General features: G+C 73.8%; 102 protein-coding genes and 2 pseudogenes (2 of these 104 cut by a window edge). 47 read left to right on the forward strand and 57 right to left on the reverse strand.

The window, feature by feature from the left end; all coding sequences use genetic code 11:
• Positions 1-76: pseudogene (locus Dvina_RS33185) on the reverse strand (dioxygenase family protein); its annotated part reaches 707 nt to the left of the window's first position; the annotation flags it as partial.
• Between the two features lie 126 nt (positions 77-202).
• On the opposite strand from Dvina_RS33185, the gene Dvina_RS33190 reads away from it, so the two are divergent.
• Positions 203-1,072, forward strand: coding sequence for a poly(ethylene terephthalate) hydrolase family protein (locus Dvina_RS33190; protein WP_223093232.1), 870 nt, complete (start codon positions 203-205; stop codon positions 1,070-1,072).
• Positions 1,073-1,271: 199 nt separating this feature from the next.
• Entirely contained in the window at positions 1,272-1,838 is a 567-nt protein-coding gene (locus Dvina_RS33195; RefSeq protein ID WP_223093233.1) for a hypothetical protein, read from the forward strand.
• A 73-nt stretch (positions 1,839-1,911) separates the two neighbouring features.
• Here Dvina_RS33195 and Dvina_RS33200 read toward each other — a convergent pair whose 3' ends face one another.
• Positions 1,912-2,643, reverse strand: coding sequence for a polysaccharide deacetylase family protein (locus Dvina_RS33200; RefSeq protein ID WP_223093234.1), 732 nt, complete (start codon positions 2,641-2,643; stop codon positions 1,912-1,914).
• Complete coding sequence (locus tag Dvina_RS33205; RefSeq protein ID WP_223093235.1) at positions 2,640-3,380, reverse strand: glycosyltransferase family 2 protein; 741 nt, start codon at positions 3,378-3,380, stop codon at positions 2,640-2,642. Before Dvina_RS33205 ends, Dvina_RS33200 begins: the two co-directional genes overlap by 4 nt.
• Positions 3,381-3,648: 268 nt before the next feature.
• Between Dvina_RS33205 and Dvina_RS33210 the strand changes: the two genes are divergently transcribed.
• Entirely contained in the window at positions 3,649-3,975 is a 327-nt protein-coding gene (locus tag Dvina_RS33210) for a hypothetical protein (protein ID WP_223093236.1), read from the forward strand.
• 9 nt (positions 3,976-3,984) lie between these two features.
• Here Dvina_RS33210 and Dvina_RS33215 read toward each other — a convergent pair whose 3' ends face one another.
• Entirely contained in the window at positions 3,985-4,452 is a 468-nt protein-coding gene (locus tag Dvina_RS33215; RefSeq protein WP_223093237.1) for a hypothetical protein, read from the reverse strand.
• Positions 4,453-4,474: 22 nt separating this feature from the next.
• The gene (locus Dvina_RS33220; RefSeq protein ID WP_246655479.1) at positions 4,475-4,852 is read right to left on the reverse strand and encodes a DUF5997 family protein; all 378 of its coding nucleotides are present in this window, start codon (positions 4,850-4,852) and stop codon (positions 4,475-4,477) included.
• A 31-nt stretch (positions 4,853-4,883) separates the two neighbouring features.
• Between Dvina_RS33220 and Dvina_RS33225 the strand changes: the two genes are divergently transcribed.
• Positions 4,884-5,546 (forward strand): LysR family transcriptional regulator substrate-binding protein, encoded by a 663-nt coding sequence (locus Dvina_RS33225; RefSeq protein WP_223093238.1) that lies wholly within the window; start codon positions 4,884-4,886, stop codon positions 5,544-5,546.
• 10 nt (positions 5,547-5,556) lie between these two features.
• On the opposite strand, the gene Dvina_RS33230 is transcribed toward Dvina_RS33225, so the two are convergent.
• Together Dvina_RS33230 and Dvina_RS33235 are read right to left on the reverse strand one after the other, a co-directional pair.
• Complete coding sequence (locus Dvina_RS33230; RefSeq protein ID WP_223093239.1) at positions 5,557-7,050, reverse strand: RICIN domain-containing protein; 1,494 nt, start codon at positions 7,048-7,050, stop codon at positions 5,557-5,559.
• A gap of 115 nt (positions 7,051-7,165) precedes the next feature.
• On the reverse strand, positions 7,166-9,301 hold the full coding sequence (locus tag Dvina_RS33235; protein ID WP_246655480.1) for a sigma-70 family RNA polymerase sigma factor: 2,136 nt from the start codon (positions 9,299-9,301) through the stop codon (positions 7,166-7,168).
• A gap of 415 nt (positions 9,302-9,716) precedes the next feature.
• Here Dvina_RS33235 and Dvina_RS33240 point away from each other — a divergent pair, with 415 nt between their 5' ends.
• Positions 9,717-10,601 carry a GH25 family lysozyme gene (locus Dvina_RS33240; RefSeq protein WP_223093241.1) on the forward strand — a complete coding sequence of 295 codons (885 nt, stop codon included), beginning with the start codon at positions 9,717-9,719 and terminating at the stop codon, positions 10,599-10,601.
• Here Dvina_RS33240 and Dvina_RS33245 read toward each other — a convergent pair.
• On the reverse strand, positions 10,549-12,066 hold the full coding sequence (locus Dvina_RS33245) for a flavin-containing monooxygenase (protein ID WP_223093242.1): 1,518 nt from the start codon (positions 12,064-12,066) through the stop codon (positions 10,549-10,551). The two genes, Dvina_RS33240 and Dvina_RS33245, sit on opposite strands and share 53 nt — an antisense overlap.
• A gap of 169 nt (positions 12,067-12,235) precedes the next feature.
• Positions 12,236-13,711, reverse strand: a complete 1,476-nt coding sequence (locus Dvina_RS33250) for an MFS transporter (protein ID WP_223093243.1) — start codon at positions 13,709-13,711, stop codon at positions 12,236-12,238.
• A gap of 226 nt (positions 13,712-13,937) precedes the next feature.
• Between Dvina_RS33250 and Dvina_RS33255 the strand changes: the two genes are divergently transcribed.
• Positions 13,938-15,251 carry a glycosyltransferase gene (locus Dvina_RS33255; protein ID WP_223093244.1) on the forward strand — a complete coding sequence of 438 codons (1,314 nt, stop codon included), beginning with the start codon at positions 13,938-13,940 and terminating at the stop codon, positions 15,249-15,251.
• Here Dvina_RS33255 and Dvina_RS33260 read toward each other — a convergent pair.
• Positions 15,248-15,610, reverse strand: a complete 363-nt coding sequence (locus Dvina_RS33260) for a nuclear transport factor 2 family protein (protein WP_223093245.1) — start codon at positions 15,608-15,610, stop codon at positions 15,248-15,250. The two genes, Dvina_RS33255 and Dvina_RS33260, sit on opposite strands and share 4 nt — an antisense overlap.
• Positions 15,611-15,784: 174 nt before the next feature.
• Here Dvina_RS33260 and Dvina_RS33265 point away from each other — a divergent pair, with 174 nt between their 5' ends.
• Both Dvina_RS33265 and Dvina_RS33270 read left to right on the forward strand, forming a co-directional pair.
• Complete coding sequence (locus Dvina_RS33265) at positions 15,785-17,125, forward strand: cytochrome P450 (RefSeq protein WP_223093246.1); 1,341 nt, start codon at positions 15,785-15,787, stop codon at positions 17,123-17,125.
• 278 nt (positions 17,126-17,403) lie between these two features.
• On the forward strand, positions 17,404-17,979 hold the full coding sequence (locus tag Dvina_RS33270; protein ID WP_246656616.1) for an ATP-dependent Clp protease proteolytic subunit: 576 nt from the start codon (positions 17,404-17,406) through the stop codon (positions 17,977-17,979).
• Between the two features lie 350 nt (positions 17,980-18,329).
• On the opposite strand, the gene Dvina_RS33275 is transcribed toward Dvina_RS33270, so the two are convergent.
• The 15 genes from Dvina_RS33275 to Dvina_RS33345 form a co-directional block, all read right to left on the reverse strand.
• Complete coding sequence (locus Dvina_RS33275; protein WP_223093248.1) at positions 18,330-18,740, reverse strand: GlcG/HbpS family heme-binding protein; 411 nt, start codon at positions 18,738-18,740, stop codon at positions 18,330-18,332.
• A gap of 12 nt (positions 18,741-18,752) precedes the next feature.
• Entirely contained in the window at positions 18,753-19,784 is a 1,032-nt protein-coding gene (locus Dvina_RS33280; RefSeq protein WP_223093249.1) for an LLM class flavin-dependent oxidoreductase, read from the reverse strand.
• A 23-nt stretch (positions 19,785-19,807) separates the two neighbouring features.
• Entirely contained in the window at positions 19,808-20,590 is a 783-nt protein-coding gene (locus tag Dvina_RS33285) for an alpha/beta fold hydrolase (RefSeq protein WP_223093250.1), read from the reverse strand.
• Complete coding sequence (locus Dvina_RS33290) at positions 20,587-22,014, reverse strand: cytochrome P450 (protein ID WP_223093251.1); 1,428 nt, start codon at positions 22,012-22,014, stop codon at positions 20,587-20,589. Before Dvina_RS33290 ends, Dvina_RS33285 begins: the two co-directional genes overlap by 4 nt.
• On the reverse strand, positions 22,007-22,585 hold the full coding sequence (locus tag Dvina_RS33295) for a cupin domain-containing protein (RefSeq protein ID WP_223093252.1): 579 nt from the start codon (positions 22,583-22,585) through the stop codon (positions 22,007-22,009). Before Dvina_RS33295 ends, Dvina_RS33290 begins: the two co-directional genes overlap by 8 nt.
• A complete protein-coding gene (locus Dvina_RS33300) occupies positions 22,564-24,105 on the reverse strand; it encodes an FAD-dependent monooxygenase (RefSeq protein WP_223093253.1) in 1,542 nt (513 codons plus the stop codon). Before Dvina_RS33300 ends, Dvina_RS33295 begins: the two co-directional genes overlap by 22 nt.
• Positions 24,105-24,557 carry a DUF3237 domain-containing protein gene (locus tag Dvina_RS33305; RefSeq protein ID WP_223093254.1) on the reverse strand — a complete coding sequence of 151 codons (453 nt, stop codon included), beginning with the start codon at positions 24,555-24,557 and terminating at the stop codon, positions 24,105-24,107. The genes Dvina_RS33300 and Dvina_RS33305 overlap by 1 nt, the downstream gene beginning before the upstream one ends.
• 2 nt (positions 24,558-24,559) lie before the next feature.
• The gene (gene fabF, locus Dvina_RS33310) at positions 24,560-25,819 is read right to left on the reverse strand and encodes a beta-ketoacyl-ACP synthase II (RefSeq protein WP_223093255.1); all 1,260 of its coding nucleotides are present in this window, start codon (positions 25,817-25,819) and stop codon (positions 24,560-24,562) included.
• Positions 25,816-26,298, reverse strand: a complete 483-nt coding sequence (locus Dvina_RS33315; RefSeq protein WP_223093256.1) for an SCP2 sterol-binding domain-containing protein — start codon at positions 26,296-26,298, stop codon at positions 25,816-25,818. The genes fabF and Dvina_RS33315 overlap by 4 nt, the downstream gene beginning before the upstream one ends.
• Positions 26,295-28,070, reverse strand: coding sequence for an FAD-dependent oxidoreductase (locus tag Dvina_RS33320; protein ID WP_223093257.1), 1,776 nt, complete (start codon positions 28,068-28,070; stop codon positions 26,295-26,297). The genes Dvina_RS33315 and Dvina_RS33320 overlap by 4 nt, the downstream gene beginning before the upstream one ends.
• The gene (locus tag Dvina_RS33325; RefSeq protein ID WP_223093258.1) at positions 28,067-28,972 is read right to left on the reverse strand and encodes a hypothetical protein; all 906 of its coding nucleotides are present in this window, start codon (positions 28,970-28,972) and stop codon (positions 28,067-28,069) included. Before Dvina_RS33325 ends, Dvina_RS33320 begins: the two co-directional genes overlap by 4 nt.
• Positions 28,973-28,976: 4 nt before the next feature.
• Positions 28,977-30,128, reverse strand: a complete 1,152-nt coding sequence (locus Dvina_RS33330; protein ID WP_223093259.1) for a hypothetical protein — start codon at positions 30,126-30,128, stop codon at positions 28,977-28,979.
• A gap of 3 nt (positions 30,129-30,131) precedes the next feature.
• A complete protein-coding gene (locus Dvina_RS33335; protein ID WP_223093260.1) occupies positions 30,132-30,446 on the reverse strand; it encodes an acyl carrier protein in 315 nt (104 codons plus the stop codon).
• A gap of 157 nt (positions 30,447-30,603) precedes the next feature.
• On the reverse strand, positions 30,604-33,519 hold the full coding sequence (locus tag Dvina_RS33340; protein ID WP_223093261.1) for an ATP-binding protein: 2,916 nt from the start codon (positions 33,517-33,519) through the stop codon (positions 30,604-30,606).
• 91 nt (positions 33,520-33,610) lie between these two features.
• Positions 33,611-34,567 carry a beta-ketoacyl-ACP synthase 3 gene (locus Dvina_RS33345; protein WP_246655481.1) on the reverse strand — a complete coding sequence of 319 codons (957 nt, stop codon included), beginning with the start codon at positions 34,565-34,567 and terminating at the stop codon, positions 33,611-33,613.
• Between the two features lie 392 nt (positions 34,568-34,959).
• Here Dvina_RS33345 and Dvina_RS33350 point away from each other — a divergent pair, with 392 nt between their 5' ends.
• Entirely contained in the window at positions 34,960-35,496 is a 537-nt protein-coding gene (locus tag Dvina_RS33350; RefSeq protein ID WP_223093263.1) for a histidine phosphatase family protein, read from the forward strand.
• Between the two features lie 15 nt (positions 35,497-35,511).
• Here the strand turns inward: Dvina_RS33350 and Dvina_RS33355 are convergent, their stop codons facing one another.
• A complete protein-coding gene (locus Dvina_RS33355) occupies positions 35,512-36,300 on the reverse strand; it encodes an SAM-dependent methyltransferase (RefSeq protein ID WP_223093264.1) in 789 nt (262 codons plus the stop codon).
• Positions 36,301-36,456: 156 nt separating this feature from the next.
• On the opposite strand from Dvina_RS33355, the gene Dvina_RS33360 reads away from it, so the two are divergent.
• From Dvina_RS33360 to Dvina_RS33370, 3 genes are read left to right on the forward strand one after another with little or no spacing between them, the layout of a single operon-like run.
• On the forward strand, positions 36,457-37,212 hold the full coding sequence (locus tag Dvina_RS33360; protein ID WP_246655482.1) for an ABC transporter ATP-binding protein: 756 nt from the start codon (positions 36,457-36,459) through the stop codon (positions 37,210-37,212).
• Between the two features lie 3 nt (positions 37,213-37,215).
• Positions 37,216-39,693, forward strand: a complete 2,478-nt coding sequence (locus Dvina_RS33365; RefSeq protein WP_223093266.1) for an ABC transporter permease — start codon at positions 37,216-37,218, stop codon at positions 39,691-39,693.
• A 32-nt stretch (positions 39,694-39,725) separates the two neighbouring features.
• Positions 39,726-40,280, forward strand: coding sequence for a hypothetical protein (locus tag Dvina_RS33370; protein WP_223093267.1), 555 nt, complete (start codon positions 39,726-39,728; stop codon positions 40,278-40,280).
• 8 nt (positions 40,281-40,288) lie between these two features.
• On the opposite strand, the gene Dvina_RS33375 is transcribed toward Dvina_RS33370, so the two are convergent.
• On the reverse strand, positions 40,289-41,311 hold the full coding sequence (locus Dvina_RS33375) for a LacI family DNA-binding transcriptional regulator (protein WP_246655483.1): 1,023 nt from the start codon (positions 41,309-41,311) through the stop codon (positions 40,289-40,291).
• Positions 41,312-41,549: 238 nt separating this feature from the next.
• On the opposite strand from Dvina_RS33375, the gene Dvina_RS33380 reads away from it, so the two are divergent.
• From Dvina_RS33380 to Dvina_RS33390, 3 genes are all read left to right on the forward strand, one after another.
• On the forward strand, positions 41,550-42,617 hold the full coding sequence (locus Dvina_RS33380) for a polysaccharide deacetylase family protein (protein ID WP_223093268.1): 1,068 nt from the start codon (positions 41,550-41,552) through the stop codon (positions 42,615-42,617).
• A gap of 193 nt (positions 42,618-42,810) precedes the next feature.
• Positions 42,811-44,103, forward strand: a complete 1,293-nt coding sequence (locus tag Dvina_RS33385) for a condensation domain-containing protein (protein ID WP_223093269.1) — start codon at positions 42,811-42,813, stop codon at positions 44,101-44,103.
• Positions 44,104-44,142: 39 nt separating this feature from the next.
• The gene (locus Dvina_RS33390; RefSeq protein WP_223093270.1) at positions 44,143-45,108 is read left to right on the forward strand and encodes a phosphotransferase; all 966 of its coding nucleotides are present in this window, start codon (positions 44,143-44,145) and stop codon (positions 45,106-45,108) included.
• Here Dvina_RS33390 and Dvina_RS33395 read toward each other — a convergent pair.
• Entirely contained in the window at positions 45,059-46,513 is a 1,455-nt protein-coding gene (locus Dvina_RS33395) for an MFS transporter (RefSeq protein ID WP_223093271.1), read from the reverse strand. The two genes, Dvina_RS33390 and Dvina_RS33395, sit on opposite strands and share 50 nt — an antisense overlap.
• 249 nt (positions 46,514-46,762) lie before the next feature.
• Here Dvina_RS33395 and Dvina_RS33400 point away from each other — a divergent pair, with 249 nt between their 5' ends.
• The 3 genes from Dvina_RS33400 to Dvina_RS33410 all read left to right on the forward strand — a co-directional run bounded on the left by Dvina_RS33400 (position 46,763) and on the right by Dvina_RS33410 (position 49,435).
• Complete coding sequence (locus Dvina_RS33400; protein WP_246655484.1) at positions 46,763-47,317, forward strand: TetR/AcrR family transcriptional regulator; 555 nt, start codon at positions 46,763-46,765, stop codon at positions 47,315-47,317.
• A gap of 6 nt (positions 47,318-47,323) precedes the next feature.
• Positions 47,324-48,565: a PKD domain containing protein gene (locus Dvina_RS33405; RefSeq protein ID WP_223093272.1), complete on the forward strand. Its 1,242-nt coding sequence runs from the start codon at positions 47,324-47,326 to the stop codon at positions 48,563-48,565.
• A gap of 96 nt (positions 48,566-48,661) precedes the next feature.
• Entirely contained in the window at positions 48,662-49,435 is a 774-nt protein-coding gene (locus Dvina_RS33410; protein ID WP_223093273.1) for a hypothetical protein, read from the forward strand.
• Between the two features lie 91 nt (positions 49,436-49,526).
• Here the strand turns inward: Dvina_RS33410 and Dvina_RS33415 are convergent, their stop codons facing one another.
• Entirely contained in the window at positions 49,527-50,285 is a 759-nt protein-coding gene (locus Dvina_RS33415) for a dienelactone hydrolase family protein (RefSeq protein ID WP_223093274.1), read from the reverse strand.
• 286 nt (positions 50,286-50,571) lie between these two features.
• Between Dvina_RS33415 and Dvina_RS33420 the strand changes: the two genes are divergently transcribed.
• Positions 50,572-51,021 carry a hypothetical protein gene (locus Dvina_RS33420; RefSeq protein ID WP_223093275.1) on the forward strand — a complete coding sequence of 150 codons (450 nt, stop codon included), beginning with the start codon at positions 50,572-50,574 and terminating at the stop codon, positions 51,019-51,021.
• Here the strand turns inward: Dvina_RS33420 and Dvina_RS33425 are convergent.
• Positions 50,937-51,791, reverse strand: a complete 855-nt coding sequence (locus Dvina_RS33425; RefSeq protein ID WP_223093276.1) for a phosphotransferase family protein — start codon at positions 51,789-51,791, stop codon at positions 50,937-50,939. The two genes, Dvina_RS33420 and Dvina_RS33425, sit on opposite strands and share 85 nt — an antisense overlap.
• Before the next feature lie 28 nt (positions 51,792-51,819).
• Between Dvina_RS33425 and Dvina_RS33430 the strand changes: the two genes are divergently transcribed.
• On the forward strand, positions 51,820-53,109 hold the full coding sequence (locus tag Dvina_RS33430; RefSeq protein WP_223093277.1) for a hypothetical protein: 1,290 nt from the start codon (positions 51,820-51,822) through the stop codon (positions 53,107-53,109).
• 48 nt (positions 53,110-53,157) lie between these two features.
• Here the strand turns inward: Dvina_RS33430 and Dvina_RS33435 are convergent, their stop codons facing one another.
• Complete coding sequence (locus tag Dvina_RS33435; RefSeq protein ID WP_223093278.1) at positions 53,158-55,314, reverse strand: putative bifunctional diguanylate cyclase/phosphodiesterase; 2,157 nt, start codon at positions 55,312-55,314, stop codon at positions 53,158-53,160.
• An 89-nt stretch (positions 55,315-55,403) separates the two neighbouring features.
• Here Dvina_RS33435 and Dvina_RS33440 point away from each other — a divergent pair, with 89 nt between their 5' ends.
• Complete coding sequence (locus Dvina_RS33440; RefSeq protein WP_223093279.1) at positions 55,404-56,354, forward strand: NHL repeat-containing protein; 951 nt, start codon at positions 55,404-55,406, stop codon at positions 56,352-56,354.
• Positions 56,355-56,387: 33 nt separating this feature from the next.
• Here the strand turns inward: Dvina_RS33440 and Dvina_RS33445 are convergent, their stop codons facing one another.
• The gene (locus tag Dvina_RS33445; protein WP_246655485.1) at positions 56,388-57,809 is read right to left on the reverse strand and encodes a lectin; all 1,422 of its coding nucleotides are present in this window, start codon (positions 57,807-57,809) and stop codon (positions 56,388-56,390) included.
• Between the two features lie 283 nt (positions 57,810-58,092).
• On the opposite strand from Dvina_RS33445, the gene Dvina_RS33450 reads away from it, so the two are divergent.
• Entirely contained in the window at positions 58,093-59,064 is a 972-nt protein-coding gene (locus Dvina_RS33450) for an IS110 family RNA-guided transposase (protein WP_246656617.1), read from the forward strand.
• Between the two features lie 199 nt (positions 59,065-59,263).
• Here Dvina_RS33450 and Dvina_RS33455 read toward each other — a convergent pair whose 3' ends face one another.
• A complete protein-coding gene (locus Dvina_RS33455) occupies positions 59,264-61,657 on the reverse strand; it encodes a glycoside hydrolase family 2 protein (protein ID WP_246655486.1) in 2,394 nt (797 codons plus the stop codon).
• A gap of 136 nt (positions 61,658-61,793) precedes the next feature.
• Between Dvina_RS33455 and Dvina_RS33460 the strand changes: the two genes are divergently transcribed.
• The 8 genes from Dvina_RS33460 to Dvina_RS33495 all read left to right on the forward strand — a co-directional run bounded on the left by Dvina_RS33460 (position 61,794) and on the right by Dvina_RS33495 (position 69,506).
• Positions 61,794-62,810, forward strand: coding sequence for a LacI family DNA-binding transcriptional regulator (locus Dvina_RS33460; protein WP_223093280.1), 1,017 nt, complete (start codon positions 61,794-61,796; stop codon positions 62,808-62,810).
• 168 nt (positions 62,811-62,978) lie between these two features.
• Positions 62,979-64,289, forward strand: coding sequence for an ABC transporter substrate-binding protein (locus Dvina_RS33465; protein WP_223093281.1), 1,311 nt, complete (start codon positions 62,979-62,981; stop codon positions 64,287-64,289).
• 66 nt (positions 64,290-64,355) lie between these two features.
• Positions 64,356-65,198: a carbohydrate ABC transporter permease gene (locus Dvina_RS33470; RefSeq protein ID WP_223093282.1), complete on the forward strand. Its 843-nt coding sequence runs from the start codon at positions 64,356-64,358 to the stop codon at positions 65,196-65,198.
• A 23-nt stretch (positions 65,199-65,221) separates the two neighbouring features.
• On the forward strand, positions 65,222-66,010 hold the full coding sequence (locus Dvina_RS33475; RefSeq protein WP_223105852.1) for a carbohydrate ABC transporter permease: 789 nt from the start codon (positions 65,222-65,224) through the stop codon (positions 66,008-66,010).
• 16 nt (positions 66,011-66,026) lie between these two features.
• Positions 66,027-67,040, forward strand: coding sequence for a LacI family DNA-binding transcriptional regulator (locus Dvina_RS33480; protein ID WP_223093283.1), 1,014 nt, complete (start codon positions 66,027-66,029; stop codon positions 67,038-67,040).
• Between the two features lie 19 nt (positions 67,041-67,059).
• On the forward strand, positions 67,060-68,085 hold the full coding sequence (locus tag Dvina_RS33485; RefSeq protein WP_223093284.1) for a LacI family DNA-binding transcriptional regulator: 1,026 nt from the start codon (positions 67,060-67,062) through the stop codon (positions 68,083-68,085).
• A 735-nt stretch (positions 68,086-68,820) separates the two neighbouring features.
• Positions 68,821-69,201: an ADP-ribosylation/crystallin J1 gene (locus Dvina_RS33490; RefSeq protein ID WP_223105853.1), complete on the forward strand. Its 381-nt coding sequence runs from the start codon at positions 68,821-68,823 to the stop codon at positions 69,199-69,201.
• Positions 69,202-69,284: 83 nt separating this feature from the next.
• Entirely contained in the window at positions 69,285-69,506 is a 222-nt protein-coding gene (locus tag Dvina_RS33495) for a DUF7489 domain-containing protein (protein WP_223093285.1), read from the forward strand.
• Here the strand turns inward: Dvina_RS33495 and Dvina_RS33500 are convergent.
• The 4 genes from Dvina_RS33500 to Dvina_RS33515 all read right to left on the reverse strand — a co-directional run bounded on the left by Dvina_RS33500 (position 69,488) and on the right by Dvina_RS33515 (position 73,838).
• On the reverse strand, positions 69,488-70,666 hold the full coding sequence (locus Dvina_RS33500) for a serine hydrolase domain-containing protein (protein ID WP_223093286.1): 1,179 nt from the start codon (positions 70,664-70,666) through the stop codon (positions 69,488-69,490). The two genes, Dvina_RS33495 and Dvina_RS33500, sit on opposite strands and share 19 nt — an antisense overlap.
• A gap of 83 nt (positions 70,667-70,749) precedes the next feature.
• The gene (locus Dvina_RS33505; RefSeq protein ID WP_246655487.1) at positions 70,750-72,144 is read right to left on the reverse strand and encodes a glycosyl hydrolase; all 1,395 of its coding nucleotides are present in this window, start codon (positions 72,142-72,144) and stop codon (positions 70,750-70,752) included.
• 115 nt (positions 72,145-72,259) lie between these two features.
• Positions 72,260-73,126 carry an NAD(P)H-hydrate dehydratase gene (locus tag Dvina_RS33510; protein WP_223093287.1) on the reverse strand — a complete coding sequence of 289 codons (867 nt, stop codon included), beginning with the start codon at positions 73,124-73,126 and terminating at the stop codon, positions 72,260-72,262.
• A complete protein-coding gene (locus Dvina_RS33515; protein ID WP_223093288.1) occupies positions 73,110-73,838 on the reverse strand; it encodes a histidine phosphatase family protein in 729 nt (242 codons plus the stop codon). Before Dvina_RS33515 ends, Dvina_RS33510 begins: the two co-directional genes overlap by 17 nt.
• Before the next feature lie 283 nt (positions 73,839-74,121).
• Here Dvina_RS33515 and Dvina_RS33520 point away from each other — a divergent pair, with 283 nt between their 5' ends.
• The gene (locus Dvina_RS33520; protein ID WP_223093289.1) at positions 74,122-74,997 is read left to right on the forward strand and encodes a phosphotransferase family protein; all 876 of its coding nucleotides are present in this window, start codon (positions 74,122-74,124) and stop codon (positions 74,995-74,997) included.
• A gap of 11 nt (positions 74,998-75,008) precedes the next feature.
• Entirely contained in the window at positions 75,009-75,968 is a 960-nt protein-coding gene (locus Dvina_RS33525) for a sporulation protein (protein WP_223093290.1), read from the forward strand.
• 6 nt (positions 75,969-75,974) lie between these two features.
• Here Dvina_RS33525 and Dvina_RS33530 read toward each other — a convergent pair whose 3' ends face one another.
• From Dvina_RS33530 to Dvina_RS33540, 3 genes are all read right to left on the reverse strand, one after another.
• Positions 75,975-76,724 carry a glycoside hydrolase family 16 protein gene (locus Dvina_RS33530; protein WP_223093291.1) on the reverse strand — a complete coding sequence of 250 codons (750 nt, stop codon included), beginning with the start codon at positions 76,722-76,724 and terminating at the stop codon, positions 75,975-75,977.
• Positions 76,725-76,788: 64 nt separating this feature from the next.
• Complete coding sequence (locus tag Dvina_RS33535) at positions 76,789-77,532, reverse strand: SDR family NAD(P)-dependent oxidoreductase (RefSeq protein ID WP_223093292.1); 744 nt, start codon at positions 77,530-77,532, stop codon at positions 76,789-76,791.
• The gene (locus Dvina_RS33540; protein WP_223093293.1) at positions 77,529-78,083 is read right to left on the reverse strand and encodes a leucine-rich repeat domain-containing protein; all 555 of its coding nucleotides are present in this window, start codon (positions 78,081-78,083) and stop codon (positions 77,529-77,531) included. Before Dvina_RS33540 ends, Dvina_RS33535 begins: the two co-directional genes overlap by 4 nt.
• A 232-nt stretch (positions 78,084-78,315) precedes the next feature.
• On the opposite strand from Dvina_RS33540, the gene Dvina_RS33545 reads away from it, so the two are divergent.
• The gene (locus tag Dvina_RS33545; protein ID WP_223093294.1) at positions 78,316-78,750 is read left to right on the forward strand and encodes a hypothetical protein; all 435 of its coding nucleotides are present in this window, start codon (positions 78,316-78,318) and stop codon (positions 78,748-78,750) included.
• A 230-nt stretch (positions 78,751-78,980) separates the two neighbouring features.
• On the opposite strand, the gene Dvina_RS33550 is transcribed toward Dvina_RS33545, so the two are convergent.
• The 8 genes from Dvina_RS33550 to Dvina_RS33590 form a co-directional block, all read right to left on the reverse strand.
• Complete coding sequence (locus tag Dvina_RS33550; RefSeq protein ID WP_223093295.1) at positions 78,981-79,886, reverse strand: pentapeptide repeat-containing protein; 906 nt, start codon at positions 79,884-79,886, stop codon at positions 78,981-78,983.
• A 296-nt stretch (positions 79,887-80,182) separates the two neighbouring features.
• Positions 80,183-80,362 (reverse strand): hypothetical protein, encoded by a 180-nt coding sequence (locus tag Dvina_RS33555; protein WP_223093296.1) that lies wholly within the window; start codon positions 80,360-80,362, stop codon positions 80,183-80,185.
• Positions 80,363-80,408: 46 nt separating this feature from the next.
• Positions 80,409-80,696, reverse strand: a complete 288-nt coding sequence (locus Dvina_RS33560; RefSeq protein ID WP_223093297.1) for a hypothetical protein — start codon at positions 80,694-80,696, stop codon at positions 80,409-80,411.
• A 72-nt stretch (positions 80,697-80,768) separates the two neighbouring features.
• Positions 80,769-81,779, reverse strand: coding sequence for a molybdopterin-dependent oxidoreductase (locus tag Dvina_RS33565; RefSeq protein ID WP_223093298.1), 1,011 nt, complete (start codon positions 81,777-81,779; stop codon positions 80,769-80,771).
• A gap of 214 nt (positions 81,780-81,993) precedes the next feature.
• Positions 81,994-82,689: a hypothetical protein gene (locus Dvina_RS33570; protein WP_223093299.1), complete on the reverse strand. Its 696-nt coding sequence runs from the start codon at positions 82,687-82,689 to the stop codon at positions 81,994-81,996.
• A gap of 228 nt (positions 82,690-82,917) precedes the next feature.
• Entirely contained in the window at positions 82,918-83,217 is a 300-nt protein-coding gene (locus tag Dvina_RS33575; RefSeq protein WP_223093300.1) for a hypothetical protein, read from the reverse strand.
• 145 nt (positions 83,218-83,362) lie between these two features.
• The gene (locus tag Dvina_RS54670) at positions 83,363-85,114 is read right to left on the reverse strand and encodes a WD40/YVTN/BNR-like repeat-containing protein (RefSeq protein ID WP_246655488.1); all 1,752 of its coding nucleotides are present in this window, start codon (positions 85,112-85,114) and stop codon (positions 83,363-83,365) included.
• A gap of 10 nt (positions 85,115-85,124) precedes the next feature.
• Entirely contained in the window at positions 85,125-86,654 is a 1,530-nt protein-coding gene (locus Dvina_RS33590; protein WP_223093302.1) for an alpha-L-arabinofuranosidase B, read from the reverse strand.
• Positions 86,655-86,778: 124 nt separating this feature from the next.
• Between Dvina_RS33590 and Dvina_RS33595 the strand changes: the two genes are divergently transcribed.
• Positions 86,779-87,783 (forward strand): NAD(P)H-binding protein, encoded by a 1,005-nt coding sequence (locus Dvina_RS33595; RefSeq protein WP_223093303.1) that lies wholly within the window; start codon positions 86,779-86,781, stop codon positions 87,781-87,783.
• 255 nt (positions 87,784-88,038) lie between these two features.
• A complete protein-coding gene (locus tag Dvina_RS33600; RefSeq protein ID WP_223093304.1) occupies positions 88,039-88,740 on the forward strand; it encodes a CPBP family intramembrane glutamic endopeptidase in 702 nt (233 codons plus the stop codon).
• Between the two features lie 84 nt (positions 88,741-88,824).
• Here the strand turns inward: Dvina_RS33600 and Dvina_RS54675 are convergent, their stop codons facing one another.
• A complete protein-coding gene (locus Dvina_RS54675; protein ID WP_246655489.1) occupies positions 88,825-89,229 on the reverse strand; it encodes an alpha/beta fold hydrolase in 405 nt (134 codons plus the stop codon).
• A 357-nt stretch (positions 89,230-89,586) separates the two neighbouring features.
• On the opposite strand from Dvina_RS54675, the gene Dvina_RS33610 reads away from it, so the two are divergent.
• The 3 genes from Dvina_RS33610 to Dvina_RS33620 are packed head-to-tail and all read left to right on the forward strand — an operon-like array spanning position 89,587 to position 93,220.
• Positions 89,587-91,203 carry a GMC family oxidoreductase N-terminal domain-containing protein gene (locus tag Dvina_RS33610; protein ID WP_223093305.1) on the forward strand — a complete coding sequence of 539 codons (1,617 nt, stop codon included), beginning with the start codon at positions 89,587-89,589 and terminating at the stop codon, positions 91,201-91,203.
• Positions 91,200-91,799 (forward strand): TetR/AcrR family transcriptional regulator, encoded by a 600-nt coding sequence (locus Dvina_RS33615; RefSeq protein WP_223093306.1) that lies wholly within the window; start codon positions 91,200-91,202, stop codon positions 91,797-91,799. The genes Dvina_RS33610 and Dvina_RS33615 overlap by 4 nt, the downstream gene beginning before the upstream one ends.
• A complete protein-coding gene (locus tag Dvina_RS33620; RefSeq protein ID WP_223093307.1) occupies positions 91,796-93,220 on the forward strand; it encodes a flavin-containing monooxygenase in 1,425 nt (474 codons plus the stop codon). The genes Dvina_RS33615 and Dvina_RS33620 overlap by 4 nt, the downstream gene beginning before the upstream one ends.
• On the opposite strand, the gene Dvina_RS33625 is transcribed toward Dvina_RS33620, so the two are convergent.
• Entirely contained in the window at positions 93,192-93,812 is a 621-nt protein-coding gene (locus Dvina_RS33625) for an acetoacetate decarboxylase family protein (RefSeq protein WP_223093308.1), read from the reverse strand. The genes Dvina_RS33620 and Dvina_RS33625 overlap by 29 nt on opposite strands.
• A 217-nt stretch (positions 93,813-94,029) precedes the next feature.
• Between Dvina_RS33625 and Dvina_RS33630 the strand changes: the two genes are divergently transcribed.
• Positions 94,030-94,404, forward strand: a complete 375-nt coding sequence (locus Dvina_RS33630) for a VOC family protein (protein WP_223093309.1) — start codon at positions 94,030-94,032, stop codon at positions 94,402-94,404.
• A gap of 96 nt (positions 94,405-94,500) precedes the next feature.
• On the opposite strand, the gene Dvina_RS33635 is transcribed toward Dvina_RS33630, so the two are convergent.
• From Dvina_RS33635 to Dvina_RS33645, 3 genes are all read right to left on the reverse strand, one after another.
• A complete protein-coding gene (locus tag Dvina_RS33635; protein WP_223105855.1) occupies positions 94,501-96,069 on the reverse strand; it encodes an amylo-alpha-1,6-glucosidase in 1,569 nt (522 codons plus the stop codon).
• Between the two features lie 139 nt (positions 96,070-96,208).
• Positions 96,209-98,479 (reverse strand): MGH1-like glycoside hydrolase domain-containing protein, encoded by a 2,271-nt coding sequence (locus tag Dvina_RS33640; protein WP_246655490.1) that lies wholly within the window; start codon positions 98,477-98,479, stop codon positions 96,209-96,211.
• 371 nt (positions 98,480-98,850) lie between these two features.
• Positions 98,851-99,927 (reverse strand): AI-2E family transporter, encoded by a 1,077-nt coding sequence (locus tag Dvina_RS33645; RefSeq protein ID WP_223093310.1) that lies wholly within the window; start codon positions 99,925-99,927, stop codon positions 98,851-98,853.
• Positions 99,928-100,168: 241 nt separating this feature from the next.
• Here Dvina_RS33645 and Dvina_RS33650 point away from each other — a divergent pair, with 241 nt between their 5' ends.
• Positions 100,169-101,131 carry an AAA family ATPase gene (locus Dvina_RS33650; protein ID WP_223093311.1) on the forward strand — a complete coding sequence of 321 codons (963 nt, stop codon included), beginning with the start codon at positions 100,169-100,171 and terminating at the stop codon, positions 101,129-101,131.
• 610 nt (positions 101,132-101,741) lie between these two features.
• A complete protein-coding gene (locus Dvina_RS33655; RefSeq protein WP_223093312.1) occupies positions 101,742-102,929 on the forward strand; it encodes a LuxR family transcriptional regulator in 1,188 nt (395 codons plus the stop codon).
• On the opposite strand, the gene Dvina_RS33660 is transcribed toward Dvina_RS33655, so the two are convergent.
• On the reverse strand, positions 102,926-103,960 hold the full coding sequence (locus Dvina_RS33660) for a Gfo/Idh/MocA family protein (protein WP_223093313.1): 1,035 nt from the start codon (positions 103,958-103,960) through the stop codon (positions 102,926-102,928). The two genes, Dvina_RS33655 and Dvina_RS33660, sit on opposite strands and share 4 nt — an antisense overlap.
• 63 nt (positions 103,961-104,023) lie before the next feature.
• On the opposite strand from Dvina_RS33660, the gene Dvina_RS33665 reads away from it, so the two are divergent.
• Positions 104,024-104,689 (forward strand): hypothetical protein, encoded by a 666-nt coding sequence (locus tag Dvina_RS33665; RefSeq protein WP_223093314.1) that lies wholly within the window; start codon positions 104,024-104,026, stop codon positions 104,687-104,689.
• On the opposite strand, the gene Dvina_RS33670 is transcribed toward Dvina_RS33665, so the two are convergent.
• Positions 104,686-105,912, reverse strand: a complete 1,227-nt coding sequence (locus Dvina_RS33670; RefSeq protein WP_223093315.1) for a D-alanyl-D-alanine carboxypeptidase family protein — start codon at positions 105,910-105,912, stop codon at positions 104,686-104,688. The two genes, Dvina_RS33665 and Dvina_RS33670, sit on opposite strands and share 4 nt — an antisense overlap.
• Positions 105,913-106,018: 106 nt before the next feature.
• Between Dvina_RS33670 and Dvina_RS33675 the strand changes: the two genes are divergently transcribed.
• Both Dvina_RS33675 and Dvina_RS33680 read left to right on the forward strand, forming a co-directional pair.
• On the forward strand, positions 106,019-108,262 hold the full coding sequence (locus Dvina_RS33675; RefSeq protein WP_223093316.1) for a putative bifunctional diguanylate cyclase/phosphodiesterase: 2,244 nt from the start codon (positions 106,019-106,021) through the stop codon (positions 108,260-108,262).
• Positions 108,263-108,325: 63 nt separating this feature from the next.
• Entirely contained in the window at positions 108,326-109,276 is a 951-nt protein-coding gene (locus Dvina_RS33680; RefSeq protein ID WP_223093317.1) for a DUF1152 domain-containing protein, read from the forward strand.
• Positions 109,277-109,381: 105 nt separating this feature from the next.
• Here Dvina_RS33680 and Dvina_RS33685 read toward each other — a convergent pair.
• Positions 109,382-110,152: pseudogene (locus Dvina_RS33685) on the reverse strand (DMT family transporter); the annotation flags it as partial.
• A gap of 73 nt (positions 110,153-110,225) precedes the next feature.
• Between Dvina_RS33685 and Dvina_RS33690 the strand changes: the two are divergent.
• The 3 genes from Dvina_RS33690 (at position 110,226) to Dvina_RS33700 (ending at position 112,391) form a co-directional block, all read left to right on the forward strand.
• Complete coding sequence (locus Dvina_RS33690; RefSeq protein WP_223093318.1) at positions 110,226-111,131, forward strand: LysR family transcriptional regulator; 906 nt, start codon at positions 110,226-110,228, stop codon at positions 111,129-111,131.
• A 77-nt stretch (positions 111,132-111,208) separates the two neighbouring features.
• Positions 111,209-111,616, forward strand: coding sequence for a VOC family protein (locus tag Dvina_RS33695; RefSeq protein ID WP_223093319.1), 408 nt, complete (start codon positions 111,209-111,211; stop codon positions 111,614-111,616).
• 34 nt (positions 111,617-111,650) lie between these two features.
• Positions 111,651-112,391, forward strand: coding sequence for a class I SAM-dependent methyltransferase (locus Dvina_RS33700; RefSeq protein WP_223093320.1), 741 nt, complete (start codon positions 111,651-111,653; stop codon positions 112,389-112,391).
• Positions 112,392-112,536: 145 nt separating this feature from the next.
• Here the strand turns inward: Dvina_RS33700 and lysS are convergent, their stop codons facing one another.
• Positions 112,537-113,507, reverse strand: the 3' portion of a protein-coding gene (gene lysS / locus Dvina_RS33705) for a lysine--tRNA ligase (RefSeq protein WP_223093321.1). The gene runs 685 nt beyond the window's last position; only the last 971 of its 1,656 coding nucleotides appear in the window; its start codon lies beyond the right edge, outside the window; it ends in the stop codon at positions 112,537-112,539.

Genomic DNA, 113,507 nt, shown 5'->3' on the forward strand with positions numbered 1-113,507 from the left:
TCTCCCGGAGCCGTGGGTCCGGGGTCCCGGCAAAGCTCGCCGCCACAACCTCCGCCGAATGCTCCTCGTCGAACATGCCCGCAGACTACCCGGAGGGTCTGACATATTTCCGGGCTCCGTGGTCGGGCGGGATTACCGGCCGGTAGCACCGGTCCGGAGACTGGGTCCGCATTCACTTGCGTCCATGTGAGGGGACCCCGCCATGCCCATGCTCAGACGCCTGTCCGTCGCCGCCCTCGGACTGGTGCTGCTCTTCGCCGGCCAGAGCGCCGCCGCCGCGCCGGTCTTCGCCGCCAACCCCTACGAGCGCGGCCCCGCCCCGACCACCGCGAGCATCGAGGCCGCCCGCGGCCCCTTCGCGTTCGCCCAGACCACCGTCGCCCGCAGCGCGGTCACCGGCTTCGGCGGCGGCACCATCTACTACCCGACGAGCACCGCCGAGGGCACCTGGGGCGGCATCGCCATCTCGCCCGGCTTCACCGCCAGCCAGTCGAGCGTCTCCTGGCTAGGCCCGCGCCTGGCCTCGCAGGGCTTCGTCGTCATCACCATCGACACCCTGTCCACGCTCGACGACCCGGCCAGCCGCGGCCGCCAGCTCCTGGCCGCCCTGGACTACCTGACCGGCTCCAGCGCGGTCCGCACCCGCGTCGACGCCACCCGCCTGGGCGTCATGGGCCACTCCATGGGCGGCGGCGGCAGCCTGGCCGCCGCGGCCAGCCGCCCGTCGCTGCAGGCGGCGATCCCGATGACCCCGTGGAACACCGTGAAGAACTGGTCGACGGTCCGCGTCCCCACGTTCATCATCGGCGCCGAGAACGACACCACCGCCCCGGTCGCCTCCCACGCCGAGCCGTTCTACACCAGCCTGACGTCCGCCCCGGACAAGGCCTACCTGGAGCTGAACAACGCCGGCCACTCCGCCCCGACCTCGACGAACGTGACTGTCGCGAAGTACAGCATCTCGTGGCTGAAGCGCTTCATCGACAACGACACCCGCTACGAGCAGTTCCTCTGCCCCGCCCCGACCGGCTCGGCGATCCAGGAGTTCCGCACCACCTGCCCGAACAGCTGACCCCCTGCGGCGGGTCGCCGGCCACCTCGGCCGGCGGCCCGCCCCGACGACGGGCTGCGGCCGGCGACCGTGCTGACGGCCGGGGAGCGGGCGCGGTGGCCGGGCGGCGCGGGGCGGCGTACGTGCCGACCATCGACCGGCACCGGGCGGAAACCCGACAGCCGGGAACGGGCGGGGCCGGGCCGGCGTCGCAGACTGCATGATGCGCAAACCCTTGATGCTCGTCGCCATGGCGGTGCCGGCGCTGGCCGGCTGCCGGGCGCTCGACCCGGCGCCGGAGCCGTTGAGCTCGCCAACGGTGGCGGCCGTCGAGGAGGCGGTCCGGTTCCACGTCCACCTCGGTGCCGGGCAGCAGCTGGCGACGAAGGTGTCGTCACCGGACCTGTGCCCCGGCCTCGACATCCGGTTGGACCTCGGGCGCGGCAAGTGGGTGCGGATGGTGGCGTTCGCGGTGGACTGTGAGCCGCGCGGCGGGGACAACCGCCAGCCCGGCAACGGCAACCACGGGCTCTACCGCTCGGCCGGCGACATTCCCGCGGACCGCCAGACCGGCACGGTGGCGACGCCGCTCGGGGTGGCGACCACGTTCGAGCAGCCCTACTACGAGTGCACGAACTCGTGCCGGCACTTCACCGAGCCGGTTGCCGTCATCGCGCTCGACAAGCCGGCCCATCCGCGGGTCACGGCCCTGACCGTGTACTCCGAGCAGGGCACGCTCGACCTCGACGGGCTCCGGGCGCTGATCCGCGACCAGCTCAGCCCGTGAAGCGCTGCGTCCGACGCGTACACCCCTGACAGCCCGGCCTCGCTCCCGGCGGTGCTGCGGGGCGGGCGCCGGCTCAGGCCACCTGGAGGTAGGCGGGGACGCCGAGGAGCTCGTCCACGGTGACGAACCGGTAGCCGCGGGCGAGCAGGCCCTCGACCGTGAGGCGCACGGCGGTGACCGTCTCGGCGCGGTTGCCGCCGTGGCCGTCGAAGCCGTCGTGGAAGATGAGGATCGAGCCGGGGCGGGTCTTCGCGATGGCGCGGCGGGCCATCCGGGCGCCGGAGATCTGGAAGACCTCGAGGGCGTGGCCGAACTCGCCGGCGACCGGGTTGAGGCCGTTGCGGTGCAGCATGCGCAGCAGGGCCGGCTGCCGCCACAGCCACGGGGTGCGGGCCAGGGCCGGGGTGCGCCCGGCGACGCCGGTGAGGATGCGCTGGGTCTGCTCGACCTCGCGCTCGAACGCCCGGGGGCGCAGGTAGGTGCCGAACCTGTGGCTCAGCGAGTGGTTGCCGACGACGTGGCCCTCGTCGAGCACGCGCCGGGCGACCTCGGGGTGCCGCTGGACGCAGTCGCCGACCTGGAAGAAGGTCGCGCGGACGCCGTGGTCGGCCATGATGTCGAGGATCTGCGAGGTGTAGGGCTCGTTCGGGCCGTCGTCGAACGTCAGCGCGACGACCTTCTCGCCGGACGAAGCGGTGGGCGCCTGGTACGGGTACGCCTTCGACGTCGGCGAGAACGGCGACATGAGCAGCCAGTAGGACACGCCGAGCGCGGCGGCCACGGCCAGGACGGCGAGCACGATCATCGGAAGTCCTCCCGGAACGCCGGAGCCTGGCCGAACACGCGCCGGCCGGTGATCCGGTTGACGGTGTAGGTCAGCAGGTAGTGCACGACGAGCGACACGAACACGTTGTACATGAAGCCGCGGGCCAGGCGCCGGCCCGAGGTGAACGTCGGGTTGGCGTGGTCGTAGACGACCCGGCCCTTCCCGCGCAGCCGGCGCAGCTGGTCGAGCTCGTCGCCGCCCTGGGTGAGGCCGGTGTCGTAGCCGGTCCACGCGTCGCGGCGGAACGCGATGTTCGTGGCGCTGGCGTAGACGGCCCGCCCGGTCACCCGGTAGACGGCGTTGACGGCGCCGAACAGGCCGCGGCCGAAGTAGCGGCCCCAGCGCGGGCCGTCGGCGTAGGTGCAGGGGCCGACGACGGCGACGATCCGCTCGTCGGCGCGGAACCCGGCGTCGATCCGGCTCAGCCAGTCGCGCTCGTAGACCGTGTCCGCGTCGGCCGAGACCACGATCTCGCCGCGGGCCGCGAGGGTGCCCGCCTGCCGGGCGTTGCACACGCCGGGTGTCGGCTCGGTGACGACCACGGCGCCGAAGTCGCGGGCCACGCCGGCCGTGTCGTCGGTGCAGTTGTTGTCGACGACCACGACCTCGAACTCGCCGTCGAAGTCCTGTTTTCGCAGCGAGAGGAGCGCGTCTGTGAGGTAACGCTCCTCGTTGTAGCACGGGATGACGACGCTGAACCGCGGCCTGGATGTCATGCCGATGAGTCTTGGCGTTTCCATCGATCAAAACGATCCGGAACTCCCCCGAATCGCACCGGGGGCTTTCCCCCGAGGAAACCGCGGGTTCCCCCTACTCCTTCGGGACCCCGGCGGGCGGCGCCGTGCTGCGGGCACTGCACCGCGGCTTCGCCCGGGTTCCGGAGACCGGCGACCTGGCCCCAGTTCACCGGTTTACTCACCCGGGCGCTGCACACCTGCGAGCGGCTGCAGCGTTCGTCACCCGCATCCCCTAAGATCGGGCGCGATGTCGCCTCGCATCCTGCAGTCCGGACTCGGCGTCGCGGTCGCCATTGCCGGCAACCTCGTCGCCGACATCGCCGTGCTCGTGACACTGCGCGCGCACGGCGGCGGTGGCCTGGGCTGCGGGTCCTCGCTGGACCCGAGCGGGCGGTTCTCGCTGCTCACCGCGCTCATCCTGACCTACGGCATCGCGCAGCTGGTGCTCGGTGGGGCCGCGTTCGGCCTGTCGTACCTGGTCAAGCCGCCACCGGCGTACTGGGCGGCGCTGCGGGCGGGCTGGGCGGTCCTGGCCCTGCTGTCCGTCCTGTCCATGTTCTACCCGGGCTGCTGACGGGCCCGCCTACCGCTCGACCGCCACGGCACCGTCGGTGATGCGCTGCCACTCGAGGGCGGTGCGCCGGTCGACGTCGCGGACCTCGACGCGGCCCGACTGCCCCTGGGGGTACTGCTTCGGCCGCGCGCGCACCGCCCCGACCTGGAGCACGAGGCTTACCAGCGCGAGCCCGGCGATGACGGGCAGCGCGCCGGTGATCGTCACCGGCCCGCCCGTCAGCTCGGAGATCACCGTGCCCGCGACGAGCGCGAAGCCGATCCAGGACAGCACCACGTTGACGACGGTCAGCCGGTCGAACGGCCGCATGCGCCGAGCCTGGCCTTCGGTGAGCGGCACGGCGACCCGCACCGTCCACCAGCCGCTGCGCCCGGCGTTGATGCGGAGCCTGACCGGCGCTGCGTCCGGCGCGCCGTCCACGATCGAGGTCGCCGGCAGCGGCAGGTCACGCGAGCGCAGGTCCCAGGAGACCATCATGGCCTCATTATGGGACCGCTCATCAATGCGCGGTGTCCCGCTCCTGGAGGCGCCGCTGCTCGCGCTTGACCTCGGCCAGATTCTCGCGCTCGCGGACCAGCCACTCCGGCGGGTCGGCGTTGAGCTCGGCGATCTCTGCGGTGGTCAGGGCCTCGGTCACCCCGCCGCGGGCCAGGCCGCTGTTTGACACGCGCAGCCGCGCGGCGACCACGTTGCGCGGGTGCGGGCCGTCACGGCGCAGGTCGGCCAGCCACTGCGGCGGGTTGCGCCGCAGTTCGTCGAGCTCGTCGCGGGACACCAGGCGGTCCTGGAACTCCCGCGGGGTGGCCGGCAGATACACGTCGAGCTTCTGCGCGGCGGTTGCGGGCTTCATCACCTGGGTCTGCTTCGGCTTACTCACCCGGCAATGCTAGACGGTAGTGTTTTGATCCGTGACATTCCGCCTGCTCGTCGTGCCCGGCATCGTCATCGACCGCTGGCGGCAGACCTGGGCGGAGCGCCGGCCGGCCGTGCCGCTGCAGCTGGTCCAGGCGCCGGCCGCCGACGCTCAGCGGCTCCTCGGCACCGACGGCGACGCGGCACTGCTGCGGCTGCCGGTGGATCGCGACAAGCACCACGCGATCCCGCTGTACACGGAGCAGTCGGTTGTCCTGGCCCACCGCGACCACGTGCTGCACGCCGCGGACGAGCTGACCCTGGCCGAGATCGCCGAGCTCGGGGAGCCGCTGCTGCGCCCCCTCGACGACGTGCTGAGCTGGGACTCGCCGGCGTCGCCGGGCGTCGAGCGGCCGGAGACGACCGAGGCGGCCGTCGAGTGGGTCGCGGCCGAGGTAGGGCTGCTGGTGGTGCCGCAGTCACTCGCGCGGCTGTATCACCGCAAGGACGTGAAGTACAAGCCGGTCACCGACGGGCCGGAGTCCGCGGTCGCCCTCGCGTGGCCGGTCGACGGGCACTCCGAGCTGGTCGAGGAGATGATCGGGATCGTGCGCGGGCGCACCGCGAACAGCACGCGGGGCCAGGTCAGCGCCGCGCCGGCCCGCAGGAAAGGGCCGGCGAGCAGGGGCACCGGCTCACCTGCTCGCCGACCGCGCTGACTACGGGGGATCAGGCTCCGATGGTGGACTGCGGGCCGGAGTACGTCCTGACCAGGTTCGGCACGTCGGCCGCCGGGTCGAGGGTGTACGAGTAGAACGAGTGCGGGTCGAACGCCGAACCCGACGTCTGCTGCTTGCCGCTGCTGTTGACCACGATCGAGCCGGACTGCTTGAGCTGTGCGGTGCCGTCCGGGTAGTACGGGTTGGTGACGTGGTCGAAGTAGCTGTTCTCCAGCACCATCTTCGTGCTGCCCCGGCTGTAGTTGCCGTAGCTGGTGATGTCGGCCAGATAGTTGTTGTAGAGGTGCGCGTAGGCGAGGTTGTCGGCGCTGGGGTTGCGCTGGTTGTTGTCGTGCAGCCAGTTGTGGTGGATCGTCATCCGGGCCGTCACGTTGTCGGTCCAGCCGATGCCGAAGACCTTGTTGTGGTTGCCCATCTGGTTCCACGACACCGTGACGAACGACGTGTCCTTGCGCGAGTCGATGTAGCCGTCGTTGATGTTGGTGAACGTGTTGTGGTCGATCCACACGTGGTCGGCGGTGTCCATCTGGATGCCGTCGTAGTCGAAGTCCTTGTCGTCCGGGTCGTCGGAGGCCACGGCGGTGTCGCCGATCGTCAGGTTCCGGATGATGACGTTGTGGACGCCGGCGCCGAGGAAGAAGCCGCCGGCCTTGATGCGCCCGTTCCGGCCGGCGCCGATGATGGTCTTGTTCGACGCGACCGGGATCTCGTAGCCGTACGTCGGGTACGTGATCGTGGCGTTGACCCGGATCGTGTAGGCCGCGCTGTTCGTGGCGTACCGCAGCAGGTCGGCGTACGTGGTCACGGTGACGGTGGTGCCGCCGGCGCCGCCTGTCGTGCCGCCGTTGGTGCTCGCGAACCCGTCGGCGGTGTTGGACCAGGTGCGCCCGCCTCCGCCGGTGGTCGCGCCCGGCGTGGTCGGCCCGGAGGTGGAGCCGCTGACGTAGGTGAAGCTCCACTGCATCCGGGCGACGTCGGCGCACGCCTCCTCGACGATCGGGTTGTTCCCGGCCGTGGAGCCGTCCTTGTCACTGATGCACAGCCCGGTCGCCACCGACCTCACCAGATACTTGCCCGCCGACGCGGTCGACGCGGCGAACGTCCACAGCTGATTGGCCTTGGTGCCGTCGCCGCAGCCGTACTGCTGCAGCTGCGTGCCGGACGCGGTGCTCGACGAGGGCACGTCGATGCACCGGCCGCTGTTGCCGTTCGCGAGGTTGAACCGGTTGTTCGCCTGCGCGACCGCCTTCCACTGCAGGTGGCTCACGGTCGTCGAGCAGGCGGCCTGCACGAGCGGCGCGCTGTTGTCGGCCGACGCGCCCACGACGTCGATGCACTTGCCGCTGGCGCCCGACGCGAGGGTGTACACGCCGCCGCCGACGGGGGCGGTGGCGGCCTCGGACGGCCAGACGGTGATCGCCAGAACCGTGGCGGAGACCGCGGCCGTGACGGCGGCCGCGATCAGGGTTCGGGATGGTGACATGCGTGGTCCTCTTCTCGAAGCGGGGGCTGAACCATCCCTGTAGATGACGGGGGCTCCGCGCCGATAACGAGAACTTGCGGACACTTGCTGAACGGCTGGGGTACCGGCGAAAATTTCACGACTCGGACATCGAGGCGCCCATGCCGTTGCCGGTGGACAGGAAGTTCGTGGCCGGCAGCGTGCCGTCGGCGCTGCGCGGACCCTCGGCGGCCGCGGCGTCCGTGGACCGGAACATCGTCGCGTCCCAGGTGCCCTCGTCCCACGTGTTGCGGCTCGTGTGCACGGCCGCGCTCAGGCTCACCGAGTTGTCGTTGCCGATGGCGACGTTGGCGCGCAGGGTGGCCGGCGTGGTCGGCAGGCCGAAGCCGGTGGCGCCGTTGCGAAACGCGGTGTTGTTCGACAGGCGCAGCTCGGCCGGGTTGCCGCCGTCGGCGAAGCCGTTGTGGATGTTGCCCCAGGCCGCGTTGTGCCGCACGCTGTGGCTCGCGGCGGCCGGCGGGCTGCCGCCGCCGAACGTGAAGCCGTTGCCGTTGCTCTTCCAGCCGGCCACGTTCCAGCGGTTGACGCCGTTGCCGAACGCCCAGTTGTGCTCGATGTCGATCGGGGTGGCGAAGTCGCCGAAGTCGAAGCCGTCGTCGGCGTTGTCGAACGCGCGGCAGCCGCGCACGACGTTGCCGCGGCCGGAGCCGAACTTGATGGCCATGCCGATGCCTGACGAGCCCTGGTCGTCGGGGTCGTGGTTGGCGTAGAAGTCGCTGTCGAGGACCTGGTTGCCCGTCGTGTTCTCGCCGCGCAGCGTGAGGCCGGACTCGACGTTGTCGTGCATCGACAGCCGCTGGAACACACTGCCCTGGCACGACACGCACACGTAGGCGTGGCTGCGGGAGTTCTTGACCTCGAGGCCCTGCACCGTCCAGTAGCTGCCGTGCTGGGTGATGGCCCACTTGCCGGCCGGGATGCGGCTCGCGTCGATGACCGGGCGCTCGTCCCCGTATGCGCTGAGCGTGATCCGGTGCGTCTCGTCGCCGCTGGTGTCCAGCACGATCGGCGCCGCCGGCCGGTAGGTGCCGCCGCGCAGGGTGATCGTCTGGCCGGGCCTGACGAGCGTCGCCGCCTTGCCGATGGTGGCGAACGGATGCTCGATGCTGCCGTCGTCGCCGTCGCTGCCGTCGGGCGCGACGAAGTACTCGGCCCGGATCAGCCCGGCCGTGCTCGACGGCCCGGCCGGCCCGCCCGGGGTCGCGGACGGCGCACCCGGCGGCTCGGGGGCGACCGCACCGCCGGTGGCCGGGGGCGCGGCGACGTCGGCCGGGCGGTCCTCGCCGGCCAGCGGCGTCTCGTACACCGCGACCGCGATCCCGCCGCCGGCCACCATCGCGACCGCGGCGATCGCGGCCGCCTTGGTCTGCACGAAGTGCTGCAGGCTGCCCAGCACACCCGTCGTGGCCGCGCCGACCTTCAGGCCCTTGAACGCGAACAGGGGCAGCGGCAGCGCGGCGATGCCCGGCAGCAGCTTCTCCGGCGCCAGCAGGTCGGCCGAGAGCCCGGAGCACCGGCGGCAGCCGCGGACGTGCCGGGTGATCCGCTTGCGCCAGAGCGCGTCGGTCCCGCCGCCCCACGCCTTGAGCAGCTCGGCCAGGTCGGGGCAGCGCGGGGTGGCGTGCAGGGCCCGCACGAGCCCGCGGGCCCCGTCGAGCTGCGCCCGCATCCGCTGCACCCGCACGGCCGCGTGCGCCGGCTTGAGCCCCATGGCCGCGGCGAGCTCGGCCCGGGTCAGCTCCCCGGTGGCCTCCTGCCACCACAGCGCGAGCAGGTGCCGGTCGGCGTCGTCGAGCCACCGGGTCGCCTCGGCCAGCTCCTTGCGCTGCCCGGTGAGCATCAGCCCGGTGAGGCTGCGCTCCTCGAAGTCGCCGCCGGGATCGGCCAGCTCCTCGGGCACCTCCCGGGCCGGTGGGTGGCGCCGGGTCGCGCCCCGGCGGTGCATCTGGATCTGCCGGTAGGCGATCGCCACCACCCACGACCGGAACCGGTCCGGCTCGCGCAGTCCCGGCAGCCCGCGCACGACCTGGATCATCGTCTCCTGGACGAGGTCGTCGACGTCGGCGTGGCGGTGCAGTGCGCGGCCGATGATGTTGTAGACAAGCGGCAGGTGCGCCGAGATGAGCGCATCGAGGGCCTGCTCGTCACCGCCTTGCGCCGCCGGCACCAGCGAGGTCGTGTCCCGGACCGGCACGGTCTCACCCTGCGTCACCACTGTTCCCCTTCGCCCGCAACCCCGGCGCCGACGGTCGGCAACCGACCGGGCGCCCTGGCCGAGGCGAATGTTTACACAACCCACCAGGCGTGTAAACGCCCGAAACATAGAACGAAACGGATTTCGAAAAGATGTTATCGCTCCCATCGGCGCGGCATCTACTCGATGCGGGCCCTGCCTCAATCACCCTCCGTGAACGTGATGGCCCGGTGCAGCACCACCCGTTCGAGATGATCGACGGCCCGCGCGGCGGCGCGCCGATCGGGCCGAGCAGTGCGGCCAGGTGGCCGGGGGTGTCGACGGCCGGGCCATAGGCGTGCTCGACGCGGCCCCAGTCGATGCCGATGGCGTTCATGCGAGGGACCTCAGCGCTCGCTCTGCCGGGTTGGCCGATGCGAGGCACACTGGGTTGGTGGCGGCGGTCGAGTGGCGGGAGGTGTGGCGGGTCGTCCGCGTTCGCCTGCGGCGTATGGCCAATACCCCGCACGAACGGCGTTCGGTCGCGTTTGTGCTGCTCGTGCTCACCGGGTTCATCTGGGGCGTGGCCTCGGCACCGCCGGTGCCGGTCGTGCCCGCGCCGCCCCCGGAGCCGCCGGTGCCGGAGGCGGTGACCGCGATCGAGGCCGGGCGGCCGGCCGGGTTCGAGGTCGGCGGGATCGACATCTCCAGCCACGACCACAACCGGTTCACCGTGCACTGGCCGACCGAGGTCGCGGCCGGCAGCCAGTTCGTCTACGTGAAGGCGACCGAGGGCACCTCCTACGTCAACCCGCACTTCGCCGCCGACTACACCACGGCGAAGGCGCAGGGCCGCTACGTGGGCGCGTACGTGTACGCCCGGCCCGACAAGGGCGACCCGGTCGGGCAGGCCGAGCACTTCCTGCGCCACGCCCGGTTCACCCGCGACGCGCGCACCCTCGTGCCGTTCGTGGACCTCGAGTGGCCCTATGCCGGGGTGAGGTCCGGCCCCTGCTACAACCTCAACCCGGCCCAGATGCGCGCGTGGATCGCCGCGTTCATCGGCCGCATCGAGCAGGCGGTCGGCCGCAAGCCGATGATCTACACGAACACGTTCTGGTGGAACCCCTGCACGGGCAGCGACACCTCCTACGCCGACTACCCGCTGGACATCGCCAACTACACGAAGGGCCCGCCGACACTTCCGGCCGGCTGGACCACGTTCGCGCTGTGGCAGTACGCCCCCGGCAACCCCGACGAGGCGCACAGCCACGACCGCGACGTCGTCAACGGCGGCCCGGCCGGTCTGAAGGCCCTGGCCTGGCCCCCACCCCGCTGAGCGGGTGCGGGCCGGCCCGCACCGTGTAGGCGCCGGTCGCCCGGGCCCGGCGGCGGAACCGCCACGTCCAGTCCGGCCACAGCCCGGCGTTGCGGCCGTTGGCGTCGATGTAGAAGCTGGTGCAGCCGCCGGTGTCCCAGACCGTGCCGCGCATGCGGGCGTCGATCTCGGCGTTGTACCTGTCGTACGCGCCCGGCTCGACCTCCAGCACCGCCCGCTCGTCGGCGCCGAGCCGCCGGATCGCCCGCAGGACGTGCTCGACCTGCGACTCGATCATGTAGACCATCGACCCGTGCCCGAGCCCCGTGTTGGGCCCGAGCAGCTTGAAGAAGTTGGGGAACCCCGGCACCGACGCCCCGAGGTACGCGGTCGGGCTGCCCTGCCAGACCGCGGCGAGCGACAGCCCACCCCGGCCCACGACGGCCTCGGAGAAGCGGGCGTCGGTGGCCCGGAAGCCGGTCCCGAAGATGATCGCGTCGGCCGGGTGCTCGACGCCGCCGGCGTCGACGACCGAGTGCCGGCGCACCTCGCGCAGCGCCCCGGTCAGCACCTCCACGTTGGGCCGGGCGAGGGCCGGGTACCACTCGTTGGACGGCAGGAGCCGCTTGCAGCCGAGCGCGTAGTCGGGCGTCAGCCGCTCCCGCAGGCCGGCGTCGGCGATGTGCCGGCGCATGTGCGCCCGCGACACCGCCTCGAGCCGCCCCAGCAGCCCCGGCCGCTTGACGAACCCGACGACGAGCGCCTCCCGCCCGGCGTAGACGGCCCCGCGGACGAGCCGCTGCGCGAACGGCAGGTGCCGGTACAGCCAGCGCTCCCGGTCGCTGATGGCCCGGTTGCGGTGCGGCATGACCCACGGCGCCGTGCGCTGCACCACGTACAGCCGCTCCACGCGGGGCTGGATAGCCGGCACGTACTGGATCGCCGAGGCTCCGGTCCCGATCGACACCACCCGCTTGCCGGTGAGGTCGTAGCCGTGGTCCCAGCGGGCCGAGTGCATGGTGTGCCCGGCGAAGCGCTCGAGCCCGGGCACCGCGGGCACGACGGGCTCGTGCAGCGGCCCGGTGGCCGCTATCAGGACCTGGGCGTCGACGGTACCGCCACCGGCCCGCACCCGCCAGCAGCGCTCCGCTTCGATCCAGGCCGCGCCGTCGACGGCGACGCCGGTGTGCAGGTGCGCCGCCAGCCCGAACCGCTCGACGAGCCCCTCGAGGTACGCCCGGATCTCCGCCTGCCCCGAGTACGTATGCGTCCACTGTGGATTGGGGGCGAACGACAGCGAGTACAGGTGCGAGGGGATGTCACAACGACAGCCCGGATACGTGTTGTGGTGCCAGGCCCCGCCGACACCCGGCGCCTGCTCGAGGACGACGAAGTCGCGGATGCCCGCCTGCCGCAGCCGGACCGCCACCGCCAGCCCGGAGAACCCGGCCCCGATGACGACGATCCGCGCCCGCGCTGGAACCATGATGGCCACTCCTTTGCGTCGCCGCCGGACCACTCGCTGGCCACGACGGACCTACCGGCGGCACCCGCCGGGCAATCGACCTCGACGGCCGGCCGGGCCGCCCGTCGTGCGGGACTCGTGCGGGAGCCGGCGTGTTGCGGCGCGGGGAGCCGGGCCGGGGTGGCGCGCCTCAGGCGGCCTGGATCCGGCGGCGGCTGTCGCGCCAGACGAGCAGGACCAGCAGGAGGAACGCCAGATACAGGCCGCTCTCCCAGCGGAAGACCAGGCTGTAGCCGTGGACGGCGGCGTCGTCCACGCGGTCGGCGTTGCCGGGGCGGGCCAGGAAGTGCGCGACGCCCAGGGCGAAGACGGTGTTGAGTGAGGCGTTGCCCAGGGCCGCGCCCATCTGCTGGGTGGTGCTCACCGCGGCGCTTGCCACACCCGCGTCGGCGGGGTCGATGCCGGCCAGCACGACGTTGTTGAGGGGGAACAGGGACAGCGCCACGCCGAAGCCCATCAGGATCTCCGGGAGCATGACGCCTATCGGGTAGGAGGTGGTGGCGTTGAGGCGGCTCAGGGCGAGCAGGGCCAGGACGCAGGCCGCCGCGCCGACCATCATGAGGTTGAGCGGGTTGACCCGGGCCAGCGGGGCGCCGAGCAGGTTGCCGGTCAGCACGACCGCGAGCGCGAAGGGCAGGAACGCGAACCCGGTGCGCACGGCGCTGTAGTCGAGCGTGGTCTGGAAGTAGTAGGTCAGGAACAGGAACATCGACAGCTGCGCCGCGTTGGCCAGGAACGCGGCCGCGTAGAGCAGTGCGCGGTGATACTCCGTGACGATGCGCAGCGGCAGCAGCGGCGCCGCCGAGCGCGCCTCGATGGCCAGGAACGCGGCCACGAACAGCACCGCGCCCACCAGGGTGCCGACGGTGTACGGCGAGCCCCAGCCGTGCGAGCCGGCGAGCGTGAAGCCCTCCGCGAGGCCGGCGATGCCGATGGTCGCGGCGATCGCGCCGGGGATGTCGTAGCGGGTCGCCACGATCGGCTCGTCCTTCGGCAGGACCAGCACCGCGGCCAGCGCGATCAGCAGCGCGAACGGCACGTTGACGAGCAGGCACCAGCGCCACGAGCCGTATTGGGTGAGCACGCCGCCGAGGATCAGCCCGATCGCGGCGCCGCTGCCGGAGACCATGCCGTAGACGGCGAAGGCCCGGGTCCGCTCGGCCTTCTCGGTGAAGGTGACCGACACCAGCGACAGCACCGCGGGCGTGATGACCGCGCCGAACGCGCCCTGCACCGCCCGGGCGCCGAAGAGCACCTCCTGCGTGGGTGCGATGCCGCCGACGCCGGCGGCGACCGCGAAGCCGACAAGGGCGGCGACGAACATGCGCCGCCGGCCGAAGTAGTCGACGAGCCGGCCGCCGAGCAGCAGCAGGCCGCCGAAGGCGATCGCGTAGGCCGAGACGACCCACTGCCGGTTGGGCGTGGAGATGCCGAGGTCGGCCTGGATGCTGGGCAGCGCGACGTAGACGATCGCCAGATCGAGGACGGTCATCAGCTGCGCGGCGGCGACGATGACCAGGGCCCACGCCGCCAGGCTCCCCCGCGGCGCCCCGCCGGGGGCCGGGATGGTGGCGGATTCGGCGCCCCGCTCGTCCGTGCCGCTCACTGAGCCCCCGCTTCACATATTGATCATCGACAGTCCGCCTGAATGCAAAAAACCAAATCACTGTCCGCGCGGCCGTGTCAAGCAAAGCGACGCGTTCGCCGCTCGCATTCGTCCGACAGCGAAATCCATCGGCGTGTTCGGGGGGTCGGCGCGGGACTCTCCCGATAGCGGGAATACGCATCCGTGACGATCCTTGGCGCATCCGTCATGGCGAAAGAGGGCGTCAATGCGCGTGGGGATCGCAATCAACGGCAGCCGCGGCGACATCCAGCCCTATGCGGCCCTGGGACACGCCCTGGCCGCGGCCGGCTGCGCGGTGACGGTCACGGCCAACGAGGACGCCGCCGACCTGGTCGCCGCGAGCGGGCTGCGGTTCGTGCCGATGGACCTGGACACCCGGGCCTGGCTCAGCGCGCCGGACGGGCAGGCGGCGCTGCGGCTGGGCACGCCGGAGGCGCTCCTGGACAGTGCCAACCGCTGGCTGACCGGCGCGCTCGACTCGATCGTGAAGGGGATCACCGAGGTCGCCGACGGCTGCGACCTCATGATCGCCGGAGCCCAGATCGACGACTACGCCGCCGCCGTCTGCGCCGACCGGGGCGTGCCGATGGCGCTCGGCTACTACACCCCGTGGCTGCGGACGCGAGAGTTCCCGCAGGTCATGATCAGCCGGCGGCGCCCGTGGCCGGCCCGGCTGGTCCAGCCGCTCACGCTGCGCACCTACCGGCAGCTGGAGGCGGTGTACTGGCGGGGCAAGGCCGACGCGGTCAACCGGCTGCGCCGCGGGCTCGGCCTGCCACCGGCGACGGCCTCCATGCTCACCCTCGCGCCGCGGCTCGGGCTGACCGCTCTGCACGGGTTCAGCACCGCTGTCGTGCCGCGGCCCCGGGACTGGGCGCCGACGAGCGTCGTGACCGGCTACTGGCGGCTGCCCGAAGCGGTCCGCCACGCGCTGGGCGAGGGCCGGGTCCCGGCCGACGTCGACGGCTGGCTGGACGCCGGGCCCCCGCCGGTGTATCTGGGCTTCGGCAGCATGCCGATCCTCGATCCCGAGCCGATGGTGCACATGGCCGCCGGCGCCGCCCGCCGGGCCGGCACCCGGGTGCTCATCGGCGCCGGCTGGAGCGACCTCGGCGGTCTCGCCGCGAGCCTGCCCGGGCACGTGCGGATCGTCGGCCCGGCCGACCACTCGCGGCTGTTCCCCCGCTGCAGCGCGGTGGTGCACCACGGCGGGGCCGGCACGACCGGGGCCGGGCTGACCGCCGGCCGCCCGTCCCACGTGCTGTCGATGTTCATGGACCAGCCGTTCTGGGGCAGCCGGGTGCGCCGCCTCGGCGCGGGCGACACCAGCCGCTTCACCGAGCTGGACCTGGAGTCGCTGACCGGGATCCTGCGGCGCCTCGGCGACGGCGGGGTCCGGCGGCGGGCCGCGGCCCTCGGCGCACGGCTGCGCGCCGAGGACGGCGTGGCGGCCGCGGTGCGCCACCTCGTGGAGGGCGGGCCCCGGGCCCACCGGGTGCCGCCGGCCCGCCTGCCTTAGCGGACGTCCATCCGTTCCAGGAGGCCGTCGCGGACGGTGTACACGTGCTGGACGTTCTGGTCGGCCAGGACGTCGCCGTCAAGGTTGCGCACGACTTGGTGGACGTCGACGCAGATGCGCCCGTCCGGCTCGACCCGCATGCCGGTCGGCTCGACCCGCGGATCGATCTCGGCGAACTGCCGCAGCCAGTACTTGCGCACCTCGTCGCGCCCGTGCGCCCGGACGTTGTCCATCATGTTGGGCCAGTCGATCTGCGGGCTCATCGTGGCCAGGATCTCGTCGATGTCCCGGGCGTTGAACGCCCGGTAGGTCCGCCGCAGGAGTTCCGCGTCCTCGGGCCGGGGGCCGTGATCATCCATGGAGCGCAGTCTGCCAAGCGATCTTCGCGCCTGTCCGGCGAACCCCCTCCATACCAGTCTCCCGGGTGGTTCGGGGTACCGAAGCGGGCTCTTCCCGATAGCCCGCACGGCGGGCACTCGGCAGGCTCAAGTCGGCGCCGAGGGGCGCCGGCCCGCACTCCCGAGGAGCCGACGTTGGCCACTTCCAACAGCACCGCCATTCCCGCCGTCCCGGGCGCCCTGCCCGGCCTGGGCCACGTGCCGCGCATGCTGCGCAACCCGCTCGCCTTCGTCACGTCCCTGCGCGACACGGGCGACCTGGCCTGGTTCCGCCTCGGGCCGCAGCGGCTGCTGGCGGTCAGCGAGCCCGACCTGGTGCACCAGATGCTCGTGACCGACGGCCGCCACTACGACCAGGGCAAGTACTTCGACAAGATCCGCGACACCTTCGGCAACGGCCTGCCGGTCTCCAACGGCGCGTTCCACACCCGCCAGCGGCGCCTGGTCCAGCCGGCCTTCCACCGGGAGCGCATCGCGGAGTACTTCGAGGTCATGTCCGCCTGCGCGGCGACGATGGCCGGGGCGTGGCGGCCCGGCGAGGCGGTCCCCCTCAAGGAGGAGGCGCTGTCGCTCATGCTGGGCATGGTCGCCCGGACGCTGTTCGCCGCGGAGGTCAGCGAGACCGTCAACGCCGAGGTCCGCCGGTCCTGGACGACTGTCGTCAAGGGCATCGCCTGGCGCACCATGTCGCCCACGCCGCTGCTGGAGAAGCTGCCGACGCCCGGCAACCGCCGCTACGAGCAGGCCACGTCCCGGATGCGGGCCGCCGTCACCGGCGCCGTGCTGCGCCAGCGCGCGACCGGGCGGTCCGACTCGAGCCTGCTGTCCATGCTGCTGGAGGCCCGCGACGCGGAGACCGGCGAGGCGATGAGCGACGAGCAGATCGTCGCCGAGATCTTCCTGATCCTCTTCGCCGGGACGGAGACGGCCGCGTTCATGACCGTGTGGCTGTTCCACGAGCTCAGCCGCCGCCCCGACCTGGCCACCCGGCTCTACGACGAGGTCGACTCGGTGCTGTCGGGCCGCGCGGTGACGTTCGACGACCTGCCGAAGCTCACCTTCACCCGGCGGATGCTCACCGAGTGCCTGCGCCTGCGCCACCCGGGCTGGATGTTCATGCGCCGCACGAACGCCCCGACCGAGCTCGGCGGGCACGAACTGCCGGTCGGCACCGAGACCATGTTCAGCATCTACGCCCTGCACCGCGACCCGCGCTCGTTCCGCGACCCCCTGGTGTTCGACCCCGACCGGTGGGGCCCGGAGGGTGAGCCGGTGCCGGAGAACGCCTACATCCCGTTCCTGGCCGGCAAGCGCCAGTGCATCGGCGACGGCTTCGCGTGGGCCCAGATGGTCACGACGATCGCCACGATCGCGAGCCGGTGGAAGGTCACGCCGGCGCCCGGGACCGAGGTGAAGGAGCTGCCGCAGGCCCTCATGGCGCCCAGCGAGATGCCGGTGTTCGTCACGGCCCGGTAATAATGTGTTCACCGAATTCATTTGGACCCGCACCATTGTGGGGACGATCATGGAATCCCGCATTGACCGGTGAACTGTCAAGAGGCCGCGCCAAATACGCCAGGGGCGAACAGGCGGATTTCGGCTGGCGACGAAAGAGCAGACGCAATTATCCTTGGGGGTACATTGGACGCCGTCAATTGACACGGAGGCCCGAAATGGCACGTTCGGATCGCACGCCGCGGCTCGCACCGCAGGACGCGACACCCGCCGTGGTCGCCGCCGCCGAGAACGGCACCATGGGCTTCGACGCCGCGCTCTACAACCGGCTCCTCGACGAGCGGATCATCTTCCTGGGCTCCGAGGTCAACAGCGAGATCTCCAACCGCATCTGCGCCCAGCTGCTCCTGCTGGCCGCGGCCGACCCGGTCCGCGACGTGCACCTCTACGTCAACTCCCCCGGTGGCTCGGTCGACGCCGGCCTGGCCATCGTCGACACCATGAACTTCATCGAGAACGACGTGTCGACACTCGTCGTCGGCATGGCCGCCTCGATGGGCCAGTTCCTGGTCTCGGCCGGCGCGAAGGGCAAGCGCTTCGCCCTGCCCCACTCGCGCATCATGATGCACCAGCCGCTGGGCGGCATCCAGGGCGTCGCCTCCGACGTCGCCATCCAGGCCCAGCAGATGATCTACATCAAGCGGGTGCTGCGGGAGGAGACAGCCCTGCACACCGGCAAGCCGATCGAGCAGATCGAGGCCGACGCCGACCGCGACCGCTGGTTCACGGCCACCGAGGCCGTCGAATACGGCCTGATCGACCGCGTGGTCTCCCGCGCCATCAACGTCCCCGACGGCGCCGGCACCCGCAACTGACCCCGCCGCCCGACCGGCGGCGTCGGGACCGGCCGCGACGACGGCCGCGGTGCCGTCGCCCGGCTCCTCGGCCACCGGCGCTGCGGGCCGCCCCGGTGCGCGGCGCGGCCGTGCGGGCATCCCGGCCGTCGCGGGCGGCGCGCGATACACCTGACCACCACGGTGGCGACCCGGACCGTCGCCGACCCCGCACACCAGCCGGCGCCCGCATGGTTACGCGCGGGCGCCGGCTCGTGCGTACACACCGGCGCCCGTCTCGGGAAGCGGCGCTCGTCATGCGAGAAGCCCCCTCGGCGTGCGGGTGTGACCGCGCGCCGAGAGGGCTTCTCGTGTCCTGCCGGGACCGGCCGCTACGGCGCGGTGGCGGCCAGGGCCTTCAAGGCGGCGGTGCAGCAGGCCACGTCCTGTTCGCCGGTGCCGCCGGTGACGCCCAGGGCGCCGATGAGGGTCTCGCCGCGGTGGATCGGGGTGCCGCCGGGCAGGAATGTGACGCGGGGGGCGGCGGTGGTCAGGGCCAGCTGCACCGGTGCGGGAAAGGCTTCGGCGGCGGTGGCCGTGGCGGTGCGGAGGTTCAGCGCGCCGTACGCCTTCTTGTCGGCCAGGGCCAGGCCGTCGGGGAAGCAGCCGTCCATGCGGTGGGCGGCGATGGTCAGGCCGCCGGTGTCCAGGACGGCGGCGGCGATCGGGACGCCCTCGGCTCGGGCCTGGGTCACGGCGGCGGCCAGCAGGGTCAGGGCGTCGTCCAGGGTCAGGTCGGGCATCGCGTGCTCCTCTCAAACGGTGACGGTGGGTTGCAGCCGCGGCATGACCTGCGCGGCGAACAGCTCCATGCCGCGGGCCACCAGCGGGCCGGGCATGGTGGCGACAGCGGTCGTGACGCAGGTGTCGGCGCCCAGTTCCCCGGCGCGGGCGGCCAGGCGGGCGGTGACGGTGGCGGGTGAGCCGACGATGATGTGGCCGCCCGCCGTCAGCGCCTCGTACGACATGTCGCCGGGTGCCGGGCCGGCCGCCCACCCGGTCAGATCGCGCGGGGCCGGCGCGGTGGCCAGCAGCCGCTCGGCGTGCGGGCGCGCCTCGGCGTGTGCGGTCCGGTCGTCCTCGGCGACGTGCACGGGGACGCAGAACGCCAGGCTCGGCAGAGGCGGCGACGGGTCGGGCCCGGACGGCTGGGGCCAGGACCGGTCGAGCAGGTACGGGCGGTGCAGGCGGGCGGCCTCGGCCATGAACGGGCCGGGCGGGCCGTGCAGCCAGACCGGCGGGTGGGGGCGCTGCCAGGGGCGGGGCCACGGGTTCACGTGCGGGCGGTAGTGGTGCTCGCCGTCCCAGCGGAACGGGGCCGGGTCGGTCCAGGCGCGCAGGATCAGCTCGTAGGACTCGCGGAAGCGCTCCGCCGCGGTGGTCGGGTCGTGGCGCAGGAGGTGGTACTCGGCGGGCGTCCCCGGGCCGAAGGCGGCGATGACCCGGCCGCTCGACAGGACGTCCAGCTGGGCCAGGGACTCCGCGATCCGGACCGGGTCGGCGTGCAGGGGCAGCGACAGTGCGACGCCGATGCGGATGCGGTGGGTGCGGGCGGCGACGTACGCGGCCAGGGCCACCGGGTCGGGGCTGCCGCCGGCCGCCGGGCGGTGCTGCTCGACGAGCCACGTCGCCGCGAAGCCGAGCCGCTCGGCGCGGGCCGCCCGGTCGAGCTCGGACAGCAGCAGCCGGCGACCCGTCGGCGGGTCGTACCCGGCGCCGGGCCGTGGGCCGGGGACCGGGGACCGGGTGGTGGTGGCGGGCGGGCGGCAGTACCAGAGCAGGCTCATCCAATGGAACGTCAGTCCGGCCCTCACCGGACGGCTCCCACGAAGCCGAGGATGTGGGCGGCGACCACCGCGGGGCGCTCCACGACGAGGGCGTGGCCCGCGCCGGGGACCGTGTGCAGGCGGGCGGCCGGGAGCAGGTCCCGGTATCGCCGGGCGACGCCGGGCGGCACGTAGCGGTCGCCGCCCGCCGCCAGGACCAGGGCGGGGCAGGTGACGCGGCGCAGGCGCCACGGGAGACGGCGGCTGTACGGGCGCTGCCACATGAGGTGCGCGTAGACCGCCTCGGCCGGGGCCGGGCGGGCGGTGGCGGCGGCGACTGCGGGCAGGTCGTTGAAGGAGAGCGCGGCGAGCTCCTGCGGGGTGGCGGCGAACGGGTCGACGGTGAGGGCGGGGCCGTCCGGCGGGGCCAGGCCGATCGGGGCGACGAGGGTGAGCGAGCGGACCAAATGTGGGTAGACGGCGGCGAACTCGGCCGCCAGCCAGCCGCCGAAGGAGTGCCCGGCCAGGTGGAACGGCTCGGTGAGGCCGAGGGCGCGGCGCAGGTCGTCGAGGTGCAGGACCAGGTCGTCGAGGCCGCGCAGCCGGTCGCGGGCGGGCGTGGCGCCGCAGCCGGGCTGGTCGGGCGCGACGACGTCCGCGCCGGCGGCCAGGGCCTCGTGCAGCGGCAGCCACCGGCCCGCCAGTCCGGCGCCGTGCAGGTACAGCAGCACGGGGCCGGCCCCGGCGCGGCGCACGGCCACCGGCACGCCACCCGCGTCGACGGGCCGGGCCGCGCGCCGGGGCGGCAGGGTCAGCGGACCGGTCACGGCGCCGGGTGCCGGCGGATGACCCGCATCGGCAGGCCGGGCCGGGGGCGCACGATGATCCGGGCCTGCGGGCGCACGTCGCCGCCGACGCGCTCGAAGCGCCACTGCTGGGCGATGGTGGCCAGCGCGAGGACCGCCTCCATCTGGGCGAAGACGTTGCCGATGCACTGGCGCGGGCCGCCGCCGAACGGGAAGTACGCGAACTTGGGCCGGTCCGGGGCGACGGCCGAGCCGGCCAGGGGGTCGCGCCCGTCGGTGCCCTCGACCCAGCGCTGCGGGGCGAAGTGCTCCGGCTGCGGCCACCACACGGGGTCGCGGTGCACCACCCAGGGGCTCATCATCACCATCGTGTCGACCGGGATGTGGTAGCCGGCGAGCTCCCGCGGCTGCAGCGGGCGGCGCCCGACGGTCCACACCGGCGGGTAGATGCGCAGCGCCTCCTGGAAGACCGCCGTCGTCCAGACCAGCCGGGGCACGTCGGCGAGCGTGGCCCGGCGGCCGCCGAGGACGGTGTCGACCTCGGCGTAGAGGCGCTCCTGCGCGTCCGGGTGCTGGGCCAGCAGGTGCAGGGACCAGGCCAGGCCGTTGGCGGTGGTGTCGTGCCCGGCCATGAGCAGGGTCAGGGCCTCGTCGCGGACCTGCCGGTCGTCCATCGGCTCGCCGGTGTCGGCGTCGCGGGTCTGCAGCAGCAGCGACAGCAGGTCGCCGCCGTCGCCCCCGGCCCGGCGGCGCTGCGCGATGAGGTCGAACACGACCCGGTCCAGGGCCGCCTTGCCGCGCCAGAAGCGGATGTTCGACGGTGACGGGATCCGGGCCAGGAGGCTGCCCAGCGGCATGAGGGCGTACCGCAGCGGCCCGTCGTTTCTGGGCATCGCCGTGCGGATGGTCTCGGCGGTGCGGCTCTCCAGGGCGACGTCGAAGACGGTCCGGGCGACGATCGCGAGGGTGAGGGTCACCATCTCGGTGAGCATGTCGACCCGGCCGCCGTCGGGCCAGCGCTGCACGTGCCGGGCCGAGAGCTCGGCGAACGTGTCCGCGTAGGCGGCGATGCGCTGGCGGTGGAACAGCGGCTGGATGAGCCGGCGCTGCCGCCGGTGCAGGTCGCCGTCGCTGGTCAGCAGGCCCTTGCCCAGCAGCATCGTGAGCGGGGTCTGGCGCTCACCGCCGGGGCCACCGCGCAGGATGTCGTTGCCGTAGAACCGGTTGGCGGTGACCAGCACCTCCTGGACCAGGGCGGGGTCGCTGACGAGGATCAGCTCGCGCTGCGGCATCGGCAGGCGCACGACCGGGCCGTAGCGCTCGCGCATCGCGGCGAAGAACACCGGCGGCTGTGTGGACAGGGTGCGCAGGGCGGACAGCGGGATGCGGCGCGGGCCGGGTATCTCCGCGGCCGGGCGGACCGCCGCCGTGGTGGCGTCACTCATGGTGGCTCTCCTTCTCCGCGGTGGCGGCGGCCGGCAGGTACCGGCCCCGGTAGCCGGCCGCCCGCCCGAGCGGTGCGAACAGGCGGAACACGAGGTCCTGCAGCCACAGGGGCGGGCCGGCCAGGTACAGCTCGCCGCGGAAGTACGCGCCGCTGACCGCCGCCTGCAGCAGGTTGGGGATGCCGCGCTTGTTCGTGCGGCCGTCGGAGGCGAGCGCCCACATGGTCTGCAGGAGCTCGTCGGAGCGCATCGCCGGGCGCAGGGTGCTGTAGAGGTGGGCCGGGGCGCCGGCGTGGTTGACGATGCGGTGGGAGACGCCGGGCATGACGACGTACGTCTGCCCGGGCACCGCGTGGATGTCGCGGCCGCCGATGCTGATGTCGACGCTGCCCTCGAGGACCTCGAAGGTCTCCTCCTGGCGCGGGTGGACGTGGGCGGCGGCGACGTATCCGCCGGGCGTGAGGTAGTAGTCGGCCTCGAGCAGCGCGCCCCCGGTCTCGTGCCGGGTGGAGCGGAACACCGCCTTCTCGCCGGTCATGGTGTTCTCGATCATGTCTCCCGCACGGGGCATGCGGCGTCCTCCTCAATCGCGTCGAAGTAGGCGGCGACGGCCGCCGCCGCGGCGCCGGGCCGGCAGCGCATGGCGATGTAGCGGTCGGGGCGCACGACGAACACCGCGCCGCCCTCGGCCCGCAGCGCCGCGACGGCCGGCGGCTCGGTGACCGCGACGACTGGCACGCCCGGCGGCGGCCCGGCCAGGCTGGCCCCGCCGGCCAGCAGCACGCAGAAGCCGCGCTCGGGCAGCCGGTCCCACAGCCGCCGGCCGTCGCCGAGGTCGGCGTCGGGCAGCCGGGCGCCCGCGGCCGGGGCGCCGGGGCGCAGCGCCCGCCGGCCGGGGCTGGCCGCGGAGCGGTGGTGGCGCTGGGTGAACCCGGCCATCGCCGGGGCGAGCAGGGCGTCGGTCAGGCCGCGGCGGACGGCGGTGCGCCACAGCCAGTCGCGCACGGCGACGGCGGGCCGGGGCCGCAGGGTGCCCATCCGGGTGACCCGGTCGGTGGCGGCGACGACGGCCCGGGCGGCCGGGCGGCGCTCGGCGTCGTAGGTGTCCAGCAGGCCGGGCGGGGCCGCGCCCCGGCTGACGAGGGCGAGCTTCCAGCCGAGGTTGGCCGCGTCCTGCAGCCCGGCGTTGATGCCCTGCGCGCCGGCCGGGCTGTGGACGTGGGCGGCGTCGCCGGCGACGAGGACCCGCCCGGCGACGAACCGCTCGGCCAGGCCCTGACGGACCCGGAAGGCGCTCGTCCACTCGACGTCGAGGACCTCGACGTCGACGGCGGCGCGCTCGCGGGCGACCGCGGCGATGCGCTCCGGCGGCCACTGCGCCGGGACCGGGCGCACCGGGCCCACGTTCAGCGTGAGCCGCCAGGTGAGGCCGTCGGCGTGGCGGCGCAGCGGGACCACGTGCAGCACCTGCCCGCGGGTGAGGAAGTAGTTGACGGCGGTGGGCTCCAGCGGGGTACGCAGGCGCACGTCGGCGGCGATCCAGCCCTCCGGCTCGAGCTTCTGGCGCATCCCGATCCCGGCGGCCGTCCGCACTGCGCTCGCCGAGCCGTCACAGCCGACGATCCACGCCGCGCGCACCTGCTCGACCCGGCCGCCGGCGTGCTCCAGCCGGACGTCGGCGCCCACCGGTGTGGGTGTGACGCCGACGCACTGCACGCCGTGCTCCACCGAGCCGCCGAGCGCGGCCAGGCGCCGCTCCAGGACGTCCTCCGTCTCGAACTGCGGAAGGACCAGGCCGAAGTTGTACCGCGAGGAAAGCGCGCCGAGCCCGAACGTCAGCGTGGGCCGGCCGCGCGACCACACGGCCGCCCCGTGCAGCCGGATGCCCCGCTCCAGGGCGGCGTCCACGGCGCCGAAGCCCGCCATGATCTCCAGCACCCGGGGCCAGATCGCGATCGCCTTGCTGCGGGTGCCCCGCTGCGCCCGGGCCTCCACGACCCGGCAGGGCACGCCGTGGCGGTACAGCTCGCAGGCCAGCGCCAGGCCGGTCGGGCCGGCGCCGACGACGAGGACGGGCTCGGCGCCGGCCATCACGCGACCCGGTAGATCGTGTACTCCAGGCCGAGCCCGGCGGTGAACCGGCCCTCGCCCACGAACAGGGCCTGGTTGACCCAGGCGTACTGCTCGGCGCCGCACTCCAGCCGCGGGGTGACCCGGAAGTAGTGGTCCTCGTAGCGGGACTCGGTGCCCTCGGCGATGGCCCGCACCGAGGCGTCGGTCATCTCGATGAGCCCGTGGTACTGCGCGTAGATGATCGCCCCGTCGGCGGTCTCGAACTGGGCCCGCACGTCCATCCGGGCCCAGTTGTCGGGGCCCATGAGCACCCAGTCGGCGCCGGCCGGCAGGACCTTCGCCTCGATCCGCGGCCCGCTGAGGGTGCCGTCGACGACCTCGAACACCATGCGCACGCCGAGCGGGCCGGCCCCGACCATCATCGGCGGGCGCAGCTGGGCGGTGCAGCGGGCTTCGAACTGCAGATCCATTGTCACTCCTCGGTCGGGTGGCGGCGGAAGACGAGCGTCGCGTTGTGCCCGCCGAAGGCGAACGAGTTCGACAGGGCGGCCCCGACGACCTGGTCCCGGCCGGTGTTGGGGATGTAGTCGAGGTCGCAGTCGGGGTCGGGGTCGGTGTAGTTGATGGTCGGCGGCAGCCACCCGCGGTCGACGACGAGCGCCGTGATCGCCGCCTCGACGGCCCCGGCCGCGCCGAGCAGGTGCCCGGTCATCGACTTGGTCGAGCTGACGCCGAGCGCCTTGGCGTGCTCGCCGAACGCGGCCCGGATGGCCAGTGACTCGGAGGCGTCGGCCATCCGGGTCGACGTGGCGTGGGCGTTGACGTAGCCCACGTCGTCGGGGCGGACCCCGGCGTCGTCGAGGGCGGCGGTCATCGCCACGGCCGCGCCGCGCCCGGCGGGGTCGGGGGCGGTCATGTGGTACGCGTCGTTGCTCTGCCCGAACCCGGCGACCTCGGCGTAGACGTGGGCGCCGCGGCGCACCGCCGCATCGAGCGGCTCGAGCACGAGCATCGCGGCGCCCTCGGCGAGGACGAACCCGTCGCGGTCGGCGTCGAACGGCCGCGAGGCCGCCGCGGGGTCGTCGTTGCGCACGGACAGGGCCCGCATGTTGGCGAACCCGGCGACGATCGGCGAGACGATGCACGACTCGGCGCCGCCGGTGAGCGCGATGTCCGCGTAGCCGTCGCGGATCAGCCGCATCGCCTGGCCTATCGCGTCGGTGGACGCGGCGCACGCGGTCACCGTCGCGCCGCTCGGCCCGCGCAGGCCGAACCGCTGGGCGACCAGGGCGGCCGGCATGTTGGCGATCGAGTTCGGCACGAAGAACGGGGAGACGAGGTGCGGGCGGTCCAGGTCGGTGTGCACGCCGCGCTCGATGGAGCCGGCGCCGCCGATGGCGCTGCCGACGATCGCCGCGCCGCGCTCGGCGCCGGGCAGCCCGCCGGCGTCGTCGACGGCCATCCGGGCCGCGGCCTCGGCGAAGTGCAGCACCCGGTCGAGCCGGACCGCGTCCTTGCGCGCCACCCAGTCGCGGGCGTCGAAGTCGTGGACCTCCCCGGCGATGCGGACCGGCAGCCGGCCGGGGTCGAAGCGGGCGATCGGCCCGATGCCGCAGCGGCCCGCGGTGAGCGCCGACCACATGGCGGGCACGCCGATGCCGATGGGGGTGACGACGCCGATGCCGGTCACCGCGACCCGGCGCCGGCCGTCCGGGCGCACCGCGGAGCTCACCGGGCCGCGCCCGCGTCGAGGCCGAACATGCGCTCCATCCGCATCGCCAGCGGCACGTCGCCCTGGATCTGCAGGTGGCCGTTGAGCAGCAGCTCGACGCCGCCGCGGGCGGCGCACGCCATCTCGACGAACCCGGCCGCGTCGAACGTCAGCGTCACCGCGGCGCGCACGCCGGGGTCGGCCGGCCGCACGGTGCAGGTGTCCGGGCTGAGCGCGAGGTCGTAGCCGATCGGCTCGGCCGGCGGCCGGCGGACCTGCCAGCGGGCGAGGGTGCCGTCGGCGGCGCCGCCCCGGTAGAAGGTGGGCATCCGGCGGAACGCGTCGTGCAGCACCGCGGCGCCGTCGGGCGTGGCCAGCCAGGCGGCCAGCCGGGGCCGCGGCAGCTCGCGCACGACGGCGAGGACCGCCGAGCGCTCCCCGGAGGCCAGTCCGGCGCGCTGCTGCACCGACAGCTCCGGTGCGTCGTGGACCTGCGTCATCCCGCTCCCCCTCCCGACCGGCCGCCGACCGCGGCCGGGGTTGCTGTCGCCGCCGCGAGCGCGGCCGCCAGCTCGTGCGCCGGGTCCGCTCCCGGCAGCCGCGCGGCGACGTGCCCGTCGGGGCGCACGAGGATCGCCTCGCCCGGCGCGGGCGCGTAGACGGCGGCGAACGCGCCTGTCGTGTCGGTCACCGCCGTGGCGGTCATGGTGGTATCAGTCGAGGTGGTATCGGTCACGGTGGTATCAGTCACGGCGGTATCAGTCGGGCTCGGGCCGCTCACCGCGACGACGGTCAGCGGCGCCGGTGCGGTCCCGGCGGCCGTCTCCCACGCCGCGGCCGGGCCGGCGGTGAGCAGCACGAAGCCGTCACCGGCCCAGTCCTCGACGGTGCGCCGCCCGTCGGGGCCGTCGAGCCACACGTGCGGCGCCCGGGCGCCGGGAACGGCCTGCGGGGTGTACCGCACCACGTCGCGCACCACCGGGCCGTCGCCGGTGCCGTAGCGGAACCCGAGGGCCTGCCCGGCGAAGTCGAAGTGCGGGCGGTGCTCCTCCAGCAGCGGCTCCAGGACGGCCCGGGCCCGCTCACCGGCCGGGCCGCGCCGGCTCAGGTCGGCCGCGTAGGGCGCGGCGTCGCGGTGCAGGAAGTCGCGCATGCGCCGGGCGTTGTCCTCGCTCTGCCGGCCGTTGAAGTCGGCGACCGGGCGCCGCTCGGCCTCGTACGTGTCGAGCAGGCCGGGCCCGGCCCACCCGGACGCGACCGCGGCGAGCTTCCAGGCCAGGTTGTGCACGTCCTGGATGCCGGTGTTCATCCCGAAGCCGCCGGTGGGCGGGAACGTGTGGGCGGCGTCGCCGGCGACGAAGACCCGCCCGGACGCGTCGCGCCAGCGGGTGACGGCGGTGGTGCCCATCGTCCAGGTGCGCACCGAGCGGATCTGCGGCACCAGGCTGGCGCCGACCGCGTCGGCCACCAGCCGGGCGCTGTCGCGTCCGGCGGCGAGCACGTCGTCGCCGTCGTCGCCGAGTGCGGGTACCTCCAGCAGCCACTCGGCGGTGTCCGCACCGACGCTGATGACGACGCCGCTGACCCGCGGGTTGACGATCCAGTACAGGGCGCTCTCCCGGCCGCGGACCCACGGCGCGAGGTCGGCGACGAAGTGGATGTCGAGCAGCCGCCCGATCGGCGCCGCGGTGACGACGTCGATGCCGGCCCGGGCCCGCATGGTGCCGCGCAGGCCCTCGGCGAGCACGGCGTAGGCGGCCTCGACGACGCCCGGTGCCCCGCCGGGCCCGGTGACGTGGACGCGGACGCCGGTGTCGGGGCCGGTGACCAGGTCGACGGCGCGGGTGCCGCGGCGCACCTCGACGCCGGGCCGCTCGCGCAGGGCCGCGGCGAGCAGCTCCTCGACGCGGTGCTGGGGGCAGATGGTCGGCAGGGCCGGGCCCCAGCCGACCATGCGCATGAGGGCGACGTCGTCGGGTACCAGGTCGATCGTGCCGATCTCGGCGCCGCTGAACGAGCCCAGGAACGACACCCGGGGCATCGTCTCGATCGGCGCGCCGGCCCGCCGCACGGCGTCGGCCAGGCCGAGCTGCCGGAAGATCTCCATGGTGCGGGCGTTGACCATCGTGGCCCGCGGGTGCCGGGCCGCGGTGGCGCGCTCCTCGACGACCACGCTGCGCAGCCCGCGGGCGGCCAGGCACAGCGCGGCGCTGAGGCCGACCGGGCCGCCGCCGACGATCACGACGTCGGTGGTGGTGACGGCGGCCGTCATCGCCGGCCTCCGCCGATCAGGGCCGGGGCCAGGCGACGGCGCACGGCCGCGGCGAGGGGCCGGCGGGCGACAAGGGCAGTGGCGGCGAGCACCGGCAGCCCGGCGACGATCGCGCCGGCGAGGGTGCCGACGAACGCGGTCAGCAGCAGGCCGCGGGCGGCGGGGGCGGTGCGGGCGCGGACGAGCCGGCCCCAGACCCGAAACGCCCGCCCGGCGATCAGGTCGGCCGCGGCGATCGGTACGTCGACGGGGGCCGGGTCGAGCGGGGCCAGGGCGGCGGCGACCGGCTCGCCGCCGATGATCGCCGCCGCGAGGGCCTCGCCGAGCCGCTCCAGCCGGGCCAGCTCCGAGTCGCTGACGCCGGCCTTCGGGAAGCGCCAGAACGCCTCCCGCCGGCCGAGCAGCAGCCAGCGCAGGGTGGTGACGAAGGTGGCCGGGGCGGGTGCGGCGTCGATCGCCGCGACCGTGCCGATGCTGCGGGCGCCGCCCTCGGTGAGCAGGCGGTGGACTTCCAGGGCGGCGGAGTACCACATGTTGCGGCACGCCACGACGGTGAGGACGTCGGCCCCGGCAAAAGGCGCGGCCGCGAGCAGCGAGCGGACCGGGATGGAGGGGGCGAGGTACCACACCTGGTAGCCCAGCACCACGAGGTCCGCGGCCGGCCGCTGCGGCGGGTCGAGGGTGACGGGCACCGCCGCGGCCGGGTCCACCGCCTCCGGGAAGATCCCGAAGAAGCGCCGGACCGGCCACGGGAACGGGTACGGCGCGGCCGGGCGCACCGAGACGACGGTGAGCCGGGCCCCGGCCTTCTCGACCGGCGTCAGCAGGGCCGACAGGACCTCGTCGAGCTGCCCGGTCTGGCTGTAGGTGTACACCGCGATGCTCGGGGCGCCGGCCGCCACGGCGTCAGCCCTCCCGGCCGGCGGCGCCGTCGGCGCTCACCGCGGTCAAGTGCATGAACGCGACCGAGAACCGCCCGGACTCCGGAACCATGCACAGCATAGTGTCGCCGGGGTTGACGAGCCCCTCCGACATGATCTCCTCGAGGATCACGTAGATGCTGGCGCAGCCGATGTTGCCGACGCTCGGCAGGTTGCTGTACCACGCCTCGGCAGCCGGTCCGCGGGTGCCGCGCTTGTGCATCTCGCGCAGCACCATCGTCTTCATCCGCTCACTGGAGTAGTGCGCGGGCAGCCACCGCAGCGTCTCGGGGTCGAACTTGCCCTCGGCCAGCAGCCGCTCGTACTCGTCGATGCCGACCTTCACCAGGTTGGGCAGCATCCCCAGGTTCTGGCGCAGGGCCAGGGCGCCGTCGGCGAGTGCGTCGGCCGGGGTGTCGTAGTCCCACCAGGTCTTCGTGGAGGTGTTGTTCGGCATCCCGAAGTACATGCAGGTGTCGCCGGTGTTGGCGTAGGAGGTGAGGCTGAGCCAGTCGATGCGCAGGCTCAGCCCGTCGGCGCGGGGCCGGTCCTGCACGACCGCCGCCCCGGCGCCGTCGGAGAGCATGTAGCGCAGGAACGCCATCTCCAGGGCGAGCGAGCCCTCCTCGTCGACGGCGCGGACGCCCGCCATCCGCTTGCTCTTGAAGGTGCGGCTGGGAAACTCGCAGGCGCAGGCGACGGTGTTGCGCTTCTCGCCGGACACGACCTGCAGGTAGGCGTTCTTGAGCGCCATCATCCCGGAGTTGCACACGCCGTGGGTGCTGACGATCTCGCAGGGGCCGTTGCCGAGCTCGCCGTGGACCATGCTGGCCATGCCGGGCGCCACGAGGTCGGCGATGGTGGTGCCGGCCGCGATCAGCTCGAGGTCGTCGAGGGCGAGCCCGGAGCGGTCAACCGCCGCGCGGACCGCTGACGCCGCCATCTGCCAGTTGGTGTAGCGCGTCTGCTGGTCCTTGTCGATCGCGTAGTACCGCGTCTTGATGCCCGCGTTGGCCAGGGTCTGCTCGCGCAGGTTGGACGTGGCCCGGCCCACGGTGCCGATGTAGTCCTCGATCTCGTCGTTCGGCACCGGCTCACCGGGCAGGAACCGGCCGAGTGCGGTGATGTATGCCGACATCCGTCAACCTCTCTGCTTCGAACCCTCTGCTTCGACCGGCCCGGTGGCGGCGGCCGCGGTGCGGGCGGCCCCACCGGTCCGGCGCTCGTCGACGAACGTGACCACGTCGCCGACCGTGCGCACCGCGGCGATCCGCTCGTTGTCGAGCTCGACCGCGTACTTGCTCTGCAGGACCTGCGCCATGCCGATGAGGTCCAGCGAGTCGAGGTCGAGCTCACCGAACAGGTCGGTCGCCTCCGTCACCCCGCGCGGGTCCACGGCGCAGCGGGAGGCCAGCAGGGAGATCACGTCGCCGAGGATCTCGTCCCTGAGCGTCACGTGTGCCTCGCATTTCCGTCGTCGTCCGGTGATGGGACCGTGTCGCCGGGGGAAGCTGGACGGTCCGGGAGCTGCCGATCGGTGACCGGCACGCGCTCAAGCCTCTCGGTTGACGGCGATCGCGACCATCGGGAGATGCCCGCTGACGGACCCTGAATCAACCGGTGCCGGGGGTGCGCTCGCGATTCGGGGTGAGGGAGGAGCGGCCCGTGCGGGGCAGCCCGGGGGCGGCGGTGGCCGGGCGGGCCCGCTCGACGGCCCGGGCCAGCAGCGTGCGCGAGGAGATGCCGAGCTTGTTGAAGATGCGGGTCAGGTGGGTCTCGACGGTCTTGCCGCTGAGCAGCAGCGCGGACGCGATCTGCCGGTTGGTGCGCCCGGCCGCGACGAGCTCGGCGATCTGCCACTCCCGCTCCGACAGCGGCAGCGGCGCACCGTCGGCGCCGTCGGCCGCGGTGACCGGCTGCACGGACGTGCGTCGCCCGAGCCGGCGCAGCTCCCGCCCGGCCTCGTCCTCGTAGCGGCGGGCACCGCAGCGGCGGAACTCGTCGAGCGCGGCCCGCAGCCGGGCGGCGGCGCGGTCCCGGTCCCCGGCCAGGGCCAGGGCGCTGGCCTCGACCAGCCGGTCGCGGGCCGCCTCGACGGGCACGCCGGCGGCCTCGCCGGCCTCGGCCGCGACCCGGGCCGCCAGCCCGGCCTCGGCCGCCTGCCGGGCGGCCAGGTGCACGACCGCCCGGGCGCGGGCGGCGGTGGCCGCGGCCCGGGCCAGCCCGGGGGCGTCGTCCGCGGCGCTGCGCAGCAGGGCCTGCAGCTCCACCCCGGCGAGGTCGGGCCGGCCGTCGTCGAGGGCGGCCCGCACCAGCCGGTACTGCCACCGGCACGCCTCCACCGGATCGAGCACTGGCGCCATCCGCTGCAGCCGCCGCACGTTGTCGGCGCCGGCCTCGAGGTCGCCGATGTCGAGGCGGACCTCGCCGCAGGCCCGCTCGGCCGCGGCCAGCAGGCCGGGGTCGCCGCCGGCGGCCAGGGTCGCCTCGGCGACGAGCCGGGCCGCGCCGCTGTCGTCACCGGCCGCGACGAGCAGCTCGGCCCGCAGCGCCAGCGCCCGGATCAGCAGCGGCCGGGCGTCGCCGAGCCGGGCCAGCTCGGCCACCGCCTCGGCCGCCTCCCCGGCCGCGGCGAGCCGGCCCAGCAGCAGGTGGGCGCGCGCGGCGAGCAGCGCGGCCGGGGCCCGCCACCAGGTGCGGTCGGTGTTGGCGGGGTCGCCCGGGAGGCGGGCCAGCACGGCCGGGACCTCGGCGTGCCGGCCCACGAGCAGGCCCAGCGCGGCCACCGCCAGGACGGCCTCGGGCAGGGCGGCCAGGTCGGCGTCGGACGCGTCGGCGAGGGCGGTCAGCGCGGCCCGGGAGGTGGCCCGCGCGGGCTCGGTCCGCCGGGCGCCGAGCTCGCCCAGGCCGACACAGGCCCGGGCCAGGGCGAGCGGGGCCGGGCCGAGCCCGGTGGCCCAGCTCAGGGCCCGGGCGGCGCAGTCGCGCAGCCCGGCGAAGTCGTCCGCCTGCAGCGCCGCACCGGCCGCCGCCGCCCACAGCGACACCAGCAGGCCCGGCTCGGCGTCGGCGGGTTCGAGCTCGGCCCGCAGCAGCGGCAGGCCGGCCGGGGCGTCGCCGGTGAGCAGCGCGACCAGGGACCGCTCGCGCAGCACCGACAGCCGCCGGCCCGGGGATCGGGCCAGGGCGGCGTCGAACGCGGTGAGCGCCTCCCGCAGCCGCCCGGCCCGGGCCGCGGCGCTGCCCAGCGCGTGCAGCGCCTCGGCGTGCGCGGCGGTGTCGCCGCTGGTCAGCACGGCCGCCGCCCGGGACCACTCGACTGCCTCCTCGGGCCGGTCGCGCCCCGCCTGCCGGCCGGCGGCGAGCAGGTCGGCGGCGGCCGCCGGGTCGGGTGCGACGGCCGAGCGGGCCAGGTGCGGGGCGCGGGCGGTGACCGGGGCCCGGTCGAGCTGCCGCACGATGCGCCGGTGCACGGTGCTGCGCCGGCCGGGCCGGACGAGCTGGTAGAGCCCGTCGCGCAGGACGGGGCGCTGAAACTCGAAGCAGCGCGGGATCGCCGTCGCCCGGATCAGCTCGGCCCCGACGAGCTCGTCGGCGGCGGCGAGGGCGGCATCCTCACCGAGGCCGGCGGCGCTGCGCGCGACGGAGACGTCGAACGGGTCGCCGGCGACCGCGGCCGTCAGCGCGAGCTTGCGGGCGTCGTCGCCGAGCCGGGCCAGCTCCTGGCGCAGGACGGCGAGGATGGCGGCCGGGACGGGTTCGGGGTCGCGCTGCTCGCCGGCCCGGATCAGCTCGGTGAGGTACAGGGGGTTGCCGCCGCTGCCGCGCAGCAGCTCGGCCCGGCGGCGCGGGCCGCGGACGGGTGCGAGCAGGTGCGCGGCCTCGGCCTCGTCGAGCGGGCCCAGGCGCAGCATCACGCCGGGCACCTCGGTCTTGGCCGGCAGCCGCTCCAGAGCCTCGTCGGCGTGGCTGCTGCGCCAGCCGACGACCAGCAGGAGCCGGCCCTTGACCGGCCGGTCGAGCAGGTGCGCGACGAACGCGACGGTCTCCCGGTCGGCCCAGTGCAGGTCGTCGAGGACGAGCATGACGCCCTGCGGGTCGGCGAGGCGCTCCAGCAGGATCCGCACGGCCCGGGTGGCCCGGTAGGCGGGGTCCTGCAGGGCGCCGAGGCTGGCGGTGTCGTGGCCGGCCAGCGACGGGAAGACCCGGGCGAGGTCGCCGAGGCGGTCGCCGGCCAGGCCCTGCAGCCGCTGCGGTTCGAGGCCCTCGAGGTAGTCGTCGAGGGCGTGGACGAGCAGGCCGAACGGCACGTGCCGCTCGAACTCGGTGCCGCGGCAACGGATCACCATGTACCCGTGCCCGGCCGCCTCCTCGGCCGCCTCGTTGATCAGCCAGGTCTTGCCGATGCCCGGCTCACCGACGACGAACACCCAGGCCATGCCGCGGCCCGCCGCCTCCATCGCACGCTGGATCCGGTGCCGCTCGCGTTGTCGCACGGTGCCGGCCGCTTCGATGCTGCGCAGAGTCATCCGCTCCCCCGTGGTCGTTGTCGATCCAGGTCGGCTCCGGGTGGCACGCGCCATGACCGGCGGGGCCCCGGCGCCGGTGTGACGGCCGCCGTCACGGGCTGCGGATGACCTGCGCGGCGTATGCGAGGCCGGCCCCGAAGCCGATGAGCAGGGCCCACGAGCCGGGTGCGAGGCGGCCCTGCTCCCGCAGCCCCGCGAGGGCGAGCGGGATCGAGGCGGCCGAGGTGTTGCCGGAGCGGACGATGTCGTCCGCGACGGGCGTGCCGGGCTTGAGGTCGAGCTGCCCGGCGACGCGTTCGATGATGCGCAGGTTGGCCTGGTGGGGCACGAGCGCGTCGATCTCGGCGAGCGTGAGGCCGGCCGCCTCGACCGCGCGGCGGCCGATGTCGGGCACGGCGTCCACCGCCCAGCGGAAAACCTCCCGGCCGGCCATCGCCATCGTGGGCCAGGCCAGTTCGGGGCGGTCGCGGTACTCCACCCAGCTCGAAGCATGCCCGATGAGGTGCCGGCGCGACCCGTCGGCGCCCCACACGGTCGGGCCGATGCCCATGTCGACACCGGGCCCGACGATCGCCGCGCCCGCGCCGTCGCCGAAGAGCAGGCCGGTGGTGTCGTGGGGCGAGACGATGTCCGTCATCCGCTCGACGCCGACGAGCAGCACGTGCCGGGCGGCGCCGGCGCGGACCATGGCGTCGGCGAGGCCCAGGCCGTAGGAGAACCCGGCGCAGGCGGCGTCGATGTCCAGCGCCGCGGCCCGCACCGCGCCGCACAGGGACGCGATCTCGGGTGCGGCGGCCGGGCTCTGCCGCACGTCGGACATGGTCGCGACGAGCACCATGTCGACGTCCCCGGCGGCCACACCGGCCGTGCTGAGGGCCTGTCCGGCGGCGTGGACGGCCATCGCGGCGATGGTGTCGCCGGGCCCGGCGTGCCGGCGGGCCCGGATGCCGGTGCGGCGGCGGACCCATTCGTCGGTGTGGCCGGTGGCCGGGAGCAGCTCGGTGTTCGCTACGACTCGGGGCGGCCGGAAGGTGCCGATACCCAGCACCTGGCTACCCTGGACACGCGTGATCGGTCGCACGGAGATGCGGGTTCCTTCCGTTCGTCAGCCTCGCCGTAGACCACGCGGACGATTCGCGTCGCCTGCCGGGCTCTCGAACCTGGTGCGGCAGCGGCCTCCTCGCCGTCCGCACCCATCTCCATGTCGCTTCCCCCGCCGTCGATACTCATACTTTGCGCGACCGCACCGCCACAGCAGGTGAGGAAAACGTGCAACATCTGAACATCAGGGCATCGATGCAGTTGAATTTGTTAACGAGCCTTGACGCATTTGTGACGTGCGTTACCTCCGGATCACGCCGGCCACCGGCCCCGGCCGCGCGATCCGCGGCCCGGTGCGCCAAGCGCTTCGCCATGCCGGCGATGGGTAGGGTCGTGGGCATGGCGGCGGAGGTCGTGTTCGAGACGCACTCGTGGAGCGAGGACAACGACAGCGGCGTCGCCAGCGGCTGGCGGCCGGGCCGGCTGTCGCCGCGGGGACGCGACCTCGCGATCGAGCTGGGCCGGCGGCGCCGGGACGGCGTCGACGTGGTGCTGAGCTCCGACCTGCGGCGCGCGGCCGAGACCGCGGAGCTCGCCTTCCCGGACGGCACCGTGCCGATCCTGTACGACTGGCGCCTGCGGAAGTGCGACTACGGTGACGGCAACGGGATGCCGGCGGCGCAGCTGCACGAGCACCGCGAGCGGCACCTGGACGAGCCGTACCCGAACGGGGAGAGCTGGCGGCAGGCGGTGCGCCGGGTGAGCGGCGCCCTGCGCGACATCGCCGAGCGCTGGGACGGGCAGCGAGTCCTGATCATCGGCCATGTGGCGACCCGCTGGGCCCTGGATCACCTCGCCGGCGGCGTGCCGCTGGAGGAGCTGATCACCGCCGACTTCGGCTGGCGAGAGGGCTGGGAGTACCGCCTGACGGTGTGACGCCCCGCCCGCGGGTCAGGGTTTGCGGGCGACGCCGCCGTAGAGGGCGGCCTGGGCGTCGGTGAGGTCGGCGGCCGTGTCGGGGCGCCACTGCAGGATCGGGACCACGCCCGGGTCGACGAGGTCGAGGCCGTCGAAGAAGCGGGTGACCTCGGCGCGGTCGCGCAGCCGGGTGGTGATGCCCTGGGCTCGCATGATGGCGGTGAAGCGGGCCCACTCCGCGGGCTCGTAGTCGGCGGTGATGTGGGACAGGACCAGGTAGCTGCCGCTGGGCAGGGCGGCCAGGAGGCGGCGGACGATCTCGTAGGGGCCGTCGTCGTCGGGGACGAAGTGCAGGATCGCGTAGAGCAGCAGCGCCACCGGCCGGGCGAGGTCGATGTTGTCGCGGAGCTCGGGGGCGTTCAGGATGCCCTCGACGTCCTGGAGGGTGGAGTCGACGTACGCGGTGCGGCCCTCGGGCTTGCTCGTGAGCAGGGCGCGGGCGTGGGCGAGCACGATCGGGTCGTTGTCGACGTACACGATGCGGGCGGTGGGGTCGACGGACTGGGCGATCTCGTGGACGTTGGGTGAGGTCGGCAGGCCGGTGCCGATGTCCAGGAACTGGCGCACGCCCGCCTCGGCCAGGAACCGCACGGTGCGGGCCAGGAACGCCCGGTTCTGCAGCGGTGCGGTGGCCGCGTTGGGGTTGACCTGCAGGCCGGCCTGGGCGGCGGCCCGGTCCGGGGCGAAGTTGTCCTTGCCGCCGAGCAGGTAGTCGTACACCCGGGCGGGGTGCGGCCGGTCGGTGTCGAAGGGCGCCGCCATGGGGCCTGCCTCCTGGAGGTGGGTAGCGCCTGCTGTACCCCGGTTGGCCAGTGCGCTGCATCGTCAGCCGTCGAGGAGCACCTTAGCGTTTTCCTTGCGCGCATTCACCACCACCACGATCGATGCACCCGGAAACGGAGACGAACCATGTCCGTCATGACCGCTAACGCCGCCGCTGTGCGCGTGGAGGCCCTGACCCGCACGTACGGCAGCGGGACGCAGGCGGTGCACGCCCTGGCCGGCGTGGATGCCGCGTTCGCCCGGGGCACGTTCACCGCGGTGATGGGCCCGTCGGGCTCCGGCAAGAGCACGCTGCTGCAGGCCGCCGCCGGGCTGGACCGCCCGACGTCGGGCCGGGTCTTCATCGGCGACACGGAGCTGTCGCGGCTGTCCGAGACGCGGCTGACCGAGCTGCGCCGCGGCCGGATCGGCTTCATCTTCCAGGCGTTCAACCTCATCGGCGCGCTGAGCGTGGCCGAGAACATCGAGCTGCCGCTGCGCATGGCCGGCGCCGCCCCGGACCCGGCCTGGCTCGCCCACGTGGTGGCCCGGGTCGGGCTCGGCGAGCGGCTGCGGCACCGGCCGGCCGAGCTGTCCGGCGGCCAGCAGCAGCGGGTGGCGATCGCCCGGGCCCTGGTGAGCCGGCCCGACGTGGTCTTCTGCGACGAGCCGACCGGCGCGCTGGACACGACCACCGCCGCCGACGTCCTGGCGCTGCTGCGGGCGATCGTCGACGAGCACGGGCAGACGGTGGTGATGGTGACCCACGACCCGGTCGCCGCCTCCTACGCCGACCGGGTCGTGGTCCTCGCCGACGGCCGGATCGTGCGGGACGTGCCGCAGCCGGGCGTGTCGGCGATCGCCGCGATGCTCGCCTCCCTCGACCGCCGCGCCGCGGCCGTGGAGGGCTGAGCGATGCGCCGCCTGGCTCTGCGCATGCTGCGCAACCGCCCCGGGACCGCGATCGCGACGCTGCTCGCGCTGACCGCCGGGGCCGTGATCCTCACCGCGATGGGCGTGCTCGTCGAGTCGGGGCTGGGGTACTCGCCCCCGCCGGGCCGCTACGCCGCGGCCGACATCGTCGTCGCCCGCCCCGAGATCACCATCACCACCCGCGACCTCGACGGCTCGCCACTGCACAACACGGTCGGGCTGCCGGAGGGCGGGACCGTCCCGGTGTCTCTGGCCGGGCCGCTGCGCGGCGTGCCCGGTGTCGCGTCCGTCGTCGTCGACGACGCGGTGCCCGTGGCGGTCGGCGGGCGCCCGGCCGAGGGGCACGGCTGGAGCAGTGCGGGGCTCATGCGGTACACCCTGGAGCGTGGCACTGAGCCGAAGGCCGACGACGAGATCGTCGTTGCGGCGGGTCTGGGACTGCGGCCCGGGTCCACTGTGGACGTCGTCGTGGGCGGGCAGCCACTGCAGCTCAAGGTCAGCGGCGTCGGGTCCGCCGACGCCGTGTTCTTCACCGACGCGCGGATGGCCGCGCTGTCGGCGCACCCGGGCCGGGCCCTCGCCATCGCGCTGCAGGTCGCACCGGGCGCGGACCGCGACGCCGTGGCGGCCGCGGTGGCCCGCACGGCCGGAGCCGATGCGCGGGTGTACTCCGGTGCCGATCGCGGCTCCGCACTGCGCTCCGCGGACCGGGCGGCCCGGGAGCTGCTGATCGCGGCCGGCGGCGGCTTCGGCGGCTACGTCGTGCTGCTCGTGGTCTTCGTCGTCGCCGGCACGGTCGGGCTGTCGGTCCGCCACCGGCGCCGGGAGCTGGCGCTGCTGCGGGCGATCGCCGCGACACCGCGCCAGGCCCGCCGCCTGATCATGACCGAGGCCGGGTTCGTCTCCCTGATCGCCGTGGTCCTCGGCGTCCCGGGCGGGCTCGGCGCGGCGCAGTGGCTGCACGGCGAACTGGTCGGCCGCGGGTTCCTGCCGGCCGGCTTCCCGATGCGGCCCGGCGCGCTGGCGGCGGCCGCCGTGGCGCTGCTCACGGTGCTCTCGGCGGTCCTGGCCGCGCTGATCGCGGCCCGGCGGATCACCCGGGTCAAGCCGGCCGAGGCGCTGGGCGAGGCCGCCGTCGAACCGGCCCGGGGCGGGCGCGTCCGGCTGATCTTCGGCGTGGTGTTCCTCGCCGGCGCGGTGAGCTCCAGCTCCTTCACCCTGGCCGCGTCGGGCCAGACGGCGCTGGCCGGTGCGCTCGGCATGCTGTACCTGTTCGTGGCCGCCGTCGCGCTGCTGGCCCCGTGGATCAACGCCTTCGCGGCCCGGGTGCTGACCCCGCCCCTGCGCGCGCTGTTCGGGGCGAGCGGCCGCCTGGCCGCGGCGAACCTGCACGCCAACGCCCGCGGCGGCGCCGCCGTCCTGACCGCCCTGGTGCTCGCCGTGGGCTTCGGCGGCTCCGTGTGGTTCGTCCAGGACAACATCGAACGCGGCACGCTCGCCCAGGGCCGGGCCGGGCTGCGGGCCGAGCGGGCCGTCGTCGCGCCGGCGGGCCTGCCCCCGGCGCTGGCCGACGAGATCCGCCACGTCCCCGGCGTGCGGGCCGCGACGGGCGTGTCGCACACGAGCGTGATCGTCACGTTCATGGGCGACCCGGAGGTGGCCGCGGCCCAGGTCGTCGACCCGGCCGGGCTGGCCGCCACGATGGACCTCAAGGTCACCGAGGGCAGCCTGGACGCCCTGGCCGCGGACGCCGTCGCCGTGTCGTCGCTGCGCGCGTCGACGCAGGGCTGGCACGCCGGGTCGACGGCGGAGGTCCACCTCGGCGACGGCACGCCGGTGCGGCTGAAGGTGGCCGCCGTGTATGACAGCGGCCTCGGGTTCGGCGACTTCACCCTGGCCCGGGCCACTGTCGCCGGGCACACCGCGGCCGCGGCCGACGAGGCGGTGCTCGTGCAGGCCGACGCGAGCGCCACGGCCGCGCTCGACGAGATCGCGGCCCGTTACCCCGGCGGGCGGGTGACCGGCACCGCCGAGCTCACCGCGCAGGTCGGCGCCGACCTGGCCGTCAGCGCCTGGCTCAACCGGCTGCTGATCGGGGTGATGGTCGGCTACGCGGCCCTGGCGGCGGCGAACGTGATGGTCATGGCGGCGCTGTCGCGGCGGCGGGAGCTGGCGCTGCTGCGGCTGGTCGGGGTGACCCGGCGGCAGGCGGCCCGGATGGTGCGGGCCGAGCAGCTGGGCCTGCTGGGCACGGCACTGCTGCTCGGGGTGGCGATCGCCGCGGTGACGCTGACCGCCGTGGTCCGGGGGCTGACGGGGGCGCTGGTGCCGTACGTGCCGCCGCTGGGCGGGGTCATGGTCCTGGGCGGGACGACGCTGCTGGCGCTGACGACGACGATCCTGCCGATCGGGCGGCTGCTGCGGGCGCCGGTGATGGAGCACATCGGCCTGCGCGACTGACCGCGGTGGCCGGGCCCGGCTAGTCTGCGGGTGTGCGGCGCCTCCGCGATCGGCCACCCGGGCAGCGCCGGTCCTTCTACCGGTTCGGCGCGCTGTTCGTGCTCGGCTTCGGCGTGCTCGTCGCGACCCTGATCGGGGTCGTCCACGAGCACGCCGAGTCCGCGCGCCTGCGCGCGGCGGGCGTGCCGGTCAGCGCCGAGGTCACCGGCTGGTCGACGGCCAACCGCAGTGCCCGGCCCTTCGGCTTCGAGATCAGCTACGTCCACGAGGGCTTGGCGCACGCCGCCGGCGTGCACTGCAACCCGCCGAAGTCGTGCCCGATCACGACCGGCGGCCGGATCCGCATCTTCGTGGACCCGGACCGCCCGGAGCACTTCGTGACCGAGTTCGGCGACACGGACGCCTCGACGATCTGGTTCACCAACGCCGGCCTGCTGATCCCGGGCGTCGCGGGGACGCTGTTCGGCGGGCTCGCCGCCTACCAGGCGCTGACCCGCACCGAGCCGGCCCCCCAGGCGCCGCCACGGGGGCCGGGTCACCCGCGCCCGCGCTCCCGCCGGGGCCGTCTGCGCCGCCGGAGGTTCTGAGCGCCGGGTCACGCCGTCCGCGGTGCGGCGGTGCTGTCGCGGACGATCAGCTCGGTGGCCAGCTCGACCCGCGGCGTCTCGATCGTCTCGCCGTGGGCCAGGCGCAGCACGGTCCGGGCGGCCAGCAGGCCCATCTCGGCCAGGGGCTGGCGGACGGTGGTCAGCGGCGGCGACGCCCAGCGGCTCTCCGGGAGGTCGTCGAAGCCGACCACCGAGACGTCGTCGGGCACCCGCAGGCCGCGCTGGCGGACGGCCTCGTACGCCCCGAAGGCCATCTGGTCGCTGGAGGCGAAGATCGCCGTGGGCGGGTCGGCCAGCCGCAGCAGCGCCTCGGCGCCGTCGCAGCCGGACTCGTGGTAGAAGTCGCCCTGCTGGATCAGGTCGGGGTCGGTGGCCAGGCCGGCCGCGGCGAGCGCGGCGCCGTGGCCGTCGAGGCGGGCCCGGCTGCACAGCAGGCGCTTCGGTCCGGCGATGAACCCGATCCGGCGGTGGCCGAGGGACAGCAGGTGCTCGGTGGCGCGCAGCCCGCCGGCCCAGTTCGTCGCGCCGACCGTCGGCACGTCGATGGTGGGCACCCCGGCCGGGTCGATGACGGCGAGGGGGATGTCGAGGCGGCGCAGCTCGGCGTGCATGGGCGGGGTGACGTCGGAGGTCACGAAGATGACGCCGTCGGTCGCGCGGGCGCGCAGGTTCTGCAGCCACTGCCGCGCCGAGGCGGGCTTGTCGTGGATGGCCGAGACGACGGTGCCGATGCCGGTGGCGTGGGCGACCTCCTCGACCCCGCGGATGATCTCGACCGCCCAGGGGCTGTCGAGGTCGTTGAAGACCAGGTCGATGAGGTTGGCGGCGGGCTTGTTGCGGGCGGTGCGGCGGCGGTACCCGTGCTCGCGCAGGATCGCCTCGACGCGCTCCCGGGTCTGGGGCGAGACGTCGCTGCGGCCGTTGAGGACCCGCGACACTGTGGGCACGGACACGCCGGCCTCCCGCGCGATCGCGGTGATGGTGACCCGGCCGGCGTCATCGAGCGTCACGAGCGTCCCCCTCAACGGTTTTCGATATTTTCGCACGTCCGCGTTTTCCGGAACGACCGCCGGAAGTTTCAGTGCCATCTCGACTCGATCGCGCACGTCAGAGCTGCTTAACCGGTCCAGGAAATTTCGGAAAGCTTTGACAGGGGTACCGCCGGCCCGCAGACTTGCGCCATCGACATCCGTCAACCCCGGCGCCCCACCGGGTCATCGCACGCTGCCCTCGAAGGGGAAAGATTGCATGCGTAGTCGTCTCATCGCAGCCGCCGCGGCCATCGCGGCGGCCGCGGCCTTCACCACCGCGATCGTCGGGGCGGCCGGCCCGGCGAACGCCGCGACCTGCAACGGGTACGTCGGGCTCACGTTCGACGACGGCCCGTCCAACGACCACACCCCGGCCATCCTCAACGCCCTGCGCCAGAACGGGCTGCGGGCCACGATGTTCAACGAGGGCCAGTACGCCGCCAGCTACCCGGCCCAGGTCCGGGCCGAGGTGGCGGCCGGGATGTGGGTGGGCAACCACAGCTACACGCACCCGCACCTGATCCAGCAGAGCCAGGCCCAGATCGACTCGGAGATCTCCCGCACCCAGCAGGCGATCGCCAACGCCGGCGGCGGCACCCCGAAGCTGTTCCGCCCGCCCTACGGCGAGACGAACGGCACCCTGCAGTCCGTCGAGTCGAAGTACGGCCTGAAGGAGATCATCTGGGACGTCGACTCCCAGGACTGGAACAACGCCAGCACCGACGCGATCGTCGCCGCGAACGCCCGGCTGACCAACGGCCAGGTCATCCTGATGCACGAGTGGCCGGCCAACACCCTGGCCGCGATCCCGCGCATCGCGCAGACCCTGGCGAGCAAGAACCTGTGCGCGGGCATGATCTCCCCGCAGACCGGCCGCGCGGTCGCCCCGGACGGCGCCACGAACCCGCCGCCGACCACTCCGGGCGGCGGCACCTCGCAGCCGCCCAACAGCCCGCCCCCGGCCAGCAGCCCGCCCCCGGCCGGCGGCGGCGCCTGCTCCGCCAGCTACGCGATCACCAGCTCGTGGCAGGGCGGCTTCCAGGCGTCGGTGACGGTCACGGCCGGCAGCGCGGGCCTGTCGCGGTGGACGGTCAAGTGGACGTTCGCCAACGGCCAGACCATCACCCAGCTGTGGAACGGCACGCTGAGCGTGTCCGGCTCCTCGGTCACGGTGACGAACGTGTCGTACAACGGCAACGTCCCGGCGAACGGCTCGACAAGCTTCGGCTTCACCGGCAACTGGAACGGCAGCAACGCCGTGCCGAGCCTGAGCTGCAGCAGCTGAACGTGGCGGTCGCGTCCCCGGTGCAGGCCGGGGGCGCGGCCGCGCCGATGCCCGGCGACCGGGCCCCGCTACAGTCGTCGCCCATATTTCGGGAGCCGAAGTAAGCCGAACGGCCGATCGCACCACGGTTTGCGGCGATGACAACATTCGTCACGACGGATGTGGCACGGGGGTTACGGAACAGGAGCTCGCCGTGCTGGTGGATCGCGTCGTCGTGCCGTTCGAGGGCAGCGGGGCCGGGGCCGGGCCGCTCACCTGGGGCCAGCAGCAGGTCTGGGAGGCGATGCTCGACATCGGCTCGTCGCTGCCCATGGGTGGCGTCGTGCCGGTCACCGACGGGCGCACCGCCGAGGACTTCGCCGCCGAGCTGCGCTTCCACATGTGCCGCTACCCGTCGATGCGCACGCTGCTGCGCTTCGCCGCCGACGGTACCGTCGAGCAGGAGATCTTCGGCTCCGGCGACGCGGTCCTGGAGGTCCACGAGGCCGGCGGGGGCACCGACCCGGCCACGGTCGCCGAGGAGCTCGCGGCGCAGTGGCGGGAGCGCAAGTTCGACTACGACACCGAGTGGCCGCTGCGGATGGGCGTGGTGCGCCGCGGCGGCACCGTCACCCACGTCGTCGCGCTGATGTGCCACATCGCCGCCGACCTCGGCGGCATCGAGGTCATGATGCGCGACCTCGCCGCCGCCGAGCCGGGCCCGCACACCGCCCCGTCGCCGCTGGACCTGGCCCGGGCCCAGCGCGAACCGGCGGCCCGGCGGCACACGGCGGCGGCGGTGCGCTACTGGGAGAGCCACCTGCGGGCGGTGCCGGTCAGCATGCTCGGCGAGCCGGCCGACCACGGCGACCCCACCTTCTGCCGCATCCACTGGGACTCCCCCGCCACCCACCTCGCCACCGCCCGGGCCTGCGCCCGCCTCGGCGCCGACCCGGCCTGGGTCCTGCTCGCCGCGATCGCCACCGGCCTCGCCCGCACCGGCGTCACCCACGGCCCGTTCGTCGCGCTGGGCATCATCTCCAACCGGTTCCGCCCCGCGCTGCGCGACGCCGTGACCCCGCTGACCCAGGACGGCCTGTGCGTCCTCGACGTCACCGGCGCCACCCCCGACGAGGCGATCGCCCGGGCCCGCACGGCGTCGATGAGCGCGTCGAAGTACGCCTACTACGACCCGGCCGCCCGCGCCGAGCTCTTCACCCGCCTCGCCGCCGACCGCGGCGCCCCGCCCGACCTGCGCGTGCTCTACAACGACAGGCGCACCAGCCCGCCACCCGCCCCGAGCGCCGAGGACCCGCACGCGGCACTGGCGCGCACCACGGCCCGGGAGGAGCCCGCCGCGTTCCTCGGCCCGAAGCTGATGTTCCACATCGCGGACGCCCCCGGCACGGTCAGCGTGACGATGGAGGTCGACACCCGATACCTACCGCTGCCCCTGGCCCGCCGGCTCCTCGCCGACGTGGAGGCGTTCACGCTGTCTGCTATGTAGGCCCCGTAACCGTTCACCGACACCGACCACCCGCTGCGGATGCCGTGGGGCCGCCCCGCGGGGCTGCGCGAGCTGCTCGAGTGGGCCGGCCACCACGTCACCGTGACCGGCCCGCCGGTGCAGCACAAGACCTGGAACCTGGCCGCATTGTTCCGCCTGCCGACCACCGACGGCCCGGTGTGGCTCAAGGCCATCCCGCCATTCGCCGCCGCCGAACCGGCCGCCCTGGCCGCCTACGCCACCGCCGACCCCGCGCTCGTCCCGTCCGTCATCGCCGCCGCGCGCGGCCGCATCCTGCTCAGCGACATCCCCGGCCGCGACGGCTGGAGCGCCACCGACACCGACGTCACAGCGGCCGTCACCCGCCTGGTCGAGGCGCAGGCCCGGCTCACGACGCCGCTGACGGGCGGACCGGACCGGCGCCCGGCAGTACACCCCGCAGTGGGGCCGCCTCGACGACTGCGGCCTGCCCACACCCTCGTGCGCGGCGACTTCCACCCCGGCAACTGGCGCGTGACAGCGGCCCGGCCGGTCCTGTTCGACTTCGCCGACGCCCACCTGGGCCACCCGGCCCTGGACGGCTGCCGGGCCGCCGGGTTCCTGCCCCCGGCCCGCCGCCCGGCCGCCGCGGCCGCGTGGATCGCCGCCTGGACCAGGGCCTGCCCGGCGTCCCGCCCGGCCGCGGCCCTGCGAATCGCCGAGCCGCTGTCGCACCTGTCGTACGCGCTGCGCTACCAGGAGTTCCTGGACAACATCGAGCCCACCGAACGCCGCTACCACCACGGCGCCCGGCCGCCGCTGTCCGCGACGCCCTGGCCGCCGCCCGGCCCGACGCCGCCTGGGCGTAGCGCCGCTACGCGGCCGGCGCGCTCGGCATCGGGCCCAGCGCTGGTCCGGGCCGGTGCCGCCGGCGGTGGCCAGGGCGGCTGCCGCTCTTCGGGTCCTGGATGCGGTGTCACTCGTCCGGCAGGGCGGCTTCGGCGTCCTGGGCGTGGGCCGGGATGAAGACGGCCAGCAGGGCGGCCAGGACGGCGGCGCCGGCGCAGATGGCGAACAGGGTGCGGTAGCCGGTCAGCGACGGCAGGGCGTGGCCGGCCAGGGTGATCGTCATCGCGGCCAGGATGCCGCCGCCGATGGCGCTGGCCAGGGAGCTGCCGACGCTGCGGAAGAGGGCGTTGAGACCGTTCGCGGCGGCCAGTTCGGCGCGGGGGGCGGCGTGGATGATGAGGCCGGGCATGGCCGCGTATGCGATGCCGGTGCCCGCGCCCGAGATCGTGGCGCCGACGACGACCTGCCAGAGCGAGTCGACGAGCACGATGCGGGTCACGAAGCCGGCGGCGATGATCAGGGAGCCGATGATCAGGGCGGTCCGCGGGCGCAGGCGGGCCGAGAACGGCGACAGCAGCAGCATCGCGATGCCGCCGGGGAGCATGCACAGGCCGCCGACGAGAATCGACTTGCCGAAGCCGTACCCGGTCGCGGCCGGCGCCTGCACGTACGACGCGGTGCCGATGAGCGTCGCGAACAGCGCGAACCCGACGCACAGCGACGCGATGTTCGTCAGCAGCAGCGACGGGCGGGCCGTCGTGCGCACGTCCACCAGCGGCGAGGCCCGGCGCAGCTCCACGAGCACGAACACGACGAGCAGGACCACTGCCGCGGTGAGCAGCCCGATCGTCCACGGGTCGGTCCAGCCCCACGACGCGCCCTGCGCGAGGGGCAGCAGCAGCGCCAGCATCGCCGCGCCCAGCAGGACGGTGCCGATCAGGTCCATCCGGCCCTTCGCGACCCGCTTCGGCTCCTTGACCAGCAGGACGATCCCCGGCACCGTCAGCACCCCGCCGGCGACGCAGATCCAGAACAGCCAGTGGTAGTCGGCGTACTGCGCGACAAGCCCCGCCAGCGGCAGGCCCAGCGCGCCGCCGACCCCGAGCATGGCGCTGATCAGGGCGATCCCGGCGGGCGCGTGCGCCCTGGGCAGGGTCACCCCGATGAGGCTGATGGACAGCGGTACCGCGGCGACCGCCAGCCCCACCACCGACCGCCCGATGATCATCGTCGTGAGGTTGTGCGCGAGCGCGCAGATCAGCGACCCGGCGATCAGCGCGCCCAGCGTGACCAGCAGCATCCGCCGGGTGCCGAACAGGTCGCCGAGCCGGCCGAACGCCGGGACCGCGACCGCACCGACAAGCAGCGTCGACGTCAGGATCCAGGCCACCCCGTCGCCGCCGGCCCTGAGGTCGACGGCCAGCTCGGACAGCACCGGCACCAGCAGCGCCTGGGTCAGCGACACCATCAGCGCCGCGGTGCCGATGACGAGCACGACGATCAGCTGCGCGCCGGTCCAGCGCGGGCGCACCTCGGCGCCGGTCGACGACACCAGCGCATCGTCGGCGGTGTTGGTGGTCATGGGCAAGGGCTCCAACCGGCGAGGAAAGTGGCACAGACTGCCACGAGGCAGAGCCTGCCACGATATCGTCGCGACCGGGGCGCTCGCGGGGTGCCGTGAGACCGCCCTCACACTGAACCCATAACCCGGCCGACCGTAAGGAGCCGCCCGATCGAGACCCTCCGCGACCGCAAACGCGAGCAGAGCCGCGCCGCCACCGTCGAGGCGGCCTGGCGGCTGTTCATCGAGCGCGGCTACGACCACGTCACCGTGCAGGACATCTGCGCCGCCGCGGCCATCGCCCCGCGCACGTTCCACCGCTACTTCGCGGCCAAGGAGGACGTCGTCGCCGAACCCGTCCGCCGCATGACCGCCCTCGCCCACGAGCGCATCGCCGCCGCCCCGCCCGGCACCCCCGACGCCGAGGTCCTGCGCGAGGCCATGCTCGCCGTCGGCCGGTTCGTCATCGACCACCGCGAACTGCTCACCGCCCTGCGCACCGTCGCCCGCGAGTCGGCCCACCTGCGCGGCACCCAGCCCGGCGTGCGCCCCGACGAGGAGCACACCATCGCCGAACTCCTGCGCACCCGAACCGAACAGCCACGAGCCACGACCACCGAGCCGGGGGCCCCGGGGTCGCCGCGCACCCACTCCCCGCACCCCCGGCCGGGTGACTGGCGCCGCCGGCTCCTCGTCGGGTGCACCGTCGCCGCGCTGCGGATCTGGTACGACGAGTACCTCCGCGCCGACCTGGACGACCCGATCGCCCACCTCGACGAGATCCTCCGCGCGGTGCACATCGAACCGGGACGCCTTCTCGTTTAAACCTCCGTGCGCCGCCTGCTCGCCCTCGTGCTCCTCCTGACCGCCGTCGCCGGGCTCGCCGGACCCGCGGCCGCCGGGTTCGCCCAGCCGGCCGTCGTCAGCGAACGACCCGTCGCCTGGACGCCCGACGTCCTCAACGGCACCGTCACCGCCATCGCCGTCCTCGGCGCCACGGTCGTCGTCGGCGGCGACTTCACCCAGCTGGCGGACCCGTCGACGCACCGGAAGTACAACCGCGGCTATCTCTTCGCCTTTGCCCTTGGCACGGGGCGCATCCTCGACGCCACGGCGACCCTCGACGGCCCCGTGACCGCCCTCGCCACCGCGCCCGACGGCAGCGGCGTGTTCGTGGCCGGGAAGTTCGCGAAGGTCAACGGCGCGCCGCGGACCGGCCTGGTCAAGCTCGACCCCACCACCGGCGCCGCCGTCCCCGGGTTCACCGCCACCGCCGGCAAGGGCCAGATCCGCTCCCTCGCCGCCGCCGGGCCGTGGCTGTACGCCGGCGGCACGTTCACCCAGCTCGGCGGCCTGCCCCGGGTCGGCCTGGCCCGCCTCGACGCCACGACCGGCGCCGCCGACCCCGCGCTCGACCTGCGCCTCGCCCGCCGCAACCGGGGCCTGGTGAAGGTGGAGCAGGTGGCGGCCCAGGGCTCCGCTGTCGCGTTCGTCGGCGCGTTCGACACCGTCGCGGGCCGGCCGCGCCCGCAGATCGCCGTCGCGGACGCCGCGAGCGCCGCCGTCACGGACTGGTCGACCGACGCCTACACCGGCCGCTGCAACACCCTCTACGACAGCTACCTGCGCGGCGTCGACATCGCCCCCGACGGCACCTGGCTCGCCGTCGCCGCCACCGGCGGCATGGCCGGCCCGACCCGCATGTGCGACAGCGCCGCCCGCTTCGACCTCACCGGCTCCGGCAACCACAAACCCACCTGGGTCAACCGTACCGGCGGCAACACCCTCTGGTCCGTGGCCATCTCCGGCACCGCCGTCTACGTCGGCGGCCACATGCAGTGGATGGACAACCCGAAGGGCCACAAGACCCGGGGCCCCGGCGCCACACCCCGCTCCGGCATCGCCGCCCTCGACCCCGCCACCGGCACCGCCCTGCCCTGGAACCCCGGCCACAGCCGCGGCGTCGGCGTCGGCGTCCTGCTCACCTGCCCGGCCGGCCTCCTGATCGGCTCGGACACCGACCAGGTGGCCGGCGAGTACCACGGCCGCATCTCCCTGCTGCCCACCGCGTAGCGCCCGCCCGACCCGGTCCGCCGGCGGCGGCGCTGCACATCGGCGCCGGCGGATACGCCGTGGACGCCGGCGGGCCCGCGGCCGCATCATCGACCGGTGACCGGCACCGACCGCGACCTGTTCGCAGCCCTCGGCCCGGACGAGCGGGCGCTGCTGGCCTGGGTCGCACCGCAGCTGGACGCCGACGCGATCGACACGATCGCCGCGGCCGACTACGGCGCCGACATACCGCAGTACCGGCGGGCGCTCACCGAGCTGGTGCACAGCCCGTGGCTGCCCGACCACCTCATCGGCAACCCCGCCGAGGTCCTGGCCCTGACCCGGTGGACAGCACCGGCCGACCGGCGCGGGCACCTGCAGCGGCTGTTCGCCTGCACCCTGCTCGTGCGGGCCGTCACCGCCGACGGCAATCCCGTGGACTCCCTCGCCCCGCTGGTGGACTCGGCCCGGGAGCTCGCAGCGCCGGCCCGCGACGCCGCGGTGCGCTTTCTGGCCTGGTGCCGCCTGCACCGGCCGGGCGACTGGCGCGACGACCCGTCGTCGCCGATGTTCCTCACCCTCGCGGTGCTGCTGCTGTCGGCGGAGACGCCGGCCGCGCCCGCACTGGCCGCCCTCCTGGTCGAGGAGCTGGACGCGACCCTGCACGACCCGGACCTCCCGTGGCGGCGGCGTCCCCGGTCGCCCCTGTTCACCCGCCGCGGCACCGACTCCGCCACCACCCGCCGGCTGTGGTCGGCCCTCGTGACCCGCTGCCTGGTGGACAACCCCGCGGTCACCGACCCGCGGCTGACCGCGCTGGGTAACGCCCTCGGCGCCGGCGCCGCCACCCCGATCGCCGAGCTCCGCGCACTGTTCACCGACGCGACATAGCGCGGGCGCCCGCCCACACCGGCCGCTCAGAGCGCTAGCCGGCGATCTGGGTCCGGACCGCTCAGCTCGACGGCGTCCGGACCGGCCGCGCTCAGAGCACCTCGGCCAGGAAGTCGGTGAACTGCCGCCAGCTGCGCCGGTCCGCGGTCGGGTGGTAGACCTCGCCGGGGATCGTGTAGCCGTGCTCGGCGCCCGCGTACGTCGTCACCTGCCAGTCGAGGTCGTCGCGGGTGCGCAGCTCGTCCTGGAACGCGGCCACCGCCGAGTCCGGCACGACCGGGTCCGCGCCGCCGGTCAGGACCAGGACCGAGCCGGTGATGGCGGCGACGTCGGCGGGCTCGTGGGTGACCAGGCGGCCGTGGAACGAGACAGTGCCCTTGAGCGGGGCGCCGGTGCGGGCGAACTCCAGGGCTGCGGAGCCGCCGAAGCAGTACCCCATGACGGCGATCCTGTCCCGGTCGACCGCCGGGCTCTTCACCGCCTCGTCGTAGGCGGCCCGGACGCGCGCCCGGAGCAGCTCCAGGTCTCCGTAGTACTTCCCCGCCTCGGCCCCGGCGTCCTGCGGGTTGTCGAAGCGCCGGCCGGTGCCGTACACGTCGACGCAGAACGCGTAGTACCCCAGCCGGGCCAGCATGTGCGCCCGCGCCTTCGGGTACTCCCGCAGCCCCGTCCAGTCGTGCACGACAAGCACCGCCGCCTTGGGTCCCGCCACCGCCTCGTCGTGCACCGCGAACCCCTCCATGGGCTGCCCGTCGTGCTCGTACGCGACGACGGTCTCCGAGATGCGAGCGTTCGCCGGGGCCGGGACGGAGTCGAGCAGCTGCTGGTACTCCGCAGAGAAGTCGGTCATGATCCGCACTTTACGTCGTCGCCCATGCTGCCTCCGCCGCCACACTGCGTTCGCCGTCCTAGGAAGCTAGGAACCAATCTTCACGACGGGGAATCGATCCTCGGCGCCCGCCCGCTGCTCGGCGCGGGCTGGGCCATCCTGGCCGAGGAGCCGGCCGCCGCACCGTCGCTCGCGGCGGTCGCCGGGCGCGCCGGCCTGGCCCGCCCCTCGGCGTGCGAGTGCTTCCGTTCGCGCCGGGACCTGCTCGACGCGCTGATCCAGGGCGTGTTCCCGCTGGTCGGCCCGGGTGACCGACACGGCGGGCGCGGCGGGCGCGCAGGTGCTGGCCTACGTCGACACCAACCTCGCGCTCGTCGCCGAGGGCGAGCACGCGGTGGCCCGGGCCCTCGCCGCGATCGCGCCCGGCCGGCAGCTGGACGACGGCAGCCGCGCCATGCACGAGCAGCTGTCGCGCCCGCTGATCGACGCGCTGCGGGCGCGACACCGGCCCGACCCGGCAACGACCGCCGAGCTGATCAACGCGATCGTCTACAGCGCATCGAGCCTCATCGAGGCGGGCGGCGACACGGCCCGCATCCGCGCCCGCGGCCGAGCTGCTCGCGCCGTTCCTGCGCGACGCGCACTGACGGACCCACGCCGGGGCGATCCCGGTCAGCGGAGCCGGCGAATGTGTTCGACGGCCCGGCCGAAGTACGGGTGCGCCACCGGCCGGGTCAGGAGGTCCGCGAGCGCGTAGAGGTCGAGGGCCCGGCTCAGCTCGCGCCAGTCCGGCGGCAGGTCCCCGCCGGCCGCTGCGAACCCGGCGGCGAAGGCGTCCGCGAAGCCGGGCGGGCGCGGCTCGCGCAGCATGTTGCCGAGGTCGAAGAGCGGGCTGCTGCTGTACGCGTACTCCCAGTCGAGCACCGCCACCACCGCGTCGCCCCGGGCCAGGAGGTTCTTCGGGTTGTAGTCGGCGTGCACCAGTGACCTGGCCCCGGCGAGCGGGCCGAGCCGGGCGGCGGCCTGCGTGGAGTACCGCAGCAGCCGCCGTTGTTCGTCGGGGCTCAGCACCGCACGGCCGTTGCCCTCGCGCAGGCACCGCTCCACCCAGACGTCGAGAGCGCTCGTCGGCTCCGTCCCGTCCGGCTGGAGCCGGCCGTCGAAGAACCCGGGCGCGGCGAACGTGACGGTCCCGAGCCGGGCCAGCATCTCCCCCGCCGACCGGCCGAACCCGGCGGTGAGCACCGGTGGCGAACCCTCGGCGAACCGGGACAGCAGCACGCCGGCCGCGGCGTCGGCGGTCACGACCTCGGGGACCGGGACCACGCCGGCCAGGCGGCCGGCGAGCGCGACCTCCTTGGCGCAGGCGTTCGTCCCGCGGTAGCGGCGCAGCACGTAGCGGTGCCCGCGCGCGGTCACGAGCAGCTCGTTGTCGTTGCTGTGGCCGCCGGTCAGCGCGGCGCGGTGGATGATCCGCTCGCCGGGCAGCGCCCTGGCGAGCCACGCACCGACGCCGGCATCGTCCACCCCGAAACCCTAACGTTCCTGTGGGAAGATGACGGCCGTGGCAGAGGCCCTCGACCGGCACGAGCGGCGGCGCCGGGCGGCGCTGGCGGGCGTGTCGGCCCGGCTGCGCGCGGTCGGCATCGAGCCCGCGTTCGGCGTGCTCACGCAGTACTACGACTTCTACGGCAAGGTGCCCACCGGCCTGACCGGGCTCACCGTCGACGAGCCGCACGGCACGGGGCGGATGCAGGTCACCGTCGTCGCCGCGGAGCGCCTGGTGCCGCCGGGCGAGGGCGGGCTGTCGGCCGACGGGCACGTGTGGACCCGCGACGTCGACATCGAGCACGACCTGCCCGCCGCCGCGGACCTGGTGTTCGAGGTGACGCTGCTGGAAGGCCCGGCCGAGGCGTCCGGGGCGATGTGGGCCCCGCGCCGGCTGGTGCGCGACGAGGAGGCCGTCGTCGACGCGGTCCGGCTCTGGCACGGGTACCGCGAGATGCTGCGGGCCACCCCGCCGAAGCCGGCCACGGCCCGCCGCCGCTCGGCCCGGGCCCGCCTGAGCGCCGCCCGCCGCGACGCCGCCGCGAGCCCCATGGTCCGCCGCCCGGCCGCGGTGCCGCCGCCGCTGCGGGCGCACCTTGACGGCCTCGACGACGCCCGCCTCGCGTTCCACTTCCCGCGCGACCGCAGCGGCCGCTACGCGAGGAGCGCCGTCGTCGCCCTCGCCGGCGACGGCACGGCACTGAGCCGGCGCGGGCCGTGGCTGTCCGCCCGGGCCGACGGCGCCGCCCTGGTCGTCGGCGTCGAGCCCCTCATCGGGGCGAACCAGGACCACCGCTGGGACCGGCTGCCCTGGCTGTGGAGCAACGACGAAACCCCGGCGGCTGTACGTTGGCAGGTCGACGACCCCGACCGCGCCCGGGCCACGGTGGAGCGCCTCGACGCCTTCGCCGTCGCCGAGGCGCTGACGGCGTGTGGGGTCGAGGTCGACGCCGACCTGACCGCCCTGCTCAACGGCTACCCGGTCGCCTACGGCCTGGCCCGGCACACCGACGTGTGGGTGAAGCGCCTCTACGACCAGCTGCAGCTGTCGGCGCCCTGGCGGCTGGCCGCGGCGTACGCGGTGCACCAGCAGGAGCGCCGGGCCGTGCGCCGCCCGGACGGTGAGCCGGTCGCGCTGTTCGGGCTCAAGGGGCTCAACCAGCAGTCCAAGCCGATGGTCGGCCTCGACGCCCCCGGCGGCGGGCCGCGGCTGCGGATGATCTGGACGGCGAGCAACGCCCGGCTGCCCCGCGCGCTGTGGGAGTGCCCGGCCGACCTGCTGGCCGAACTCACCTGACCTACGGCGCCCAGCGCTCAACCTCTCGCGCCCGCCGGTCGGCCCGGTCTACAGCGCCGACTCGCGGATCGCGGTCGCCGCGGTGTAGGTGCGCAGCCAGGCGGTGACGTCCTCGCCGGGCATCGGGCGGGCGTAGTGGTAGCCCTGGGCGATGTCGCAGCCGAGCGCCTGAAGGGCGACGGCGTGGGCGGCGCCCTCGACGCCCTCGGCGACGACTGTCATGCCCAGGTTGTGGCCGAGCTCGATCGCGCCGCGGACCAGCACGGCGTCGTCCTGGTCGACGTCCATGTGCTGCACGAACGTGCGGTCGACCTTGAGCTCGTCGACGGGCAGGGCCTTGAGGTACGCCATCGACGAGTAGCCGGTGCCGTAGTCGTCGATCGACAGGTGGATCCCGAGGTCGTGCAGCTCGGTGAGGGTCGCGGTGGCCTGGGCCGGGTTGGCCATGACGGCCGACTCGGTGACCTCCAGGCGCAGCAGCGCGGCCGGGATGGCGAACTCGGCCAGCAGGTCGGTGATGTGCCGGACCAGCTCGGCGTCGAGCAGGCAGCGCGGGGACAGGTTCACCGCGACCGGGATGGGCAGCCCCGCGTCGAGCCAGGCGCGCTCCTGGGCCAGGGCGAGGCGCAGGACGTACAACGTGAGGCGGTTGATCAGTCCCGTGGTCTCGGCGACCGGGATGAACTCGGCGGGCGGGATCGCGCCGCGGGTCGGGTGGGCCCAGCGGATCAGGGCCTCGACGCCGCTGAGGCCCTGGTCGTCGAGGCGGATCTTCGGCTGGTAGTGCAGGGTCAGCTGGTCACCGGCGTCCAGGGCCCGGCGCAGGTCGCCGAGCAGCAGCAGGCGGCTGCTGTCGTCGGTGTGCATGCTGGGCCGGTAGACGGCGACACCGTTCTTGGCCTCCTTCGCCGCGTGCATGGCGATGTCGGCGCAGCGCAGCAGCGCGTCGGGTGTGTGGAAGCCGGCGCCGGCCGATCGCGCCGCCGCCCACGAGGCGTGTGTCGCCCGATCGTCGTCCGGCGCACCGGCCACGCCGATGCTGGCCTCGACGTCGACGATGACCTCGCCGAGGGCGAAGCTCTGGTGCAGCCGCTGCTGCAGGGCGGCGGCGAGCATTGCCGCCTCGGCGGTGCGGGTGCCCGGCAGCAGGACCGCGAACTCGTCCCCGGACAGCCGGGCGACCACGTCGCCGGCGCGCAGCGCCGCGGTGCAGCGGGCCGCGACCTGCCGCAGGAGCTCGTCGCCGCACTGGTGGCCGAGGGTGTCGTTGACCTCCTTGAACCGGTCCAGGTCGAGCATGAGCAGCGACACGGGCGCGTCCGGGTCGCCGAGCGCCGTCTCGACCCGCCGGGCGAACAGGACCCGGTTGGGCAGGCCGGTGAGCGCGTCGTGCATCGCCTGGTGCTCGCCGGCCGCGGCCTGGCGCAGCAGGCGCCGCTGGTAGCCGGCCGCGACAAGCGCGAACGCGGCGATCAGGACGAGCCCGGCACCGGAGCCGAGCGTCGTGGTCGTGAAGACGATCGCCTCGATGTGGCGCAGGTCGGCCACGGCCCGGGCGGCGGCGTCCGCGTGCGCCGTGTTCGCGGCCCGCAGCTCGTCGCTCAGCCGGCCGAACACGGGGTCGGTGAGGGTGTCGTCGATGCGCTCCGCGAGCGGGCCGTCCCCGGCGTCGACGGCCGCGAAGAGGCTGTTCATCGCGGCCAGGTACTCCTCGTGCAAGGCCCGGACCCGGCCCGCGACGGCCCGGTCGCCGGCGTTGCCGAGCCGCTCGATGCCGGCCAGGGCCCCGCGCAGCGCGATGGCCGCCGCGGCGTGCGCCTCCCGCACCGGCGGCCCGGGTTCGAGCCGGTAGTGCTGCTCGGCCAGCTCCTCCTCGGCGGCCGCGTCGTGCGCGCGCTCGTAGGCGGCGGCCAGTGTGGTGGAGCGGGTGACCGTGTCGGCCGCGCGGCGGGTCCGCACGACCCCGGCGATGCTCAGCGCGGCCAGGGCGAGCACGACGACGGCGAGCCCGGCCGCGGACACCTGCCGGACCCGGCGCGAGCGCTCGCCGGTCACGGCGCGGCCGGCCGCACGGTGCCGGGGTCCGCGCCGGTCGGGCGCCGCACGACGATCGTGCCGCCATGCGATGTCGTCGAGGTGCGCCCCGGGCGCCGGGCCGGAGAGCGCCGGCGCGGCCGACCGCGCGGCTTCCCGGTCGGCGTCCATTGCCCCTCATGATCCCACGGCCATATCCGACATGTCGGAAATCGCGTTGTTCACCGGTACGGCCACGGACGGAGCGAGGGGCGAGCGCGATGAACGGACTGCGGGCAGGGCTGATCGGCGCCGGAATCGGCCTGCTGACGGTGTTGCCGGTGGCCCCGGCCCCTGCCACGGCGGCCGACGCCGTGACACTTGTCGCCACCGTCCCGGGTGCGCACGACATCGCCGCCGACCACCGCGGCACCGTCTACGTCACCGACCCCGCCCGGCACCGCATTCTGGCCGTGCGCGGCGGCACCCCGGCCGTCTTCGCCGAGCAGCTGGCCGAGCCCGCCGGCCTCGGCGTCGACGCCGCGGACAACGTGTACGTCGGCACGCAGTACGGCCGCATCCTGCGCTTCACCCCGGCCGGGGCCCGCACGCTCTTCGCCACCGGCAAGGCCGCGGTGCTCGCCCTGACCGTCGACGCCGCCGGCGACGTCTACTGGGCCGACGCGACGACCGTGTGGAAGGCGACCCCGGCCGGGCAGGTCAGCCGGTTCTTCACGGCCCCGCGCCCGGCCGCCCTGGCCCCCGGGCCGCACGGCAGCCTGTTCGTGGCCACCGGCACCCAGGTCCTGCAGGTCGCCCCGGACGGCACCCGGGTGCAGGTCGCGACCAGCCCGGCCCGGGCCCTGACCAGCGACGGCGACCTGTACATGAGCGACGGCTGCACCGTGCGTCGCTACCCGGCCGGCCCGTCCCCGGCCGTGTGCGCCGCCGCGCTGTCCTTCGCGGGCGGCTCCCTGTACTACACCGACGCGAAGTCGGGCGCGATCGGCCGCGTCGACCCGCCGGCCGCGGCGAGCGCCACCGCCCCGGCCGGCACCGCGAGCGCCCCGGCATCAGCCGCCGCCCCGGCCGCCGCCGAGGCACCCGACGGCGGCGGCGGGGCGTGGGTCGCCGGTGGGCTGCTCGCCGCGGTGGCGGTGCTCGCCGCGGCCGGCGGCACCATTGCCCACCGCCGGGCACCCCTCAGCGCGGCCGGCCGCGGCCACCACTGAACACGGCGGCCCGGCTCCGCGACCGGCGAACGGTCACGGCAGCACCCAGCTCTGGTTCGTCTGGCCGTTGCAGGTCCAGATCTGGATCTGGGTGCCGTCGGCGCTGCTCTGCCCGGTCACGTCGAGACACCTGCCGGTCTCGGGGTTGACGAGGGTCTGGCCGGTGCGCGCCCACCGCTGGTGCCCGTTGCCGTTGCAGTCCCACAGCTGCACCCTGGTGCCGTCGGCGTTCACGCCACCGGCGACGTCCAGGCACTTGCCGAGCGCCCGCAGCGTGCCGTCCGCACCGGCCGTCCAGACCTGAGCATTCGAACCATTGCAGGTGTACAGCTGGATCTTCGTCCCGTTCGCGGAGCCCGCGGCCGCCACGTCCAGGCACTTGCCGCCCAGGCCCCGCACCGCCCCGACGCCGCCGGGGTCGGTGGCGCCGAAGTGGATGTCGCCGCGGTGCAGGACCCGCGGGTCGTAGTACGTGCGCTTGACCGCGTCGCCGGTGTTCCATGCCGGGTCGGTGAGCCAGCCGATCCAGACGCTGAAGAACGTCCACCGCGGCTGGGCCGTGATCGTCTCCGGGGTCGGCACACTGCCCACTTCGGACAGTGCGATCGGCTTGCCGCCGGCGATCCCGAGCATGGCGTTGTACCAGGCGGTCGTCGGCTGCTTGTTGACCCAGGCGTCGAGGGTGGCCACGTCCACATAGGACGCACCGGGCCAGTAGTCGGCGACGTGGCTCTCGCCGCCGGCGACGTCCTTGAGGTTCCAGACCCAGACGAGGTTGCTGAGCCCCTTCGCGCCGGCGAGGTAGTCGTGGGTGATCTGGTACAGCTTGCGGCTGCCGTTCGCCCCCGGCCGCCCGCCCCACCAGGACCAGCCCTCGTTCATCTCGTGCTGCGGCCGGAACAGCACGGGGATCCCGCTGTTCTTCAGATCCTGCAGGTACGGCACCGCCTCGTCCAGGCGCCGCTTGAACGCGGTGTTCAGCGCCGTGCCGTCGGTGACGAGCTCGCTCCACTGGGCGTCGCTGAGCCTGCTCTCGATGGCGCCCGTACCGTAGTCCCAGTGGCAGGACGGCCCCACCGTGGGCGGGCACATGTGCCACACGAGCGCCGGAATCGTGCCCGCCGCCCACACCGACCTGGCCTGCGCGACGACGGTGGGCCGGGCGTCGATGTCGGCCTGCTCGAACGCGAAGTCACCGGCCCACTCCCCCGGATACACCCCGGTGATGTCATGCACCTTCTGCTGCCACGTGTTCGGCGCCGAGCTGGGCCCGTCCTGCTGGCCCGCGATGATCGACCGCCCGGTGATGGACTGCAGATACCGCACGACGTCGGCCGCGGTGGCGGTCCCGCCCGGCGTGGGCGCCGCACCGACGGGCGCGGCGGTGACGGTGACGATGGCGGTCGCGGCGAGGGCGGTGAGCACGACGGCCGCCCCGGCAAGAACCTTGCGCACGGGGACTCCTTCCCAGATCTGGAAGACTGGTTAACTGAACCGAGTAAGGCAGCTAAATCCAGTTAAGTCAACCGATGCCTACGCCCGGCACAGCCGCCCCGAACACCCCACACCGCCACCCGCTCCCACCCGCCCGCCCAACCACCGTCGGCCCGACCACCGCGCGTTCTGCGCCACCGCCGACCCAACCACTGCGGGCCCACCACTGCGGGCCCATCACCACCGGCCCGACCTCAGCCGACCCGGTATCGACGCGCACAAGCGCACCCACACCGCCGCCGTCATCGATGGCAACGGCCGCCGACTCGGCCCGAAGACCTGCGAAACGACCAGCAAGGACCACTTGGCGCTACTGCGCTGGGCGGCCGGCCACGGCGACGAACGCGTCTGGGCCGTCGAGGACTGCCGCAACATGACCCGCCGCCTCGAACGCGACCTGCTCGCCGCCGGCGAACGCATGGTCCGTGTCCCGCCCGAGCTCATGGCCCCCGCCCGCGACGCCGCCCGGACCTACGGCAAATCCGACCCCATCGACGCCCGCGCCGTCGCCCGCGCCGCGCTCCGCGAGGACGGCCTGCCCACCGCGCACCTTGACGGCCCGGACCGCGACCTGCGCCTGCTGGTCGACCACCGCGAAGACCTCGTCGCCGAACGCACTCGCGCGATCAACCGACTCCGCTGGCATCTGCACGAACTCGACCCCGGCTGGGACCCGCCAGCTCGATCGCTCGACCGCATCACGAACCTCGACCACATCCTGCACCGCCTCGGCCGGCTGCCCGGTGTCGTCGCCCAGCTCGCCGCCGCAATCACCCGCCGATGCAGCAACCTTACCGAGGAGATCAACAGCATCGAGGCGCAGATCCGCGTCCTGGCCGAGCAACAAGCGCCGGCGCTGATCGCTTTGCCCGGCTGCGGGGCGCTGACCGCAGCGAAGATTCTCGGCGAGGCCGCCGGCATCACACGCTTCCGATCCGCGGCCGCTTACGCCCGGCACAACGGCACCGCACCACTACCAGTCTGGTCATCCAACCGGACCCGTCACCGGCTCAGCCGCACCGGCAACCGCCAACTCAACGCCGCACTCCACCGCATCGCCATGACCCAAGCCCGCTGCCACCCGCCAGCCCAAGAACTCATCGCCCGCCGAAAGGCAGGCGGAGACGGCGGCCTCGAGGCCCTCCGCGTCCTGAAGCGTCGCCTCTCCGACGTCGTCTATCAAGCCCTGCAAACCGAAGCCGCACTCATCGGTTGACAGAGGAGCTATTTGCATTCCCTTCCCAGCACTTGGAGCGCTCCCGGCGGCCGGAGCGCTCCCGGCGGCCGGAGGTGTTTCGGCGGCGGCGATGAACGTGGTGGCGGTCTGGTGCGGCGTCTGGCGACGGTCGGTGCCGTGGGTCGCTCGGCGGCGGCGGGCAGCGGGTCGGGCGGTGGGTCGGGTAACGGGGTGCGGGTCAACGCGGGCGGGGCTCGTTCACGCAGCGCAGCACCGGGTGGCGGATCAGGGCCGCCCGGTCCAAGGGCGCGTCGCTGTGCACGGTCAGGGTCACGGACTCGCCCGGCAGCAGGGTGAGCAGGTGGTCGTCCACGGTGGCCGAGGGGTGGAGGCGGTCCGGGAACAGGGCCAGCTCGCGGATGACCGTGCGGGCCGTGACGTGCACGGCGTGGCCGCCCGGGACGTCGGTGACGTGGGCGTCGAAGTCGGCCGGTGGGAACGGCACCTGTGGGTCCTCGGCGAAGAAGCGCAGGTCGCGCCGGCCGTCGAAGGTGGCCTCCAGGACCTGGGCGGGCGCCCCGGTGAACGGTACGGCGCACACGGCGACCGCTCGGGGTGCGGCGCTCACCGCGACGGCTGCGGTGTCCACTGTGGAGCCGTCCAGGTTGCGCAGGGTCAGGGTCAGGGTGCCGGTCCACGGCGAGGGCGTGTCGTTGACGACCGCGACGCCGTCCTCGTGGAACGTGAGCAGGCGCGCGGCGTAGGCGCGGCGCAGGGCGTACCACAGCGGCTTGCGGCGGCCGGCGCCGTCGACGGCGGCCCAGGACGTCACCGGCCAGCAGTCGTTGAGCTGCCACACGAACGTGCCCATGCAGTACGGCATGAGGGCGCGGAAGCGGCGCACCCCGAACGCCATGGCGCGGGCCTGGTTGAGCTGGGTCCAGTAGTGCCAGTCGTCGAAGTTCGACGGCTGCGGCAGGTGCTCGCCGAGGCCGGTCAGGAGCTTGCGGTTGCCGTCGGCGGCCTTCTGGTGGTGCCGCACGCCCGGTGAGTCGGGGGTCAGTGGGTCGTCGGTCACCGCGGCGCGCAGGGTCGCGTACGCGGGCGGGCCCTGGAAGCCGAACTCGGCCACGAAGCGCGGCGTGTAGTCGGCGTAGTGCGTGTAGTCGGCGCTGCCCCACACGGTCCAGATGTGCACGGTCCCGGTCGCCGGGTCGTGGACGTCGCCGTCGGGGTGGCCCGAGTACGGGGTGCCGGGCCAGTACGGGCGGCCCGGGTCGAGCTCGGCGACCAGCCGCGGCAACCGGTCGTGGTAGTAGCCGGCGCCCCACGTGCGCCCGCCGAGCTCGGCGGGCCAGCCCCAGTGCTGGTGGCCCTCGATGTTCTCGTTGTTGCCGCACCACAGGGCCAGGCTCGGGTGGCCCATGAGCCGGGCGATGTTGTCGCGCGCCTCGGCCTCGACCTCGGTGGCGAAGGGCTCCTCCTCCGGATACGCGGCGCACGCGAACGGGAAGTCCTGCCACACGAGCAGGCCGAGCTCGTCGGCCAGATCGTAGAAGGCGTCGGACTCGTACAGGCCGCCGCCCCACACCCGCAGCGCGTTGGCCCCGGCCGCGACGGCCTGGCCGAAGCGCTCCCGCAGCTGCGCCGGGCCGGTCCGGGCCGGGAAGGGGTCGTCGGGGATCCAGTTGAACCCGCGCACGTACACCGGCTCGCCGTTGACGATCAGCCGGAACGCGTCGGGGTCGAGCTCGACGCTGCGCAGGCCGACCCGGCTCGTGCGGGTGTCGTCGCCGGCGGTGACGGTCAGGTCGTAGAGGTGCGGCTCGCCGTGCCCGCGCGGCCACCACAGCGTCGGCTCGGGCACGTCGACGCGCAGCGTGAGCTCGTCCTGCCCGGCGGTCGCCTTGCCCTCGACGCGCACGTCGCCGACCTGCGCCGACACCGCGACCGGGGCGGCGCGGCCGGCCGGGCGCTCGACGGCCACGGTGACGTCGACGCCGTCGGGGCGCACGCTCGGCCGCACCTCGGCGATGCGGGCCCCGGACCAGGAGTGCAGCCCGATCGGCCGCCAGATGCCGGCGGTGACGAGTGTCGGCCCCCAGTCCCAGCCGAAGTTGCAGGCCATCTTGCGGATGAACTGGTACGGCTCGTCGTACGGCCCGGGCCGGTCACCGAGCCGCCGCAGCTGCTCCTGTGCGTATTCGTAGGGCGCCGTGAAGCCGACGACCAGGTCGTTGGCGCCCGGGCGCAGGTGCGGGCGGACGTCGAAGCGGTATCGGCGGTGCATGTTGGCCGTCGCCCCGACCTCGTGACCGTTCACGGTGATCGAGGCGATCGTGTCGAGGCCGTCGCACACCAGGTCGACGCGGTCGAATCCGTCGTCCTGCCAGTCGAAGCCCGTCGTGTACCGCCAGTGTGTCCGCCCGATCCAGCCGAGCCCGAGCTCGTGGTCGTCCACGTAGGGGTCGGCGATGAGCCCGGCGGCGAGCAGGTCAGTGTGCACGCTCCCGGGCACGGTGGCGGGGATCGACTCCAGGTGCGGCGGGCGGGTCCAGCGCGGATCGTCGGCGGCACCGGCGGCGGTGCCGGTCGCGCTCATCGTCCAGCCTTCGTGCAGCGTGCGGTACATCTGCGGCCCCTGGTTTTGGCTTATGAACCGAGTAAGTGGGCTCAACGTAGCCAGGCCCCTCCCGGCTGTCAATCTGCCGATGGCGACAAAGCGGGGCCGTGGGGCTAGCATCGGCTGAACCGAGAAAGGGGATGCGATGAAGCGACCGACAATCGCCGACATCGCCCGCGAGGCCGGGGTGTCCAAGGGCGCGGTGTCCTACGCCCTCAACGGCCGCCCGGGCGTCTCCCCCGCCACCCGCGAGCGGATCCTCGCGGTGGCCGGCCGGCTCAACTTCCACGCCGACAGCAACGCCCGCGCCCTCGCCGGCGCGCAGGCCCGGGTCGTCGGCCTGACCCTGCAGCGCCCGCCGAGCACGCTCGGCGTCGAGCCGTTCTTCATGGAGCTCATCAGCGGCCTGGAGCTGGAGCTGTCCCGGCACTCCTACGCGCTGCTGCTGCAGATGGTGGCCGGGCGCGACGAGGAGCTGGCCTTCTACGAGCGCTGGCACAGCGAGGCCCGGGTCGACGGCGTGCTGGTCTGCGACGTGCGCACGGGCGATCCGCGGGTGGCCGCCCTGGAGGCGCTCGGGCTGCCGGCGATCGTCATCGGGCCGCCCGACGCCAGCGGCTCGCTGCCGTGCGTGTGGTCCGACGACGCGCAGTCGATGGAGGAGGCGGTGCAGTACCTGGCCGCGCTCGGGCACCGGCGCGTCGCCCGGGTCGGCGGCATCGCCGAGTTCGCGCACACCGCGATCCGCACGGCCGCGTTCACCGGGGTGTGCGACAGGCTCGGGCTGGCCGACGCGGTCACGGTCGCCGCCGACTACAGCGGCGAGTCCGGGGCCCGGGCCACCCGGCGGCTGCTCAGCCGCGACGACCGCCCGACGGCGATCATCTACGACAACGACATCATGGCGGTGGCCGGGCTGAGCGTGGCCCATGAGCTCGGGGTGGCGGTGCCCGGGCAGCTGTCCATCGTCGCCTGGGACGACTCACCCGTCTGCCGCCTGCTGCACCCGCCCCTGACCGCCCTGACCCGCGATATCGGCGCCTACGGGGTCCGCGCCGCCCACCTGCTGCTCGCCGCGATCGCCGGCGACCCGGTCGCCAGCACCCGCGGCGAACCGGCCCACCTGAGCCCGCGCGGCAGCACCGCCCGCCTGATCCCATAGCCCGGCCGCACCGCGACCCCGCCCGACGGCGGGGCTTTCGTCGTGCCGTGGTCAGGGCTTTTGTCCAGATATAACGGTTTAGCAAAGCCCCTTTACCGGTGGCCGGGGCCGGTGCCAAGCTGCGTCCGCTTCACTAAAACGCTTTAGGCCGAATGGAGCACACCCCACATGTCCAGACGTTCATTCGTCGCCGTGCTGGCCGCCACCGCCCTCGCCGTGGCCGCGTGCGGCGGCTCCGGCCCGTCCGGATCGTCCGCCGACGCCGTCTCGCCGACCGACCCCGCCACGGTCTCCGGCGATATCACCGTGCTGACCAACCGCACGGACCTGGTCACCGACGGGACCATGCAGAAGTACGCCGACCAGTTCAAGCAGCTGTACCCGAAGGTGAACGTCAAGTTCGAGGGCGTCACCGACTACGAGGGCGAGGTGAAGATCCGGATGAACACCGAGAACTACGGTGACGTCCTGCTGATCCCCAGCACGGTGTCCACAGGGGACTACCCGAAGTTCTTCGCCCCGCTCGGGTCGGCCGCCGACCTGGCCGCCAAGTACAGCTTCACCGACAAGGCCAAGGTGGGCGACAAGGTCTACGGCGTGGCCGGCTTCGCCTACGTCAACGGCTTCGTCTACAACAAGGACGTCTGGAGCCAGGCCGGCGAGTCGAAGTGGCCGACCACGCCCGAGGAGTTCATCGCCGCGCTGCAGGCGATCAAGTCGAAGACCGCCGCGACGCCGTACTACACCAACTACCACGACGGCTGGCCGCTGAGCTCCTGGTCGAGCGTCATCGGCTCGGTCAGCTGCGACCCGAAGGCCAACGACAAGCTGCCCACCACCGACCCGTGGGCGCCCGGCAGCGACTTCACCGTCGGCGACACCCTGCTCTACGACATCGTGAAGAACAAGCTGTCCGAGGCCGACCCGACGACCACCAACTGGGAGGACTCGAAGGGCGCCCTGGCCAACGGGAAGATCGCGACGATGTGGCTCGGCTCGTGGGCCATCGCGCAGATGCAGGACGCGGCGAAGAAGGCCGGCAAGAGCCCGGACAGCATCGGCTACATGCCGTTCCCGAAGCAGGTCGGCGGCAAGTTCTGCTCCGTCGTGGCGCCGGACTACCAGTACGCGATCAACAGCCACTCGAAGCACAAGGCGGCCGCCCGCGCCTGGTTCGACTGGTTCATCGACAAGTCCGACTCGGCCGCGGTCAACCAGGCCGTCTCCGCGGTCAAGGGCGCCCCGCTGCCGCCCGCGCTGAAGCCGTTCACCGACGCCGGGGTGCAGTTCATCGAGCTGTCCCAGGCCGAGTCGGCGCAGCTCACGAAGATCGACAACGCCTCCGAGGTCGGCATCAGCAAGCCCGACTACCGGCAGAAGATCGTCGACACCGCCCGCGGCGCCGCGCCCGGCGACCTCAAGGGCATCTTCACCGACCTGTCCAAGCGCTGGACCGAAGCGGCCAAGACCGTCGGCTGACGCCCGCGGCGGGCCGGCGGCGATGCCGGCCCGCCCCAGCACAGGAGGTGCCCGATCAGAAAAGCCATGCCTTGGCTGTACCTGCTGCCAGCCCTCGCGCTCCTGGTGGTCTTCACCTACGTGCCGGTCGCGAGCATGGTCGGGTACAGCTTCACGGACTGGGACGGCCTCGGCGACCCGGCGTTCGTCGGCGCCGACAACTACGTGGAGCTGTTCACCCGCCCGGAGCTGTTCCAGGTGTTCTTCGTCAGCCTCTACTACCTGGCCGCGGCGGCCGTGCAGATCGCCCTGGCCCTCTACTTCGCGTTCGTCCTGAGCTTCGAGCTGAAGCTGCGCAACCTGTTCAAGGGCATCCTGTTCTTCCCGTACCTCATCAACGGCGTCGCCGTGTCGTTCGTCTTCCTGTACTTCTTCCGCCCGCACGGCACGCTGGACTCGGTGCTGGCCATGGTCGGCGCGCACCCCGGCAAGCTGTGGCTCGGCGACCCGGACCTGGTCAACTGGTCGCTGTCCGGGGTGTCGGTGTGGCGGTTCACCGGGCTGACGTTCGTGCTGTTCCTCGGCGCGATCCAGGCGATACCCGGTGAGCTGTACGAGGCGGCCGAGCTCGACGGGGCGGGCCGCTGGCAGATCTTCCGGCACATCGTGGCCCCCGGCATCCGCCCGATCATCAGCCTCAGCGTGATCCTGGCCGTGTCCGGGTCGCTCGCGGTGTTCGAGATCCCGTTCGTGATGACCGGCGGTGCGGGTGAGAGCAAGACGTTCGTGATCCAGACGGTGAAGCTCGCGTTCCAGTTCGGCAAGACCGGGCTCGCCTCGGCCGCGGCGGTCGTGCTGCTGCTCATCGTGCTGCTTGTCACCTGGTTGCAGCGGCGCCTCGTCCCGGACGAAAGGACCGATCTGGTGTGAGAGCACAGATCCTGCGGTACACCATGCTGGTCGTGGCTTCTGTCGTTGTCCTGCTGCCACTGGTGACGGTGCTGCTGACGTCGCTGAAGACGCCCGAGGAGATGGCCGGCGGCGACACCCTGGCGCTGCCGCACCACTGGCTCAACTTCCGCAACTACGTCACGGCGTTCAGCGCCGGCAACATGCTGACGGGCTTCCTGAACACCGGCATCATCCTGGTCGTCTCCGTCTTCGGTACCGTCCTGGCCGGCACCCTGGCCGCCTACGCCCTCGACCGCTTCCACTTCCGGTTCAAGCGCGTCGTCGTCGGCGCGTTCCTGGTCGCCACGCTCGTGCCGGGCGTGACGACGCAGGTGGCGACGTTCCGGGTCGTCGACGCGCTGGGGCTGTTCGACTCGCGGTGGGCGCCGATCCTGCTGTACATGGGCACGGACATCGTCGCCATCTACATCTTCCTGCAGTTCATGCGCGGGATCCCGGTCTCGCTCGACGAGGCCGCCCGGCTCGACGGGGCGTCGGCGTTCAAGATCTACCGGTCGGTCATCCTGCCCCTGCTGCGCCCGGCGATCGCCACGGTCGTCATCATCAAGGGCATCTTCGTGTACAACGACTTCTACATCCCGTTCCTCTACATGCCGTCGGAGGGGCTGGGCACCATCTCCACGTCGCTGTTCCGGTTCAAGGGGCCGTTCGGCGCCCACTGGGAGACGATCTCGGCCGGGGCCGTCCTGGTCATCGCGCCCACCCTTATCCTGTTCCTGCTCCTGCAGCGCTTCATCTACAACGGCTTCACGTCCGGAGCCACCAAGTGATCGGACCTGGACTGCTGTGAAACGGCCCACGATCAGCGACATCGCCGAGGCCGCCGGGGTCTCGATCGGCGCCGTGTCGTTCGCGCTCAACGACCGGCCGGGCGTCTCCGCGCAGACCCGCGAGCGGATCCGGGCGATCGCCGACGAGCTGGGCTGGCAGCCCAACGCCGCCGCCCGCAACCTCTCGGCCGCCCGCGCGGAGGCGATCGGCCTGGTCATCGCCCGCGACGCGGCGACGCTGGGCGTGGAGCCGTTCTACATGCAGTTCATCGCCGGGCTGGAGACCGAGCTGTCGGCGACCGGCACCGCCCTGGTCCTGCAGGTCGTCGGCGACCACGAGCGGGCGGTCGAGGCGCTGCGGACCCTGTGGGCGGCCCGGCGCATCGACGCGACGATCCTGACCGACCTGTGGACCGACGACGTGCGGGTGGCCGCCGTCGACCGGCTCGGCCTGCCCGGCGTGCTCGTCGGCCACCCGTCGGTGCGCCCGCCCGGCTCGAACGTTCCCGCGGTGTGGAGCGACGACGCGGCCGCCCTGACCGAGGCGGTCGGCTACCTGGCCGGCATCGGCCACCGCCGCATCGCCCGGGTCGGCGGCCTCGTGTCGCTTTCACACACCCGCATCCGCACCGCCGCCTTCCGGGCCGCGGCCCGCACCCACGGCCTGCGCGCCGCCGAGGTCATCGACACCGACTACACGTGGGAGGCCGGCGCCTGGGCGACCGAGCGGCTGCTGACCGCGGCCGACCCGCCGACGGCCGTCATGTTCGACAACGACATCATGGCCACGGCGGGCCTGCACGTGGCCCGCAAGCTGGGCATCGACGTGCCGGGCCGGCTCTCGATCGTGGCCGGTGACGACTCCCAGCTGTGCGAGATGGCGTACCCGGCGCTGAGCGCCCTCGCCCGCGACGTCCACGCCTACGGCGCCCACGCGGCCCGGGTGCTGCTGAGCGGCTCCGGGGCCGACTACCAGGACGCCACACCGCGCCTGCTGCTGCGCGACAGCATCGCACCGCCGCCGCACTGAACCGGTTACGCTCTGGTCCATGGGGGCCCGGCGACCGACGATGAACGACATCGCGCGCCGCGTCGGCGTGTCCCGCGTCGCCGTCTCCTACGCCCTCAACGACCGCCCCGGCGTCTCCGCCGACCTGCGCGAGCGCGTCCGCGCGGTCGCCGCCGAGCTCGGCTTCCAGGCCAACCGGGCCGCCGTCGCCCTGCACGGCGCGTCCGCCGACGTCGTCGGCCTGGCCCTGCGCCGCACGTCGGCCGCCCTGCGCAGCGAGGTGTTCCGCCGGCAGTTCATCGCGGGCCTGCAGATGGAGCTGTACGCGCGCGGCTCCGGCCTGGCCCTGCAGTTCGTCGAGCACATGGACGAGGAGATCGCCCTCTACCGCCGCTGGCACGCCGAGCGCCGCGTCGACGGCGTCGTCCTGTGCGACCTGCGCGCCGACGACCCCCGGCTGCCCTTCGTCCGGGACCTGGGCCTGCCGGCGGTCGTCGCCGGCGGTGCGGGCGAGCTGCCCGGCCTGGCCAACCTCTCCACCGACGAGACCGCCGGCGCCGCGAAGATCACCGGGCTGCTGTCGGCCCTGGGCCACCGCCGCGTCGCCCGGGTCAGCGGCCCGGCCGGCCTCGCCCACACGGCCGCGCGGACCGAGGCCCTGCGGTCCCTGCCGTTCGTGACGGTGGAGGCCGACTACACCGGGGAGGCCGCCGCCCAGGCCACCCGCCGGCTGCTGAGCGGGCGCGAGCGCCCCACCGCGATCGTCTACGACAACGACCTCATGGCCCTGGCCGGCCTGGGCGTGGCCGCCGAGATGCACGTCGCCGTCCCGGCTGACGTGTCGATCCTGGCCTGGGAGGACTCCCCCCTGTGCCAGCTCGTCCACCCGGCGCTGACGGTCCTGCAGCGCAACATCACCGACTACGGCATGCGCACGGCCCGCCTGCTCTTCGAGCTCCTCGACGGCCGCCCGCCCCGCAGCGTCCGCTACGGCAACGCGACACTCGTCGTGCGCGACAGCACCGGCCCGGCCCCGGCGACGACCGCGAGCACGCACCCGTCGTAGCCGCGCCCGCCGACGGTCCGGATCGCCGTCGCGTGCCCGTAGCGGTGCAGCAGCTCGACGGCCGCGATCACCTCGGTCGGCGGGCTGATCGCGATCCGCGCCCGCTCAGCTCGATCCGGATCACCGACACTCCCCCGGGGCCGCGCGGCTCACGCTCCCGCACCGCCCGGCGAGGTACGCGACCCCGGCCCGGGGCGGCGCCGGCCCGACCTCCTCAAGTGCCCGCTTCTGCCATCCGGCCGGCGCCGTGCACGACGGCCGGAGTGCGGCCGGCCGTGGCGAACGGGCAGCCGAAGTGCGACCCGCCGCCGGCAAGCGGGCAGCCGGAATGCGACCCGCCGCCGGCAAGCGGGCAGCCGGAGTGCGACCCGCCGCCGGCAAGCAGGCGGCGGGAATGCGGTTGGCGGCCGGTGACCCGGCGCGGATGATGGCCGGATGACCGTGATGCCCGGCTCGGGGCCGCCCGCCGCGTTCGGCTTCGCCCGCGACGGCGACGACGGCACGGCCGTGATGCTCTGGGTGGGCACCGCCGACCGGCCCGAGGCGGCGGCGGTGCTGGCGGCGGCGTGCGGGTACACCGGCGGGCCGGCGTCCTTCCGCCTCGGCGCCGCCGGGTTCGCCGCGGTCCGGGACCGGGTCGCGGCCTGGGCGTGGCTGCCCGCCGACGGCGACGTCACAGTCGTCTTCGCCGGTGACCTGACCGACGAGCCGGCCGACCGCCACGTCGCGGCGCTGCTGGCCGCGGTCCGGGGCGGGCGGGCCGAGCACCCGGACGGCACGACGACGCTGTGGCGGCCGGTGGGCCCGGCCGAGCTGGCCCTGATCCGCGACGGCGGCTGGCGGGCGTTCCCGCCGCGCCTCCCGGACCAGCCGATCTTCTACCCGGTGCTGAGCGAGGACTACGCCACCGCCATCGCCCGGGACTGGAACGTGCCGGCCGGCGGGGCCGGGTACGTCACCCGGTTCCGGGTCGCCACCGGCCACGCCCGGCGCTACCCGAACCGGGAGGCCGGCGGCGCCGATCGGCTGGAGCTGTGGGTGCCGGCGGCCGAGCTCGACGCGTTCAACGCCCACATCACCGGCCCGATCGAGGTCGTCGCCGAGTTCACCGCGTAGCCGCCGCCTCATCCGCAAGTCGCAGGCGCAAGACCCGTCCCGGGCCGGAGGCGCCGCCGCCCGCGGATCATTACGGTCGGTACATGACCAAGCACACCGGCGCATGGAGCGGTACCGTCGCGAAGAAGTCCCGGGCCGCGTTCGACGGCTCCAACCTGTACCGGCGGCTCGCGGTGCGCCTCGACGACGGCACGACGATCGACGTCGAGGTCGGCCGGGCGCTGTGGCGGGAGCTCGAGGTCGGCGACCGGCTGGTCCAGGACGAGGGCGGCACGCCGCACCGCGGTCAGTCGTCGACGGCCTGATAGACGGCGGTCCACAGGTCGTGCCACAGCGGCCGCCGCTGGTCGCCGGCGTGGGCCCGCTGGAGGCAGAAGACGGCGACGAGGTCCTCGGCGGGGTCGTTGTACCAGGCGGTGCCCCAGTAGCCGGACCAGCCGTAGCTGCCGGCCGACGGGCCCAGGCCGGTGCGGCGGGTGCGCACCGACATCCCGAAGCCCCAGCCGATGTCGTCGAAGTAGCCGGGCCAGAACCCCGACCCGGCCTTCTGGTCCGGGGTCAGGTGGTCGGTCGTCATGAGCGTCACCGCCGGGCGGGACAGGACCCGCTCGCCGTTGTGGACGCCGCCCGCGGCGAGCGCCGAGGCGAACGCCAGGAAGTCGGCCGCGGTCGAGACCAGGCCGCCGCCACCGCTCTCGAACGCCGGCGGCGCACTGAACCGCCCGGCCGGCGGGTCGTCGACGACCCGGTCGGCGGTGGCGTCGTAGCCGGTCGCCAGCCGCCCGAGGTCCGCGGGCGGGACGCTGAACCCGGTGTCGGCCATCCCGAGCGGGCCGCCGATCCGCTCGCGCAGCGCCGCCCCGAACGACATCCCGGTGGCCCGGGCCACGAGCACGCCTGTCACGTCGCCGGCGGTGTCGTACATCCACCGCGCGCCGGGCTGGTGCACGAGCGGGAGCGCACCGAGCTGCCGCAGCCACGCGTCAGGCCCCGGCCCGCGGACCGCACCGAGCGCGTCGGCGATCGGCACCGTACCCGGCGCCGCCGGTATCAGCCCGGTGCCGAGGGTGTACGTCAGCAGATCCCGCACGACGATCGCCCGCCCGGCCGGCCCGGTGTCCTCGACGGGCCCGCCGGGATCGGTGAGGACGCGCATCCCGGCCAGCTCCGGCAGCAGGTCGTCGACGGGGTCGTCGAGGCGCACGGTGCCGTCCTCGACGAGCGTCATCAGGCACGCCGCGGCGACCGGCTTCGACAGCGACCCGAGCCGGCAGATGGTGTCGGCGCCGAAGGCCGTCGCCGAGCCGGGCCCGTCGAACGCGAGCCGCCCGACGGCCTCGGTGTGCACCGCACCGTGGCGGGCCAGCAGCGCGAGCCCGCCCGGCACGAACCCGGCGTCCACGAGCCGCTCGAGCCGGTCGCGCAGCCGCACCAGCCGCCGCGCCGAAAATCCTCCCGAGGCCATCTGCGCACCCTACCGACCCGCCGGACCATCAGCCGAGGGCCGGGCCGGGTTCGCGCCCGGCCGGGCCCTCGGCCGCGGGTGGGTCAGGCGGGCAGCGTCCACTGCTGGTTGGTCTGGCCGTTGCAGGTCCAGATCTGGATCTGCGTGCCGTCGGCGCTGCTCTGGCCGGTGGCGTCGAGGCACTTGCCGGTCTCCGGGTTGACGAGGGTCCGGCCGGTCCGCACCCACTGCTGGTGGCCGTTGCGGTTGCAGTCCCACAGCTGGACCTTCGTGCCGTCGGCGTTGATGCCGCCGGTCACGTCGGCGCACTTGCCGAGGGCGCGCAGCGTGCCGTCGGCGCCGACGGTCCAGGTCTGGGCGGTGCCGCCGTTGCAGGTGTACAGCTGGATCTTCGTCCCGTTCGCCGTGCCCGCGGCGGCCACGTCCAGGCACTTGCCGGCCAGGCCGGTGACGGGGCCGGTGGCGCCGGAGCCGCCGCCCGCGGTGGCGCCGGGGACGGTGAACTCGCCGCGGACCAGGACGCGGCTGTTGAAGTACGTGTTCTGGACCGCGGCGTTGGTGTTGTAGTTCGGGTCCTGCAGATACTCGGCCCACACCATGAAGTAGGTCCAGCGCGGCTGGGCCTGCAGCAGGGCGACGCTCGGGACCTGCCCGACCTCGGCGAGGGCGATCGGCTTGCCGGCGGCGACGTTCAGCATCGCCTGGTAGTCGCCGGTGCTCGGGGCGAGCTTCACCCACATGTCGAGGGTAGCCACGTCCACATAGGACGCTCCGGGCCAGTAGTCGGCGATCGAGCCCATGTTGGTGTCCTTGACGTTCCACACCCACACGAGGTTGGCCAGGCCCTGGCCCACGTAGTAGTCGTGGACGATCTGGAACAGCTTGCGGCTGCCGTTCGCGCCGGGCCGCCCGCCCCACCAGGACCAGCCCTCGTTCATCTCGTGGACCGGCCGGAACAGCACCGGCACCCCGGCGCTCTGCAGCTGGCGCAGGTAGGGCAGCGCCTCGGCGAGGCGGTTCTTGAAGGCGGTGTTGAGCGCCGAGCCGTCGGTGACGAGCTGGCTCCACTGGCTGTCCGTGAGGTGGCTGAGCACGCCGCCGGCGTCCCAGCCGCAGGTCGAGCCGACCGTCGGCGGGCACATGTGCCAGGTCAGGGCCACGAGCGAGCCGCCCTGCCACTGGCGGATCGCCTCGCTGACCATCGTCTGGCGGGCGTTGACGTCGGAGCCGGCGAACAGGAAGTCGCCGCCCCACAGGCCCGGCGTCTGCCCGGTGACCGCCTGCGCGACGCGCGTCCACTTCGTCGGGTCGCTGTTCGGTTCGCGGTTGTGCTGGCCGGTGATCGTGTACTGCCCGGAGATGCTCGCGAGGTAGTCGACCAGGGCGGGCCGGGTCGATGCGGGGAACGCCTGGGCTGGTGCGGGGCCGGTGATGAGCGCGGCGAGCAGGATCGCCGCCACGGCGAGCGCCTTGCGCACGATGACTCCTTCCGGGCCGGGCGGGGCGGCGCTCGGCCTCGACTGTTCAGGACCCTTACTGAACCGAGTAAGGGGCCTGACAGTATTGCGGAAGGGTGATCGGTGTCAATACGAACTACAGGGACACCGTGCCGATGGTGTACGCGACCTCGTCGAGCAGTTCGCGCGCCAGATACCCGGTCCGGCCGAACCGTGGGGCGAGGCGCTGCCCGGCGACGGCGTGGGCGTACGTGGCCCAGCAGGCCGCCTGGGCCGGCTGCGCACCCCGGGCCAGCAGGCCGGCGACCAGGCCCGACAGGACGTCGCCGCTGCCGGACGTGCCGAGCCCCTCGGCGCCGCTCTCCTCGCGCCAGACCGAGCCCGCGGGGTCGGCGATGTGGCCGTGCAGGGTGACGGCGGCACCGTAGCGGGCGGCCAGGGCCGCCGTCTCCGCGGCGAGGTCCGGGCCGACATCGCGGCCGAGCAGGTGGCCGGCCTCGGTACGGTTGGGCGTCAGCACGGCGGTGCCGAGCTTCGCCGGGCTCCGGCTCAACGCCCCGAGCGCGTAGGCGTCCAGGACCATGGCGGTGTCCGGCCCGGCCTGCGGGAGTACCGCCGCCAGGATCTTCTCGGTTTCTTCGATGTTGTCCAGGCCCGGGCCGAGCGCGACCGCGTCGGCCTGCCCGACCAGCTCCAGCAGCTCGTCCGGCAGGTCGGCCGAGACGCTGCCCGACGCGGTCTCGGGCAGGCCCAGCACCTTGGCCTCCGGCACGGCGATGCTCAGCGCGGTGGCCGTGCTCTCCCCGACCGCCAGCTGCAGCCGCCCCGCCCCGGCGCGCAGCGCGGCCACGCCGGCCAGCAGGACGCCGCCCGGGGTGTTCCGGGACCCGCCGACGACCAGGACCGTGCCGCGGTCGTGCTTGTCACCGCCGATCGCGGCGGGCAGCGGCCAATCGCGCAGCAGGTACGGCGTGATGACGCGGGGCTCAGACGGTGTTGGCACCGACGTCCTCCTGTCGTGTCGGCGGTGTATCGTCGCGGTGCAGGTGCTCGACGGCGTTGAATCGCTCCGGGCGCAGGATGCCGCCCTCGTTGACCCAGCTCGTGACCGAGCAGTTGGCCATCGCCGTGCTGCGGGCCACCGCCATCAGCTCGTGCTCCTGCAGGCCCTCGATGAGGTAGCGCAGCAGCAGCACGATCGCCTCGTGCCCCACCAGCAGCACCCGGCCCCCGGGATGGTCGGCCCGCACGTCGCGCATCAGGCTGCGCAGCCGCAGCAGCACGTCGGACCAGGACTCGCCGCCCGGCGGCCGGTAGTACAGCTTGCCCAGGTGGCGGCGGCGTTCGGCCTCGGCCGGGAAGCGCGCGGCGACGCCCCGGGCGGTGAGCAGGTCGAGCACGCCCAGCTCCCGGTCGCGGAGGCGCTCGTCGTACCGCACCGGCACCCCGGTCCCGCCCAGCGCGGCGGCCGCGGTCTGGCGGGTGCGCAGATACGGCGACACGACCGCGAACTCGGGCCGCTGCGCCGGCGGCAGCTCGGCGATCCAGCGCCCGACCGCCTCCGCCTGCTCACGGCCGAGGTCGGTCAGGGGCACGTCGGCGTCGCGCTCGGCCAGGTCGATGACCTCGAGCCCGGCCTGCTCCGCCTCCTGTGCGCGCACGTTGCCGACGCTCTGCCCGTGCCGCACGACACCCAGCCAGCCCAGTTCCGCCATGGGAGGGCTCGTACCCACCCGGGCCGGGGGATAACGCCTGCCGCCCGGCGCCTTGCCCGTGCGCTGCCCGGCAGCCTGCTCGCGCCCGGCCCGGCGCGGTCGCGGGTCAGGCCGGCCATCGCCACGACCGCGGCGACCGCGCCGGTGATCAGGCGGCGAACTCGCAGTGTGCTCCTGCTCAAGACCTTTCCCGTTCCCGTGTCCGTACGCGATCGGATCGGAGCTGGGGAATGCGGCGGTAATTTCGCTGGAGCGCGTGACAGCGGGCTGATCGGAGGCGGCTGTGCAGTGGACAGGAAGCCGGCGCATCGCGTGGGACGCGGTGCCGGCGGCGGTGCGGGGTGCGGTGCAGGCCCGGCTGGGAGCGCCGGTGGTCGTGGCCGAGTCCCTCGCCGGCGGGTTCTCGGAAGGGGTCGCCGCCCGGCTGCGGCTGGCGGACGGGCGGGACGTGTTCGTGAAGGCGGCCGCGGACCCGGCGGTGCGCGACTTCCACCGGCGCGAGGGCGTCGTCGCGGCCGCTTTTCCTGTGGGGGTACCGTCGCCGCCCCTGCTGTTCGCCCTTGATCTTGACCCGTGGGTGGTGCTGGTCTTCGCCTTCGTCGAGGCGCCCCTGGCCGGGCCCGCGGACCGGTCGCGCGTGCTCGCTGCGGCCACGGCGATGGCGGCAGCGCTCACGCCCGCGCCGATCCGCCCGGCCACGGCGCCGCGCCTCGGGGGTTTCGCCGGGCTGGCCCCGCACGACGTCGCCCGGGTCTCGCCGTGGGCGGCCGCGCACCACGCCGAGCTCGCCGACCGGGAGCGTGCCCAGCGCTGGGACGGTGACACGTTGCTGCACGGGGATCTGTACCTGTTCAACGCCCTGGTCTCGGCGCAGCGCGTGTGGATCGTCGACTGGGCGCACGCCTGGGTCGGGCCCGCGTGCTGCGACGTGCTGCCGCTCATGGCCGGTGGGAACGATCCCGAGGCGCTGTGCGCGGCCAACCCGCTGACCCGGGACCTGCCGCCGTCGGTGGTCGACGGGTTCCTCGCCGCGCACGCCGGGTTCCTCGTCCGGCTGGCGCTGCAGGCGTCGGACCCCAGCCTGAGCGCGGCCGCGGCGTCACTCGGGCGGGCGTCGCTCGCCTGGCTCGCACGGCGACCGTACAGTGCTACGTGCTAATGTTGATTGCCATGGTGTTCAAGAGGATGCTCGCCGCCTTCGGGGTCGGCGGACCGGGTGTCGACACGGTGCTCGACACGCTCGAAGCGCAGCCCGGCGGCTTCATCGACGGGCAGATCCACATCCAGGGCGGCGATCGGGATGCCCGCATCGAACGGGTCACCCTCGCGCTCGGCACCCAGCTCGACAACGGTCCGGGCGTTGAGCTCAATCGATCCACCGCCGCCGAGCACTTCACGGTCCGCGCCGGTGCCACCGAGTCCGTGCCGTTCCGGCTGAGCGTGCCGTGGGAGACGCCGATCACCAGCGTGTACGGGCAGCACCTGCGCGGCATGGTGATGGGCGTGCACACCGAGCTGGAGGTGGCGGGCGGCCGCGACAAGGGTGACCTGGACCCGGTCGCGATCACACCCCTGCCGGTGCATCAGGCGATCCTGGACGGGTTCGCCGAGCTCGGGTTCCGGTTCAAGAAGGCCGACGTCGAGCACGGCTTCATCCAGGGGGTACCGCAGCAGCTGCCGTGCTATCAGGAGATCGAATTCCTGGCAGCGCCGCAGTACGCGGACCGGATCGGCGAGGTGGAGCTGACCTTCCTGACCAACCCGCGCGGCGTCGAGGTGATCCTGGAGTTCGACAAGCGCGGCGGGATGTTCCACAGCGGCGGCGACGCGTACAGCCGATTCAGCATCGGCCACGACCAGGTCGCCGGCACCAACTGGGCGGGCGTGGTCGACGGCTGGGTCCGGGAGGCCGCACAGCGGCACAGCGCCCGGTACGCCGCGCACGGCGGGCACGGGCCGGGCGGATACGGCCACGGCCCCTACGGTCACGGGCGGCGCGGCGGCGGCATGGGCATGGGCACGGTGGTCGCCGCGGGCGCGGCCGGCGTCGTGGGCGGCCTGGTCGCCGGCGAAATCATCGACGAGGTGTTCGAGGACGACGGCGGGGACTTCGGCGGCGACTTCGAGTGACGGACCTCAGGTACCGCTGACGCGCTCGACCACGAAGGCCGGCACGTGGCCGGCGTGGTCCGCCGCCGCGGGGTGGGCCGGGAAGTCGAAGACGGCGACCATCATCTGCATCGGATAGTCCGGGGCCTGCCCCACGGTGCGCACATGGTCGCCGTCGACGAAGAAGTCGACCCGGCCCGGGCGCCAGTCGGCGGCGTAGGTGTGCGGTTCGCCGACGTCGATCGGCCGCCGCGGCTTGGCGAAGTCGTCGCGCAGGGCCGGGTCGCGGAACGGGTGGACGCCCATCCCGACGTCGGCCCCCGCTGCCGTCACCGCGTCGCCGAACACTTCGACGATGCAGATCTCACCCGAGCGCTGCGGCTCGTCCTCGAGGCCGACCATCCACACCGACGCCATCGAGCGGGGGCTGAGCGCCATCCGGGCCCGGACCTCGAGGACGCCGTAGCGCGGGGTCCAGCCCCACTGGACCGGCTGGGCCTCGCGCACCCGCAGCCCGGGCTTGAACGGCTGCTGCCCGGCGGTGCTGCCGACCGGGCCGCAGTACACGCCGGACTGGATACCGGAGACGCGCAGCGGGGTGTCGTGCTCGTCCGGGCACCACAGCCCCTGCTCCGGCGGGATCGACAGCCGCAACTGCGAGCCGTGCACCGCATAGGTGGCCGCGCTCTGCGCCCGCGAGCTCCACTGCGGCAGGTAGTGCGGAATCCACACCGACCGGTCGAGGTCAGGACCGTCGAAGTCGTCCTCGAAGCGCACCGGGCCAGCGTAACGCCGGGCGTCCCGTCGCCCCACCCGCGCTCGCCCGCATCGCCTGACCGGCTCAGGTCGCCTCGGGATCGGGCCCGTGCACGGCCCGCCCACCGTCGACGGGCAGGATCGCGCCGTTGATGAACCCGGCCGCGGGCGACAGCAGGAACGCCACCGCGTCCGCCACCTCCTGCGCCGTCCCGACCCGCCCGAGCGGGTGCAGCGCGGCCATCTGCGCGTCGACGCCGGGGTGGGCGGCCCGGTACTGCTCGAACCGCCCGGTGGCGATGGACCCGAGCGCGACCGCGTTGGTCCGGATCCCGTCCGGCCCGTGATCGACGGCCACGGCCCGCGTCAGGCCCTCGATCGCCGCCTTCGCGGTGGCGTAGGGCAGCGCCCCGCGAACCGGCCGCTGCGCCTGATGCGAGGAGACGTTGACGATCGCCCCGCCCCGCCGATGCTCGAGGAAGTGGTTCACGGCGACGTGGCAGCCGGTGAGCGCCAGGCCGAGGTTCGCGGTGACGAGGTCGAGAATCGCCGCGGCCGGGGCGCCGGCCAGCCCGGCGTCGCGGAACACTGCCGCATTGTTGACCCACCCGGTGAGCGGCCCCGCACCCTCGGCGGTGACGGCGGCCCGCCGCGCCGTCTCCTGATCCCGCGCATCGCCGAGCACCGACACGATCCGGTCCGTCGGCGCGCCGGCGAACTCGGCCACGTCGAGCACGACGACGTGCCCCTCAACGGCGAGCCGCTCGGCAACGACCCGCCCGATGCCCTGCGCCCCGCCGGTGACGACGAACGACGGCCGGCCCGTCACCGCGCGCCGCCGCTGCGCATCGTGAACCCGTCCGCGGACGCGAAGTAGGCGGCCAGCACCGCCTGCGCCCCCGCCGACCAGTAGCCCGGGTTCTGGTACAGGTACTCGGGGTCCATGAGCGGCTCGTCCTCGAGCCCGTGGAGGTGGCGCAGTCCGGTCAGCCGCCTCAGCTCCACCGGCAGCTCCCGCAGCCCGTTCCCGCCCAGTTGCAGCTCGGTCAGCCCGCGCAGCTCCCCGATCGCCGCCGGCAGCGCCGTCAACCGGTTCCCGTGCAGCCGCAGCTCCCGCAGCCCCGTCAGCAGCCCGATCGACGCCGGCAGCGCCGTCAACGCGTTGTCATTGAGGTCCAACGACTCCAGCCGCCCCAGCTCTCCGATCCGCTCCGGCAGCGCCGCGAGCCGATTCCCGCTGAGGTCGAGGTCCTCCAGCTCGACAAGCGCAAACACCGCATCCGGCACCCGCTGCAGCCCCAGACCGGCAAGGTCGAGCACCGCCGACCCGGCCGCGACCACAGCCTCGATCTCGCGCGCAGCCCGCACCTCCGCATGCACACGACCAGCCTGGCACACCGGCCCGCCCGCCGGCCCCCCTGCTCCCCATCACCGAACCCCGCGATATCCCTGTAAATCCGACCAATCCGGCATCGGGTCGGCGCCGAATCCCTCGTGACCGGCAACACTCCATCGAGGACGGGCCGGCTTCGCGCACCTCAACCAGCTCAACCGGTCCGGCGTCAAGGGCGCCGTCCGGCTCAGCCTGCACGGCGACCAGGTCGACGTCACCGTGTTCGCCAGCGGCCTGCTGCGCAACGCACCGCACGCGATGCACTTCCACACCGGCGGCGCCGGCCGATGCCCGACCATGGCCGCCGACACCAACGGCGACGGGATCGTCAGCACCACCGAGGGCCACACCGCCTACGGCATGATCGCGGCGTCGCTGACCGTGACCGGAGACACCAGCCCGGCCAGCGGCCTGGCCGTCGACCGGTTCGCGACGACACCGCACGGCTACCTCACCTACCACCGGACGGTCATGGTCGACGACATGACCGCAGCCGCCATCCGCGCCGGCAACGCGGTCCTCGTCATCCACGGCATCGACCCGAACGGCACCGGAACCTACGACGGCTCCGCACCGAGCGACCTCGACCCGAAACTCCCGCTCGAAGCGACATCACCCGCCGCCTGCGGCGTCATCAACGCCCACCACTCGTAACACTCCACCAACGCCGGGGCTGCGCCCGCCGCAGCCGCAGCCCCGGACCCCGCACCAATCACCTCATCGGCCAAAGCCTCCACTCGCCACCGCGCAGCACGGCAAGCGACCAATGGTGCTGGATTCGAACTGCTTGCGGAACGACGGCTGCCAGTCTGGAGCTCGGCCGCATCGGAGGGCGGGATACAGTCGGCGGTGGCGGCGAACTAACTATTTCGGACTATTGTCGACTATGCGGTGTGCACGCCCCGCTGCGGATCAAAGTCCGCCGGCCAAATGGCGGCTTCGCCACCTTGAACGTTGAAAATTTTCACCTCGTGGAGCTTCGCGTCGGTTAGATCTGTTCCCCACAGGGAAGCCTCGTTGAGATTAGCGGCGCGCAACCACGCTCGCTCCAGATGAGCCTCCTCCAGATCGACGAGTCGAAGGTCGGCACTCTGGAGGTTTGCGCGCCGCAAGTCCGTTCTGCGCAGATCCAAGCGCTGGTTGCGGCTGATCGGACGAGGCATTCTACCGAGGACCGTAAGGGCCGCCTGGACGGCCGGGAGACGACCGGCGAGCCGGGGCAGATCCGAGATCGGCGTGCTGGCGTCGAGCTCTCCGGGCCTGGGTGGCCACGGCGACCGGTCACGGATGAACGCCGCAAGAATATCCTGGATCGCACTTCGATCACTGCGCGAGTCACGCGCAATACGTTCTAGCGCGTAGATGCCTCCGAGCGTCATGGCAAGACTGCTGTTTGCGTCTTGTCCCAGATGATCGATCGCAGCGGTAAAACGATCCGTAAGTTGCCCGTCTCGATTTATCCGCAGCTGCCGATAGGTGAGCACCAAGCCGCTTGCCAATGCGACACCACCTATCAGTTGAAGCAGGCTGCCACGCACTTCGTTCTGCATCTTGATGCGAGAATCGCGAAGTTCCAGAGATTTGGCCGGGTCGGTGATACCGGCGAGCTGACCCTCACTGTATGGCGGCACTATCGACTGCGGAAGCGAGATCACCATCCACACAACGGCGGCTATTGCCGCCGCGACCGCAGCGCTGACCGCGATCGCTCGGTTGAGTCCACTGCCGCGCAACCTCTTCGCCTCCTCGCCTGGTGCCGATCCGCCCGTGCCGGCCTCGTCAGCAGCCACAGATATCCGCTACTTCTGCACATCAGCACAGCGACAGCCGGAAAGCCAGGAGCTATCGGTCGAGCCGGCATCCACTCATCGGCATGAATTCGTGCCGAGGCTTCGGCGGGGCACCGAGACGGCCCGGTATAGGCAGTGACATGGGCGATGGGTCCAGCGAGCCCGCCACTGGCCGGGTCCGCCGCCGCGTTCGCGGTGGTGAAAATGACCGGTGTTTGGACGCAGAACCTTTGGGGCCTCGTCCACCAGCGTTGTTGCCGCCTAATTTCCGGAGCATGCCGACTTACAGCGGCTGCCTATCCCCCATGCCGATGCATTGCCATGCCGCCTGCTGCCGACTTGGCCTTGCGGCGATTGGCGAGGCGGTCGGCGATGGCATCGTAGAGACGGCCGACCCAGGACGGGTCGCCGCCGCCCTGCAGGGAGTGGGTACCGAGGAACTGGAAATTCGGGTCGGGTTTGGGCTGTGCGCTCATCGGTCCTCACCTTTCTGCGCGCTCCGGCGACCACAGAGGCCGACCCTTATTTGACGTCCAAAAGGCTTGGACGGACCTCCACCCCGGCAAATCCTGAGGAGGTCTTGCCGGTCGGTACCCGGCGATCAGTCATCCGCCAACCGCAGCCGATCCTGTGTTCGCCACCGTCGTCGAACGGCGCGAGCGGCGGCGCATCGCCCGCGAGATCGTCGAGCGTAACCCGGTAGTGGCCGACGAGCTGTTCATCGACCGGCAGCGGGAGCGCCTCGGCGGGCCGCGGTCCATCGCCGGTCTCGTCGTCCACGCCGACGTGCCGGCTGAGGTCGCCGACCATCTCGCTGATCGGCTGTTATCCCACGTGCGCGACGATCCGGTCGCACGATGGGCCGCGGGCCGTCAGGTCGGCTCAGGTGAGAGGGAACACCGACTGCGCCCACGGCGGCCGGGCTGACGGCTGGATGGACGTGACCCATTTGACCCACCAGAAGCCGCGGCGGCCGGGGGCGACGATGCGGGCCGGGAAGCCGTGCCCGTAGGACAATGGCCGGCCGGCGACGCCGGTCACCAGCCAGACGTCGGTGAGCGTGGCGGCGCCGAACCACCGGCCGTATCCGGTTGCCGAGCGGGCCTCGACGGAACGCCAGCCGTCGTGGGGTACCCCCGCCGCCGCGAGCAGGACGCTGAGCCGCACGCCTTCCCATTGCTGTTCGCTGTACCAGCCGCTGGTGCAGTCGAGCACGGCGGTGAACCGCTCGTGCGGAAGGTCGTGCAGGGCGGTGAGGTCGAACGTGGCCGGGCCGACCCGCAGCGTCCACCGTGCCGGATCGATGTGCTGGACGCTGTCGTCGAGCCACGATGTCACGAGCAGACCCGGCTTCGGCACGGACCCGGTGAACCGCCGGCCGCCGCCGGGTCCGCTGTCCCAGACAACCTCGGCCGCCGCGGCCCCCGCCGCCAGTGCGGCGAACCGCAGTACTGCCCGGCGGTCGACGTCCGCGCGGCGTGGCCGCACGACATGCGTACCGAAGTGCGCGGCGAGGACGGCGAGCGCGGCCACCGCGGCACCGACGTGGATCTGCATGAGCGTCAACGGGCCGACGTACTCGAGGTGCCCGGTCGAGTGGATCAGCCCGCTCGCGACGGCGATGAGGACCAGGATCGCGAGCGTGATCGACAGCCACTTCACCGCCGGGCGCCGCCCGGGCCGCCGCAGACCACGGCGGATCACCACGTACTTCCACGGCGCCACCAGCAGGATGGCCAGCGCGCCCGCCGCGTGCAGCTGGATGAGGTCGAGCGGCCAGTCGACCCCGACGGTGTTGGCACCGAGGCCTGTCGCGACACCGGCGAGCAGCAGGAGTCCCAGCACGAGGTCGACCCGCCGGCCACCCTGTCTGATCCGGAACCGTACGCCCATGCCATGACGCTAACGCGCACCGCAGCAAATGCGAGGCCGCGATGTTACGCGCCCGACCGCCTCGGCCGCCTCGGCCGCCGAGGTGACGGTCCGTGGTCACTCACCATGGCGAGCGCGGGCTGGTGACACGCTCCTCGCGCCAGGTAAGTGCGTCCGATCAGGTGCGGGAGCGGCGGGTCCTCGCGCCAGGGGTGATGTGGCAGTTGGCGGTGGCTTATGGGGCGTACGGGCGCCAAGCGAAGCGGGCGGTCAGCGTGGGGTCGCCGTGCAGGAACCCGACGAAGGTCCGTACGACCTCGGCGATGTCGCTGGTCTCGGTACGGAAATGCCGGTCGGGCGCGCCGTCCTGGCGTTCCAGCGCGTACCAGCCGGGTCGGACGGCGGCCTGCTGCCCGTACCCGGCCTGGACGTACCAGCCGTCGGCTCGAGTGAGTACCGCGTAGTAGTCATCGCGGGACAGGCGTATGAGCACCTGGCGTACGACCTCCGGATCCGGATCACGGAACCGATGTCCCCGCGCAGAGGTCAACTCGAACTGCCAGTTGACCCCCGGCCGGGTGCGAAGCTGGTTCTGCTGCGGGTCGAAGCAATGCAGTCCGTGCTCCTCGGCCAGTTGTGCGGCCTGGTCAGCGACTTCTTCGCAGCGCTGCCACACGATCGGGAAGTAGATCACCGGCCCGGCGGCGTCTTTGAGCAGCGGACCGGCCGACCACGGACTGTCCCCGCCTCCGTGCGTGCCTCGATCCGGATAGCGGCCCAGCAGGGCCTGCACGAACGCGGCGATGGCCGGTGTCGGCGGGACGACCTCGTCCGGCTCGATGTAGCGGTGGTACAGCCGCTCGAACTCGGCGGCGGCCGCAGCATCGCCCGCCGGCCGATCACCTTCCCACACGGCGAGGTCATATGACATGGCGCAGATTGTTACACCCCAGACACCCCTCAGCATCACACTCCGCTGGTCCTGGCGACCGCCGAGATGCGCCGCGCCGCGGCATCTCCGGAAGCGTGGTCGACACAGTCTTGGCCGCGGGCACACCGTTACAGCCGCTCGCAGCGGACGCGCGGCTGTGCGCGACTTCATCTGATCCACTTGGCCGCGGAGGTGCGCCATGCAATCACTGGCCGCCGCCCGGAGACTTTATTGTGGCCGCCGCTTCATACACACGTGGACCGGTCGTCCGTCAGCCCCGTCCATTCGCAGGTCGGTGTCTGTCTGCGGCCAAGCCCCGCAGGGAATCCCGCCCGCCTCGCCGTCCTCGACGCCGAGGACGACGTGATCGGCGACGCCGCTCTCGCAGCCGACCACCGCCATATGCACGAGTTCCACGCAGTCGCCGACCTTGAACCGTTCGCGGTGGTGCCGCAGCAGCACATCAGCGGCCAACGCGGCGACGACGACCACCGACGCGACGATCAGCAGCACCTTGAGTCTCGGCACCGCCGAAGCCTACGGGTCCGGCCGACGGCCGACGGCGAAGAGGTTGCTCTCCGGAGCCGGTCTCGTGGTCCATTGCGTGCATCGCGGGGCGCTGCACCCCCGGCGTGGATAAGCGGATCACGGCGAATCAGGGCGGCGACCCTGCCTACTCGACCGCGTGGTTGGCGGCGCCGTTCAGCACTGCACGCCGGTCCATACCGCGTCGGGTGAGCCGGTTGCGATCGGTCCGGAGGCAGGTGGCCGTCGGCGCGGTGATCGCTCGGCTCGCCCGGGTCCGTGAGCGTGCGGTGCCGTCCGCGCGGGCCGGTACCCTCGCCGGGTGACCTTCAATGACGACCCGGCCGGCGGGCAGGCCCGATTGCGTGAGCTCGGCGCGGCGGTGCGGGACGGTGCGATGCATGACGACCCGGCGCTCGTCGCGGCGCTGCTCGCTGAACCTGAGCGGCTCATGGCGGAGTCGGTACTGGTGGAGCTCGTCGACCGGCGAGGCGAAACGCTGGACTCGGCGGCGGCGTTCGGCGCATGGGCGCAGCCGGTGCTCGACATGGTGGGCGCCGACGGGTTCGTCGGGCGGCGGGTGCACGAGTGGTCGCTGTTCAAGGCGCTGCAATCGGGCGGGCCGGTGGATCGGGGCCAGTTGGCGGCCGCGTCCAACTGGCTGCAGCGCAAGGTGGCCGAGGAAGCCGGGTCGGCCGCGGTGCTGGCGGTGCTGGGCGAGGTCGGGCGCACGAAGCGGCTGCGCAACGTCGCGAAGACGCGGGCCGGGCGCCTTCGATCCCCGGGTCGGTGACCGGCCGGCCCTCGTGCGCCGATCGGCCGGCCGGACGCGCTCGCCGGCGCGCTGTGGTGTTCCGTTCCGGTTCACCGCGGCTCGGCGGCCGTCACGACAGCCGGGCGATGCGGCCCTTCTCGCCGGAGGCCCAGCACGCGGCGCCGGCGCAGGCCACCGCGTCGAAGCTGCCGGTGTCGAAGCGGGTCCAGGTGCGGCCGCCGTCGCGGGTGACGTCGCTGCCCGTCGGGCCGACCGCGAGGGCGAACGACGGGGCCCGGCGACGCCCGACCGGTACTCGCCGGGGACCGTCCGGGCCGCCGTCCACGTGCGCCCGCCGTCGCGGGTCAGCGCGGCGCCGTTCGGGGCCGTGGCGGGGGCGTTGTAGTCGCCGCCGACGGCGAGGCCGTGGCGGGCGTCGCGGAAGGCCAGGGAGTAGATGCCGGCCGTGGGGCCGGACGGGATGGGCGAGTCGACGACCGACCAGTGCCGGCCGAGGTCGCCGGAGTGGAAGACCCGCGCGCGGGCGGCGCCGCCGGTGGCGAACCAGGCGTCGCGGCCGGTGGCGGCCAGGCACGTCCCGCTGGCGGCGAAGGCGAACTCGTCGTCCAGGGCGGGTACGGCAACTGACTGCACGTCCCAGTGCCGGCCGCCGTCGTCGGTGGCGAGCAGCTGGAAGTGTCCGTCCACCGGGTCGCCCAGGGCCAGGCCGTGGCGGGCGTCGGCGAACGCCATGCAGTCGTAGAAGGCCGCCGGATCGGTGTTGCGGAAGGTCTCGGTCCAGGTGCGGCCGCCGTCGTCGGTGCGGTACACCCGGGAGTCCTCGCCGTTGCCGATCGACAGGATGACGGCGTGGAAAGCGTCGAAGGCCTCGATGTCGCGGAATTGCAGAGCGGCCGTGTCGGGCGGCCCCACGGAGCGCCAGGTCCGGCCGCCGTCGACGGTGCGCAGCACGATGCCGCCGGTGCCCGACACCCAGGCGATCCGGTCGCTGACCGCGGACAGGCCGCGGAACCGGGCGGTGGAGCCGCTGTCGAGCAGCCTCCAGGACGGCGGCCCGGGCCGGCCGAAGCCACTGACGGCAGCGACGACGGCCAGCCCGAGCACGAGCGCAACAACACGACGCATATCGACGAACTTAGGGAGTCCAGGCTCCCGACACAACCCAGCTGACGTCATCGGCCCACAGGCCGGTGGCGTCCCACGTGTTCGAACCGCCGTTGCTGGCGATGTACACGTTGTTGCTGTAGTGGCGGATGTAGCGGTCGGCGAAGTTGAGCGAGCGGAACGAGGTGCCCTGCCCGTTCTTGCCGGTCTCGGTGCAGAACGTGGCGTCCTGCTTGAAGATGTCGCTGCCGTCGCCGGCCTGCAGCGAGATCTGGTAGTTGTAGTGCCGCAGGTACTGCCCCGACGTGTTGCGGGACTCGAACGAGTAGCAGGAGCTGTTGGCCAGACCCGCCCGCACGATCCAGGACGCGTTGGCCTTGTCGGTGGCGGAGCTGGACGAGCTGACGACCTGGGTGGTGACGGTCGCGCCGGAGTGGCTGATGTAGCGGGTCGTGCAGCAGGCGGTGGTGGCCCGCAGGGAGACGCTGGAGCCGACGGTGAGTCCGCCGCCCGAGGACGACGTACCGTAGGCCGCGGCGACGATGTTGGCCTGGACCGAGTTCTCGGTGGCGTCGGACGGGTAGCCGGAGGTCATGACGCCCTCGTAGAATGTGCCGGCCGCGCCGACGCTGTTGTCGCCGCCGATGCCGAGGATGATCGCACCCTCCTTCTTCATCGGGTTGTATCCGGCGACGTTGGGCCGGGCCCCGTTGTAGAAGGTGCCGAGGCTGCCGGACTGGGCGTTGCCGCCGCGGATCGACCAGTGGTTCGGCTCGCCCTTGAGCACGGCGGTCAGGAACCGGTGGCTGATCGTCGGGTCGCCCGAGTTGTTCTTCTGGTTGATCCCGGAGAACAGGCCGTTCTCGAGGTCGGCCATGATCCACGGGCCGTTGCCGGCGCCGGTGCCCCAGACCTTGTTGTTGCCGAAGTACAGGGCCTCCATGGTGCCGTTGCCGTTGTCGCGGCTGTTGGTCTCGGCGTTGCCGTAGTCGAAGCAGCAGCCGCCGTTGTAGTGGGTGCCGTCGAAGATGGCGTACATGCCCTCGGCGGCGTCGCCCTTCGCGATGCCGTTGGTGTTGTTGTTGCGGTAGCCGGTGCCGGGGGCGACGAACACGCCGTAGACCTTGTGCCCGCCGATGGTGGCCGGCGCGGCGGTGGCGTTGGCGAGGTTGTCGTAGCCGCCGGCCGCCGGGCCGTTGAACCCGCCGGGCGGGGCCTGGGTCAACCGGTTGTTGCGGCCCGTCTGGTCGTAGATGATCGTGATGACGCACGACGTGCCGGCGCAGAACGAGTCCTGGGCGGCCGCGTTGGCGTAGCTGCCCGCGCTGACCGGGGCGATGTCCTGCGTGGCGTTGTCCGAGGCCCGGCGGACCTGGTACAGCGGGCCGCTGTACGCGCCGTAGAGCGCCCGGGTGGTGCTGTGCGCGGCGACGCAGGGGGTGCCGCCGTTGGCATAGATGTCGCACGGCTGCGACGTGGCCGCTTCCGAGGTGCCGGCGCCGACGAGCACGCTCACAATGAGCGTCCCGGCGGCCGCGGCGGCGAGCAGGACCTTCCGCATACTGCTTGAACCTTCCGTGTGGCGGTACGGATGGAATAGCGTGAATGTGAGCGCTAACATAGCCCAGCGGTTTTCTGCGCGCAAGGCAGGCGTGAACGGTACATGCGCGTGGTATGAGGTAGACATGACCTTGACCGTGCTGGTGACCGGAGCGTCCGGCTTCGTCGGCTCCCGGCTCGTGCCGCGCCTGCTGGAACGCGGGCACCGGGTGCGGGCGATGACGCGGCGGCCGGAGCAGTACACCGGAGAGGGCGAGCCGGTCGCCGGGGACGTCATGGACCCGGACAGCCTGCGCCAGGCGATGGCCGGCGTCGACATCGCCTACTACCTCGTGCACTCGCTGAGCAGTGACGACTTCGTGGCGCGCGACGCGGCGGCGGCCCGCAACTTCACCGCCGCCGCGGCCGAGGCGGGGGTCGAGCGCATCGTGTACCTCGGCGGGCTGGGCGCCGACGGAGACGCCCTCTCCGATCATTTGCGGTCACGGCGCGAGGTCGAGCGGATCCTCTCGGCCGGTTCGGTGCCGGTGACGACGCTGCGGGCGGCGGTCATCATCGGTCACGGCGGCATCTCGTGGGAGATCACCCGCCAGCTTGTCGACCACCTGCCGGCGCTCATCACGCCGCAGTGGGTGGCGACCCGGACCCAACCCGTGGCGCTGCCGGACGTGCTGCGGTACCTCACCGCCGCCGGCGAGTCGCCCGAGGCGAGCGGCCGCACCTACGAGGTGGGCGGCCCGGACGTGCTCAGCTTCGCCGACATGCTCCAGCGGGTGGCCCGGCTGCGCGGCAAGTTCCTGCCCAACGTCACCGTGCCCCTGCTCACGCCGCGCCTGTCGTCGATGTGGCTGTCCCTGGTCACCGACGTCGACATGTCGACGGCCCGCAACCTGGTCGACTCGCTCAGCGCCGAGACCATCGTGCGCGAGCACCCGGTCAGCGAGCTCGACCCGGCCCCGGCCCTCACCTACGAGGACTCGGTCCGCCTGGCCCTGGCCGAGCGGGAGGCCGAGGTCACCGGCCAGGAGGCGGAGCGGACGAAGCACGAGGCCGAGCTGGCCGCCGGCAAGGCCCGCGAAGCCAGAGCGCGAGCCGAGGAGCTGCGCCGCGAGCTCGGCGTGCCGGCGTGAACGGTACGGAGCGAAGCACGGCGGCCGTTCACCAGCTACACCGTGCCAGCAGTGTGGCGCCGCAGTGTGCTGAGGCGGCGGGCGTGAACGGTACGGAGCGAAGCGGAGTGGCCGTTCACCAGCAGCACAGTGTCCGCACGGCGGCGCCGGAGCGTGCGGAGGCGGCGGCGTGAACGGTACGGAGCGAAGCGGAGTGGCCGTTCACCAGCAGCACAGTGTCCGCACGGCGGCGCCGGAGCGTGCGGAGGCGGCGGCGTGAAGCACCTGCGGGATCTGGCCCGGGCGGCGTTCGTCGACCCGGTCCCGCGCAACCACGAGCAGACGTCCGCGGCCGTACGCCGCCGCCGGGTCGTGGTCGTCGTGACCCTCGCCGTAGGCGCGGTCCTGCTCGGCTGGTCGCTGACCATCCGCCCCGGCGATCCCCTGTTCTACCTGACGACCGTGGCGGTGGCCGCGACCTGGCTGGCCGGCAGCCTGCTCTCCGGACCTTTGCATCTGGGCCGGATTCTGTACCGCGACCGCCTCCGCCGCCCCATCCTGACCCCGATCGCCACCGGGCTGCTGGTCGGCGGCGTCTTCGTCCTGGGCGCGCTCGTCGTCCAGCACATCCCGCCGCTGCGCGCGTACGCCGGTGAGGTGCTCGACCACGCCCGGTACGGCGCCATCGTCCCCATCACCGCCACCACCCTCCTCAACGGCCTGGCCGAGGAGGTCTTCTTCCGCGGCGCCCTGTTCGCCGCGATCGGCCGCACCCACCCGGTCCTGATCTCGACGATCGTCTACGCCCTGGCCACCGTCGCCACCGCCAACCCGATGCTGGTCTTCGCGGCCGCCGTGCTGGGCGCGGTCCTGGGCCTGCAGCGCCGGGCGTCGGGCGGCATCCTGGCCCCGATCCTGACCCACGTGACCTGGTCGACGGTGATGCTGTTCGCCCTGCCCCCGCTCCTGGGCTCGTAGCTCGGCCGCTCACTGTCCCAGAGGCGATCACCACGTCGCCGGCAGGGTGTCGACGGGTGTCGTAGAAGAGGTAGGTGCGGTCGTTCAGGTGGCGAAGGCGGCCAGGCACGCCTCCGGGTCGTCGGCGAACGGCAGGTGCCCGCACCCGGCCAGCCGCACGTGCCGCGCAGCAGGCAGCCGGCGCCGCGCCCGCCGCGCCTGGAACACCGGCAGGATCAGGTCCCGCGGCCCCCAGGCGATGCACACGGGAATGTCCGTGAGCGCTCCCAACCCCGGCGCCGGGAATGTGTGCTGGGCGAACGCGTCGCGGGCCGTGCGGAAACCGGGCCACACGGCCAGGGCCTGCGCATCGGCGACGCCAACGGCCGGGTCGACCCGGGTCGGGTGGCCGAAGAACAGCCCGAACAGCGCGACCCGCCCGGCCGCGGACGACGCCAGCCGCGGCAGCGACGGCCCGAGCGCCCGGGCGCACGACCGGGCCGCGGTCACCGACAGCTGACACCCAGCGCCGCGACACCGGGCCCCAGAAGCCGATCGGCGCGAACGCCGTGACGGACAGGGCGTGCCCACGGCGGCCGAGCTCGAGGGCCACTCCCCCGCCCATCGAGCTGCCCGCGACGTGGAACGGCGGCGGCACGGCGGCGAGGACCCGGTCGGCGAGCTCCGGCACGGACGCGCCCGGCAGGTCGAGCGCGTGCACGGTGAACCGTGCGGACAGCGCGGGAACGATCGGGTCCCAGACCTGACGGCGGCTCCCCAGGCCGTGCAGCAGAACGAGCGGCGGCAGCGCCATACCCTCGGATGGTACTTGTTGACAGCGTGACAACAAGGGGGCAGTGTTCGCGCATGGAGTACGACGTCATCGTCGTCGGGTCCGGCTTCGGCGGCAGCGTCAGCGCACTGCGGCTGACCGAGAAGGGCTACCGCGTCGGCGTCCTCGAGGCCGGCCGGCGCTTCGCCGACCGCGACTTCGCGAAGACCAGCTGGCGGCTGCGCGACTACCTGTTCGCGCCCGCGCTCGGCTGCTACGGCATCCTGCGGATGACGCTGCTGCCCGACGTGCTCGTGCTGTCCGGGGCCGGGGTCGGCGGCGGGTCGCTCGGCTACGCCAACACGCTGTACCGGCCGCCGGACGTCTTCTTCACCGACCCGCAGTGGGCCGGGATCACCGACTGGAAGGCCGAGCTCGGCCCGTGCTACGACACGGCCGCCCGGATGCTCGGCGTGGCCGAGAACCCGCAGACCACCGCGGCCGACGCCGTGCTCAAGAGCGTCGCCGAGGACCTCGGTGTCGGACACACCTACCGCCGCACCCCCGTCGGCGTGCTGTTCGGCGAGCGGCCCGGCCAGACCGTGCCCGACCCGTATTTCGGCGGGCAGGGGCCGGAGCGCACCACCTGCACGTTCTGCGGTTCGTGCATGACCGGCTGCCGGGTCGGGGCGAAGAACACGACAGTGAAGAATTATCTGTACCTGGCCGAGCGCGCCGGAGCCGTGGTGCACGAACGCACCACCGTCACCCGCATCACGCCGAACCCGGACGGCGGCTACACGGTGCACACCCGGCGCACCGGCGGCAAGCTGCGCCGCGGGCCGGGAACGTTCACGGCCCGCCAGGTGGTCCTCGCCGCGGGCGCGGTCGGCACACAGCGGCTCCTGCACCACCTCAAACGCTCCGGCGACCTGCCGAACCTGTCGCCGCGGCTGGGCGAGCTGAGCCGGACCAACTCCGAGTCGATCCTGGGCCCGCGCTCGCGCCGCCGCGACGCCGACTTCACCGGCGGGGTGGCGATCACGTCGTCGATCCACCCGGACGCGGAGACGCACATCGAGCCGGTCCGCTACGGCCCCGGCAGCAACCTGCTCGGCCTCATGGGCGCCGTCCTCGTCGGCGACACCGGCCGCACGCCGCGCTGGCTGGCCGGCCTGGGCAGGACCCTCGCGAGCTGGCGGGACTGGCCGCGGCTGTTCTGGGTGCGCCGGTGGTCGCAGCAGACGATCGTGCTCCTCGCGATGCAGCCGAAGGACAACTCGATCACCGTCGGGCCCCGCCGCGGGCCGTTCGGGGGCCGGCGACTGACCAGCCGCCCGGGCGTCGGAGCGCCGAATCCGGTGTACCTCCCGGCCGCCCACGACGTCGCCCGCCGGGTCGCGGCCAAGATCGACGGCGTGCCCCTCGGCTCCGTCACAGAGCTCGTGGGCCGCCCGGTCACCGGCCACTTCATCGGCGGCGCGGCCATCGGCGCCGACCCCGAGCACGGCGTCATCGACCCGTACCACCGCGTCTTCGGCCACCCCGGCCTGCACGTCATCGACGGCGCCGCGGTCACCGCCAACCTGGGCGTCAACCCGTCCCTGACCATCACCGCCCTCGCCGAACGGGCCTGCGCCCTGTGGCCCCGCCACGGCGAACCGGACCGCCGCCCACCGCTCGGCGCCCCCTACGAACGGATCGCACCGTGACGGGCACAGGCACGAAAGCGGCCCCGGTCGCCGAGCGCGGGCGGCGGCTCGAACCGGACCAGCGGCGGGCGCAGATCCTGTCGTGCGCGGTGCGGCTGTTCGGCGAGCGGCCGTACGCCGACGTGTCCACACGCGACATCGCGGAAGCGGCCGGGGTGGCGCGGGGGCTCATCAACCACTATTTCGGCACGAAGCGGGACCTGTACATCGAGGCCGTGCGCATCCTCGTGACGATCCCCGCGGTCGCGGTCGAGCAGCTGCCCGTGGGCGACCGGGCGACCCGGATCGACGCGAGCGTCACCTGGTTCCTCGATGTTGTGTCCCGGCACAGCCGCTCGTGGCTGGCCGCGGTCGACGCCGGCGACCCGGACGTGCGCCGGGTGCTGGCCGAGGCCGACGAGGTGGCCGCGCAGAGCATCCTGACCGCTGTCGGGCTGGCCGACACGGGCGAGCACCGGGCCATCATGCGCGCGTACTGCGGCCTGGCGAAGGCCACCGCCCGCGAGTGGCTGGAGCGCGGCGCGCTGGACCGTGAACGCTCCCACGCCGTGCTCGCGACCACCCTCACCACCCTCGTGCGGGACATCTTCCGATGACCCGGATCGCGGTCATCGGCGCGGGCTTCGGCGGCATCGCTGTCGCGCACCTGCTGCGCCGGGCCGGGTTCGGCGACGTCACCGTCTACGAGCGCGGCGACGACGTCGGCGGCGTGTGGCGCGACAACACCTACCCGGGCTGCGCGTGCGACATCCCGGCCCCGCTGTACTCGTACTCGTTCGCGCTCAACCCGGACTGGTCGCAGCGCTTCCCGCCGCACGACGAGATTCTGGGGTACCTGCGGCGGTGCACGGACGCCTTCGGGCTCCGGCCGCAGCTGCGCCTCGGCACGGCCGTCGACTCCGCACAGTGGACCGGCACGGCGTGGCGCCTCACGCTCGCCGGCGGCACCTGCGCGGAGTACGACGTCATCGTTGCGGCGACGGGGCAGCTGTCCCGCCCGGTGGTCCCCCGGATTCCCGGTGCCGGGGCTTTCACCGGCATCGTCGCGCACACCGCACGGTGGCCCGCCGATCTGGATGTCACAGGCAAGAGCATCGGCGTCATCGGTACCGGAGCCAGCGCGATCCAGCTGGTGCCCGCCCTCGCGGACCGGGCGGCCCGCATCACCGTCTTCCAGCGCTCGGCCCCGTGGACGCTGCCGAAGCCCAACCGCCGCTACGGCCGCGTCCGCCGGGCCCTCAACCGCCGGGTCCCGCCGCTGATGCGGGCGGCCCGCGCCGGCACCTTGCTGCTCACGTGGGTCACGGGCCGGGCCGTGACCGGCCGCCCGATCGCCCGCCGGTTCGTGCGGGCCGTCTCGGCGGGCCAGCGCTATGTCCAGGCCGGGCGCCTGCGCCCGCACGTGACACCGGACTACGCGATGGGCTGCAAGCGCGTGCTGTTCACGTCCGGCTGGTATCGCGCCCTGCGCCGGTCGAACGTCACCCTGAGCACTGCGGACATCCGGCAGCTGACCGCGGCGACCGTGCTGACCGCCGACGGCGCCGAGCACCACTGTGACGTGCTCGTCTACGCGACCGGGTTCGCCGCGACCGAGTTCCTGATCCCGATGGCCGTGACGGGCCGCGACGGCCGGCGCCTGGAGGACGAGTGGAAGGACGGTGCGTACGCGCATCTGGGCATCACGGTGCCCGGCTTCCCGAACCTGTTCCTCATGTACGGCCCGAACACGAACACCGGCAACACGTCGGTGGTGTACTTCCTCGAGGCCCAGGCCCGCTACATCGTCCAGGCGGTCCGGGCGGTCGCGGAGTCCGGCCCCCTGGAGGTGCGCGAGGACGTCGCCGCGGCCTTCGACGCGGAGATGCAGCGCCGGCTGGCCGGGAGCGTGTGGACGGGCTGCACCAACTGGTACCGCACGGCGACCGGCCGGATCGTCACGAACTGGCCCGGGATGGCCTCGGAGTATCGGGCCAGGACGGCCCGCCTCACGCCGTCCGACTTTGTGCGGCCGTGACGCCGAACGTCATCCGGAAGTCGTCGGCGACAAGCGACAGCAGCGGCTTGCGGCCGTGCAGGAACCCGAGCGGCCCGGCCGCGTCGATGTGCCAGCGCACGGTGGCCGGCCCGCACCGTGCGCTCGCCCGCACCGGTGTCGTCTTCGGTGCCCCGTGCAGCACCTGGGTGCACTTGAACCCGATCGGCAGCCGCAGCAGCGGCTTCGCGCGGCCGATCTCGGCCGACGCCCCGACCGACGCGGCCGCCCGCGTATCGGTGAGCTCGAACTCGGCGAGGTCCTTGGGAATGCCCCACAGCTCCCGGCCGCCGTCGCGGGACTCGGGGCTGTCGACCCAGATGTGCGTGATCGTGACCCGGGACCGCAGCCCGTGGCGCATGAGCACGGCGGCGAGGAGCTCCCGGTAGCTCAGGTCACCGCCCGGGCGGTAGTCGACCCAGGCCGCCCCGACGAACGCGCGGGCGCCGAGGCGCAGCACCCGCACGGCCCCGGCGAGCTCCGGCGGGAGGGCGGGCAGGGCGGCGGCGGGCAGCGCCCACACCGAGACGTACATGCGGCCGCGCAGCGACCAGGGCTCCGGCGGGTACCCCATGCGCGGCACTCTACGCCTCTTGGCACGCTGCCAACAACGGCCGGGCGCCGGCTCTGCTAGTGTCGGCGCGTGAACACCGGACCGGCGAGATGCCATGCACGGATCGGTGACCCGGTGGACGACTGACCCGCCGCCGTCCGGCGCGCGGACCGCCGAGCGATCGACGCTCGAGACGGTCCCTTCCGTGCCGCACCGACACCAGCGAGGTCACAGCCGAATGCCGGCGACGTTCAATCACACCATCATCGCGTCCAAGGACCGGGCCGAGTCCGCCCGCTTCTACCGGGAGCTGCTCGAGGCCGCCGAGGCGCCCTCGTGGGGCCTGTTCACCAACATCGCGCTCGGCGACGGCGTGCTGCTGCAGTTCGCCGAGCCGCCCGTCGACATCCAGATGCAGCACTACGCGTTCCTCGTCGACGACGAGCTCTTCGACCGGGCCTACGCCCGGCTGACGGGCTGGGGCGTCGTGCACTGGGCCGACCCGCAGATGCGCCGCCCCGGCGAGATCAACCACGAGCACGGCGGCCGCGGCGTCTATTGCAAGGACCCGGCCGGCCACGCGGTCGAGCTGCTCACCCGCCCCTACCTGTAGAGGATGGCCGGACGGGGCCGGCGGCGCCGGGATCTGCGCCGCCGGCCCCTGTCCGGGCGGAGACTCCGGCCCGCCGCGGCGTGGACGCCGCGGGGCTCAGGCGGGCCGGTCCGCGGTGAGCCGGGTGCGGGCGCGCAGGAGCTCGGCGACTGACCACGCCTGGAACGGGCAGCCCGTGGCCGTGTGCGGTGCGGCGGCATCGGCGGTCTCCGACACCGAGCCGAGGCCCCACTCCGCGAGGTGCAGTTCGAGCCCGTCCAGTACACCCTCGGTATCGGCACCTACGCGCAGCGCGGCGTCCACGAACGGGCCGATGAGCCACGGCCAGACGGTGCCCTGGTGGTAGGCGCGGTCGCGCTGCGCCGGGCCGCCGCGGTGGCGGGGCTCGTAGCCGGGCGCGTCCGGGGCGAGGGAGCGCAGGCCGAGCGACGTGAGCAGCTCGCGGCGGCACACCGCGACCACCCGCGGATCGGCGAGCGGCGCGTGCGGCAGCGACAGGGCCAGCAGCTGATTCGGCCGTACCGTCGCGTCGTCGCCGAACGGCCCGTCCACGACGTCGTGGAGCCCGTCGCCGTCGGGGCGGGGGAAGCGGCGGCGCAACGAGTCGGCGGCCCGGGCCGCGGCGGACGTCCAGTCGTGCGGGCGGCCCAGGCGGTCGAAGAGCTCCGCGGTCGTGGCCAGGCCCGACACCCACAGGGCGTTGATCTCGACCGCCTTGCCCTGGCGCTCGGTGACGGGCCGGCCGTCGATGCGGGCGTCCATCCAGGTCAGTGCGAAGCCCGGCTTGCCCTGGGTGAGCAGGCCGTCGGCCGGGTCGGCGGCGATGCCGTAGCGGGTGCCGTGCCGGTGGCGGGTCAGCACCTCGTCCATCGGCGCGGCCAGGGTGGCCGCGAGGTCGAGGTCGCCGGTGACCGTCACGTAGCGGCCGATCGCGTGCAGGAACCACAGGGCGGCGTCGGCGGTGTTGTACTCGAGGGTGCCCGTGTCGGCGGTGTTGGCCAGCATCCCCTCCGACACCGTCGCGCCGGCCCGCAGCAGCACCTCGCGGGCCTCGGCGTGGCGGCCGGTGGTGAGGAACAGCCCCTCGAACGACGTCATGAGGTCGCGCGACCACTCGCCGAACCACGGGTACCCCGCGACGGCCGACGGGCCGGTGGGAGTACCCATCACGAACTGGTCGGCGGCGACAGCGAGCCCGCGGGCGACGGGGTCGGTGGCGCCGGCCTGGCGGGCGAGCTTCCGGGCGCGGCGGCGGGCGTCCGCGACGAGCCGGTGCGCCCGCGGCGGCGCGCCGTCGTCGGCGGCCGCTGTCACCTCCATGGCCTCGCCGGGCGCCAGCTCGGCCGTGAACCGGCCGGCCGCCCACAGGTCCTCGACCGGGTTGAGGCCGCGGGCCGCCTCGTCCCGGGCGTACACACCGCGGTACCAGTCACCGCCGGGCTCCCAGCCGGGGCCGTGCACGCGGTAGGCGTCCTCGAACACGAACCCGCCCGGGTCGACGACCCCGCCGGCCCACTCGTCGGTGCCGAGCCGCACCGCCCGGTCACCGATGCGCACCACCGGGTCCAGGGCGGCCAGCCCGAGCCGCCGGGACGCCGCACCGGGCGCCGCGACGACGAGCAGGCCGTGGTATCGGCGGGTGCGCAGCCCGGCGACGGTGCCCATCGCGTAGCCGCCGAGCCCGTCGGTCACGAGCCATTCGCGGGCGGCGGCCTGCTCGAAGCCGGCGCCGGCCGGCTACGTTTCCGTCAGCGGAGGCCTGTGTCGCCTGAGCGGTCGCCGCAGATCTGCCGGCCGAAGGTGATCACTGGCGCACCACCGGCCGGGCCACCAGGTCGGCGAGCAGCCCGGTCCAGCCGGTCTGGTGCATCGCGCCCAGCCCGGCGCCGTTGTCGCCGTGGAAGTACTCGAAGAACAGCAGGTGGTCGCGCCAGTTCGGGTCGTGCTGGAGCCGCTCGACCCAGCCGTACGCGGGCCGCCGCCCGTCCGGTCCCCGCCGGTACAGCGACAGCATCCGCTGGCGCAGGTCCTCGGCGATCGCGCCGGCCGTCTGCTGGCGGCCCGAGCCGGTCGGATACTCGATCTTCACGCCGCCGCCGAAGTTGATGTCGTACTCCTCCAGGGTCCGCAGCACCAGATAGTTCAGCGGCATCCACAGTGGACCGCGCCAGTTCGAGTTGCCGCCGAACATCCCGGTGCTCGACTCGGCCGGCTCGTAGCCGACGGTCGCCGTCCAGCCGGCCAGGTCGATGCTGAACGGGTGCTCGGCGTGCCACCGGGACAAGGCGCGCAGGCCGTACGGGGACAGGAAGCTCTCCTCGTCGAACAGGTGCGGCAGGATGCGCCGGACCCGGCCGTGCGCGGCGACGCCGACGGCGACGAACCGCTCACCGTCGTCCGTGCGCACCACGTGCTCCTCCGGCACATCGGCGAAGCGGTCGGGCGACACAGGCCCTGTCGGTGCGGACGTGATCGGCCGGCGGCGGCTTCGACAGTGCCGGCGGACCCGCTCGAAGTCGTCCTCGCGCAGCGCCTTCGTCGCGAACAGCGGGATGATCCCGACCATCGAGCGGACCCGCAGCGGCGTCGCCGAGCCGTCGGGGCGGCGCAGCACGTCGTAGTAGAAGCCATCCTCCTCGCTCCACAGGTCGCGGTCGCGCATCGCCTCGGAGATGAGCGCGAAGTGCTCCATGAACTTGACGACGAGGTCGTCGAGGTCGAGCTCGCGGGCCATCTCGAGGAGGTTGAGGCAGTAGAACGCCATCCAGGCGGTCGCGTCGGACTGCTCCAGGACGTGGCCCTCGGGCAGGTGCGAGCGGTCGATGGGGCCGATGTTGTCGAGGCCCAGGAACCCGCCCTCGAACACGTTGTTGCCCGCCGGGTCCTCCCGGTTGACCCACCACGTGAAGTTGAGCATCAGCTTGGCGAAGATCCGGCCGAGGAAGTGCTTGTCGCGCCGGCCGTCGATCTCGTAGACCTGCAGCGCGGCCCACGCCTGCACCGGCGGGTTAAGGTCGTCGAACGCCCACTCGTAGGCCGGGATGGCGCCGTTGGGGTGCTGGAACCACTCGCGGCAGAGCAGCAGCAGCTGGTACTTCGCGAACGCCGGGTCGAGGTGGGCCAGGGCCACGGCGTGGAAGGCCGAGTCCCAGGCCGCGAACCACGGATACTCCCACGGGTCCGGCATCGACATCACGTCGGACGCGTCGAGGTGCCGCCAGCCGGCGTTGCGGCCGGAGCGGTGCCCCGGCGGCGGTGGCGGCTGGGCCGGATCGCCGCGCAGCCACGCCGCGACGTCGTAGTGGTAGAACTGCTTGCCCCAGATCATGCCGGCGAACGCCTGGCGCATGATCGCGGCGTCCTCGGCGCTCGTGCCGGGCGGGGCCAGCCCGGCGTAGAACTCGTCGGCCTCCCGCTCGCGGCGGGCCAGGACCTCGTCGAACGCCGGGCCGAACGCGGCCGGGCCGGCCTGCGGGGCCAGCCGCAGCGACAGGTGCACGGTCTGCCCCGCCGGCACCGTGACCCGATACCAGAACGCCGCCTTCGTGCCCTCCCGCGCCGGGTTCACGGTGTCCGCGCCGTGCACGACGTGGTCGTTGATGCCGTCCTTGGGGTACCGCGCCGAGCCCGGGCTGCCGAAGAGCCGCTCGGTGTTGGTGTCGTTGTCGCAGTACACCTGCGGCGGCAGCGAGCCGTCCGGGCCCGGCGCGGCCTGCAGCAGCAGCGAGTCCTCGATGCCGATCGTCGCGTCGTCCACGGCCGCCAGGCGGGGCCGCGGTGCGCCCTCCTCCCAGGACCACGTGTTGCGCAGCCACACGGTCGGCAGGGCGTGCAGGGTCGCCGTCTGCGGACCGGCGTTGGTGAGCCGCACGCGGATGCACATGTCGTCGGGGTCGGCCTTGGCGTAGTCGGCCTCGACGATCCAGTACCGGTCGCCGTCGAACACGCCGGTGTCGAGCAGCTCGTACTCCGGCTCGTCGCGCGAGCGCCGCCCGTTCTGTGCGACCAGGTCCGCGTACGGGAACGCGCGCTGCGGATAGTGGTAGCGCCACCGCAGCCAGGCGTGGCTGGGCACGGCGTCGCGGTACCACCAGTACTCCTTGGCGTCCTCGCCGTGGTTGCCCTCGTTGCCGGTGAGCCCGAAGATGCGCTCCTTGAGGATCGGGTCCTCACCGTTCCACAGCGCGAGCGCGAAGCAGACCCGCTGACCGGCATCGCTGATCCCGGCGAGCCCGTCCTCGCTCCACCGGTACGCGCGCGAGCGGGCGTGATCGTGCGGGAACGCCTCCCAGGCGGTGCCGCCCTCGCTGTAGTCCTCCCGTACGGGTCCCCCAGGCCCGCTCGCTGAGGTACGGCCCCCATCGGTACCACGGGCTCGCCTCGGCCAGCCCGTCCTCCGGCCGCCCGAACGACGCCACCCGGTCCCGCTCCCCGTTGGTCATGCCGTCACGGCACCATCCCCGCGGGTGGGCGCGGCATCACCCGCGGGGGCCCGAATGTGGAGCGGCATGAGCGACTCCGGGAGGCGCCCGCCGCCATGGCCGGGGCCGGCGCGGCGCCGCTCCGGGCGGCCACGATCACGGTCGCGGCACCGGCGGGGCGGCGCGCCGGGTCGTCCAGCACGAGCGGATGATGGCGGCCAGCGGCGGGGCCAGGAATACCCCGCACAGCCCGCCCAGCGCCGCCCCGAGCACCGGTCACGCCCAGGACGACGACCGGGTGCAGGTTCAGCGCGCGGCCGAAGACGTAGGGGCGCAGGACGCCCTCGAGGACATTCTGCGTGACAAGCACGATCACCGCCATCCACACGGCAGTGGTGGCGCCCCCGGCGCCGAGGGCGAGCAGCACCACGAAGACCGCGGAGACCCAGGCCCCGAGGTACGGCACGAACGCCGCCACGAAGGTGATGACGGCGATCGTGAGCAGGAACGGCAGCCGCAGGATCGCGGCGCCCAGCGTGATGACGGCCGCGTCCATGGCCGCGACGACGGTGGTGCCGACCATGTACCGCCGCAGCTGCGTCGCCGCCGACGCCGGAACCCGCCCGCGGGCCACCCGGGGACCGTCGCGCAGCAGGTAGTACAGCAGGTAGGTGCCGACGAGGAACCCGACAGTGACCTGCCCGGCGACCACGGCGCCGTTGACGACCGCGCTCCCCAGCCCGAGCAGCGCCGCCCGCTGGGTCTGGGCGTCGAGGACCCGCAGCCACCGCCCCGCCTCGGCCAGGACCGGCGGCCAGTCTTCGGCCTGCTGCACCAGCACCCAGACCACGAGCCCGCCGACGAGCAGCAGACCGAGCGGCAGCACGAGCGCGGCGAACAGCGTGGCCGGCCCGGCCGGCAGGCCCGCGTCGCGCAGCCGGCCCACGAGCGGATGCACGGCCACCGCAATGACGACCATCAGCAGGACCGGCATGAGCAGCGGCACCAGCACGCCGGCCGCGGCCGCCGCGAGGGCCGCCCCGCCGACGATCCCGGTGACCGCCCAGCCGATCCGCCCCAGCCGCTGCAGGCGCGGGTTCACCGCCGGACCGCCTTGCGCACCTCGGTCGGCGCGGCCATCGTCAGGGACTCCCCCGGGCCGGCCGGCCACTGCGTCTGCGATGCCAGCGTCTCCGTCACAGCGCCGGGCTCTACCCACCCCACCGCCCCTCACGCCCGCACCGCCGCCCGATCCGGCGGCGGGGCTTTCCCGCAGGTCGCCGCGGGGATTGCGTCAGTTGACGTATGGAGCGCGGCCCGCGGCCGCCGGTAGGCTCCGACGCGTGACCTCCGAGGCGTTGGCGGGCCGGACGGTCGAGTGCCGGCTCCTTGACGAGTTCACCGGGACCGTCCGGTCGGGGCTGAGCGCCGCCCTGGTGCTCGTCGGTGAGGCCGGTATCGGCAAGACGCGGCTGCTCGACCACGCCGCCGCAAGCGCCGCCGACCTGCAGGTGGCCCGGGTGTCGGGGGTGGAGCCGGAGCGGGGGCTGGCCTTCGCGGCGCTGCACCGGCTGCTGCGGCCGTTCCTGGAGCGGGTCGAGAAGCTGCCGGAGCCGCAGCGGGCGGCGCTGGCCGGGGCGTTCGGGCTGACCTCGGGCGCGGTGGCCGACCTGTTCCTGATCGGGCTGGCCGCCCTCACCCTGCTGGCGGGAGCCGCCGACGAGCGGCCGCTGGTGTGCCTCGTCGACGACGCACACTGGCTGGACCGGGAGTCCCTCGCCGCGCTCGCGTTCGTGGCCCGGCGCCTGCACGCCGACCGGCTGGGGCTGCTGTTCTCGGTGCGCGGCGACGAGGCGGGTCCGGCGGCGGCGCTGGCCGGGCTGCCCACGCTCACCGTGACCGGGCTGCCCGCCGAAGCCGCGCACGACCTGCTCGCGCGATCGGCGCCGGGGCGGGTCGCGCCCGCGGTCGCCGAGCGGATCATCGCCGACACGCGCGGCAACCCGCTGGCGCTTGTCGAGCTGTCGGCCGGACTGTCCGCGGAGCAGCTGGCCGCCGGGGCGCCGCTGCCCGACCGGCTCCCGCTGGGCCGGCGCCTCGAGGAGCACTTCCTCGGGCGGGCCCGGCTGCTCCCGGCGGCCACCCAGTCGCTGCTGCTGCTGGCCGCGGGCCGCGCCGCCGGACGACGCGGCACTGCTGTGGCGGGCGGCCGGGCGGCTCGGGCTGCCACCCGCAGCGGCCGACCCCGCGGTCGCCGCCGGGGTCCTGAACGGCCGCGCCCACGCTCGCGTTCCGGCACCCGCTGATCCGCTCCGCGGTGTACTCCGGGCGCCCCGGCGGCCGACCGGCGCCGCGCCCACGCCGCCGTGGCCGCGGCGATCGACCGGGACGCCGACCCGGACCGGCGGGCCCTGGCACCGGGCCGAGGCGACCGCCGGGCTCGACGAGGACGTCGCCGGGTGAGCTGGAGCGGGGTCTCCGCCCGGGCCGGGGCCCGGGGCGGCAACGCCACCCTCGCGCTGTTCCTGGCGCGGGCGGCCGAGCTCAGCCCCGACCCGCAGGGAGCGGGCCCGGCGGCTGCTCGTCGCGGCCGAGGCCCACCTCGTCGCCGGTGACCCGGCCGCGGCCGAACGCTGCCACGCCCTGGCCCTGCCGGGCCTGCGCCACGCCGGTGGCCCGGGCGACCGCACACCGCCTCGGCGCGGCCCTGGCCTGGTTCGGCCGGCGGTGTCGCCACGGTGACCTCGGCGTCGATGCTCGCCGTCGCGGCCGACGCCGACCTGCCCGCCGACCTGCGCGACGGCCTGCTGTTCGAGGCCATCGCCGCCGCTGTCCTGGCCGGCCGGGCACACGGCCGGCACGACCCTGCCCGAGCTGGGCCGCGCCGCCCTGCCGGAGCCCGGCCGGACCGCAGCGGTGAGCACCGTCCGGGCGCTCGTGGACGCCTTCGCGACGCGGATCGCCGTCGGGTATGCGCCGGCCGTGCCGCTGCTGCACGCCGCCGTGGCCGCGCTGCGGGCCGAGCGGGAGGTGTCGCACGGCACCGTGCCGTTCGTGATGACCGGGCAGTGGATCGCCGACGACCTGTGGGACGACGAGGGGTTCCGGGCCGTCCTGGAGCACGCCGACGAGCTCGCCCGGCGGCAAGGTGCCCTGCACGCCGTGTACGCGCAGCTCGCCGGCCGGGCCACCACCGCGATCTGGTCCGGCGAGTTCGACCGGGCCGCGGCCTGCTTCGCCGAGGCCGACGACCTCGGGCCGGCGATCGGGGTCCCGGCCGGTGACACCTCCCGGCAGGTCGAGCTGCTGGCCTGGCGCGGGCTCGAGGCGCAGGCCCGGGCGGCCGCCGACGTCGCAATCACCGAGTGGGACGCCCACCTCGGCTACGCGATCCTCGGCGACCACGCCCGCCACTGCCTGGCCATCCTCGACCTCGGCCGCGGCCGCTACGCCGAGGCCCTCGCGAAGCTCACCCCCGGCTTCCGCGGCGACGTCATCGCCCACGGCAACCGGGCCCTGCCCAACCTCGTCGAGGCGGCCGTGCGGGCCGGGGACCGCGACCTGGCCCGGGCCGCCCTGGACCGGCTGGCCGAGCGGGCGACGGCCAGCGGGACACCGTGGGCCCTGGGCATGCTGGCCCGCTCCCGCGCCCTGCTCGCCGCCGACGCGGACGCCGAGGCACTGTTCCGCGAGGCCGCCGAGCACCTCACCGGCACGACCATCGTGACCGAGCTCGTGCGGACCTACCTGCTGCACGGCGAGTGGCTGCGCCGGCAGAAGCGGCGGGCCGAGGCCCGGGCCCAGCTGCAGATCGCCTACGACAGCTTCGCCGAGATGGGCGCGGCCGCGTTCGCCGAGCGGGCCCGCATCGAGCTGCAGGCGACGGGGCGCCGGGCCCGGGCGCGCACGGCGGTGCCCGATCTCGACCTCACCCCGCAGGAGGCCCGGGTCGCCGCGCTGGCCGCGGAGGGCGCGACGAACGCCGAGATCGCCACCCGGCTCTTCGTGACCGCGTCGACTGTCGAGTACCACCTCATGAAGATCTTCCGCAAGCTCGGGATCACCTCGCGGCGGCAGCTCGGCCGGGCGCTGCGGGAGCGCTAGTGCCCGGCCCGCTCGTCGGGGTAGACCAGGCCGATCTGGCGGCGGATCTCGTCCATCGTCTCCATGATCGAGACCGTCTCGGCCAGGGGCAGCAGCGGCGACTCCGTGGCGCCGGCCCGCAGCAGCTCGGCGAAGTGCGCGGCCTGGTAGACGAGGCCGTCGTGGCCCCTGATGGCGGGCGCCGCGGACTCCTGCGTCTCGCCGGTCCGGGTGGTGAGGCGCACGGCCTGCGGGCTGTAGAAGTCGCCGGGGATCTCGACGCGGGCCTCGGTCCCGGCGACGGCGGCCGTCGTCGGGGTCTTCGCGGTCTGGGTGGTGGAGACGATGCCGTGCGCGGCGCCCGTCCGCAGCACCGCCGAGACCTGCGCGTCGACGCCCGTCGCGGCCATGCTGGCGGTGGCCCGGATCTCGTCGGGGGCGCCGAGGACGAACGAGGTGAACGAGATCGGGTAGATGCCCAGGTCGAGCAGCGCGCCGCCGGCCAGGTCGGGGTTGAGCAGGCGGTGCGTGGGCGGGATGTCGAAGTACTGCCCGTGGTCACCGAACGTCGTCTGGATCTCACCGAGGGCGCCGTCGGCGAGCAGCTGCCGCACGATGTCGTAGTGCGGCAGGAAGCGGCTCCACATCGCCTCCATCAGCAGCAGCCCGGAGCCGGCGGCCAGCTCGACCAGCCCGGCCGCCTGGGCCGCGTTCTGCGTGAACGCCTTCTCCACCAGGACCGGCTTGCCGGCCTCCAGGGCCAGCCGGGTCTGCTCGGCGTGGTGGCTGTGCGGCGACGCGACGTAGACGGCGTCGATCCCGTCGTCGGCGACCAGGGCCTCGTAGCTGCCGTAGGCGCGGGCACCGTACTGCGCGGCGAACTGCTCGGCGCGCTCCTGCGACCGGGAGCCGACGGCGACGACTGTCGACGCCGAGTGCTTGTGCACGGCGCCGGCGAACTGGCCCGCGATCCAGCCGGGCGCGATGATGCCCCACCGGATCGGCGGTGCGTCGGCGGGGTCGGCGGTCCGGGCGGTGGGCAGAGTGCTCATGATCGCAAGCTACACCGCCCGGAACGCCTCAGGTGCGCGGGCGGCCCGCCGATCCAAGCGCGCATGACGTCCGCCCCTCCCGGCCGCTCGGCGAACCCCTACGCCACCTACGTCGACCTCGACGCGGCGCAGCAACCACGGGACGAGTACCCGGCCCCACCGCCCCCACCGGCGTACGCCCCGCCTGCGCCGCCGGTCGCCTACTTCCTGCCCCCGCAGCGGCCGCGGCGGGCCGGCCGCGTCGGCCGGTGGCTCGCGATCCTCGCCAGTGTCGCCGGGATGCTCACCGGCTCCGTCGCGGTCAAGCTGTACACCACCGAGAAGCGGGAGAAGTCCCAGGCCTGCGCGGTGATTCCGATGATCGTGCAGGACTTTCGCCGTACGGAACCGGGCACCGGCCAGACGGTCCGGACGGCCGTCACCGCCGACGACTGGGCCCAGCTCATCACCACCCCGGTCGACCCGCAGCTCGCGGCCGAGCAACGGCGCCAGGACGCCCGCAACCGGCATTTCGCCGCGGGCCTCGTCTTCGACCCCGCGCTGAAGTCGGCGCTCACGGGCATCGCCGACGACACCGACGGCCTCATCGCCGTGCGCCAGGACGTCACCGGCGACGCCGGTGAGCGGGCCCGGCGGGGCGCCGGGCTCATGGTCGGCCTCGACGGGCACATTCGCGCCGCGCAGTCGGCGTGCGGCCAGACTCCCACCGGGATCGTCGAGGCGGACTAGACCTGGATGCGGCGGGCGCGGCGGACCATCACGACCGCCCCGGCCGCGCACAGCAGCACCAGGACGGCCAGGGCGACAACGGTGAACGACAGGGTGCGGCCGGGGGCGGGCGGCGCAGCGCCGGCGGTGCCGCCCGCGGCGGCCGGGGCCGGGGTGCCCGGCGCGGGTGACGGCGGCGGGGCGTGCAGCTTCGCCGCCTCCTCCACGGTGACCAGGTGGCCGACCGACGCCCCGGGCGGCTGCGCGAAGCCCCAGTCGAGCAGCGTCGCGCCCTGCTTCCAGGCCCGGGCCGGGACGATCTCCGCGCCCATCACGGTGACGACGAGCCGCCGGTCGCCGCGCTTGGCCGCGCCGACGTAGGTGTGCCGGGCCTCGTCGGTGAACCCGGTCTTGCCGCCGATCGCGCCCGGGTAGCCGGTCAGCAGCTTGTTCTCGTTCTGGATCTGGAAGCCCTTGGGGTCCTTCGGCGGCGCCGCCGGCCATTGGAACGTCAATGCGCTGTCGTACTGCACGAACGCCTGACGGTCCAGGTCCTCCCGGGCGATCAGGGCCAGGTCGTAGGCGCTGGTGAACTGGTCCGGGGCGTCGTAGCCGGACGGGGTGACGGCGTGGGTGTCGTCCGCGCCGAGCCGGTGGGCCTCGGCGTTCATCGCGGCGACCGTGGCCGCCTCGCCGCCGTCCCCGCCCGCGACCCGGGCCAGGGCGGCCGCGGCGTCGTTGCCCGACTCCAGCAGCAGGCCGTACCACAGGGCCGAGACCGGGTACCGCCCACCGGCGATCAGCCCGACCAGGGAGCTGTCCCGGGGGACGTTCACGTCGCTCTCGGTCGCCTCGACGACGAGGTTCGGGTCGAGCGCCGGCAGGGCGGTCGCCGCCAGGAGGAGCTTCTGGACGCTGGCCGGGCGGCGGCGCAGGTGCGGGCTGCAGGCGCCGAGGACCTCGCCGGTGTCGAGGTCGGCGACGACCCACGACATGGCCGACGTGGCCGGTGGGGCCGCCGCGCCCGGCGGGACGGCGAGGCCCTTGGTGGCCAGCTGCGAGCCGCCCACGACCGGTGCGGCCGGGTCGCGCTCCGGGGACGCCGGCGTGGGCGGGATGGTGGGCGGCGCCGCGTAGGGGCACGGCACGACGGCCGTCGTGTCGGCCGGCGCGGGTGACGGCTCCAGCACCGGCCCGACCAGCGACACGGCGACCGCCGCCGCGACCAAGCGCCCGAGGCTCATGGCCCAGAGCCTATAAGGCGGCTCCGGTACCCGCTCGCCTGTCACAATCACGAGACTGCACCAGAACCGCACTCAGCAACGGCAGCCCGGTACCGAACAAACGAACATGCCGGAAAGTGCGCTCGAGCAGCACGAGATCGAGTACCGGGCCCGTCAGATCCGACTGGGCACCTGGGTCGCGGTCGGGGTCATCCTGATCGGGGCGGTACGTGCGCAGCTGGACTGGCGCAGCGGGCCGTGGGTGGTCGGCGGGATCGCCCTGATGGCGGTCGGGCAGGCCGGGCTCGCGCTGCTGCCGTGGGAGCGCTACGTCCAGTCGTCCTGGCTGCCGCGCGCGCTCGGCGGGTGGTGGCTGGCCAACCTGGCGCTGCTGCTGGCGTACACGGCATACGACACCGCGGCCCTGACCATCTTCCCGGCCGGCGTCATGCTCGTGCTCGCCTCGGCCGCCGCCCTCGCGGGCCAGGCCGAGGTCATCGGGCTCGGGGCGCTGAGCGGCCTGGGCTACCTGGCGCTGTTCGCGACCCGGGACCGGCCGATGGGCGCCACGCTCGCCGCGCTGACCGTCGCGCTGATGGTCGGCGTCGCCTGGTTCTGCGCGCAGAGCGCCGGCAACCGGCGCCGCACGGACCGGGCCCGGCGCAGCGCCGAGCGCAAGGTCGAGGCACTGCTCGAGGCGTCCTCCGACGCGGTCCTGGCCATCCAGGTCAACGGCGGCGGGGTGACCTACGCCAGCCCCTCGGTGAAGACCGTCCTCGGCTACGACCCGCGGTTCGTCACCAGCGCGATGCTCTCCGAGATCACCCACCCCGACTTCCTGCCCGTGTCGCAGGAGTGGTGGCGCGGGATCATCAGCGGCGGCCCCGGGTACACCGGCCGGGCCGAGTCGCGGGTCCGCCGGGCCGACGGCGCCTGGATCTGGGCCGAGGTCATCGGCACCAACCGCACGACCGAGGCGCCGCTGTTCGCCGCCGTCATCAGCATCCGTGACATCACCGGCCGCAAGGAGCTGGAGGAGGAGCTGACCCGGCAGGCGTTCGCCGACTCGCTGACCGGCATGCCCAACCGGGCCCTGTTCCGCGACCGCCTCGAGCACGCGATCGCCCGCAACCGCCGCGGCGGCGGCCGGATCACCCTGCTGCTGGTCGACCTCGACGACTTCAAGCTCGTCAACGACAGCCTCGGGCACAACGCCGGCGACCAGCTCATCGCCACCACCGCGCTGCGCCTGCACCAGCAGCTGCGGGCGGCCGACACCCTGGCCCGCCTCGGCGGGGACGAGTTCGCGATCCTGGTCGAGGACATCACCGAGATCGAGGCGATGGACCTGGCCGACCGGCTCCTGGCCGCGATCCGCCGGCCGCTGCGGCTGGGCACCCGCGACGTCGTCACCTCGGCCTCGATCGGCGTGGCGACCGCGAAGGCCGGCGACGGCGACGACGGCCCGGACCCGGGCGAGCTGCTGCGCAACGCCGACCTGGCGATGTACGCGGCGAAGGGCAACGGCCGCGACCGCTACGCCCTGTTCGACCCGGCCATGTACGCGGGCATCATGCGCGAGGCCGAGGACCGCGCGGAGCTGGAGCTGGCGCTGGCCCGGCAGGAGTTCGTGGTGCACTACCAGCCGATCGTCGACCTGCCGACCAGCCGCCTGATCGGCGTCGAGGCCCTGGTCCGGTGGGAGCACCCGGCCCGCGGCATGCTCGGCCCGAACACGTTCATCCCGCTCGCCGAGTCGACCGGGCTCATCGTGCCGCTGGGCCGCTGGGTGCTGCGCCAGGCGTGCGAGCAGCTGGCCGAGTGGCGCGCCCAGTTCCCGGCCGCGGCCGCGATCCGGGTCAACATCAATCTGTCGGCCCGGCAGTTCCAGCACGAGGGCCTGGTCGAGGAGGTCGCCGGCATCCTGGCCGAGACCGGCGTCGACCCGCACCAGATCGTCCTGGAGATCACCGAGTCGCTGCTCATGCAGGACACCGACTCCACGATCGAGACCCTGGGCCGGCTGAAGGCCCTCGGCGTCCGCCTGGCGATCGACGACTTCGGCACCGGCTACTCGTCGCTGTCGTACCTCAAGCGCTTCCCGGTCGACATCCTCAAGATCGACCGCTCGTTCGTCGACGGCATCACCACCGAGCGCGGCGACGCGACACTGGCCGAGGCGGTCGTCCAGCTGGGCCGGGCGCTGCAGCTGCAGACGGTGGCCGAGGGCATCGAGACGGCCGAGCAGTGGTCGACGCTGCAGGACCTCGGCTGCGAGTTCGGCCAGGGCTACCTCTTCGCCCGCCCCGGCGCCGCCGACGCCATCTCCTCGATCCTCGGCGACGCCCGCGTGCCCGAGTCGACCGGCTGACCGCGCCTGTCCGTCGATGCGCCCGGCTTCCGCCCGCCGGGGCGTGGGCCGATAATTCGAGGTATGACGCCGTCGCTCGCTGAACCGCCACTGTTCGCGGCGCTCGCGCCGGCGCGCCGGGTGCTGCTGGCCGGGGCGGGCGGCGGGTTCGACGTGTACGCCGCGCTGCCCCTCGCCTTCGCGCTGTGGGAGCGCGGTGTGCAGGTACACCTGGCGAGTCTGTCGTTCGGGCCGTTGACGCTGGTGCCGGACGACAGGTGGCTCAACCCGGACGTCGCCGCCGTCACGCCGGACGTGGCCCGCAACGTCTCGTACTTCCCCGAGCTGACCCTCGCCCACTGGCTGCAGGAGCAGGGCCGGCCGTCGACGGTCTACGCGCTGCGCCGCACCGGGGTCCAGCCGCTGCGGGCCGCGTACCGGGCGCTCGTCGACGCCCTGGACATCGACGCCGTCGTGCTCGTCGACGGCGGCACCGACATCCTGCTGCGCGGCGACGAGTCGGGCCTGGGCACCCCGGTCGAGGACATCGGGAGCCTGGCCGCGGTCGCCGGGCTGGACGGGCCGATCCGGCTCGTCACCTGCCTGGGGTTCGGCATCGACGCGTTCCACGGCGTGAACCACGTCCAGGTGCTGGAGAACCTCGCCGACCTCGACCGCGACGGCGGCTACCTGGGTGCGCTGTCGATTCCCAGCGGCAGCCGGGAGGCCGCGCTGTACCGCGACGCCGTGGCCGCCGCGCAGGCCGCGACGCCGCAGCGGCCGAGCATCGTCAACGCCCAGATCGCCGCGGCCCTCAACGGCGACACCGCCCTGATCCGGCGCCTGTCAGGTCCGACGCTCTTCGTGAACCCGCTCATGGCCGTCTACTTCACCGTCAACCTCCTGGCCCTCGCGCGGCGGTGCGAGTACCTCCACCAGTTGCAGGACACGCCGACGGTCCGTCACATCGAGGCGCAGATCGAGCACTTCCGCGCCGGTGTCGCCCGCCGGGCCGCCCGGGTCTTCCCGCACTGAACGGGGGCGCCGCTCGCGGTGGGCGGCCTCGATGCGCTGGCCGGCCCAGGTGCCGGCGAGGACGAGCGCGATCCCGGCGACGGCGGCCGCGCTCAGGTGCTCCCCGGCGATGCCGACGCCGATCAGGACCGCCCACACCGGCTCAGTGCCCAGCAGGAGGCTCGCCCGCGCGGCCGACGTACGGCGGATCGCCCACAGCTGCACCAGGAACGCGAACACGCTGCAGCCGAGGGCGAGGTACAGCACGCCGAGCCAGTGCCCGGGCCCGAAGGCGCGCACCGCCGCCGGCAGGTCCGGCGCCGCCAGGGCCGTGAACAGGGCCGCGCCGACCACGGTCTGCAGCCAGGTGAGCGTCACCGTGTCGTACTGCCGCCCGCCGGTCAGCCGCCCGGACAGCGTGACGTGGGCCGCCCGCACGACGGCCGCGGCGAGCATCAGCGCGTCACCGGCCGTCGGCGCGCGCAGGCCGGGCCCGGCGACGAGCAGGACCACACCGCCCACCGCCACCGCCGCGGCCACGAAGAACCGGCCGGGCAGCCACCGCCGGTGCACCGCACCCTCGAGCACCGGCGTCAGCAGGATCGTCAGGCTGATCAGCACCCCGGCGTTCGTCGCGCTGGTCAGCGACACCCCGAACGTCTCCAGCACCAGCACCGACGCCTGGGTGAGCCCGAGCAGCGCCCCGACCCGCAGCTGCGCCCACCCCGGCCGCCGCCCGGCCATCGCGGGGGTGAGCGCGAGCGCCGAGACGAGAAACCGCAGCGCCAAGACCGCGAGCACCCCGCCGGCGAGCACGAGCGTCTGCGCGGCCAGGTAGCTGCTCCCCCACACCACCGCCACGGCCAGCAGCAGCAGGTCACTGCGTCGCATCCCCATGAGGGCAGCCTGAAGCGGGTCTATTGTGAAGACAAGACCTGATCTCGTGAACCCACACTGTAGTGAGCCCTACATGGATCTGCACCACCTGCGCCTCTTACGGGAACTCGGCGACCGCGGCAGCCTGGCCGCCGTCGCCCGGGCGATGCACATCACGCCCTCGGCGGTCTCCCAACAGCTCAAAACCCTGCAAAGCACGTCGCGTGTACCGCTCACCGAACGCCGGGGCCGCCGGCTCGCCCTGACCGAGGCGGGCCGCGCGCTCGCCACCGCCGCGATCGAGGTCTCCACCGCCCTGGACCGGGCCGGCCGGGCCGTCGACGCCTACCTGGACGACCCGGCCGCACCGGTCACCGTCTCGGCCTTCCACAGCGCCGGGCTCACCTGGTTCGGCCCGCTGCTCGCCCGCCCCGGCCTGCCCCCGCTGCGCTGCGCGGACGAGGACGTGGCGCAGGCCGACTTCCCGGCCCTGGTCGCCGACTACGACCTGGTCCTGGCCCACCGCCTGCCGCACAGCCCACCGTGGCCGGCCGACCGGCTGACGACGGTCCCGCTGCTGCAGGAGCCGCTCTACGTCGCCCTGCCCGCCGCCCACCGCCTGGCCTCCCGGCCGGTGCTCACCACCGCCGACGTGGCCGCCGAGCCGTGGATCTGTGTCCACGAGGGCTTCCCGGTGGAGGGCATCCTGACCGCGATCGCCGCGGCCGCGGGCCGGCCGCTGGACATCGTCCACCGGGTCAACGAGTTCACCGTCGTGGCCGCGATCGTGGCCGCGGGCGGTGGCCTGGCCCTGCTGCCCGGCTACACCAGCCGCCCCGACCCCGCCGTGGTGCTGCGCCCGCTGGCCGACCTGCCGGCCGCCCGCCACATCGACGTCCTGACCCGCCCGGAGACCCTCCACCGGGCCGCGGTCCGCTCCGTCCTGACCGCCCTGCACGACATCGCCGCCGCGCCGCAGCCGCTCCCGCCGGCGCCGTGAGCGCCGCCACGATCCGCCACCGCCACCGCCACGGGCGGCGGATGCGGACACCCGGGCCGGTGGCGGATCATCGATGCATGCGGCTTCGGATGGAACTGTTCGTCAGCGACATGGACGTCAGCGTCGGGTTCTACCGCGACGTGCTGGGGTTCGCGGTCGAGCGGCGCACGGAGGACTACGCGAGCCTGCGCCGGGGCCAGGTCGTGCTCGGGCTCGGCCCGATCGCGAAGCTGCCCGAGCACGGGGACGGCCCCGGGTTCACCGGGCAGCGGCTCAGCGCCGGCAAGGGCGCCGGGGTCGAGATCGTGCTGGAGCTCGACACCGTTGACGAGCTCCGCGCGCTCTACGCACACTGCCAGGAGCTGCAGGTGGTCGGTGAACCGCTCCAGCTGCGGTCATGGGGCCTGCACGACTTCCGGCTCGCCGACCCGGACGGCTACTACCTGCGGCTCACCCACGGCGACGCGGCCGCGCCGGCCGCCTGAGCACCGGCCGCGGCTGCAACGGGAGGGGTGCTCGATGAGCGACGCGTTCTACTCGCACGCGAGGCTGTACGACCTGATGTTCCCGGGCGGCGGACCCGCCGTCGACTTCTACCGGGCCGAAGCCGCCCGGACGGGCGGGAGCGTCCTGGAGCTCGGGTGCGGCACCGGGCAGAAGCTGATCCCGATCGCGTCCGACGGGCACCGGTGCGCCGGCCTGGACCGCTCGCCGGACATGCTCGCCGAGGCCCGGCGCAAGGCCGACGCGGCCGGTGTGGCGCCGGCACTGGTGCAGGGCGACATGCGGGACTTCGATCTGGGCCGCACCTTCGACTTCGTGTTCATCGCGGCCAACTCCCTGCTGCACCTGCACCGGACCGACGACCTGGCGGGCTGCTTCCGGTCGGTCCGGCGGCACCTGGCACCGGGCGGACGGTTCGTCTTCGACGTGTTCAACCCGAGCGTGCGCCTCCTCGCCGGCGCCGACGGCGTCCGGCGGACCCGGGCGTCGTTCCCGGACCCCGACCTGGGCACGGTAAGCGTCGACGTCACCGAGACCTACGACGCGCCGGCCCAGGTGACCCGCGGCACGTGGTACCTCTCGACCGACGACGAGCCGGACTTCGCCGTCGCACCCCTCGAGGTCCGCAGCATCTTCCCGCAGGAGTTGCCGCTGCTCATCGCGCTCGGCGGCCTCCGGCTCACCGACCGCTTCGGCGACTGGACCCGCCGCCCCTTCGCCGCCGACTCGCCCCTCCAACTCTGCATCTGCGAGTAGAAGACGCCCCACAACCGCACCGCCCCCGGCCCACCCACCGTCCGCCGAATCCACAGTGGACACACGCGCCGACGTCCGCCCCTGCCGAGGGCTCAGCGGGGCGGCGAGAACACGTGCTCGATGTGCCGCGCTGCGGGCACCGCCGTCAGGCGCCGACGAGGGTGCGGACCCGGTCGGCGCCCAGGGAGAGCAGGAGCGTGGGCAGGCGGGGGCCGGACTCGCGGGACACCAGGAGGCGGTACAGCAGCGAGAAGAACTCGCGCTGGGCGACCTTCAGCTCCGGGGTCGGCTTGGTGTCCATCGGCAGGCCAAGGCGGATCTTCGGCACGCCGTAGACCAGGCTCGTCAGGCCTTCCAGGGACCACTGGTCGTCGAGCCGGTCCGCCAGCAGTACCAGCGACGCCTTCTGCTCGTCATCGAGGGAGGCCAGCAGTTCGGCGTCCGGCTCGGCGCGGACGTGGGTGCGGGACTCGTCGGGGACGTACGTGGTGACCCAGCGCACGGCGCAGTCGAGGCGGGGACGGGCCTCGTCCAGGGTGACGATGGGGTTGGCCGGGTCGATGTCGGTGAGGATGCGCAGCATCTGGGCGGGGTCACCGACGGTGATGTCGGCGACCGAGGCCAGCATCCGGTACGGCAGCGGGCGCGGCGTCACCGGCAGCGGCCCGGCCGCGGTGCCGATCGCGCGGTGGTAGGCGGCGGCGTCGGCCGGTGCCGCGGTGCCGTCGGCGACCTTGCGGCCGAGCGTGTCCCACTCGTCGTACATGCGCTGGATCTCGTCGTCGAACGCGACCTTGAACGCCTGGTTGGGGCGGCGGCGGCTGTACAGCCAGCGCAGCAGCGGGGCCTCCATGACGGTCAGGGCGTCGGCGGGGGTCGGGACGCCGCCGCGCGAGCTGCTCATCTTGGCCTGGCCGGCGATGGCGACGAACGCGTACATGGGGCCGATGGGGGCCTTGGCGCCGAAGACCTCGGCGACGAGCTGGGTGCCGACGACGTAGGAGGAGCCCGGGGAGCTGTGGTCGACGCCGGAGGGCTCGAAGTGGACGCCCTCGTAGGCCCAGCGCATCGGCCAGTCGACCTTCCACACCAGCTTGCCGTGGCGGTGCTCGCGCA

This window comes from Dactylosporangium vinaceum, from assembly GCF_019904175.1.
Classification (GTDB): Bacteria; Actinomycetota; Actinomycetes; order Mycobacteriales; family Micromonosporaceae; genus Dactylosporangium; species Dactylosporangium vinaceum.

What these genes read in the sequence shown, in the direction of transcription:
- Dvina_RS33555 (WP_223093296.1), bottom strand. Translation starts at nt 80,362, where the DNA reads ATGAGCGCACAGCCCAAACCCGACCCGAATTTCCAGTTCCTCGGTACC.
- Dvina_RS33495 (WP_223093285.1), top strand. Translation starts at nt 69,285, where the DNA reads ATGACCAAGCACACCGGCGCATGGAGCGGTACCGTCGCGAAGAAGTCC.
- Dvina_RS33680 (WP_223093317.1), top strand. Translation starts at nt 108,326, where the DNA reads ATGACGCCGTCGCTCGCTGAACCGCCACTGTTCGCGGCGCTCGCGCCG.
- Dvina_RS33430 (WP_223093277.1), top strand. Translation starts at nt 51,820, where the DNA reads ATGACGGCCGTGGCAGAGGCCCTCGACCGGCACGAGCGGCGGCGCCGG.
- Dvina_RS33270 (WP_246656616.1), top strand. Translation starts at nt 17,404, where the DNA reads ATGGGCTTCGACGCCGCGCTCTACAACCGGCTCCTCGACGAGCGGATC.
- Dvina_RS33320 (WP_223093257.1), bottom strand. Translation starts at nt 28,070, where the DNA reads ATGACGGCCGCCGTCACCACCACCGACGTCGTGATCGTCGGCGGCGGC.
- Dvina_RS33635 (WP_223105855.1), bottom strand. Translation starts at nt 96,069, where the DNA reads ATGGGCACCGTCGCCGGGCTGCGCACCCGCCGATACCACGGCCTGCTC.
- Dvina_RS33205 (WP_223093235.1), bottom strand. Translation starts at nt 3,380, where the DNA reads ATGACATCCAGGCCGCGGTTCAGCGTCGTCATCCCGTGCTACAACGAG.
- Dvina_RS33485 (WP_223093284.1), top strand. Translation starts at nt 67,060, where the DNA reads ATGGGGGCCCGGCGACCGACGATGAACGACATCGCGCGCCGCGTCGGC.
- Dvina_RS33330 (WP_223093259.1), bottom strand. Translation starts at nt 30,128, where the DNA reads ATGTCGGCATACATCACCGCACTCGGCCGGTTCCTGCCCGGTGAGCCG.
- Dvina_RS33390 (WP_223093270.1), top strand. Translation starts at nt 44,143, where the DNA reads ATGCCGTGGGGCCGCCCCGCGGGGCTGCGCGAGCTGCTCGAGTGGGCC.
- Dvina_RS33195 (WP_223093233.1), top strand. Translation starts at nt 1,272, where the DNA reads ATGATGCGCAAACCCTTGATGCTCGTCGCCATGGCGGTGCCGGCGCTG.
- Dvina_RS33695 (WP_223093319.1), top strand. Translation starts at nt 111,209, where the DNA reads ATGCGGCTTCGGATGGAACTGTTCGTCAGCGACATGGACGTCAGCGTC.
- Dvina_RS33260 (WP_223093245.1), bottom strand. Translation starts at nt 15,610, where the DNA reads ATGGATGATCACGGCCCCCGGCCCGAGGACGCGGAACTCCTGCGGCGG.
- Dvina_RS33700 (WP_223093320.1), top strand. Translation starts at nt 111,651, where the DNA reads ATGAGCGACGCGTTCTACTCGCACGCGAGGCTGTACGACCTGATGTTC.
- Dvina_RS33465 (WP_223093281.1), top strand. Translation starts at nt 62,979, where the DNA reads ATGTCCAGACGTTCATTCGTCGCCGTGCTGGCCGCCACCGCCCTCGCC.
- Dvina_RS33660 (WP_223093313.1), bottom strand. Translation starts at nt 103,960, where the DNA reads ATGAGCACTCTGCCCACCGCCCGGACCGCCGACCCCGCCGACGCACCG.
- Dvina_RS33295 (WP_223093252.1), bottom strand. Translation starts at nt 22,585, where the DNA reads ATGCCCCGTGCGGGAGACATGATCGAGAACACCATGACCGGCGAGAAG.
- Dvina_RS33255 (WP_223093244.1), top strand. Translation starts at nt 13,938, where the DNA reads ATGCGCGTGGGGATCGCAATCAACGGCAGCCGCGGCGACATCCAGCCC.
- Dvina_RS33625 (WP_223093308.1), bottom strand. Translation starts at nt 93,812, where the DNA reads ATGGGGTACCCGCCGGAGCCCTGGTCGCTGCGCGGCCGCATGTACGTC.
- Dvina_RS33475 (WP_223105852.1), top strand. Translation starts at nt 65,222, where the DNA reads ATGCTGGTCGTGGCTTCTGTCGTTGTCCTGCTGCCACTGGTGACGGTG.
- Dvina_RS33215 (WP_223093237.1), bottom strand. Translation starts at nt 4,452, where the DNA reads ATGATGGTCTCCTGGGACCTGCGCTCGCGTGACCTGCCGCTGCCGGCG.
- Dvina_RS33455 (WP_246655486.1), bottom strand. Translation starts at nt 61,657, where the DNA reads ATGTACCGCACGCTGCACGAAGGCTGGACGATGAGCGCGACCGGCACC.
- Dvina_RS33665 (WP_223093314.1), top strand. Translation starts at nt 104,024, where the DNA reads ATGACGTCCGCCCCTCCCGGCCGCTCGGCGAACCCCTACGCCACCTAC.
- Dvina_RS33245 (WP_223093242.1), bottom strand. Translation starts at nt 12,066, where the DNA reads ATGGTTCCAGCGCGGGCGCGGATCGTCGTCATCGGGGCCGGGTTCTCC.
- Dvina_RS33515 (WP_223093288.1), bottom strand. Translation starts at nt 73,838, where the DNA reads ATGGCGGAACTGGGCTGGCTGGGTGTCGTGCGGCACGGGCAGAGCGTC.
- Dvina_RS33500 (WP_223093286.1), bottom strand. Translation starts at nt 70,666, where the DNA reads ATGGCCTCGGGAGGATTTTCGGCGCGGCGGCTGGTGCGGCTGCGCGAC.
- Dvina_RS33365 (WP_223093266.1), top strand. Translation starts at nt 37,216, where the DNA reads ATGCGCCGCCTGGCTCTGCGCATGCTGCGCAACCGCCCCGGGACCGCG.
- Dvina_RS33355 (WP_223093264.1), bottom strand. Translation starts at nt 36,300, where the DNA reads ATGGCGGCGCCCTTCGACACCGACCGGCCGCACCCCGCCCGGGTGTAC.
- Dvina_RS33290 (WP_223093251.1), bottom strand. Translation starts at nt 22,014, where the DNA reads ATGAGTGACGCCACCACGGCGGCGGTCCGCCCGGCCGCGGAGATACCC.
- Dvina_RS33210 (WP_223093236.1), top strand. Translation starts at nt 3,649, where the DNA reads ATGTCGCCTCGCATCCTGCAGTCCGGACTCGGCGTCGCGGTCGCCATT.
- Dvina_RS33595 (WP_223093303.1), top strand. Translation starts at nt 86,779, where the DNA reads ATGACCTTGACCGTGCTGGTGACCGGAGCGTCCGGCTTCGTCGGCTCC.
- Dvina_RS33690 (WP_223093318.1), top strand. Translation starts at nt 110,226, where the DNA reads ATGGATCTGCACCACCTGCGCCTCTTACGGGAACTCGGCGACCGCGGC.
- Dvina_RS33395 (WP_223093271.1), bottom strand. Translation starts at nt 46,513, where the DNA reads ATGACCACCAACACCGCCGACGATGCGCTGGTGTCGTCGACCGGCGCC.
- Dvina_RS33300 (WP_223093253.1), bottom strand. Translation starts at nt 24,105, where the DNA reads ATGGCCGGCGCCGAGCCCGTCCTCGTCGTCGGCGCCGGCCCGACCGGC.
- Dvina_RS54670 (WP_246655488.1), bottom strand. Translation starts at nt 85,114, where the DNA reads ATGCGTCGTGTTGTTGCGCTCGTGCTCGGGCTGGCCGTCGTCGCTGCC.
- Dvina_RS33440 (WP_223093279.1), top strand. Translation starts at nt 55,404, where the DNA reads ATGAACGGACTGCGGGCAGGGCTGATCGGCGCCGGAATCGGCCTGCTG.
- Dvina_RS33340 (WP_223093261.1), bottom strand. Translation starts at nt 33,519, where the DNA reads ATGACTCTGCGCAGCATCGAAGCGGCCGGCACCGTGCGACAACGCGAG.
- Dvina_RS33570 (WP_223093299.1), bottom strand. Translation starts at nt 82,689, where the DNA reads ATGTCATATGACCTCGCCGTGTGGGAAGGTGATCGGCCGGCGGGCGAT.
- Dvina_RS33470 (WP_223093282.1), top strand. Translation starts at nt 64,356, where the DNA reads ATGCCTTGGCTGTACCTGCTGCCAGCCCTCGCGCTCCTGGTGGTCTTC.
- Dvina_RS33460 (WP_223093280.1), top strand. Translation starts at nt 61,794, where the DNA reads ATGAAGCGACCGACAATCGCCGACATCGCCCGCGAGGCCGGGGTGTCC.
- Dvina_RS33230 (WP_223093239.1), bottom strand. Translation starts at nt 7,050, where the DNA reads ATGTCACCATCCCGAACCCTGATCGCGGCCGCCGTCACGGCCGCGGTC.
- Dvina_RS33675 (WP_223093316.1), top strand. Translation starts at nt 106,019, where the DNA reads ATGCCGGAAAGTGCGCTCGAGCAGCACGAGATCGAGTACCGGGCCCGT.
- Dvina_RS33525 (WP_223093290.1), top strand. Translation starts at nt 75,009, where the DNA reads ATGGTGTTCAAGAGGATGCTCGCCGCCTTCGGGGTCGGCGGACCGGGT.
- Dvina_RS33415 (WP_223093274.1), bottom strand. Translation starts at nt 50,285, where the DNA reads ATGACCGACTTCTCTGCGGAGTACCAGCAGCTGCTCGACTCCGTCCCG.
- Dvina_RS33200 (WP_223093234.1), bottom strand. Translation starts at nt 2,643, where the DNA reads ATGATCGTGCTCGCCGTCCTGGCCGTGGCCGCCGCGCTCGGCGTGTCC.
- Dvina_RS33630 (WP_223093309.1), top strand. Translation starts at nt 94,030, where the DNA reads ATGCCGGCGACGTTCAATCACACCATCATCGCGTCCAAGGACCGGGCC.
- Dvina_RS33350 (WP_223093263.1), top strand. Translation starts at nt 34,960, where the DNA reads ATGGCGGCGGAGGTCGTGTTCGAGACGCACTCGTGGAGCGAGGACAAC.
- Dvina_RS33380 (WP_223093268.1), top strand. Translation starts at nt 41,550, where the DNA reads ATGCGTAGTCGTCTCATCGCAGCCGCCGCGGCCATCGCGGCGGCCGCG.
- Dvina_RS33190 (WP_223093232.1), top strand. Translation starts at nt 203, where the DNA reads ATGCCCATGCTCAGACGCCTGTCCGTCGCCGCCCTCGGACTGGTGCTG.
- Dvina_RS33305 (WP_223093254.1), bottom strand. Translation starts at nt 24,557, where the DNA reads ATGGATCTGCAGTTCGAAGCCCGCTGCACCGCCCAGCTGCGCCCGCCG.
- Dvina_RS33280 (WP_223093249.1), bottom strand. Translation starts at nt 19,784, where the DNA reads ATGAGCCTGCTCTGGTACTGCCGCCCGCCCGCCACCACCACCCGGTCC.
- Dvina_RS33620 (WP_223093307.1), top strand. Translation starts at nt 91,796, where the DNA reads ATGACCCGGATCGCGGTCATCGGCGCGGGCTTCGGCGGCATCGCTGTC.
- Dvina_RS33435 (WP_223093278.1), bottom strand. Translation starts at nt 55,314, where the DNA reads ATGGACGCCGACCGGGAAGCCGCGCGGTCGGCCGCGCCGGCGCTCTCC.
- Dvina_RS33590 (WP_223093302.1), bottom strand. Translation starts at nt 86,654, where the DNA reads ATGCGGAAGGTCCTGCTCGCCGCCGCGGCCGCCGGGACGCTCATTGTG.
- Dvina_RS33315 (WP_223093256.1), bottom strand. Translation starts at nt 26,298, where the DNA reads ATGACGCAGGTCCACGACGCACCGGAGCTGTCGGTGCAGCAGCGCGCC.
- Dvina_RS33565 (WP_223093298.1), bottom strand. Translation starts at nt 81,779, where the DNA reads ATGGGCGTACGGTTCCGGATCAGACAGGGTGGCCGGCGGGTCGACCTC.
- Dvina_RS33360 (WP_246655482.1), top strand. Translation starts at nt 36,457, where the DNA reads ATGACCGCTAACGCCGCCGCTGTGCGCGTGGAGGCCCTGACCCGCACG.
- Dvina_RS33275 (WP_223093248.1), bottom strand. Translation starts at nt 18,740, where the DNA reads ATGCCCGACCTGACCCTGGACGACGCCCTGACCCTGCTGGCCGCCGCC.
- Dvina_RS33610 (WP_223093305.1), top strand. Translation starts at nt 89,587, where the DNA reads ATGGAGTACGACGTCATCGTCGTCGGGTCCGGCTTCGGCGGCAGCGTC.
- Dvina_RS33560 (WP_223093297.1), bottom strand. Translation starts at nt 80,696, where the DNA reads ATGGTCGGCGACCTCAGCCGGCACGTCGGCGTGGACGACGAGACCGGC.
- Dvina_RS33670 (WP_223093315.1), bottom strand. Translation starts at nt 105,912, where the DNA reads ATGAGCCTCGGGCGCTTGGTCGCGGCGGCGGTCGCCGTGTCGCTGGTC.